This is a genomic window from Pontibacillus salipaludis (assembly GCF_014642405.1).
Lineage (GTDB): Bacteria > Bacillota > Bacilli > Bacillales > BH030062 > Pontibacillus > Pontibacillus salipaludis.
This window is the reverse complement of record NZ_BMIN01000005.1, coordinates 1-84,628: the sequence shown is the minus strand read 5'-3', so window position 1 is coordinate 84,628 and position 84,628 is coordinate 1. Positions and strand designations below refer to the sequence as shown.

Sequence of the window (84,628 nt, the reverse complement as noted above, 5' to 3'; positions counted from 1 at the left end):
CCTGATTACGCAGGCGAACGGCTTAATTGCGAGCGAGGACGGCCTAATCACGCGGGCGCACGGCTTAATTGCGAGCGAGGACGGCCTAATCACGCGGACGAACGGCTTAATTACGAGCGAGCACGGCCTGATTACGCAGGCGAACGGCTTAATTGCGAGCGAGAACGGCCTAATCACGCGGGAGCACGGCTTAATTGCGAGCGAGAACGGCCTAATCACGCAGACGAAGGGATCAAATCAGCAACAAAACGGCCCAAGTCTAGACTAGCTCCAACGATCCACCCGCTTACCACTAAAAAAAGAGGTGATCCCCACTATGGAATCACCTGTAAAGCTCTTATCTATTCAATTTAGCAACCGCTTGTTCTGCTCGCTTATAAATAGTCTCATAATCCAAGTCCACAACCGGCTCATCGTGAACGATTCGCTTACGAATACCATTCACCAATTCTTCCTCTTTCTCACTTCTATTCTCAGGTGCCCATTTCTTTTGAAAAACGGTATAAAGCTCAATATCACGAAGCTTCAGGAAATATGGAATTCTCTTGATCCACTCCAGGTCCAGATGGTTTTCCTGAAGGTATCCTACTAAGAAATGATACAGCACCTTCTCCCCGTATTCTGAGCGCACTGAAAGGGAATCGCCGCGATGTTTCCACCACACTGGATAGTAAACAGGAATCGCTACATCACTTACATAAAAGTGATACGTACTATCATCAAAATCAAAGATATGGATATCCTCTTCATCATAAAAGAAGTTGCCCGGATGTATATCAGAATGAATCAGGCCGAAGCTCTCTTCCGTTTCAGGCAAGCTTTTTAGCTCGCGGACAACTTTCTCTCCTTCAACGATAATCGCCTCATCTCTTTCTTCATCTAAATACTTTGAGAAGTTCAGAAGGTCTTCCTCTTCCCATCTGTCTCTCTTATCTTCTCCTGATTGATAGCTCCTCGTCACCTGGTGCATATGCCCCACGGCTTCCCCCCAACTCTCAAATAGGTCAGGCCCAAATCGCTCATCGTCCATTTTTACTAATGAACCTGGAGCCTTATCGAAAAGACAGATATAGAAAGAAGAACCTTCCACCGGGATCTCCTCCACAAGCACTCCATTAACAGATGTATGGGCAACGGATACATTGGCTCCGTTTTGATGTAAAAAATTCACCCACTCCAACTCTGCCTGAATGTCCCCCCATTTACGATGAGAGCTGTGCGTTAAGCGTAAGATATAAGGCTGTCCCTCTTTATGTACTTCAAAGACATAATTCTCGAAATCTCCCCGCTTCTCGGCTTTAGCACTCGTTGTCCCAAAACGATTCGCAGCCTCTTCTAGCAGAGAGTCACTAAATAATGCATCAACCCATTGTTCCATCACGATCACCTTTTCCACAAGTTTCTTCACTCTTACTATTCGATTCTTCCAAGGGAATTCCTTTTATTCAATGACTAATAGACGACTAGTTTCATAAAAAAGCAAAAGACGTAGGATCCAGGTTAAATATCGGATTAAAGTCTCTATTATTGAAACTAAAAGGAAGTAAGAACGTAACAAATAATGGATAAGTACCAAAGTTTAGAAAAGGAGGAGAACGTTTATGGAAAATAAAAAATGCCTGAAATGCGGGGGTACTAAATTTTCAGAGGGAACAGATTATATGCCCATCAGGAAAAGCAAATCGTCGTTCAAAAGCTCAAATAAAATATATACATTTTGCATAAAGTGCGGAGAAGTTGAATCCATACGTATTGAGAATCCATCCATCTTCAAGCAATAAATCATGCGACATTCTATAATCCTGAAACAACCCGGGGTGATGAGGATACGAACAATGGCCAAGCACCTCTCATCCCCCACCTATTTCATCCGCTTCTTTCCCTGTCCTTACAGCCGCTTCACTAACCTTCAGCGTCATCCTCATGCGACTTAACCACTTCTCACTTTCCGTCATATTACCAAGAACCCCATTCGTATCTTCATGGTATTCAAGCCCTTCCACGAGGCGATGATCGATAGGTAGATGGGCGAATCGATGAACAATCATAGGCCACTCCGCATCGGTCATGTCAGCACGGGAGTGTTCATTTATGTAGTGAGCACTTCTTTTAGAAAACATACAAGAACCTGCTGTGACATCGATCTCTTCGCCTATTTCTAGGGAAAAGATTTTGTTCGCAATTCGTTCTGTTGCCTTCCACTCTTCTGGGTGGGTCTCAAATGCTCGTTCTGTTCTTCCTAAAATGACGTAATCTTTCTCATCCATTCCCTCCAACAAAGAAATAAGCTCGTCTGGGTGATTCTCGAGCCACGTTAGTAACCGGTCGAGATCACAATAATGAAAGAGGTCACTCTCACCCGTTAACCCAAAACGAACCACCTCTCGCCGCGCATGAGCTGCCCCTTTTTTAGGAATCACTTTTACCCCGAATGTACTAGCCTTAAGGTCTTCAATGAATGCTGGCTTTGTTTCCTCACTTACGGTTATAAACATCTGCGAATATAGATGCTCTAATCTCGATTTCCACTTCTTCCATAGCTGATGATGGTCCCCCTCTGGATCATGGGTTACCGTTACGAGTGCTACATTTGTCATACGACAGCCTCCTCTTTCGTCATTACTAAACAAAGGACAATGACGGTTTTTTCTTCTCTCTCCGGTAAAACCGTTTAAAAATAAACGCTTGTTCTGTAAACGGAATCCAGCTTCCGTTCAATTTTAATCCTGCAAGAACCTATATTAAACGTGAAAAAACCAATCTTCACTTCTTTTATCCAAGCTTTTTTGTTTCGCATAGACTTCTACCGATCGTCCCATTCTTCAAACGACTCGGCGATTTTGATGAGTTCCTCAATCGACAGCAGTGATTTGTCGCCTTCCGTTTTTATCACCATATCTACCATAACGCCATCCTGTTCCCAAATGAAAAATTGTTTGGTTTCGAACACCCGATAATAGCCTTTTAGACTGTTCCCAAATTTATGAATCTCATCATAGTTAATCAGGTCCCTATCTAAACCTTTGCTGATGTAGAAGTCTATTATTCTACGGGGGGCACCGTCCGATACGTAGCGAAGGTTTGGTGTTAAATAGTCTATATTACCCTCATTAACATGCACAATTTCGCTATTTTCGTTCACTTTAACTTCTCCTTTGTAAAGTTCATCATATTCAACTTTATGGATAGTAAAGGGTGCGTATGTTGGCAACAGAATCGTTCGGTCATCAAATTTTTTTAGTTCGTCCAGTTCTTTTATTTCTGTTTGTGCCAGAAATTCTTCAATGCTGATGATACGTACTAATAATAAAAAGACGATCGCTACAACAATAGAAAACCCGATCTTCTTTTTCATCTTTCCCCTCCAGCAGGTTCCTTTTCCCTTCGCGTCTCGAAACACCTCAGGGGGATCGTCCTAGGTTTGCTTGAAGGAATCTCTGCAACACTCGTTACTATTTCATTTCCGTTAGTGTACGTTGCTGCAGCACCCCATCCAGTCGGGTATCTTTTTTCAAGCAGTTCTTTTGCTACTTGATTAAATTTTTGTTCAATATTCATTTTCATTTCCCCCCGTTACTCCTTTTCTTTCTACACATAATTGTAACTAAACCGGCTCCCTTTCATGAACTTGGGACAGTGGACTATACCCCCATTGTAGGTCTCCAATCTTCATACTTATCCATATAAAGATTCACTTCTTCTAACTTTTCCATATATTCATCAAAACTCATATACTCAAATTCCTCTAGCTTTATTTGAGAAGTCAAATCAGAATGCTTCTTATAATAGTCTTTTAGATCCCTCAACGTTTGATCTGATAAATCATGATCTTGTAGCTCATCTACAGCTTGATAAACAGTATCGGATTCCCAGAAATAAAAATCAACAAAACCAAAAGGAATATCAACATGCCTTCCAATAAACGTAGCATTTCCCATTTCCCCAGATAGATTATCTATCTCATATTCAATCTTCATCAAATTTTCCTTGAACTTTTCCCTTTCGTCCACCTTATCTAAAGCCCATTCTAAACGCTCTGTTAATTCAATTTGCTTATTCACAATATGTAGGACCATATCTTTTTTCATCGTTTCTGCCTGTTGGGTCTCCGAATACCAAACGTACCCCATCACACTACATATGACGAGTATAGCGAAAAACCCGGTCTTCCATATGTTTTTCCTCATCCTAACCCTCTTTCTAATCAATATCTCTCTGAAGATTATTTCAAAAATATGTTAAAGAAACAACCAGCCTTTTTTGCTTTCTACAGGGCCAGGGGGACAGGTTCATCGTCCCTTCGCTTCCCGAAACATCATCCTCTTTTCGAAAAAATGAGCCACGGAAGAAACCCGTGGCTCATTTTTTATACTCATTACTTACGTTTTATTGTGTATGAAGCTCTAAAAGGTCAGAGAACACCCTTCACGTCCCCGTCCCCTCAAACGTAGGAGTCTGGTTCATCCTACTATCCAATAGATCATAGGTAATCAATGCTGGTCGTCCGGTCCTTGGATCCTCTACCACTTCTGCATCAATTTGAAAAACGTCTCTCAGTACATCCGGTGTCATCACTTCAGAGGCACTGCCTTCTTTAACGACTTCTCCACTGTTCAAAGCTAGTAGATTATCCGCAAAGCGCGCTGCGTGATTTAAGTCATGAAGCACCATCACGATCGTTCGATTCTCTTCCCGATTCAAACGATCTAAGAGCTTCAATACTTCAAGCTGGTGAGCAAGGTCTAAGTAGGTCGTAGGCTCATCTAAGAGAAGCAGCTCTGTCTCTTGCGCCAATGCCATCGCAATCCATACTTTTTGACGTTGACCTCCAGATAAGGCATCAATCGAACGATTAGCAAATGCAGCGACACCTGTTACATCAAGGGCCCACCCGACGATATCCTTGTCTTCATGGGTTAACTTGCCAAATCCTCGTTGATGCGGGGAGCGTCCGTAGGAGACAAGTTCATAGACGGTTAACCCACTCGGCGCTTCTGGCGTTTGAGGTAAGATCGCCATTTTCTTAGCAATCTCTTTCGTAGACTGTTGATGAATGGCTTTCCCATCTAAATAGACAGCGCCACTTTTCGGACGCAGGAGACGGGCCATCGTCTGAAGGATTGTAGATTTTCCGCATCCATTTGGTCCTATAATCATGGTGATTTGCCCGTTTGGGATGTGAACGTTTAAATCGTCAACGATCGTCACATCCCCGTAACCGATCCGCAGCCCTTCTGTTGTTAAACTAGACATCCGTTCGTTCCTCCTTTAATTCGTTCTCATGAGTAAATAGATAAAGTACGGGGCGCCGAGTGCTGACACGACAATCCCAACCGGAATCTCAGAAGGTGCTAAAAGATTCCGTCCGATCATATCAGCTACAAGTAACAGCAACGCTCCCATTAAAGCAGATGTAGGAATAAGCATTTGATGCCTTGGGCCTACTAACCTTCTAGCTAAGTGAGGGGCCACTAACCCTAAGAAGGCAATTCCACCCGCTACAGCCACACTCGAACCGGCTAAACAGACGGCAATAAATAAAAGAATCCTTCTCTCAGATTCAACGCGAGTTCCAAGCCCTGTCGCTAACCGGTCTCCGAGGTTAAGAACATTTAAGAAACGAGCTTTATACATCGCTAAAGGAACCAAGATCACGATCCATGGCAATGTCGCGAGGACATATTTCCAGTTCGTTCCCCAAATGCTCCCTGATAGCCAAATTGTCGCTTGCATAAAGTCACGAGGGTTCATCTTTAATTGAAAGATAATTAACGCAGCTCCAAAGGCCGCATTCACACCAATTCCGACCAAAATTAATCGAATAGGCGAGACGCCATTTTTCCAAGCCAATAGGTAAATGAGCACAGCAGCGAGTGTTGCGCCAATTAAGGCCATGAAGGGCATGATGAATATAGACATCGTCCCAAGCGATGAATTCAGACCTTCAGAAAAATACATATATAAAACAACGGCAAGTCCGGCCCCTGCGTTTATCCCTAAGATCCCTGGGTCTGCCAGTCCGTTTTGGGACACCCCTTGTAAAATGGCCCCTGATACCGCTAAACCAGCCCCTACTAAGATGGCAATGACAAGCCTTGGCAAACGGAAGTCAAATAACACTAACTCCTGGCGATCCGTCCCGGCACCAAAGATCGTCTTCATCACATCAACAGGGCCTATTTGAATGACTCCTGTGTGTAAACTGACGAGGAGGCTTACAATGATTAGAGCCCCTAAAAGAGCCATAATCCACAGCGCTTTCTTTTGCTTCTTTTGTAACGTATGGTTCATTACAACCCTCTCCCTTCTTTACGCGCTAAATACAGGAAGAAGGGGACGCCTACTAAAGCCGTTATCGCTCCAAGCGGCGTCTCGTATGGAGGGTTAATCATGCGCGCTCCGATATCTGCCATGACTAACAAAAGCCCTCCTAACACAGCTGAGCACGGAAGAATCCATTTGTAATCTAACCCCACTAAGAAGCGCGTGATGTGAGGCACAACAAGCCCTACAAATCCAACACTCCCTGCAACGGAAACAGCCGCTCCTGTCATAAGGAGTACGACAACTGTTCCAAGTACTTTCACCATTCCCGTCCGTTGCCCTAACCCTTTGGCAACACTTTCACCAAGACTCAAGATTGTTACAGACCGAGCAATGAAAAACGCTAGGGCTAATCCAATGATCGCAACAGGGAAAACAAACTTCACTTGCAGCCACTGCGTTCCAGCGACTCCCCCTGCATACCAAAAGCTCATGTCCTGAGCCACTTCATAATGAATGGCAATACCTGATGATAGCGCGCTCAGTAAAGCCCCAACCGCTGTGCCAGCTAGCGCTAGTTTTACAGGAGATAACCCTCCTTTTGAGAACGCCCCAACAAGGAAAACAATCCCCGCCCCAATGCCGGCGCCAACAAAGGAAAACGACATAAGCCCTAAGTAGGTCATTCCTGGGAAGAAAGCGAACGCAATCGCAATCATAAAGGTGGATCCATCTGTCACGCCCATAATAGAAGGGGACGCTAAAGGATTCCTCGTCATCCCCTGCATAATCGAGCCCGATACGGCCAGGAAACCACCAACTAGGGCAGCTACGATCGCTCTTGGCATACGCAGTTCTTGTATAATTTGATGAGACGTGAGCTCTTCATTATAATGAAACACCCCGTCCCACACGGTCTTTAAATCAATATCAGCAGCTCCGAGTGACACTGAAGCTGCCATTCCAAGAAGCATGGCCATCGTACCTGCTATAATAATCAATGAAGCGACTAGCGGTCGACCATTGGCTTCCTGTTTTTCCTGCTCTTGTTTATTTATCTTTTGTGCTCCAACTGACATTTTACATTCAACCCCAAACTAGCTTTATAACCTCGTATGAGCGTATTATGATTTCTACCATTCGTCAACGATACCCGCGATGTAAGACTAGATTTGTATTCGTCATCCCTTTAATTTATAATTGAAAACGATTATCATAATCAAAGTTATAGATCGATAGATTCGTTTAGGAGGAATTCCATGAGTACAGACCACAGGCAACAACTTTACGCCTTCCTGGCAGAGAAAGCCTTTATACATATTGAGTCAAACTTTGATGACAAAATTGACTATCGCATCAGCGACATTATCAACAATGAAGAACAAGCCCAAGAATTCATTCACATTCAAAAGGACCACAGAGAAACACTCAACCCCACAATCGTTGGAACCCTATTCGGAAAACGCTACTCTGTTCTTGGCATGGGAATCTTCACGTTGCTCGTAGATTATGGACTCCTGATTGACACAAGTCCTGAGCTTGTTGGTATTAAATTAGAAGCCGGTAAGCCGAATCGCTATTATATCGAAGAAACAGCTGTTAAAGATGTTCATGACCTTTCCACCGAAGAGGTTGAACGTCTTATACGCGTCTTTATTAAGGATCATCTTGAGCCGTTCTTTGATCAAGTGGCTTTAGCCTCTAAAAGCAAGTCGAGCCATCTCCATTCGCTTGTCTCCCATAACCTCTATCAACGGAGCCTTGTGCTAAACCGTAAAGAAGGGGCCGATCAAGAGAAGGTTCAACATTACTTAGACTTGTTTACATCTGACTATTTGTTTACAGAGGATGAAACGAATCCTCTTCAATTTACATTTGAACTCCATACCCCTGAAGAGGGAGATCCGTTTTACATTCGCAAACACTGCTGCCTCTCCTACCTAGTCTATAAAGGGGATAACTCGAAGTGCTGTGGCACGTGTCCACACTTGTTCTCCTCCTGATTGAAAGAAAGGCTAAACCATTTGAAACGGTTTAGCCTTTTTTTGATTACTTATTGATATACTCCATCGCTTCATCAACCATTTGGCCGCGACCAATCGCTCCCCATGCTTTGTAAATCCAGAAGTCTGTCTTTAGAACATTTCCGTTCTCGACAGCGTCGAGATCTTTCCATAGGCTACTTTCTTGAATGGAAGAGTAATTCTCAGGTCCACCAGAAGAATCCACTTGTAAGAAAATATGATCAGCATTCATCTCAGGAATAACTTCCATAGACAAATCTCCACGCTCTTTCGGGTCTGTTAAGTCAGAAGGCTCAAATCCAAGATCCGTATATAAGAAATCGACCATTGGGTGTGTCGTCTCAGGATAAATTTGAATCACTTTCTCACGAATACGCAAGAAGGCTAGTTTCTTGTTCTCAAGCTTAGACACTTCTTCTTGTGCCTTAGCTACTTTCTCCTCAAGCTCTGCAATCTTTTCTTCTGCTAGAGCTTCCTTATCAAAGATCTTTGCAATCTTCATAAGGTCCTGCTTCCAGAATTCAGGATCATTGCGGTCCTCTTCAGACTCAGCACCTAGCACGATCGTTGGAGCAATCTTCTCCAGGTCTTCATAAACTTGTGAAGCAGTATAATCATCAACAAGAATTAAATCAGGATTAATTTCTAGAATCTTCTCAAGGTTTACTTCTGCTGCAGAACCAACTATTTCAGCCCCTTCAAGCTGATCAGATAAATAAGGGATGTAGTCCCCACCATATTGAGGCTGTGCTGTAACACCAGCTGGCTTTTCATCAATCGTCAGCATGTGGTCAAAGTAACTAGGACGAAGTGCAACCACCTTATCAACATTCTCAGGAATTTCCGTTTCTCCCTTTAAGTGCGTAATGGTTTTCGTTTCAGACTGCTTTTTCTCTTCCTCTTTAGAAGCTCCCTCTTCCTTTTGCCCTTCCGTCTCTGAACAAGCGGCTAGAAGGAATACGCAAGCAACCATGGCAAACATTATGTATGATTTTAATTTCATGTCGTGAACTCTCCTTATGTAGTAATAAATTATTATAATGATAATGATAACCATTTTCAATTATAGAATCAAGACTTTTTTGGACAGGGGGACAGGTTCATCGTCCCTTCGTTTCTCGAAATATTATCCTTTCACTAAAAATGAGCCACGGCAGCAGACCGGAGCTCATTCTTTATGTTGATCTCTTACTTTTTATTGTGTGTAAAGCCCTTAAAGGTAAGAGATTACCTTGATCTGTGACCTTTTCATAGTTAGAACACGTTAAAAAGTCACAGAAACCACCTATCTCTTCCCTTTTGACTCGTTATAGTACCAAAAAGGTAAAAGAATGCCAGTATCTGTGACGTTTCCAAGTCATTAAGCTACAAGAATGTCACAGATCAACATGCCTTGTACGCTCAAATCTTCCTCCGCACTCCGTTCTTCAACCATTCACAGCCTCTTTCACATAAGCACGCCCTTCTTCCGTAATCGTACAACCACGTACGCCCTTATTCACCTCAACCCACCCTTTATCTTTCAAGGAATGAATAATCGACTTCACTTTCCCTTCCCCGATCAGAATGCCTTTTTGTCTTAACTCCTCCACGATCTTCCTTCTCCCAATGCCAAACTTTCGATAAATCATTAACAGTACTTCCTCTTCTTCCGAAAGACCTGAAGAAAGCAAAGCTCCCCCCATCCCCTGCGAGGAAGCCCCTTCTCTCTTTAAATATCTAGGTAGCTCACCATAGCTAAGTTTACCGCTTACAGAGCGCATGTTCACAATGTATTCCACCGCATTCATTAACTCCCGCACGTTGCCCGGCCACGGATGATACTCTAAGAAAGAAATCGCCCCTTCATCTAAGTACTGACTCAAGTCATACACTTCTTCTTCCGCATAATGATTCAAATAATAGTGAAGAAGTGGGGGAATGTCTTCCCGTCGCTCTCTAATAGGTATGGTTTCAATCGGCAAGATATTGAGGCGGTAGTATAGATCCTCCCGAAAGGCTCCATCTCTCACCTGTTGTTCAAGATCTTTATTTGTTGCGGCGATAATCCTGACGTCAATCGGGATCTGCTCGGTGCCCCCTACTTTACGCACCGCCCCTTCCTGAAGCACGCGTAATAATTTCACCTGTAACGCAAGAGGAGCATCACCGATCTCATCCATAAAAATCGTCCCCGTATGAGCTTCTTCAAACAGCCCTTTCTTGCCTCCTTTATGGGCTCCTGTGAACGCACCACTTTCATACCCAAACAATTCGCTTTCTAAAATCGAAGAAGACAAAGCAGCAAGATTCACAGCTACAAAAGGCCGCTTCGATCGCGCTGATTCATTATGTATGGATTGAGCCAGAATCTCTTTCCCTGTTCCGCTCTCTCCTTGAATAAGAATCGTTGATTGCCCACGAGCCATTTTTCTCGCCAGCCCAATCATTTCCTTCATAGAAGCATTCCTTGTATGGAGGTGCTCGAAATTATATTGCGCTGTATAGGTACTGGACTTCATTTTCTTACGCAGCTCTCGGTCCACTTGTTGAAAGGTGTCATAGTTTTCAACCTCTAGTAAATAGGTGATCACTTCTTCATGGTCCTCAATCTTCTCAACGGATGTGATCAACGTCTTGTCGCGCACATGTACAATATGATCCCTTTTTGAATAGGCTTCTGAAAGATTAAAGTCTCCCCCGAATAAGTCTTGTATACCAAACTCCTTCATCTCCCGTTCAGGAAAGATGTGAGTCATTTTCTCATTAAAATAGGTAATCCGCCCTGCCTCATCACAGAATAAAAGGGCTTTAGGAAATTTATCGAGAATCGTCATGTTAAGGAAGTTTGAGTAGTCTAAACGCTGGTTCAACGATGATAGCTGTTTCGTCACGTTCATGATATCTTTCACATATTCAGCAGAAGCGAGCGAACCAGACGTCTCAAGCATGCCTAACTCCACTAGGACCTCGGTAATCGACGTGATATCCACTTGTCTCGTGCCAATATCAATGACTTCTTGAACACGCTTTGGGATAAGATGAGGCTCACCTGGCGTAATCGCTACAGGGCAAGAAGCGTAGTCGCTCATTCCCGGATAATAAGGATGGTAGGTGAACGAATCAAATCCGTGCCTTTTCAGTTGATCAATCGCTTCAGCACAACTGTCTTCTGTATCGTTCACAAGAAGAACGTGCTCATTCTCTTTTATGGATAATAGGGGCTCGATAAACTCATACCGAAGCGCTCTTCTTGCGATAATTACTTTCTTAGCTGTTTGAACTCTCTCATATACAAGGCGGTAGATGGTATCTCCGGTTAGCACGACGATGTCCTCATCAAACGTTTCATCAATCCCTCTCTCAACTGAGAAACCACGAACGTTTACTTCTTCTCCTAAGTATCTGCGTAACTGTTCTACGACACTATGTAAGGTATTCTCCCCTAATGAAATCACGCTGACTGTTCTCATAAGATGCCTGTCCCTCCACGCTTTTTCTTCTAGTATGAAAGAGCCCCTAGCCTTTGTCTAGTTTCCTAGATAAGCTTAGGGGCTCTCCATTATTCAAACGTCCCTTTTCGAACCGTATCTCCTTGGTGGACAAAAGAGTCTCCATTAATGAGCACATCTGATATCGACAAATCTTCCTCATTTAACACCAACAAATCCGCATAGCTTCCTTCTTCAATTAGACCACGCTGATCGAGTCCAAGCCCTTGAGCTGGATTAATTGTAAAAGGTTTAATCGCATCTTCTACAGAGATTCGTTCATCTCTAATAAGAAAACGAAGCGCTTCTAGTGTAGGCTCAAAGCCAGCAACTTTCATCCCTGTTAACTGTCCGCCCTCGTCAAACACTGGCAAACTTCCATTTGCATCTGAACTTACCGTAATTTGATCAATACCCACTCCTTGATCCAGTAAATAAAGGAGGCTCTCAGCCGGGGTTAGGCTCTTGTTGTTACCTTTCATTCCAACATTCGAAGTGATATCCACAAGCCCCCCTCGATTGGAAAATTCAACAGAAGCCTCTAGCAAATCAAACGTCCGGTTCACATGCGTCGGGCTAAATAGACCAATAGGAAGATCCGTTTCTTCAAGAATTTGATAGAGCTGTTCGTAATGCCCCTTGCCGCTTCCCATATGCAGATGGATAAAGCCTTTCTTCTTCGCAAGCATGGAAGACACGCGTACGTAAGAGGCGAGCCGTTTTAACTCTTCCGTCGTTACATATGAGGAACGATGGTCTTCGATCGCAAGTTTTAACCCAAGAATCTCTTCTATAAATAAAAGATCTTCCCGAACCTCGCCTGTGATCGTATTCGAAGGATAGCCATACCCTCCTGTAAGCATATACGCATTCAACCCCTCTTCCCGCAGGGCCTTCGCTTTTGCTAAGAGGCTTTTAGGAGTTCTCCCGACGTCATTTGTACCAAGCAATCCAACAACGGTTGTAATCCCACTTTCCACAACGTGACTGAGCTGTACCTCTGGCGTGCTCGTAGCAAAACCGCCTTCGCCTCCGCCACCCGTTATATGAACGTGGCGATCGACAAGGCCAGGCATAACAATCGCGTTCGAACGATCCAACACCTCAACGTCCACGCCTGTTACATCGATGGAATCTTTGATTTCTATTATTTTGCCACCAGCAAGAAGAATATCCTTCTTGCCGATGGATTGTGGTGTATATACGTGTGCATGTTTTAGTAATCGAAGCAATTTCTAGTCCCTCCAGCATCTATTAAGCTTTGTATTGTGGTTGATCTTGATTTTCTGCAGTCTGTTGTGTAGACGGTGTAATCTTTTCAATAGAGAACCCTGTAAATCCAAAGAGTATGGCAAAAATAAATCCAACGTAACACATCACCGCCCAAGGTAAGTACTCAATAACCGGAACGCCCAGTGTCGTAGACATATAAACTCCCGCTAATGACCAAGGAACAATTGGCACAACCACGGTTCCTGAGTCTTCTAATGTACGAGATAAGTTCTTCGCATGAAGGCCACGTTCCTGGTACACTTTTTGGAACAGTTCACCTGGAACAAGTATCGATAAGTAAGAGCTTCCGGTTGTAATCGCCATCGTTAAACAAGATAGAACAGTAGATAAAACAAGGCTACCTGTTGATTTCGCTACTTCATTCACTTTCTCAAGAACGACTTCAAGAGATCCAGTTTTACTCAAGATTCCCGCAAATGAGAACGCACAAAAGGCAATAAGCGTTGTGCCCATCATCGATTCCATTCCGCCACGGTTTAACAGCCCGGAAACATCTTCTGATATAGAAGAAAGAGAAGAAGCTCCGCCCATCATCGTCACATCAAATCCACTTACACTCGCTACAAAAGCACTCTCGAGCGTCACGCTTTGCATTGTAACCCCAATGATAATGGCCGTTATAACAGAAGCTAACATAACAGGAATGGTAGGAAATTTCATAATCGATCCGGCCAGAACAATAATCACCGGGAGAATTAAAAGAATGTTCCAGTCATATAACGCATTTAACGTCTCTGTCATCATAGCTAATTTCTCATCTGCTCCTGCACTCGCATCAGCCGCTCCGCTTCCAGCAAAGAAATAAATGATGATTCCAACAAGAGCGGCCGGTATGGTGGTGTAAAGCATGTGCTTAATGTGTTCATATAAGTTACTCCCAGCAGCTGCTGGAGCTAAATTCGTTGTATCTGATAATGGAGACAGCTTATCTCCGAAATAAGAACCCGCCACTACAGCACCTGCTGTCATTGGAAGGGAAACTCCTTGTACGAGCGCAATTCCCATAATCGCAACACCCATCGTACCTGCTGATCCCCAAGAAGTTCCCGTAAACACAGAAACAACAGCGGTTACGGCAAATGCCGTTACAACTAAGAAATCTGGATTAATTAATTTCATTCCGTAATAAATCATGACAGGGATCGTCCCTGAAATCATCCACGTCCCAATCAAAATCCCAACTGTAATTAAAATCAATATCGCCGGCAGTGCTTTTGCCGTTGTTTCGACAATCCCCTGCTGCATTTCTTCCCATTTCACGCCAACTTTTAAGCCAACTAGAGCCGCAATAATTGCTGCAATAATAAGAAGCGGCTCTGCCTCCATATGGAATACACCATACCCGATACCTAAAAGAAGCAGCATCGATACAATTGGCGTAATCGCTAATAAAAAACTCGGTCTTTGTTTCATCCTTTTTCCCCCTCAAAAGTTTTTAAGCTTGTTTATGACTTTATATGCAAATTTCATGCCAACTTTTAAAATGACTGAATTTTTCGACGTATATCGAGTTTAGCACATTTTGTCGGTTAGGGATTACTGGGATAAAACGGGATGTTAACGGGATTTATTCTGTTTATATCCCACAAAAAAAGGACAAATCCATTTTCGGTTTGTCCTTTTCTAATTCATTCACAACCAAAGTGTTCGCAAATAAATCATTCATGCTTTGTTAATTCATAAACACCAGGGCCACAGGGACAGGTTCATCGTCCCATCGCTTACAGAGGCTTCACTCTAAGTTGCAGCCCATCAAATGACTTTTAACCATTGAAACTTTTGTCGAGTTTACTTCGTATATAGAACAAGACAAGCTTACCCCACCGTAAAATAGAAGGAGGAACAAAGAAGTTGAAATTCTGGATCTATGTTTTCCTAACCATCGCAATCGAAATAAGCGTTGCCTATGTGATCCATCAAGCCATGGTAGATAGAGGTCTGATGTACACCGTCCGTAAAGTAGTGAGAACAGACTACCTTCAATTTCCTATTGTTTTGCTGTTTGTTTCCTTGGTATGTTCCGCCTTTTCCTTAGGCACCTTAAGAGAAAGAGAAACAGGCGAAGTACAGAGCCTACCCGCTTACTTTCTTTCGTATATTAAACATCCGATTACACTTGGTTCCGTTTCGTTATTTGTGTTTAGCTTCCTCCTATTCTAGCCCAACAAGAACCATCACTCCTACCTTTCTTCTCTAGAAGAATATTCGCACAACTCGTCTTCATTTCTTTTCACAACCAATTTTGATATAGTTGTAGAAGTATGAATTTGAACGGACATCATAAGGAGGAACGAAATCGTGCTCATAGCGATTATTATACTGATCTTCGTCTCCGCTTTCTTCTCAGGGAGTGAGACTGCTTTAACTGCAACGAATCGGATGAGGTTGCAGACTAGGGCGAATAATCATGATAAAAAGGCCGAGAAATTATTGTACCTTGTCTCGAGGCCTAGTGAATTTATCACCACCATCCTAATCGGGAATAACATAGCGAATATTCTATTGCCGACTCTTGTGACCATCTTGGCTGTCGAATACGGCATTAATGTCGGAATTGCTTCAGCCGTGTTAACCGTCACGATCATTATCTTCGCAGAGGTGATACCGAAATCGGTCGCAGCTACTTATCCTGATCGTATTGCGACAACGGTCGCGCCGATTATTCGCTTTTTCATCATTGTATTTAAACCGGTTACCATCTTATTGAACAAACTGACCGATTACTTAAACAATGTGCTCTCAAATGGGCAACAAGAAGAAGCATCCATTTCTAAAGAAGAACTACGAACGATGATTGATATTGCAGGGTCTGAAGGAACATTTAACGAAGAGGAGTCGAACCGAATTAAAGGCGTGTTCGACTTTCAGAACTTGAACGTGAAAGATGCGCTTCAAACTCCACGCGTGGATGTAGAAGCGATTCCTCACACCGCTACATTTGAAGAAGTAAGAGAAATTGTGATGCAGCACCCTTATACGCGTTACCCTGTTTACCGCGACGACATGGACGACATCATTGCTGTCTTCCATTCAAAGTATTTACTTAACTGGGACGCTGACCGCGAACAGTCGCTGAAATCATTTTGTTCCAATGATCCGTTAATTGTGTATGAGTTCCAAAAAGTCGAGTGGGTATTGCGGAAGATGAGCCTCGAGAAGCAGCATATGGCGATTGTGCTTGATGAATATGGCGGCACTGAAGGAATCATTACGCACGAGGATATTATCGAAGCGATGATCGGACTCGAAATCGAGGATGAATTAGATCCGGATGATGACGCGATTGTTGAGAAACTATCTGATACAGAACTCATTTGTGACGGGAAAGCCACATTGTATAAAGTGAACTCCATCTTTGACACGAATATTCCTGAAGATGAAGACGTACTCGCTGCATACATTTTAAATGAGTTAGATGATCACCCTGAAGAAGGAACCGTTCTTGAGCGCAACAACTTAACATTTAAGATTCTTGAAATGGACGGTCGCTCGATTTCACGAGTTCAGATTATTAAGTAAAAAAATAGCTTTAAGCTTTCCTTAAAGCCTAAAAAAAGAAAAATTTAAAACAAGAGCTTGCCTATAACATGAATTACTGTATAGTAGTTAAAGGAACTGCTGAATGGGCAGACTAATGAGCATTCATGAAATTCTGAAATTAGAGGTGTGTATATATGAATTTTAACAATATAAAAAGCAAACTTGATAACTTAGGTGCGATCCAGTCGATCACGATTTCTTATTTAGAAACAAGAGAAGACGATGACTCCGCATTTGATGTTTATGTAAACGTCAAACACAACACAAACGCTAAAAACGATTTTGAATCCATTATCGTAAAAGAGGAAGCTTCATTAGAAGAAGCAGAAAGCATCGCTCAACGCCTGACAAACTCTCTAGGTCGTTATTACAAGAACGTTCAATATCTAGGACATGAACTGCAATAGAAAAAAGCGACTCTAAAGAGAGTCGCTTTTTTATTTATTATTCAATCGTACCTATTCCCTGTAAAATCATGACACCAATACCACATGATATAACTCCCACCACAAAGGTTAGTAAAGTAAATCCCCATCCCTTTGACTCGGTCTTTTTAAGATATAAGCTATAGACCAGCGCGAGAATAATCCCTATTATAAGTGCTCCAGAAGTTGTATTAGGAAGAAACATCTCCATACTCAAAAATATCACCTCAGCTCAATCATCTTACTTTATTTGAGCCGGGTCAAGGGGACAGGTCCCTTGGCCCGCTCTGGCGGCTACACCTGGGACAAGGGGACGGGTACCTTGGCCCGCTCAAGCAGTTGATCTCTTACCTTTCATCTGCGCCAAGCCTTTAAAAGGTCAGAGATCAGCATGATGTGTGACCATTTCCAAGTATTACTCTTTAAAAAGGTAAGAGAAGCCCCGTATCTATTACCTTTTGACGGACCATTGCAACAAAAAGGTAATAGAGACACCGTATCTGTGACATTTCCAAGATAGAAATAACCTAAAAGGTCACAGATCCACAGTCTCCCCTTTCACATACAACGGTAACGTAATTATAAATGCACTCCCTTGACCTGATTCGCTCTCCACATCTACCTCCCCATCATGTGCTTTAACGATCGACTTCACAATGGAAAGTCCAAGCCCAGACCCTCCATACTTTGTCGAACGGGACTTTTCAGCACGGTAAAAGGAAGAAAAAATATAAGGAAGATCCTCTTTGTCAATCCCTTGACCATTGTCCTCGACTCGGATAACTATATTACGTTCTGACTGATCAGGACGCACGTCGATCCAAATTCGATTACTTCCATACCTACACGCATTATCAATCAGGTTACTCATAACCTGCTCTATACGGAAAGGATCAAGGACAATGCTCCTAGGCTGAGCTTCGATTGTATAGCTTAGCTCCACCTCTTCTTTTTGAAGGTCAAATTGATATTTTGCGAGTTGTTTCTCAAAGTAATGCGCAACGTTTACAACTTCTTTCTCCATTGCGAGCTGATCAGCTTCTGACTTTGAGAACTCGAATAAATCTTCTATTAGATGATCGAGATGTGTGGTTTTATCATGAATGACTTGGAGGTACCGCTGTTTCATTTCCTCATTCCGAACGACACCATCCCGAAGCCCTTCGACATAGCCTTTAATGGACGACAAAGGTGTTCGTAAGTCATGGGAAATGCTTGCAATCAATTGCTTCCTGGCATCTTCATATTGCTTCTGCTTCGTAAAGGAATCCTTCACATGCTGCCTCATGACGTTAAACCCTTGGATAAACCGCCCGATCTCATCCCTTTTCTTATACTGAATCGGATAATCCAGATTCCCGCTCCGCATTTCTTCTGTAGCCTGATAGATCTGTTTCAAAGGAGTCAGCACAGTCCGAGAAATATAGGTCGTCCAGATGACCACCATCAGAAGCAACGTAAGCACTCCAACCCCAACACTTAAAAGAAGAATATGAACAATTTCCGTCATTCTTTTAAAAGGTTCACTACGAGAGGCATTGGCGCGAATGGTGACATCCCATTTTCTATTCTCTTCCGCTGCAACTTGAATAGTAAACGTATTGAGATTAGGTAAGAAGGTATTCAGTTCCTCTACCTCTCTATAAGCTCTAGAATCAAACAAGACTTTATCTCTTTCTCCCTCGACCGTGATATTCATTTGATAACGATCGAGCAATGACTCTATTTCTTTGTAGAAGGCGTCTTGATTCGGAAGCTTTCCCTCATTCAGTCGAATCTCTCTTCGTACATCTGTGAATAACTGGTCCAGCTCATCCTCATCTTTCGCTATTTGGTTGGCCCCAAGGTAAAAAGTCAAGATCGCTACAAGAATGGGAACAAGGATCGTTGACAAAAAAGCAAAGACAAGCCGCTTTTTTAAACTAGATTTCATACTGAATCGTTGAATTTATATCCAACGCCCCACACCGTTTCTATATATTGCGGCTTCGTTGATTCGCTTTCAATCTTGTCTCTTAGTTTACTCATATAGACCGTCACTGTATTGAGATCCCCAAAGTCTGTATACCCCCAGACCTTCTCATAGAGTTGTTCCTTGGAGAATACCTGTCCCTTATTCGATAACAACACATAAAGCAACTTAAATTCCTTGGCCGTTAAGGTCACTTTCTCGCCTTTTACATACAACTCATGCCGCTTCACATCTAGCTTCAAGTCTTTATACTCCATGATGTCTTGATTCTCTTCATCATTTTGATTCGAAAAATGTTTATACCGACGCAGATGAGCTTTGATACGCGCCACTAATTCACCAGGGCTAAAGGGCTTCGTAATATAATCATCCGCCCCGATCCCAAGCCCAATGATTTTATCAGTGTCACTTTTCTTGGCACTCATCATTAAAATCGGGATGGTTGATTCCTTTCGAATCCTCCGGCAAACTTCAATTCCGTCCATATTAGGTAGCATAATATCCAACACTGCCAGAATAGGTTTCTCTTTATGGAATTGAGCAAGGCCCTCCTCCCCATCATGGGAGAGGATCGTTGTGTACCCTTCGACATACAAGTAATCCCTCACCAATTCACCAAGTTCCTTCTCATCTTCCACTACTAATATTTTATCTCCGTTCATAACACCCCGCCTTTATACATACTACATTACGCAGCAACATCGCGCTTCTTGAACACCACCCACGTTAATGTAGTAAAGATTACAAAATAAATGAGTAATACCGTGATTGAAAACGTCATTGTCATCCCTTCAACTAATGGAGTCCCATTTGTATACTGCTGGAGATTAGTATTGGCAAACAACACATACTTCACCCATTCATAACTGCTTAACAATTGGGTAAGCTGCGGCCCTGTAAAAAGTAAGAAAATCGCAATACCAATCGCGAGAGAACTGCTTCTGAAAACCGTCGAAATCATAAACGCCAGCGTCACCATCATAAGCAAATCAACGCTATTGAATCCGAACAATTGAATAATGTGAGCAATCATATTAGTCTCTTCTACGCTACCATTGTTATACACGAGGTAAGGTTGACCCACACCTTCAACCCCATAGAGGATACTACCTACCAAAAAGGAAAATAGGAATAATAAGACCAGACTAAACAACGCAAACAAAACCGTTGTGATATATTTTGACAGGATCATCTTCGTACGGCTAACGGGCCTAATTAGCAACAACTTAATCGTACCCCAGGAAAATTCACTTGCAACCATACTACTCGCGACCACTATCGTAAAGAGCGCAATAATGCCCGTGAAGTTCGTCGCGTCCATCATGAAACCAAGCACAGACTGGGACTCAACAGGACGAATGTCTTGGTCAATGCGGTATTCGTTGATCGCGACTTGTTTCTGAACGTACGTTTCACCCGCTCCTTTTAAAGGACTTTCTTCTAGCTGCTTTTGTAACTGGGCATTCTCTATTTTCAGGTTCTCTTTCCAATTCGTGTTTTCATTTGATTCCATTATAAAAGCAGTGAAGGCCCCTAACCCCAAAACAGCGAAGAGAATTAATCCAATCATCACCCATGTCCCTAATCGTTTATACAGCTTCATATGTTCATTTTGAATTAAATTCATCATGTTGACCATTTACTTTTCACCCCCTGTCATTTCTAAGAATTTCTCTTCTAGCGTCGATTGAATATTTTCAATGCCATATACCCTGATGTGATGAGTAACGAATAACTCTGTCAGATCGGCAATTCCCTCATAGGAAACGGTCGTATCAATGAAACCATCCCCCACGCTTTCTACTACGGAACCATACGTAGACCGTAGCAATTCGACCGCCTGATCTAGTGGAGACACGTGGTAACGTATCTTCTGTTTCGAAGAAGTGCCGACAAAGTCTCTAACGGATTCTACACTAATTAATCTACCGTTTTGAATAATTCCGATACGGTCACACATCAACTGCATCTCAGACAGAAGGTGACTCGATACAAACACAGCCATGTTCTCTTCATGAGCGATCTGACGGATATAATTTCGAATCTCACGAATCCCAGCAGGATCGAGGCCATTAGTAGGCTCATCGAGAATTAATAAAGAAGGTGAATGAAGCAAAGCTTGGGCTAATCCTAGCCGTTGCCTCATGCCAAGTGAATAGTTCCCTACTTTATGTTTAATCCTTTCTTCTAAACCTACTAGCTTCACCACCTCATGAATCCGGTCCTTCGAGATCTTCTTCGGAACCATCCTCGCGTAATGGACCAAATTGTCATACCCAGAAAGGAATTTGTACATCTCCGGATTCTCAATAATCCCTCCAACATGAGCGATTGCTTTTTCGAAATTCTCTTCTATACTATGATTGTGAATCAGGATTTCCCCTTCTGTGATATCCATCAGCCCGACCATCATGCGAATCGTCGTCGTCTTCCCCGCCCCATTAGGACCAAGAAATCCAAACACCTCACCAGGAAACACCTGCAGATTGAGATCGTCAATTATGGTGGTCTTGCCGATCCTTTTGGTTACATGATTCAACTCAACGACTGGCTTCTTACTCATAGCCATACCTCCCTTTCAAGCTAAACCCATTATGACAAGAAGGTCTTATCAATCACTTATAAAAGTATTAAAAAAGTATTAAAAGTGGGCCGGGGGGACAGGTACCTCGTCCCGCCGCTCAAGAAGAAGATCTCTTACCTTTCTCTTGTGCGGTCCCTTTAAAAGGTCAAAGATCAGCTTTATCTGTGACCTTTCAACAATCTCCCTAATTAAAAAGGTAAGAGAAGCACCAGATCTCTTACCTTTTGACGGATCATCACCCCTAAAAGGTAAGAGAGGCACGGTATCACTGACATTTCCAAGATAGAAATAGCCTAAAAGGTCACAGATCCTCTTATAAAGAAAAAAGGACTGAAAGGGAGCGCTCCCTTTCAGTCCTTTTTCTTATCCGACCTTCATTTGTTCAGCTAAATGATGGATGCTCGCCACAAGCATGTCGAGTTTCCCTTCCATTCGATGCAACAGATAAAACGTCACAAGAACCGGAAAGCCAACCTCAGGTACCCACGTCATCCATTCCTCCATCGCTCCTCACCCCTTGCCTTACCCAAAAAGGGAGAGGATCGCCCTCTCCCTTTCTTAGATTATAGTTCGATATCTGCTACGTTTCGCTCGACGATTCTAGCCTCTTTCTTACTAACAAGGTCGCCACCGCTTGATGTGAAGCAGTTCTGCGTCACAATCTCATCCATGGCTGCGTTTAACGCCACCACATCAACCGGTTCAATCGGATCATCAAGGGAGATCGTAACCGTACGACCATCCTGATTTTCAAATTTCATTTCAAGTTTCTTCGCCATCTTAACCTCTCCTCTCATTTCTGATTACTCATTAAGCACCAAGAATTAGGCTTGAGTCATTGCGTTCGATGCCAGATAATTTACGCTGCTGAAGCGGATGAAGAACATTCGCTACAGCGAATAACTGATCAGCCGTTGCTTCAGTCTTCACGTTGTTGAAGTTCTTGTTCTTGAATTTCATATTGCCTTTCTCATCAAGACCATCTTCTAACACAATTTGTAGCTGAGATCGGAATGTGTTTGTGATTGCCATGTCGATCACCTCCTTTCACTTCTATAATCGTTCGGAAGCCAGCGGGAGGTGCCTATGTTTTAGAAAAAATGGACCGCGGGGACGGGTTCCTTGTCCCACCGCCAATTGAGGTGCCAGCCTCTGGCGTTGAATCTGTGACCTTTTATAAGAAGAGGAGGCAGAAAAGGTCAGAGATCAGCTCCATCTGTGACCTTTCTACCTCCTAAAACACAAAAAAGTCACAGATAACCAGTATCTGTGACCCTTTTATAGATATGAGACTCCAAAAGGTAAGAGAAACGAACGATCAGTGACCTTTTAACTGCAAATAGTCATTAAAAGGTCACTGATCATTTAATTTCTTCTAATGGGAGCAGGTAGCCCCTTGTTTCTTATTATCCCCCTCTGTCTTCAAGCACATGATGAAGGTTAAATCGTTCCCTAGCCAGCCTCACAAAATCTTCATACTCTAACTCTTCCTTCGTCTTCTCCCCATCCTCCCATGTCGTCATAGATGAAGAAGTTAACGTCTGGCTACCGCCTACAAGAAGCTGGACGGCGAGAGGGCTTTTATTAAACTTAGATTTCTCATGCGTCTCGATCAAGTGCCGGATCTCATTCATCTCATCTTCCACGTGAACCAGAGGCACTTCGCTAAACGCATAGCCAATGCGCCTCTTCTCGTCTTTATCCTTTACTTTCACTTCTAGGACATGGTCTCCATAATCCGTATCGAGCCGGGTTACTTTAAACTCCCCGTTACTCGATGTAACCAGCTCCCCTGTCATGGGAACTAGAGTTAACGGCAGATTGCCTCCAAACCCGACATCCATCAAGTAATCACCTGAATCGTCATGGACAATGACCGCGGCATGTGTTCTGCCAGTGCCAGACCACTTATCTTCGGCCGCGTTATACACCTCACCACGCACGAGAGAAACGCTAAATCCATTATCTTTGAGAAAGTAATACAAGAGAGGATTCAGTTCATAGCAAAGCCCTCCCTCCTGTTCATCAAGAATCTTGTGACGGAGATTCTCCTTAGAGATCTCCAAGCTAGTCTTGTTCAGGATTCGAAAATTCTCAAACGGAATGGCCCACGCTGTTTTCTCAAGCACTTCAGGGAGGTTCGTGACTGTTAGTTCTGTTTCGAACGGCAATCCAATTCGTTCTCTATAAGCCTCGTTGAATGACATCAATCTGCTCCACACCCTTTATATTTCATATATTACTGTTCATTATGGCACAGACGTATATGGAGAAGAAAAGTTCTGCTCCCTCCCCTATGTAACAAGAAGTCAATGAATCCGTGTTGGTGATGTATTCACTAAATCTTTTGGTTATTTATGTTAAAATTACTTTGTGAAACGCTTCTAACTAACGGAGCTGTTTTGCGAAAAAAGATAAAAGGATACTTATGGGGGAGGTTAAGGATGTTTTGGTGGATGATAGGTTTGTTAAACCTTGGTTTGGCGATTGTGGAACTAATAGTAGCCTTTAAAAGGAAAGATAAGCATTTATCGTGGGTTCACGTTATGTATAGTTTAATGTTCATTTCATATGGTGTTTCTGCATTTCATCAAAGTCTTTTATATGGAATTCCTGGTTTAATTATTGGTTTATACGCTATTTTTCTTAACTCTAGAGGTAGAAGAAGGAGAAATAGGAACGTAATTCAATAATAATAAAGGGGCAGGGGGACAGGTAACTTGTCCCGCCACCATTATTTGAGAGAGGTACAGTCGATGTAATCTGTGACCCTTTTATATAAAGAGGACCAATCAGTAACGTTCCTCCGTACTCCCTCTTTTCTTTAATTCATAAGGAAGCACTTTATAAGAAAAATCGACATTACCAGATTCGATCTTATCCAATAATAGATTTGCGCCTTCTTTCCCCAAATCCTGATAGGAATAATGAATCGCTGTTAGGGAAGGGCGTGATGCTTTGGCTAAAGCCGTGTCGTCTAATCCAATGATGGAGACGTCTCTTGGAATGGAATAACCACTATCTTGTAAAGCATTAATTGCTCCAATCGCCATCCCATCATTGGCAATAATCATCGCAGTAAACGGCACCCCTTCTTTTACCAAACGCTTCGTTGCTTCATAGCCGGCTTCAATGCTGTAGTCCTCATGAATGATTCGCTCTTTGTCCAAGCTATAACCAGCGCTTGTTAATGCATTCTTGAATCCTTGCTCTCGCCTTAAGCTGTTCGCTGAGGTCTCAGGCCCACCTATGAAAACAAAATCTTCATGCCCTTTATCCAATAAATAACGGGTCGCTTCTTGAGCAAAGCGATACTCATCAAAGGCGACGTAGGAAATCTTTTCATCTTCAGTTGGTTGCAAAAGAACAACAACTGGAAAAGGGAGAGCCTCAATGACGTCTCTATGTTCCTGAGTAAAATGCCGGGTCATAAAGAGGACACCTTCAACTCGTTTCGATTGAAAGATCTCAAAGTGCTTCTGCTCCTTCTCGATCTGTCCATCCGTATTGCCGATTAGAAGGTTATACCCTTTTTCCTCAATAACATGAGTAATCCCTTTAATACTGTTAGGAAGCCCCTCACCGAGAATGCTGTGAGTAATGACACCAATCAAGTGCGTCTTCTTCTCAGCAAGTTCTCGCGCCAAAATGTTTGGACGGTATCCGGTCTCTTTAATGACTTGTTCAATCTTCTTCCGCGTACTCTCTTTCACAGGCCCATTATTGTTAAATACCCGCGAAACGGTTGCAATAGACACACCTGCTTTACGGGCGACCTCTGTAATATTTATATCTTCTCTCATAAACTTCCTCCTCGGCAAAACACCGAAGTGCCTGCCCCTATTCACGGACAGACACTCCCTATGAAAACGTTCTCCTTCCGTTATTATAAGGGATTTCTGGTTATTTTCCTATATCCCATTTGGTCGCTCTTAAGCTTACTGCTCCATCTGAGAAAAATTCGATTCCAGTGCTCCCTTCTGATGGGAAAATCCTGCCTGAGAAGACTTCTTCCCCTCCTTGCACGAAGAGTTCAAATGAAGAATGATCCACATATAACCTCAACGTTATCAAGCGATCAAAAGAAAGAGAAGCCGATCGGATTGTTCCAAATTCTTCAGCAAAAGCCTCACCGCTTTTGCTACGATCCACCGTCACCCGTTTCCATTTCGGATCGACTCGAATCTCTGTATACTCTTCTTCCCCGCAGCGAAAGCGGACCCCAAAATCCCGCCAATCTAAGGTAGTGAAAGATGCTTGCAGCTCATACGTTGTTCCTTCAAACCCTTCATATACCTTTACGGCACGATTCAGCTCATCTTGTTTGTCTGAACGGTTTGTTCTCAACTTCTCCATCTCTCGAACTGGACGCTGTAGGATCCGATCACCAAGAATCGTCAGCTCCCTCGGGATCGTTAAGCAGTGTGCCCATTCATGACGATCTGTTGGATAAGCAATCTCAGGAAGCCCCATCCAACCCACGAGGATACGGCGACCATCATGATCTTCTGTAGTTTGTGGAGCATAGAAGTCAAAGCCTTGATCAAATTCGTAAAACGTTCCGTGCTCCATCTTGAGTGACTCTATCTCTAACGGCTTTCCTACCACGTATCCAGATTGAAAAATATTCTGATAGTGATCACCTTTCTCTTCGAGTCCTTGCGGAGAGAAAAGCAAAACCCCTTTCCCATCACGTTCATAATAATCTGGACATTCCCACATAAATCCAAACCCGCTAAAGTCTGTTTTCAATTCTCCGCGAAATGCCCACGTTTGTGTATCTTTGGATTCATAGACGGTAAGGGCCCCCGTTTCATCCGTCCGCTGAGCTCCTACCAACATAAAATAAGTCCCATCCTTACTAAAGACTTTCGGATCCCTGTAATGTTCTGTATAACCCTCCGGCACTCCTGTTACTAGCGGAGCCTCGACCTTTGTAACTTCACCAAGTTGATCCATTTTCGCCAGACATTGATAAGGTGTGCGCACCCAATCCTCATCTCTTACATTGCCTGTGTAATAAAGGTGCAATTCCTCGCCAATGACAATCCCTGTACCTGAGAAAGCTCCGTGAGAATCAAAATAACGATCAGGAGAAATGGCTATACCTTTCTCCTGCCAATGAACAAGGTCAGTCGACGTTACATGGTACCAGTGCTTTAATCCGTGTACAGGGCCAAGCGGAAACCATTGATAGAAGAGGTGATAGACCCCATTGTAATAAGAGAAACCATTCGGATCATTTAACAGTCCCACGCGGGGTTGGATATGATAGCTTTGGCGCCATGGACAGCTCCTTACAACTTCATGAAGTCTCATCCACTCTTCTTCAGATACATTTTTAAGAGGCTTGTATCTCGCTTCTCTTGTCCAATCCATTTCATTCCTACACCCTTCTACTCCGCTTATGCCGCGGAAGAATCTTCTTTCTTTCGTTTCCCTAACACGTACGTAAGTCCAAATGTGATGACAAACGAGATGACCATTCCAATGATGTAATGCACAACAGATGTCGGGCGAATGGAGATCACACCAGGTAATCCAGCTGCCCCTAGCGCAACAGCTAACACATCGTTAAACGTAATATAAGCAGTTGCAATAGCAGCACCGATTACCGCTGCGATAAAGGGATAGCGCAACTTCAAATTCACACCAAACATCGCCGGTTCTGTGATACCTAATAATGCAGAGATCCCAGCCGCAGAGGCGACACCTTTCATCTTCTGGCTCTTTGTTATGAATAATACAGCCAGAGCTGCTGATCCTTGAGCCACATTAGCCATAGCAGCGGTTGGGAAGATAAATGATCCACCCGTCTTCGCAAATTGGCTAAAAGCTGAGTCTCAATAGCAATAAAGCTATGGTGCATACCTGTTATAACAAACGGAGCGTAAAGCGCTCCAAGAATACCACCGCCAATAAAGCCAACGGTTTCATACATCCATACAATTCCATCTGTTAATAAATTTCCTCCAGAGCGAGTTAAAGGTCCTACAAAGGTAAAGGTTAAAACACCTGTAATAAAGATCGTAAGTAACGGCGTTAATAAGTTATCAAGTGACGTCGGAATTCTTTTACGCAAAAATTTCTCAATGTTAGCTAGAATATAAGTTGCGGCTAAGACCGGTAAGACCGTTCCTTGATAACCGACTTTTGCAATTTCAAATCCAAAGATGTTCCACTTCGGAATCTCTCCATCAGCCAAAGCTCCTCCATAACCCCAGCCATTTAAAAGGTCAGGGTGCACCATCAACATTCCAAGTGCTGCCCCGAGAAAGGCATTTCCGCCAAATCGCTTGGCTGCCGAGAACCCGATTAGAATAGGTAAGTATGTAAAGGGCGCATTTGCGAATGTATTAATCATTGCAGCTAAATCACTCATGCCTGGATACGCTTCAATTACCGACTGATCTTCAATAAACAACCCGCTTGCTGTCAGCAAGTTATTTAACCCCATTAAGAGACCACCAGCAACAATCGCAGGAATAATGGGAACAAAGATGTCAGAAAGCATCTTCACAAATCGCTGCACCGGATTTAATTTTTGATTCGCAGCTGATTTCACTTCATCCTTCGACATTTCTTCAGATCCTGTTAGTTTCGTGAACTCTGCATAAACGTTATTTACAACACCTGAACCAAGTATGACCTGATACTGCCCTCCTGTTGAGAACGTGCCTTTCACCTCATCCATTTCATCTAATCTCTTTTGATCCACTTTTGATTCATCGTGTAAAACAAGTCTTAATCGAGTTGCACAATGAGCAGCAGCTGAGATGTTTTCTTTTCCCCCAAGAGCCTCTAATATGCCCGCTGCGATTATATCGTACTTCATTTCCCATTCCCCCTCTTTTATGTAAAGCTTTACATTCCGTGTTTATGAAAAGCTTTACAATATTACCAAATCAATAATGTAAAGCTTTTCATTAATTAATGTAAACGATTTCTCCTTAAGTGTCAATAACTATTATTGAACCATGGGGACAGGTACCTTGTCCCACCTCCATCTTTGACGCTTTCACATCGCACACCAATAAAAAGGTCAGAGATAAACTCTATCTCTGACCTTTTCACAAACAAACCCTATTTAACATGTTACAGATCCGCTCGATCTTTGACATGTTCAATCCTTCAGAGTCAACGACCTCTACCACGTGTTACTACAACCACTCTTTTAAAATCCCTACATTCAATTCCAAAAATGAAGCATTATCTTCCCCCCCTCTCCGCTGACACCACCCAATACTATTAAAAGCATCCGTAAATTGATAAAAAGGCAACACCTTTTCTAAATCAATCAGCGGTCTCACGGACTTATAACCATCTTGATAAGCCTGGAATAATCGATCATCGTAAGCCAAAAAATCTCGATGAAGCTTCGTGAAGTCGATCTCGGTGGAACCAAATCGCACGCTTTCAAAATCAATAACTCCTGACACAGTTTCTTCATCCACTATAATATTGCCCGGCCGAAAATCCATATGTACAAAGCTTGGCCCATCTGGTGGCGGGAGCTCGTGCTTCATCTGTTCAAATTTCTTCAACGCTTTCCCATATAACGATTCATCAAGAACGTCGCGAACATCCTCTGCAAAACTATAAAACTGCTTTTCGAGAAAAGTGGACCAGTTCGGAAATTCATTTTTTATTCCCTTCAATGACTCTTCAGGCGGACGAATAGAATGCATCTCTGCATGAAGGACCCCGACCTGATACGCTACGTTCGGTGTAGCTGCCGTCGTTAGGGGCTTCCCTTTTAATTCAGCCAATACAAAGGCTCCAGGACACTCCTCATCCCCCTCCCAATGATCCAATAGTGCAGGTATGGCAACGCTCCCTTTTAATATCTCGTAAGCTTCTAACTCTCTCTCGTATTTCAATTTCGAATAAGGAATTTTCAAATAGACACATTCCCCCGTAGACAACTCACATTGATAAACGGTTGAGCTAAAAGATTCTTCTACCTCATTCGCCGATTCTACTTGTAACCCTAGCTGTTGGATGACACGATTTTGCATTCCCCGATCCCCCTTCTTAACATGAAACTTTACGCTCTATTATTTTTAAACTTTCTTTCGCCAACACATTCATACCTCTGAACCGGCATAACTTTTAGCATAAATTACCACCATTTTAACATAATGGCCTTGTCCCGCTCTATAAAGCTAAGAAAGTACGGGTACCACTTCTCGCTTACTAAATTGAAACTTTCTCCAAAAACAATACGTACATTAGAAAGAGTAAGTAGGAGGGAACTATAATGAAACAAAAACTAGAAGCGATTGAAGAACGGATGAAAAGAAAGTTTGGACTTGAGGATTACACCCTTGAGCGCACCCATCTTCACAGAGAAGTCGAAGCGTTTGAACAAACGCACTATGTATATAACATGGAATGGTTCCCGGAAGGCTCAGGACCTGTTGAAGACGACTTGAACCCAGAAGGGACAGCATCAATCGATGTGGACGTACATACGGGAGAAGTAAGAAGTCTTATTTTTGTAAGTGGTGTAAGTAAAGCGAAGACTCCAACGTTGCCTAATGAACAAGACGTCATCCATTGGGTGGAACAAGAGACAGGACTCACACAAGGCGAGCATTTCTTTTTAAAAAGTAAACAGGATCGAACCTACATGTTCTACTCGGCCGTAAACGGAATCCCAACCACCCCATCCGGTATCATTTCGGTTGAAGTGAATGATGAAGATGAGCTCGTGTTCTTCACCATTCACGGGTACTTTCCAGAAGTGCATGACGTACAGGATGAATCTTTTTCTTTATCTCTAGAAGACATCGCCGATCTAATCAAGAACCAATTGATGCTTGTAAACTTTCCTATAATGGAAACCAAACGTTTTGAATCGGTCTATGCATTAGAAGAGATCTACATAAAGAATGATGGCAAAGAGACTCGCCCTTTTCACCTGACAGATTCGGTACATCTTGTTCCCATTGGTGAAATTATGACCTATGAGCCCCGGTTAGATGAAACATTCCAAGAAGAGAAGATCGATTTAACTGATGAAGTAACTGTTGAACAAGCAGAAATGCATGAATCCCATCCAGATCTAACCCCTATTACAGAAGAAATGGTGAAGGAGACGCGAAGTTCCCTCCAGCGATTCTTGCAAGTTGTATACCCAACTGATTCTGGTGAATGGTTATGGCAGTCCGTGGAACGTGAGAACGGATATGTATTAGCAAAACTTGAGAACGCAAAGAGAACAAGTGATTTCTACAAAAGGAAAGTAAATGTGTTTCTTAATCAGAATAGCACCAGTGTGCTTACTTACATAGAGAACGATTTCTTTAGTGAAATGACCGCTGATTTTGAACAAGCGGAAGAAGTGACTTTGACAAAACACGAAGCATTGATTCTTTTAGAGGACAAAATTACGCTCACTCCCGTATACGTATGGGACCCCGCGAATAAACGCTATACATTGCATGGGAAGCTAGACTGTTCGTATGTTGTCGATGCTCACAGCGGAGAAGTAAAGGTGCTTTCTGAAATTGAGTAAGGCTATTGTCCTTAGCTCTCTCTGACCTTCCACCACTTCAAAAAATGTAAAACGTCGGATGAGCACACAATCCGAGACGTTTCCCATAAAAAAATCGAGAAAAAGGGCAGGGATGTATCTATCGCATCTCTGCACTTTGGTTACTTTTATAGATTGAAATGTAAGAGAGACGCTCCATCTGTAAGCATCCCCACTCAGCTATCGTCTTGTAACCCTTTCCACCGTTTATGTATGGGATGAATGTACAGAACCATAATAAGAAAAGTCAATATAAGCTATTACTAGGAGGAACATCATGAAGAACAAGACTATTGATATCTTGTTGATCTTTCTCGTCCTGTTGGTCTTTACAGGGTATTTTTGGATCAAAAACGCTGTATGGAAAGACGTTCATATGATAGAGAACCTTAACCGAATTGAGGAATATGCACAGCATAATCAATGGAAAGATGCTGAAATGTTGGCACAAGAACTACATAAGGAATGGGAGAAGAAGAAATTAGTCATCCTTATCAACTTTGGAGAGGCAGAGTTTTCGCTCCTTGAAGAATCTCTGAGTTTTATTCTTGCTGGCACTGAAGCTCAAGATCAGGTGGAGGTCTTCGGCAGAGCTAAAATGGCAGAAGACTTATGGAGAAACTTTAGTCGTGTTATCCCAGAACCGTAGGAGGGAATTTGATGGGTGGCGTTATCGCTTATGCCTTACGATGTATAATCATGTTACTTGTCACGTGGACAGCCGTTAGGATCATTGGAAAGAAATCGATTTCGAACATGACTTCTTATGACCTCGCTGCCATTATGCTGATCACAACCGTAGCTGCGGAACCACTCGTGTACAAGATTCCTTCTAAAGCGACAGCCGGAGTGTTCGTTTTAATGATTGCTACCATTTTACTTGGCTATCTTTCATTGAAGAAGTTCTTCTATAATATTGATTCAAAGCCTATCATTGTTGTCGCTGATGGAATTATTCAGGAACAGGAATTACGCTATTCAAAAATGAATATCCCTTTACTTTTATCAGAGCTTAGACTAAAGGGGTATCAAAATATTGGAGATGTGAGGTATGCCATCATTGAGCCAAGCGGGAAACTATCTGTTGTGCCCACTTCTCAAGCCAGACCTTTACAACCATCTGACATGGGGATTCCACCCTCTCCTGTTTCTTTAAGCTTCCCACTCATTATTGATGGAGAAGTGAATCACGAGAATTTAAAATTCCTTCAAAAGGATCAAAATTGGTTACTCACACACCTTCGCACCCATGCTGTTCAAAGCATTAGTGAGGTTTCCTTCGCACAAATGGATAGTAGCGGAAAGATCCATATTATTAAGCGCCATCAAAAAACTCAAACACCAAATATTTATTAAACTAGACTGGATAGGAAGGCCGGCACCTCTTTTCTATCCTTTTTCTTTCGCTCCTCTAGTAACATCTCAATATCAAAATTGAACCCTCATCTCTTTCTTTTCAATACATATACGCCTGGACTTAGAATAATCTAGATGTATTAACGAAAGCTAAGTCTAGATTCACACAACTACAATTAAAAAAGAGTGTTCCCATTGTCCTTCAGCGAACTCACCCTAAGACTCCTACTTGCTTTCTTCGTTCTGATTCTTCTTACCAGAATTATGGGACGGAAAGAAATCGGTCAAATGACGTTCTTTAATTTCGTTTCCGCAATTTCGTTAGGGACCATTGGTGCAAGCCTTGCGATAGACCAAACGTTCAAAGTCTCTCATGGATTGTATGCATTGCTCGCTTGGGCTTTATTTACAATTATCCTGGGCTATCTAGATATCAAATCAAAAAAAGTCCGCACTATTCTCAACGGTGATCCAATTATCCTTATTAAGGACGGGAAAGTCATGGATCAAGAAATGAAAAAGGCACGGATTGACCTGGATGTTCTTAAAGCCATGTTACGTAAGAAAAATGCATTTTCCATCTCAGAAGTTGATTACGCGATTCTAGAGACAGATGGCAAGATCTCTGTATTAAAGCAAGAAGTCAATCAGCCGTTAACCAAATCAGGATTATCGTCAAACTCCATCACATCCCCCATATTCCCAACCACAACAGAAGTGATATCCGACGGTAAGATCGTGCAAAAAAACCTAGATAAACTACATGTTACAGAAAGCTGGTTGCACCAGCAGCTTCAACAAGCAGGTGTGAACTCTGTATCAGATGTCTTCTATGCTGAAGTACAGAAAGATGGAACGTTTTATATTGATCAAGTAAAGGATTCGTAACGACGGAGAATTAGGATCGGGAGTCACAAGTGGGAGGTATAACACTTTAGGATGAGCGCATAATAGCCTTATTCCTTTAAAAGTTAGGTGGAACCGTTCATGGAACATTTCCCTGTTATTCATACCAATTTTTGGGACGCCGTTATAGCTGTCCCATTAGTCATCATTCTCACACAACTACTGAAAAAGACACTTCCAATTCCTAAAGCAGCCGTGCCAACAGTGGCCAATATCGTTGGTTTAGTAATCTCCATTTTCTTCGCCCATCCTAACAATATAGTTGCCGGCTTTTTCATGGGGTTCTTCTATGGCAATGCAGCTGTTGGTGGGTATGCATCACTTAAAACATCTCTGATCGCTTTTCGCAAGAAACGTCAGAATGCATCATAAGGGACAGGTACCTTGTCCCACCTCCTCTTCCTAAATCCCATTCACTTGCCTTAACAATAACGCATCCCTTCCCTAAAGTGTTAAAATAAACCTATCAAACTAGGAAAAAGGGTGAGCTTACGTGAAAAAGATTGGTATCTTCCTTATAGGCGTGATCATTCTGATTGTTACAGTTATCAGCATTCCTACTTTGAGGGCTCAAATGAAACTAAATGCTTTCGAAGATGAGAAGCAAGTGTCAAACGAAACAAAAGTCGTTACGTTTCATGAATTTTGGGATCTGTACTACACACAAACAGAATTAGCACAGGAACTAGAAGCGACCACCAAATACTCTCTTATTGCCGAAAAAGTACGGGATGGCAATGATAAAACCTCAACGATCAGTCAGTATCTACATGAACATCAGGATTTAAAGGTAAAAGTTGAGATTCCTATTACCACTTACAAAGACGACAACAAGACGATTACGTTCATTTCCGGAGAAGGTGAGATCCTTGAGGTCTACAAAGATGGTCAATGGAAAGAATTTGATGAAGAAATTTAATACTGTTTCCCGCTGCTGTATTGCTTTATATCTAACGGGACAAGGGGACAGGTACCATGTCCCACCGCTATTCACGGTGGAAGCAAGGTACCTGTCCTAACATCCTGCTTCACGCGATATGCAAAAATAAGCTCCCCATTCGGATCGCGCTCATGTATGTATTCAAACCCCAAGCTTTCATACAAATACCGCGCTCTTTTGTTCTCTTCTATAATACTTAAGTAAAGCACATTCACCCCGTATTCCCTCGTGACAACATCGATCAGCTTCGTCACCGCCAATCTCCCCAGCCCTTTTCCCTGCTCGTTTTTGTCGATGATCACCCGATCAATCCACGTTTCACCATTTCGCCCCACACACCCATACATCGCAAATCCGACTACCTTGTTATCAGAATAGATAGCAACCGGATGCCACTCAGGATAAGTAGCCGCTTCCTCCAGGCATTCATCGACCGTTTCGATAAAATGTTCCTGTCCCCGCTTCACCCTTACGCTTCGAACAGCCCTTTCATTCGTTTCATCAATCTCCTGAAAACAGACCTGATTCATGTCCCTCACCTCCCCCATCATTTCACAAACACATCTCTTAAAAGGCCCCCATATTCCGGACGCAACACGCCATATCGTCGTCCTTCCTCCTCACTCATGATCACCGCGAACACCGATTCCTCGGTAAACCAGATGTCATATTCCACTAATCGCTCTGGCATCCCCTCTTCTTGTTGATAGAAAAAACGGCCCTCACATCTTTCTTTCTCACCATACTAGTATTTTTATCCTCCCATTGAACTTCATTCATAACGTCACGGATCGTTTCGATCGAGTCGTCATCTGTAATCGTCTCTTCACCTGTGTGGTCCTCGCCCGGAGTTACTATTTGAAAATCTACTCTCGTAAGCTCCCCGAAATCCTCCGAACAAGCTGTTGTCACGAGCAATACAAAAAGAACAAGCAGAATTCGCCTTTTCATATTCCATGCCTCTCCCCTCCGTTTTTTTGTAAGTCAGTAACTGGATATATGTGTTAAAATATAACATAGATTATTCAGCAACATACATAAATACCTGGAATGAAATAGGTGAACACACAAAGGAGGATTCTCACTATGTACGGGTACCTTAACCTCGCAAGCCTCTTCTTAGGAATCCTTGCTTGGAGCCTTCCCGTGGTCAACCTGATGCGGGATCAGTCAAAAGCGACGAACAAGTGGATGGCGTTATCCGTTATGAGCTTTAGTGCTTGCGGAATTTCACTAGTCTGTCAGATTCTTTACACCTATCATAAGGTATCGATTGGAGATTGGGCGGCTCTCATGGACACCATGTACGCCGTGGCCATTGTCTCATCCCTACTTCTCATCGTTACGATTCTATTAAATGCCCTTACGCTAATCGTGTATCGTAAAGCGAGAACATTCTAGTATTAGGTTGGAGGAAAGGAAATGAAGATTTTTACGAAAACGTGGCTCAAGTACGAATTAATCGGGATTCTAGTCATTGGGATCGCAGTATTGGGAGGGAACTATATGGACTCCTATTATGAAGACAAAGAAGAAGTGGAAACGTTTATTAATGAGTATTATAATCAGGCCGTCCTCACCTCTAGCTCTGCCTCTTATGTATTATCGAATACCGATAACCCTGAGCAGCTCAAGAAGGGCCTGGACGAATTAACCAAGAGGATCAATAAGCTGGATTCCTTGTTGTACACAGGTCGTCAATACGTTGATTCCAACATTACAACAAAAGACTTCGCTAGATTAACAGAGTTACAAAAAATTGAGGACAGCACCCCAACGGATGCTCAATTAAGCAACATCGAGAATTTGAAGAAATCCATGGAGTACATAGCCGATGAATTACGTTCGGATGACCCCACTCGTGACAACAAAACGGTTACTGTAGAGACGTTTAATGACATTATGTCGGATAGTACGGATTTCTTATTTTAGGTTCAATCTTGCTATTCTTATAAAAAATGAACTTCTAATTTATAGAAGTTCACTTTTTTATTCAGTAGACACCCTTCGCTACGACTGATTATACTTTTCGTCTACTTTGCGCTCTGCTCTATGTACGATGTAAAAACAAAACTCAGCTACAAGGATCCCAAGGATGGAGACCAAGATATTACTACCTATGTAAAAGCCTATGGCAGCTAACAACCCTTCCATTGATAAAAGGAAAACCACTGTTACCAAAACGGAAATCATCAAAATATGGATGACTTTAAGCTTTCTGAAGTAGAGTCTTAATAGGATGCTTAGCGAAAAGACAACAACTTGAGGTAATAGTAAATACACAAGAGTAAATATGCCAACTCCCATTCCTTCCCCTCCTTTTGTTCTTTGTAATGGCCTGGTTATTAGTTTAGCACATTGGACAGGGGGACAGGTTCCTTGTCCCATAATAAAAACGCGAATCCCTCCAATAGTAGGGTTTCGCGTTTATTTCGTTCTTCTATTCACTGCATATTTTACTATAAAAAAGAAAATGGTAAATCCTACAAAGTAGTTGAGTGGATTCTTCAAGATACTCATATCAAGAGAGAGTTGTAAGAACACCCACAAAATAAAAATCACAACTAATGCGAAAATCATCGTCTTATTATATAAAGTAGACACACGTATCGCCTCAACCATTCTTACAGATTCAAACAAAAGCTTCCGTCACACCCTCATTACCGTGTCCCCGTCATCCCTTCCTCGGCCAAACAAAATACGTTATAGCGATCAAGAAGTCCACCCCTAACGCAACGGTCCATATTCGTAGCACGTTCCATAACACTTCCGTTCTCGAGGTGTCGTCTATGAAGAAGATCATCCCTAATAAAAGACCAGCACCAATCACATAAGAAAGGACGTGCCTCCCCCACCCTTTCAAATAATGGACGGAATGCTCATGCCCCGTCCGCTTTGTTGGTTTTGATCCTTCTTTTGTTATGTAGTAACGAAATCTATTGTCGGCCCATTCTATCATACTTTTCCCAAAACCAATGGAAACACCTACATAAACAGCAGCAACAGCATGTGCCGTTGTGGCGGTCGCTCCTCGATATAAATCGAACCCAGTCATGAGTAATAACAGCAAATCAATGACAGGGGTTAACGCTAAGAGGAATAATCCCAGCTTATCTTTCTTCAGCACATACCTTGTGAATAACCCTAGTACAATCACGATCCAAAACCCAATTTCACAAGCCACGATCAGCCACGCAATAAAGTTCAAAAGGCCACCCACAAATAGAACGAGAACGTTTTATAAGATCTGCACTCTCCCATCGATAACCTACGTTCAGATCATCCACTGTATGACAACAAACCATTTAATGCAGAGCTATGCTTCTTCAACTAAAGCACACGTTTGTTTTATTTAGAATACATTACTAAGTCAGTAACCATAAAAGCGATGTACAGTAAAGTAAGGGCTATAACAAATAATAAAAAGACTTTATATTTCTCCAAATCAATCACCTCTTTGCGCAGCAAATTAAAGAAGCGACTGCTGTTGTTCAGCAATCGTGCCCTTTAGATTCATAGGAACCCCTTTGCTTTTTCAATTCAGCCCACTCTGATATTTCTTCACGAGTTAAATCACCTGAGAGCACCTTTTCTAACTTTCCAATGACCTCTTCCATATTCGCTTTACTCATGTACACATCACCTTACTTCGTTCTAAAATATGCCCCCATTAAATTAGTAATTAAAAAGGTCCTCCACCTCTACCGTTTCCTTTTTGAAATTCAGTTAGTTTTTCTCCCCGTTCTCTTTCTTGCTCCATCTCCCTCTGTGTTTTGCCTTCCCATTGCTGGGGTGGGTTTTCTTTCTTGTTTTTGATGTCTTTATACTTTGCAACAACAACTATTAGCACTGCTGAAATTAAGAAAATAATAGTAATAATAGTTTCCATGGATAATATCTCCCTTTCCACTAAATTCTTATTAAACCATCATGCTCCGTTAGTAAACAGCGATCCGTCCATTATTGAACAATTGCACCCGTTAATGTAACAAACAAAAGTAAATCGTTCGCAAGAAATTCGTGAGTAGGATGACTGTATGACTATTCGGTATTTGTGTTATTGTTTTTCTTTTTTATTTTCCTATCTATAACCACAGCAGTGTTAATGAAAATAATCACTGAAGCGGTAGCTAGTGATCCGAGTATGGCATACGTGGAATAGAGGTTGACCTGTACGAGCGACTGTATGAGCAACTCCGCGATCGTTAATCCAATAAAGAACAACCCTGCAAAAATGCTTGGGTACCATTGAGAATTTTTCATAATTTCATACTCCTTTATTCGTTATATGAATGAAGAAAGATCTCCCCGCCTTCTTTATCGGGCTTTTATTCCATTTGGCTCCTATAAAACAGGGACCTTTAGAAACTCCTATGCCTTCTGCAACTCTTCTGCTTATTTTTAATTGAAGATAGCCTGATCACAAAGTAGTGTAAAAGAACAAACAATTGGATGGCTTGAGGTTGTTGCATTACTTGCCTTTTCGTCTCTGCTCTTCTTGTTCCTCTCTCAACCGTTTATCGTACGCTTTCTTTAGCTTTTTTTCTTCTCTTTCTTCCTTATTTGGGAAAATGAAGGAAAGGATACTTGCGCCCAGATTTAACAGGATTTCAATAAGAATACCTATTGCATTCACCTCCCATGGACATAGGGACAGGTTCCTTGTCCTGCCGTTCCACCACTACAAAATCTCGTTAAAGCGATAAAGGTATCTATACCTAATTAACGTGCTTCTTAATATATTTCAACCCTTCACGTCTACTTAATTTTGATAACGCATCGTTCCTATCCATAAAATCCTGTACCCATTCAGCATCTGTTTTCGAATATTCTCTTAAAATCCAGCCAATCGCCTTATTGATAAAAAACTCATCAGAGCCCGTATTTTCTCTAATGATATCCTCTAGTAATTGAAGGTCTGTCTTTTCCTTGTATTTCAGCTGGAATAAGATCATCACCCGACGCAACCATATATTTGTCGACCCTCTCCACTCTTTCCCAACGGTTTGCAAAAGGTGTGGATACTCCGCAAACAATCGGGAAGCATGCTTGCCGGCTATGTGGTCCACCGTGTCCCACCAGGATTTATGGACAGTCATGTACTCAATGAGCGCCGCGTCCTGTTCTCTGATGCCGTATTTCTTTATGTATTCATCCACTAGTCTCAAGGCTACCATTTGGTATTCCCGTTCTTCTTTTGACCAAAGTGCCTTTACCACAGCATGGATCTCATCTGGTGAAGGGATTCCTTCTTGTTTGATATGCTCCTTCACAATCCTTTTCAATGGCTCAGCCTGAATTCCGTAGAATGAAAATTGGTTACGCATATATTGGGCCATCTTTTGGGCTTTTTCTTCGTTCTGATTGTCTTCCATTCGTTCTTGTAGTGTTTCGATTGAATACATTTCATTCGCCCCTTTTATGTATTAACTTCATTATCTCGCAGTTTCATTATAACACCGATATGAGCACCTGTTATCCAGCTGCAAATAATCTACCCTGTCATCACTAGAAGATCACATTTGAAGTTTTATGAAAATAAGGTAAAATGAACTAATATTTAGAAAAAGATTGGAGCTTCCAACATGTCGATCGTCTCGTATTCCAAATTCAATAGTTTCAAAGACAACCTACAATTACGATCTACCCCATTCAGCACCTGGATCCCTCACCCTATACAGAAAGGTGGGTTCTAGTTGAACGAAAAATATCTTGGTTTAACTCTTATTTCTTTTATACTCATCTTTTCACTAGGCACTATGGTAGTAGAAACACTAGAAGGCACAAAAATTACGACATCAGAATACGTTGGATTAACGGACGACCTTGGCTTGATCCTCTTCTTCGCTTTCTATTGGTTCATCGCATACTTTCTATTCTGCTTAGTAGGGTTCCTTGTTAATCGATACCTTCATTCGTTTATTATAAAAATCGTTTTGTTCCTAGCCTTATCCTTAAGCATGGCACATTGGTTTTTCAATCATTTATATGGGTATGGGGATTTCATACATGAATATGACCTTAATATTGGGACGTTTTATACTATTTTCTTTTTGTGTGGTTTAGTTTATTCCGTTTTAGAACATTTGATTTACCGTATGGAAAACTAAAACAGGCTACAACTTTGGTTAGTTGCAGCCTTTAATTCTTATATCTCCTTCTAGCCTCTTTCGTGAAGAGTTGGGGTGTTTTGCCGAATTAATTTCCCTTAGACAACCCTGATCTATTAATCAAAAAAAATAAAACCATCCCTACGCTTCTATAGAGCTTCTCCAAACTTTCCCTAATGAATCACACCTTTACAAGCAACGCCCTAAACTCACTATTCTTTTCGTCATAAAGAGTCAAAAACGGAACCCACTCTAGCTGATATTTCTCTACCAATGACAGTACTCCTTCACGAGCTACCATTGTTCCCTGAGAAGCTTCCACCTTCCAAGCAAGATTTCCTGTTAGCGTTCTCCCTTCATGAATGCGAAAATCAGAATCTACCGTATCCGTATTCACTGGTTTCTCCCAATATAATTTATCGTTGGTGATTAATAGCGCATAGGCACGCACACCACGTCTAGCTGTCGTTATATTCTCTAACTTACTGAGATCACGTAGGTAATCGTACCTCCCTTGGTCCTGCGCTCCCTGGTGTTTTAAATCAATATGTATATCATTATGAAGGGTGTTAAGCTTCACTGTTTTATATCGGACTTCAATTGCTAAGATGTCTAGACCTTTTTCCGCCCACAGATCCACCTTTTCATTTTCTACCTGCTTATTCATTTCTACAGAGTATCCGATCGATTCTAAGTGCGCAGCCAATTTACTCGCAAGATCCTGCTGAGAGGTGGGTACCTGTTCCAAATGGGTGAACGAGTTGAACCACTCTTTCTCATCTTTGGATACCTTCTGAATCATATATTGAAAATCTCCACTACGCTTAGGGAATTGACTATAGGAATGCCAGTTCATCGTATAATTCCCTTTTAGTGAAAGGGCATCTTCTCTTCCCTTCATCGTCCCTTTGCCAGTTTGTTCACCCCAGCTCAATGTTCCATGTATCTCTTTTCCTTCATGAATTCTAAACTTACGATCAATAGCTTCTACATTCTCATTAATAGAATAATAGGATGAGTCATTGGTAAGAAAGATAAGAAATCCTTCATCTACCACACCTTCCGCAACCATTTTCTCCAACCGCACTAGATCTTTTAACACGTCATACCTTCCTATATCTTGTGCTCCTTGCGTAATGAGAGAGAATTCTTCCTCTTCTAGCATGTGGTCAAACTGTTTTGTTTTGTACTTTAGTTCAATCGCGTACTTATACCCATCGATAACAGCCAATATATCTAAGTACACTTTCGTACCCACTCCGTGTACCTTCATTTCTAAACGAATTTTAGCATCAGGATAGCTCTCTTTAATTTCCCAGGCTAATGCATGCTGGAAATCTGCTTCGTTATGAAATAGAGGTCGTTTCTGGGACAGTTCTTTAATGATACGCTCTATGTTCATGAAATCCCCCCTAAGCATAAATATTCCTAGTCACCATTATACATCATATTTTTAACTAGTCTTGAGGTAGCACCACAGGACCTGGTTCATACAAGGGACCTGTCTAGTCTTCCGAAAATTTTTTTGCTTCATACCATATACCTTTGTAAGAAATAATTTACAATTTGCAAGAAATATTTTACAATATTAAACAGAGGTGGGTAAATGTTACAAAATAAGTTAGTAGTTTACCGAGCAGAGAAAGGATGGACACAAGAACAACTTGCAAAGAGGGTTGGGGTTAGTCGTCAAACCATTGCAACTCTCGAAAAACAAAAATATAACCCTTCACTTATTCTTGCTTTCAAAATAGCAAATGCTTTTGAGAAGCCATTAACTGAAGTTTTTGATTATAAGGAGGACGTGTAGAATGCTAATGTTAAAGTTTCTATTCATTGCTTTAATATTTCTTAGTCAGATGTATTTATTGAAGTTCCAATCGAGTGATGAAGCAAAAGATGAAAGAGGTAAGGAAATTAAGTACAAAACAAATAATATGCTATTTAATACGTTGTATGTAGGTATTGTTTTATTAGTTGTACTCCATTTGCTTGAAATTGTTTCAACCAAATATATACCTGATATATTATTGTATTTTACACTCTTATTAAGTGTTTTGGGGAGTGTGTTTCTTTATATCAACAAGACCAAGCAAAATTATTAAACGCGGACCATTGGGACAGGTTCCTTGTCCCGCTTTCTTATATCAAGTAAAGAGGCTTAGACACAAGTTTAAAATAGCTGGTTATCAGTTCAAGTCATTAAAAAACGCAGGGAATCATGATTTTCCAATCAGATTTCCTGCGTACTATTCATTTTAAGAGAGGTGTGTCCCAGCCTCATATTTATTTAAGCCTTTTCGACACTATCCTCTTCTTCTATTTGATTTAAACGAGCCTGCACATCTCCCTCACTAAGCCCATGCTCCTCCACATAACGATTACGTGGATGAGTACGGCACTCATGACTACAGCTGCGCATATATTTGTGCTCATTCTCCTCCGTCATAATCATACGACGGTCACAATCAGGATTCCCACAGTTCGCAAAGTGTTCAGCTGGTTCGCCTGTGAAGTAATCCTCACCGACAATTGTGTGCTCAACCTGGTTAACCGGTACAGTCAGACGATCGTCAAACACAAACATTTGACCATCCCATAGCTGACCTTTCACCTCAGGGTCTTTTCCATAAGTAGCAATACCGCCTTTCAGCTGTGCTACCTCAAACCCTTCTTTCATCATCCAGCCAGAGAACTTCTCACAGCGAATTCCGCCTGTGCAGTACATCATAACTTTCTTGCCTTCAAACATTTCTTGGTTATCTCGAACCCAATCCGGCAGGTCCTTGAACGTCTCGACATCAGGACGAACCGCTCCACGGAAGTGTCCGAGGTCATATTCATAATCATTGCGCGCGTCAAGAACGATTGTGTCCTCACGCTGCATTTGTTCCATCCAGTCTTTCGGCTCTAAGTGCTCGCCTGTAATGTCATTTGGATTATGGTTATCTTCTAAACGAAGCGTCACAAGCTCCGGACGATGGCGCACATGCATCTTCTGAAACGCATGATCATCTGCTGCGTCTACCTTAAATGGCATCTCCGCAAAACGCTCATCCGCATGCATCGCATCCATATACGCTTGAGTCGCCTCAACCGTTCCAGAAACGGTACCATTAATCCCTTCTTCCGCTACGAGAATACGACCTTTTAAGCCTAGCTCGTTACAGAATTTTAAATGATCCTTTGAAAATTGCTCTGGATCTTCGATTGTGACGTACTGGTAATACAGTAGTACACGGTAATCTTGATTTTCCATTCTTAATTCCACCTTTTCGCTATATTTCCCAGATATAGTAATAAGGCGCCTGTGATGCAGACTGTTCCTGCCTCATCTAACACATTTATTACAACATAATATTGTAATGGGGGGTAGGGGAGGAAATCAAGTTTATTTCGCATATGACCAATATCTTCTATAAAATATTCACAATTTGTCGGAACACCTTATTTGGATAGTAGACGCAATCTTTTTTAGAAATTATTACTTGGTTAGAGGCTGAACGGATATAGACAGAGTCCTCATCAATCTCAAAGGTTAACTTTCCATCTTGACTCTGAAATGTTGAGATTCGCTCGGCCTCCCCAACATCCTCATGGTCTAACGATACTATGATTTGCTTTGTAAATCGTCGCATCAAGTTCCATAAATGTCTTTCATCATTTGATTTCATAAAGAGTTGGGGCAACTCGTCAGCATGCTTCAGACTCTCAAGGTCCGTCATAGCAGACGTGCGAATGCCGTATCCAACAGGCTTAATGAGTTGCCTTGTGGACTGCCACGTTTGTAGGGTGAACGTAATAGACGAGTCCTCCACATCAACACTTCCAACTTTAGCGTAGTGACTTACTCCGCCTTGATCACCAAACACATTACGGGGCTTATACAGACCTACATAACTAGATTTATGCCAATCTCGATTTAACCAATCAGCAGCAACCTTCAACCTTCCCTGCTGTATAACTCGGACAAACTCTTCCTGAGAGGTAACTTTAATGATACACACCCGTTCGACCAGGTCAGATTCCCATTCCTCAAGTGTACCTTTAGGTAAGATTCCTTCTTGCTGGATTTGTTGCGGGGAGGCTTCTATCAACCGATCAAGGAAACGCTCGACCAGAAGAGTCGAATTGGGTAAGAAAGGAAATCCACCTATATTGACCTTCTGAATACTCTTATAAAACTGGTGCTTCTCATATTCATGTTCGTCGCCCCAAGGAAATAAAACATAGGCACCAAACGTATACCTCTCATACGCCCCCTCTTTTCCCTCTACTAGAGAATCACGGTAACGGTGCATGGTATTGATATCCTCTTCTAAAGGACCAGAAGTATGATAAGCGCGATGATAATAACTATCTTCTACCGCAAAGTCGACCCGATATTTAGCATCAAACACATATTCATACGTTCGATCTTTACCCGACTTTTCAATACTCAACATGGAATCGGGCTTTTGCTTTACTGTTGGCACTTTCCCGGAGTGCTTCTGGAAATAGAGTGTAATCCTCTCCTTAGTATGAGGATGACGGAACACTCGCTTTGCTGAAGCTGACTGATTTAACGTGACAAAAAGACCTTCGCGATTTACTTTAATAATATCTTGGCTAATCATTTCATATTTAGAACCGAGAATCTGCCCTAATTTGAGAAATGTCCAGTATTCATACAACGTAGCCACATCTTTAACAGACATTCTTGCTAACTCACCATGTAAAATAAGTCCACGAGATAATATGAGGTAGGTTTGATAAGCTTCACGATACCCAGGAGCCATTTGAAGCACTAGACTCATAACGGAACGATCTAGTGAACTAATTTCCCTCCAAAAAGAAGACCGGATTTTCTTTTTTAAATAGGCTTCCATCGCTTCTATTTCATCCAATTTATCGTCATGATTTGATGTCTGGTAGACCGATGCCTGTTTCCTTAGCGTCTCTTTTAATGATTCAACCTTATGAATGATGCGAGTCATCATCCATTTCACAAATTGATTCTCAAGTGTATCAAAGGATAATCGCTTCTGGACGTTTAGACCCTTTGTTGGCATGACCTTCTTCTCACCAATCGGTATACCATATTGAGTCTCAGTAAAAAGCTCTGGACGTTTACGAAGAAATTTCCGCCCTTTAGAGTCTTGTTTCTTTAATTGATCCCCTCTAACTAAGGCATGCTCCTTTATCAATTGATGATGAGGCTGTTTTTCTATTTGAGCAATTGCTTTCGTAAACTGCTTATAATACTGCATTAGCAGACGATAAAACTCGCTCCAAGATGACTCTACAGTTAAGGACGTTGTAGCACCTAGATACGTTTTCTTCACAAAATGATACGCCAGATTGTAAACTTCCTCGTTCACTTCTTCGAGTAATTTTTGATAGTCTTCTTTATAGGATAATTTCGAAGGAAAGATTTCAAGGGTTACCTCTAATACCTTCTTTTCTTTCGTTCCTATAGAAAAAGTAGTATATCCAACTTCATTTGTGAACGTTAAATTGCCCATTAGCAATTCAAAAGGTGGCTTTCCTACACGACTAATAGCCTTCCTTAAAGATTGGTGCTCATGATGGAAATGAAGCTCGTACCCGTTTTTCGGAGTAACTACGAGCTGATAGGTCCCATTTTCAAAAAACAGGGGCGAAACATTTGTAGATTCAACCAATTCTTCAGTTTGGACATCAAACAATCGCACAGACTCTATAGCTTCCCCCTCGTAAGAAAAATGCATATTCTCATCAGATTGTACCTTTTGATAATGCTTTAAACTTTCATAACGATGATGATACGGCTTCCCTTTAATATAGAGGGAAAATGCTTCCGTCTCAATTTCAACTAGCTCCACTTCCTCATTAACTGCTCCAGAAAGATGTGAATCCATCTAGATCACCTCTTACAAGCATGTCATGGACTTTTTCCGCACTACGTGGAAAACGTGCTGTTTTAATCATTTCATGAACTCGTTCAGTTGTGAGATCCTCATTATATTGCTGATTTGTAAAGTATGTAAACAGATTCTTCAATACTTGAAACGATTGTCCATGACTTGCTGTAAGTCTTGGCAAGATCTTTTGATAGAATTGATAATCTAACGCTTCCTCAAGCGAAAATAGCGAACGACTATAAATGACATAAAAGCAAATCTCATCCCTGACACGGTACCCCACGTGTGCTTGAATCGGCTCAAGCAATTGGTTTAGTTTAACTAGTTCAGTTGTAACGTTTTGGATTAGGTCTTTATGCGTAGAATAAGCGTCTTTTAGTCGCAAATACTTTGAAGTAAGTCGATGATTCGGTAACGCGAGAGGTTGGTGGCTTACCTCCTCTTCTTCTAAAAAGAAGAACCAATCAAGATGAACATCATTGCACTCAATTGTATTAGCTCGATCGAGAACTTTCTTACTAAATGGGTGAGTCGTTTCATCCATATTGACCGTACCTACGATGTACAAGTTTGAAGGAATTGTCACCTTTCTGCCAATTTGGGTTTCATCCATAATGGAAGCAGACACTACCTCCCCGTCATGCCATTTCCGACTCTCAATGACACTTAGGAAATCACTAAAGTAATACTCCACTCTGGCTAAGTTCATTTCATCTAATACGACAAAATATGGTTGACTTGGATCTTGACTTGCCTCTTCTATTACGGTTAATAGTGGGCCTTTTTGAAATTCTCCCTTAATATCTGTGTAGCCAAGTAAATCAGATCCATCACTCCAATCAGGACGAACGGGTACTAATCTAAATCGACCGTTTTCATCTGTTGCCCCCACACTCTCTGCAAACAACTCCATAATTTTGGTCTTTCCGGTACCTGAAATCCCAGATAAGATTACAAAGGGCTTTGTTCTGAGTGAGAGAAATAAGTTCTTGATATCATCTAATTTGTAAAAGAAGCCCTTCCCCTGAATATAAGAATGAATATGCTCTACGATTTTCTCATTTGACCACTCATCCAATTCTTCTGATTGGTTTTCTTTAATATTCGGTTGATTGATAGAAACAAAACGTTTATAAATTTCAACCATCGCACGGAGATCTTCCTCTAATGCCTCTTCATCTGGAAGATGATCACGATCGTATTTAATATAAAGGGCAGTGGATTCCTGGTATCCTTTTCCTTTAGAACTTTGTCCTAAGTCAATATCGCTAGCCCTTTGAATAGGGGTAGATGTATTATAGTCCTCAACGACTGTAATATCTCGGATCCCGTGCTTAATTCTTTCCATTTCTTTTTTCGACGTTTCTGTAATACCTTGAGCAAAAGTAAGGTACACCCTTTTCATATCTTCACTAAACAGGTATCCCAAGTAATAGCCTCTCTGTGTGCTTGTAGTTACATTAGTATGTAGAATAGCGATCCACGGGACTTGAGCCCAGTTTCCTTGCCCTACTGACCCTTTTACTGTGAATGATTCATCTATGAAGGGTAGAGATTTAAGAATTCTTGGGGCTTGAGCTCTTACATATTGACCTAATTGATTTTCTTTGAATGGAGACTGTTTTTCTAGTAAATACTCATTTGTAATTTTAGCAAGCAAGGCTCCTATATGACCCTCGTTTATATCGTTGATGTTAACGTCCATCAGATCCACTCCTTTTAAACTACTCTTATAGTCACTTGTATATATTGCCAGAATACCACAAATGTATTTCCCCAAAAAATTTAAGCCACTAGTTAGACTAGTGGCTTAAAAATCAATCATTCAATATCTTATAGATCTGCCCTTTGACATCTGGTTTCTCCAACTCTTTGTTGTTGGAATAAGCATACTTAAAGATGTTCTCTTTAATAAAGTCAGCCGATTCACTTGTTAACCAGTTTTGTAGTTCTTCTACTTCATCTGTCAAACAGCGCATTAAATCGTCTTCTTTAGACAATTCAATGAGGAGAGTTTCTTCTCCAATCTCATTTGTGCGAACGTAAATTCCCTTCTTATAGGAGACAATCGCTCCCTTACCAGCATAGGGTCTTAAGTTACTAACAAACTCATATTCTCCCTTTTTAAGCTTCTCATTCAAATTATTAGACAGTTGATAGTCTTTACTGGAGAAGAATTGGGTTTGAGTCATACGTTTGGCATTAGAAGTAAATAACTGTATAAAGAAATTCTGGTAAAAGGATTTCATAAATGAATCCTCGTTACTTACAGTTTTTTCTTCTAATAGATGACTTGTTTTCGTAATTTGTTCTCTAGCTTTATTAATAACACTTTCATTATTATTACCGATTTTCACTTCTATAGGATACAGGTGCACTTTCAAGTCACCATCTAGCTCCTCAATTCCAATTAAGAGAACATCGTCACTGTGTTTGCCCGAAGCCCCGAGGTTCTTAGCCGTGAAGATCCCACCCGTTTTATTTAAGCTCACTGCTCCAGCCACTCGAAGGACTTCTTCGAGTGATATTGGAACCCAAAGTATATTTTTATGGTCAAAGTAAGCTAGGGCTGTTTTAATTGCTGCGATAATACTTAACTTTTCTTCGGTGTAATACCCTCTATTTCCTATGATCTTGAGTAGCCATTCTCCATTAATCGTATTAAACGCTGAGATAGTTCTCTCAACTGCTTCAGGCTTATCGTCTGTTGGGATGTGAAGAGACTCAAAGAATTCCTTAATTACATCAAAATACTGATTAGAGCTGCTCGTAACTGTAATCGCATCGTATCTGCTAGATGAAGAATATTGGTCATTATAATGAATAACTAATAACCCTTCTATCGTTCGTTCAAAGAAATCTAGTTCTACACCAGGATCTACGAATGTAACCCAATTGGAGGATTGTAGTATGCTATAGATCACATTTAAGTCATCTAAAGTAGTACGGGCAACAAGTCCTCTGCCCTTGTTATACGTATCACTTGCCTGGTTGACCATATTCGAAGCTAGTTCATTTGTATAGTAAGCGCAATTCAACAATAAGTCGTTGTCTACAATGCTGTAATCTTTCACACCAAAGCCGCTTCTATAGTCTTCTTCAAACTTTTTGGAAGGTACTGTCGTGTAAAGCCCGTTCATCGATACACCAGACTCTAACTGTTCCATAGGCTGAGACGCAAACTGCTTCTGAGCTTCCATCTTATAGAAAGAAATATGGGCATACTCAAACGTTTTACTAGAACCAGTGACAACGTAGAATTGCATATTATTGTGTAGTTCTTCTAGGAGATCTTCAGACGATTGATCCTGAGATTTCAATTTAACGTCAAAGACACGCTCAAATTCCTCTACTTTACTTACTTCCGTAAAGGTCTCACAAAAGCTTTTTCCACTTTCTTCACGGTATACGTTTACAATAATTGGAGGCATCTTTCTTATTTTTTGTTTATTTTTCTTATCAAGATACCATTTAATTAAACCTCGAATTGCTTGATAATCATTTAAGATGTTAATTAAATTCACCTTAATCGGTGCGACAGATTGATTTAAAAACAAATAAGAAAAGTGCTCTTCGAATTGTTTTAGCTTATCTTTTACTACTTTGTCTAAATATAAGTCAGCGTCGATTACGTTTGCTGAATTTACTTTTTCATAAACAATCCATCCAGGTATATTCTGTTGAGATGAAGGATTAAACACTGCCGAGTCATGATCCCCATATATATAAGGCAACAAACCATCTGGTTTTAATCGATCAAGGATCCCTATATCAATGTCTTCGTCATCCAATTCATGAAGGCGCCTTAATTCGAATGCCACATTTAAAGGGTGAAAAGGGGTTAGCTTAATCTGGTTGCCATTCTCATTAAAAATCGTCCCCAATTTAAATAGGCTTTTACGTTTATTTCCTTCGATAGATTCTTGATCAAACCCCTTAATTGCTTCGATAAATTCTGTTACATACTCTTGAGCTCGCTCTTTAATCGTATCAGTCCAATACACAAGGGAAGGGGGTTGCTTTGTAAAGCTGTTAACAAAGCGATTATAGGCATTCTTTAACTCAGGAGATAATTTTATTTGGTCACTTGGAATAAACTGCCCTCCACTTTCTGTCCCCGCATAGGCTATGTCTTCTAGCCATGCTTCTTCAATGTTAAGGTAGTCCTTGTATTCATTGTAGACATAATAGTCTGGTGTTTGATTGCTACTCACTTTATTTCCTTTTAGTGCAAATGTAGCTTGAGTTTCCCTTTTTAACTTAGCTAATTTATCAGCACTAATCGGCAGTGTTTCTGGCTTTTCGCCAGCCAGTTCAATTTCCATATTCCAATTCTGATATTTCACATTAAAGGTTAACCGTTCTTCTCGATCTAACATGTCGTCGGGTACTTCAAAAACAGCACCTTCATGATCGACCAATTCTATTGTGGACTGGTTGTCTGATAGTGAGTGAACTTGCACAGGATTATAACCAATTTTCACCTCATTGCTATCAAAAGGAACTTTTAATAATTTTTCTTTAAAATTTACCTCAAATGAAGAATGGTAGTCTTGAAAGATCTGTTCATTAAAAGGTAGAACACAAATCATAAACTCCGCCCCTAATGATGCCTTTCCTTCATGCTTATAAACTAACCTTTCAAATACAGGGTGATTCTCATTAGTAGGAATAGTGACATCTAGGGCACGTTTTCTCACTTTAACAGTTGATTCTTTACCATGCTGCTTTAGAAATTCCTGATGCAGACCCTCTTTTTCACTATTTTTAACATCTATGTTTAATGAGAAATTCACTTCTTGAGGTTCATCTGTATAAATTAATAGCTGAAATTTACGTTTACCGGCACCTTTTTCAGATAGCGGCCGAACAATATAATTACAGCGCACATTTGTGGGTACTTTTACTTTATCAAAAGTCACCTTGGTTCCCTTAGTCGTTTCCATACGCTTCTTATTTGAATGATAAACTGTGGAGAAGTCTAGTTCTCTCCAGTCATCCTTCTTGAATTTAGGGATATCTTTCTCGATAAACAGTCGCTCATATTCTACATCATCTTGATTTAATTCATTTAATTTCTCTAACTTTGAATAAAGCTCTTTGTTTTTCTTTAAGCGATCTTCTAGATTAGACCCTTTGGAGTTACCTAGTTCTTCATCCTTAAACATACCAAGGTTCTTGTAATCGGTTGTAGAAAGTCGCCCAGCGTTCACAATTTCAATAACTTCTTTATAATCATAAAAAGTAGTGAACTGTAACATTCGATCTTCATCAATCTGATTTAAGTAGTTATTCAAAACAATACAATCAGTTGAGTCTGGTACCTCTTCCTGAATTTTATGCTTAATATTTTGAGACAACTCTTTCGGATGAAGAGGCATTCCTTCACTTTGAAGAGAAATACTCCCTCCGCTGATTGAATCTAAATCATCAGTTATTATGCTTAATAGAGCTTTTCCTTTCCAATCATTAACTTGGTCCCCCACCCTATTTCTTAGAGTAACGAGGAAATCATTCGTTATTTGTGAGCTAGTATTTGCAATTACTAGGTCGGCTCCTTCAGAATACTCAATTTGCTTTGTTGTATAGACCTCTCCATTTTCTAAGGGGTAGTGAAAGGCCTCAGTTGCAATAGATTGCTCTAAAGCATCTTTAAATGCTTTAACATCTTCATAGTTATTGAGTATTAAATAGTAACGGTCGCCAGATGTAGGTAAATTTTTAGAGAAATACTCATATATGATTGTAGTTACAAAATTAAAGAATTGGTTTGACATATTGGGCATCACCACTATCACTCTTCTTTTCTATATAATTCTGTTGGTCTAGCAGCTTAACTGCTTCTTTTTTTGAATATTGGTCAAAGGCAACGCCTCTAACTTCAAGTTGATTAAAAAATTCTTTTAGAGGTATTTTCTTATCTTTAACAGCAACAGCACTAAGCATTAAGAAGTCTTCCTGTTTTAACGACAATATAAAACCATGTTTACCTCGAGCTTTGAGGAAGCGTTCTTTTCCAATGCTATCAATATTGCTTCCGTATTTTTTTCGCACTCCCATACTCATACCTTTTTGAAGCTGATTGAATAGGACTTTGAACATTTCTGTGAATTCCATGTTTTCATTAAAGCTTTCAGGTAAGTCTTCTTGAATTAATTCAGAGTACTTTTTTACCCAATTATAAAGTTTTTCTTTTTCCATTAGCCGCTCTTCAGTAGATAAATGCGACAGTTCATTTATGACTCTAGTATAATTTTTAAGTTCATGACCTGCGTTATAGAAAGCCTCATTATGACTAATATGAGACATGCAATGTACGTGCACAAATAAATTATTAGCATTATTTTTAATAAACTTATAATCTTCTACGGCATCTCTATAACCACCTACTCCGGTCTCCCAATCGAAAGTAAAGTGGAAAGGCTCCATATAATATAGATCTTGCTCTTCTCCAAATTTTTGTGCCTTTTTAAGAAACTGTAATAAATATTGGAAAATATAAAAGTGAATCATGTTAAAGAAATGATTAATAAAGTAATCTTTATGCTTACTCAAATACATAAAATCCTCTACAAATAGTTCAGACAATAACGGTAATGTATTGGAGTATTTTGTTCCGTCTATCTGTTTACTTTTCTTTCTAGTCTCTAAATCTTTTAAGGATGAAATAATTAGTTCAGTCAATAAATTATCAGTATCTTTCGATGAAAAGATGGAGGAAATTTCAGGATTAGGATAGAATAAAAAATCATAGATAAACCTTGCATATTTAATCTTTTCATTCTTGTCTTTATTTACTTCTATATAGTTAAATAAATAAAGGTGAAGAGGCTTTAATTCTTGACTTCCTTTAAATAGATACTCCTCAAGAAATTTAGAAAGTTTTTCTTGATGCTGATCACCTGGAAATTTGACATTTTCAATGACATTATTGATTAATGGATAATCAGAATAAGTATAGTCCCCATCATAGGTGATTTCTGGATCATCTAAATTGTTCGTCAATCTAACTAATTCACCAATAACTTCATTGATCCCCTCGCTAAATACTTTAGTCGTGTGTGAAGTAAACGGAAATGAAAATTTCACCTCTCCTATATCGTGTGAACTGATTCCCTTTTCAGTTTTCTTTTTGCTTAGGCTATTATCTATAGCTTCGAAGTTAAAATATCCGCTCATTTTAATTTTCCACCTTCTCAAACGCAAATGCTCTCATGAAATTCTTTTCTAGACTGAATAACTCTTCATCTTCATGAAAATGAATAAGAAGATCAGAGTTATTAGACATCGATATTAGCTGATCCATAAATGTTGTAAAGGCTAATCCATCTTCATAATCTTTTTTATTAGGCCTATAACCACTAGACACTTTATAAAGCAATTCATATAAAGGATAGTCAATCTCTAAACTAATCCTTTTTGTATTAGATTGGTCTACGAAAGTTAGCTCCATTGTTGTGGTAAATGACTCAAAAACCTCTTTCAAATTAACTTTCGGATTAGGGAAAGGATTGAAATCCACTTTCTGAGCAACTCGATAAGATTCCGCCATATTATTAATATAAACGTACCCTTTCTTGGGTGAACCTTTCCAAGCGAAAATCGCTTTTCTGACACTCTCATAAATGTCTATAATCGTATTCTCTTCACCTCTGTTATATCCATACAAGAAACGAATGTACTGTTTCATAGAGTTCTCTTCTAGTTCCTCTTGAAGGTAACTATCTGTAAAGTAAGCAGCACGTATAAAGATCTTAGTAAGGGATTGGAATGATTCGTCCTCTAAATTATTCTCCTTACTCTGCAAGAGACTAATAAAAGGCTCAAATATTTTTTTGTAAGCCTCATCCTTAATGTAATCGCCCATTACCTTGTTAAAATCTTTTGTACTATACAGACTATTAATAATCTCGTCTAATGTTTTTGATCTATTATGAATAGGATCATATTTTTGGATACTATCTATTAAGTCACTTCTACCCTGTCGGTCAAACAATAGCGCTGGCAAAGAGTGTTCAATTCTTTCAAACTCTGTCATGTTTTCAATACGTAGATCACTCAAATTAACCTCAGATGGAATTAGTAAGTCGGCTACAAAGTTTAAGAACGTACGAGTTGAGATTACGATTTTTTCTTCTAGAATTAAATGACATATCAATCTATTTAATATATTTTTAGTATTACCATCTGATAGCAGTTCGTAATTTAAATGAACAGCCGTATAAAAATTTCGTTGTAAATCCTTCTGATAAGCTTGGTAAAAAGGATTATTAGAATTACTTTCTGTTACTTTATGAAAGATATCGTCGAAGTATTTAGAGAACACCTTATTAGCCTTTAACTGGAATGGCTGGTAATCAGAGAAATTAATGATTGAAAACTCATCTCGGTCAAACACTTCTGTAATTTCCTCGCTAAATAGACCACTATTTTCCACGAATTTTTCTAACTTGTTAAAGGTCAAGTTCGTGTGATCATAAGAAACAAAGTTATTCAATACACCTAAATTAATAGCAAGAATGACTTTCTCTTTTCCATCTGTTAAACGCTGGTCACTAAATCTCTCTAACTTTTCACGTAATGTATCCATACTATTCTTATCTGGAGAATTACTCTCAGTAGCATCATTAATTATAGTAAAGTCGCGGATTTTCTCTGGAATATTTTCTGAAATATAAGATAATAAATGCGATTTCCCGTCTCCCACACTACCTGATAGGAGGATTAATTTTTTGTCTTGTTCTAAAGCCTTTTCTAACTCAGCTTCTAAATTCTTTTGTATTTTACGTTCTACGTGAAGGTAATTCTTAAACTCAGAAAAGTTCCCCACATTTTCTAGAGCTTCTTGAGATGAAGCTTTTAATCTATTTAATTCTCGAACCAAATAGCTTTGATCTTCGCCTAAATCTTCGGCTATTTGATATCCATCGTTCTTCTCCTCTACCTCAGTCCCTTGATCGACACTTGGAGCTGTGTATTGGCTAATATGTTGGCGAATAAGCTCTTGGATGTAGTCTTCATTTACATTTGGAGTAGCTTTGGGTTCCACATAATTCGGTGTTTCAAAATTAGGAGAACCGTATACTTCTGTATACCAGCCTGCAAGCTTGAACACCTTCTTGTGAACTTTTAATGCAACGATTTGTGAGTGCTCTTTCTCATCGTGTACTGCTCTATTTCCATTAAGACGCAGAAAATCAATTTCCTCTTGTAGCTTCTTATCGAATATACCTTCCCTATATAATTCATGTAACATATCATATAGTTTTGGGAAGAAACGTTCATCCTTCACATCTTTCTCTTCTCGATATATTTCTTTTAGAAGATTCTCTGCAAATTTTCTTCCTTGAATAATAGAAGATGTAGCATCTACATAAACAAGCTCATCTACTTTTTGAGCGAGATTGTAAAGTGATTCACTATATTCTTCTAGGAAAGAACAAAAATGTTTCTCCGACATTACTTTCTACCTCCGAACACTTCAACTAAATTTAATACAATTTTAACATAAAATAACAAATACAATTACCGACAATTTCTGCTAAATTCCAGTTTTAATCATTGAGAGTTTAATAGTTTAGGTTTATAATAAAACTATAAAATTACGTACGTAATCAGGAGGATTTACATGGACTTTGGTTTCAGTTATAATTTCCCTGCCATTAAAGGTGTCCAAGCAGGACAGGAATATTACATTGCAATGTGTCCATTGCGTGTAATCCCTAAAATCTTCTTGTTTGATGAAGAAGAAGTTCCGCCAGACTACAGAGCTCAAAGAATTATTAATAAAAATAGAATTCCTGAAATGACAAACTACATAGTTGATAATAAAGAAGACTATGTTTTCTCGTCCCTAACTGCATCAATTGATGGAGACGTAGAGTTCAACTCAGTCTCAGAACAACCCGCTTTTAGCGATATGGGAATGCTAACGATTTCGTTAGATGCCAGATTTCTGATTAACGACGGACAACATCGAAGAGCTGCTATTGAAGAAGCCTTAAAGCTCAACCCCGAATTGGGTAGCGAAACGATTTCCGTCGTATTTTTTGTGGATTCAGGTTTAAAACGATCTCAACAAATTTTCTCTGATCTTAACAGACATGCTGTAAATACTACCTCTTCTATAGGTATATTGTATGACCATCGCGATAAGTTAGCAATTGCTACGAGAACGATTATTGAAACTAACCCTTTCTTAAAAAGATATACAGATCGAGAAAAGGTGTCTCTTTCAAAGAATTCTCCCAAAATCCTTTCGCTCAACCATGTGTTCAATACTAACCTAAAATTGCTAGGAATCTCAAAAGGTGACCCTATTTCCGATGAAGATGAGCGCTTCCTTATTGAATTTTGGGAAACCCTTACTTCTTCTATTTTAGAATGGGAACAAGTTATGGAACGACACCTTACCCCAAAGGAGTTGCGAATTAATTACGTCGTAGGTCATGGCGTTTTTCTTGAAGCAATTGGCCTTGTTGGTAAAGAACTCAGAGCTAATTATCATAATAAGTGGAAGGATTATATCTCTGCATTGAAAACAATTGACTGGTCTAGGACTAACTCTGATTATTGGGAAGGCAGAGCCATAAACAATGGTCGCGTACAAAAAACGGGCCACACCATTAAACTAACAGCAATACAAATTAAGAATTTATTAGATCTTCCACTTTCAGAAAATGAAAGAGTTATAGAAGAGCAGTTTAAGAAAGGAACATCAAAATGACCGGGATTATTTCACAAGCATTTAATGAAAAAACAACTCTTATTGACCAAGCTAAAGAAGAAGTAAAAAGAACTTATTTAGCGGACGACCGACCTTGGGTAATCGGATATAGCGGAGGTAAAGATTCCACTGTAGTTGTGCAATTAGTATTTGAAGCGTTGAGCGAAATGCCAGCCGACCAATTAACTAAAAAAATCTATGTAATATCGTCTGACACTCTAGTCGAAACACCGCTGATTATACAATCGATTAATACAACACTACGCCGAATTGAAGAAAAGGCCGTAGAACTTAATTTACCAATTGAAACGCACAAGGTAAAGCCTATGGTAGAACAATCTTTCTGGGTGAATATTATTGGTAAAGGTTATCCTTCTCCAAACCAACAATTCAGATGGTGTACGGATCGTCTCAAAATCGATCCAGCAAACCAATTTATTAAAGATAAAGTTGATTCTTTCGGCGAGGTCATAATGGTATTAGGTGTTCGCGAAACGGAAAGCGCAACTCGAGCTAATGTTATTAAATCGCACTCTGTTGAGGGTAAAGTACTGATGAGACACTCCACTCTATCTAATGCTTATGTCTATGCTCCTATTCGCAAATTTGACTTAGATGAAGTATGGAACTATCTTCTAAACTTTGAATCTCCTTGGGGAGACGACAATTACGAACTTCACCGTCTATATAAAGAGTCAGGTAGTGGTGAGTGCCCATTAGTTGTAGATAAGACTGTAAAAGAGTCTGCAGGTTCTTGTGGTAACTCCAGGTTTGGTTGTTGGGTATGTACAGTTGTTAATGAAGATAAGGCTTTAAGTGGATTTATTAACAGCGGACATGACTGGATGAAGCCCCTTCTTGATTTCAGAAACTGGTTAGCATCGATAAGAGATGATCGTACAAGAAGAATGAAGTATCGCATGGATGGTCAGGTATACTTTAGACCAATGCAAATTAAAGAAATTGATGGAACAGAATATGTCATTATCCCTAAAAAGGGAAGTAGAAAGAAAGACTTAATTCCATTAGATAAATTTGACCAAATAGAAAAGCATGAACTAAAAGGTTACCTCGACAAACACAACATTGACCTTTCTTCTTCTGATGATCCAATGGTTTTAATCAGAGATGAAAAAGGCAATTTATGCAGACTTGGTTTAGGACCGTTTACTCTGGAAGCACGTAAAGAAATACTGGAGTACCTCCTACAGGTTCAACGGGATTTAACCCATCCATTCGACGAAGAATATGATCTTATAAAAGATGAAGAATTAAAAGAGATTCGTAAGATTTGGTTTAACCATGGCGACTTTGAAGACAGCCTTCCTTCTCTATATAACAACATTTTTGGACAAGATCTTAATTGGGAAAAAGACGAACGGTTAATCTTTGACCAAGATGAACTACACCAATTAGAAATGATGTGCCAGGAAGAGGGAATTGATTTTAAACTTGTTAAGAAGCTTCTTTTAATTGAAAAAGACTATACAGGCTTTAAAGTTCGTCGAGGATTAATGGATCAAATATCATCAGCATTACAACAAGACTATTTACACCTATAATGGTTGATTGAAAGGAAACGTAGTTTATGATTTTAAAGAAGATCTCTCTTAATAACGTAGGTCCCTATGAAGGAATCAATATTTTCAACTTCAACACAGATAAAGAAAACAATACAATTCTTATAGGTGGTAAAAACGGGTCTGGTAAAACCACCTTCTTAAATAGTGTTCGCTTAGCATTGTATGGCCCATTAGCCTATGGGTTTAAGACCACGTCCAACGAATATCTAAAAAAAATAAGCTCCTTACTCAACTCCAATGCTTTAAAACGGCAACGGAGTGAAATTAAAGAGTATGAAGACGAATTTAATATTAGAATCGATTTCTCTATGATTGAAAACTTTACTCGAATTCATGCATCAATTATCCGTAAGTGGATTGTTGAAGAATCTTCAATTAAAGAAAAAGTTTCTGTCATTAAAGACGGGGTTGAAGTAAGCGAAGTGGAGAAAGACCAGTTCTTTACGCACTTAAGAACTAGCTTTCCCCCTTCCCTACTTGAACTATGTTTCTTTGATGGTGAAGAAATATCTCATTTAACTGATGAAGATAATCTCTCCCATTACCTTAAAGTCTTGTCATCCAAAATCTTTAACCTGGATCTATTCCAGAACTTAGAACAAGATTTAGGGAACTATTTAAATCAGAGTTCTAAATCAAAAGAGCAAACAGAATTGGAAAATGAGAAGGAAGAATACGAGTCTAAGCTTAACGAAAAAATCCAACAACTTCAGCAGCTATCAAAATTAGTAGAAGATACAGAAGCTGATTTAGAAGCTAATAAGCAGCGATACCAAGATGTTAAAAAAGACTTCTCCTTACACGGCGGAATTGCTTACGAAGAGAGAACAAGAATACAGAATGAAATCAATGAGATTGAAGGTCAAAGAAAACATCTTAATGAAAAATTAAAAGAATTTATTGCTTTAGAATTACCATTCTTCATTGCGTATCCTCGTTTATATGAATTAGTAGAGCAGTTAAAAAATGAAGAGGATTTTCACGTATCTAATATATTAAAAGATAAAATAGAAAACCTTCCTGTAAACCAAATAATCGAAAAACTTGGTTTACCAGGAAATCAAAAACAAGAAGAACAATTAAAAGACTCTCTTGTTACACACTTAGCAAAGACAGATGACGTAAAAATTATTCATAATGCTTCAAAAACCGAAGCTCAACAAGTTTACGGACTTAATTCTCAAACGAGTTTGAACAATCTTCAAGAAGTATTTAATCTTATTGAGGAAAATAAAAACTTATTACTAAAAACACAGGACCTAAAAAAGAAACTTAAAGACAATGAAGAATCACCAGAATTCGCAGATATGATTCAAAGTATGGAAGAATATAACCGAATTATTACTGATTTGGAAGACAAGCTAGAAAATTATAAAGATCAACGTCATAGCGCTAGTGATGAAGTAGAAGATTTAAACAACAAATACGAGAAAGTGAAGCAACAGCTTCATAAAATTCATAAGACTAAATCCTCTTTTGAAGAATCTCAAAAAATTATTCAAATCAGTCAAAAGTTTCAACAACAACAACTTAGAAATAAGATTAAAGATATTGAGTATTTCTCTTCTAAAATGTTCAAAGATTTGATTCGTAAGGAAGAATTTATTAACCATATTACAATAGACCCTAAAAACTTTAGTTTAAGTATACTTGACCACAACAATGAATTTATTAATAAAGATATACTTTCTGCAGGCGAAAAAGAATTATTAGCTTTATCTATTATTTGGGGAACCATTATGTCTTCTAAAAAAGAACTGCCGTTAATTCTTGATACCTTACTCGGGAGACTCGATAACGAGCACAAACACTCGATTGTCACCAAATTACTACCGAAATTCGGTGTACAGAACATCGTCTTGTCCACTGATTCAGAGATTGATCCTAAACTGTATACCTCTTTACAGAAAACTACTGCAAACGAGTATACATTAAATTACGATGCACTGAACCGTAAGACAAATATCGAAAAACATTTCTTTAATTTGCGCACAGAAAAGGTGGAACAATAATATGAATTTCCGTTTAAAAACAACGGCTGAAACAGCAGAAATCTTGAAGAATCTTCATAATTCCACCGGTCTAACTCCTAATTTACTCTCTCGTATTGCAATATCATTATCTGTTTTGAATAATGATAATCCGGGAGAAGTTGTTTCCGATCGCAATGGTTTAGAATTCAACCGAAATACACTCACTGGCGACAATGATTATTTCTATAAGGCTATAATTCGACAACATGCTAATCGAGAGGTAACAGAAGAAGAATACTTCCCTAATTTATTTAACGCTCACCTAACTAGAGGTGTGAAACTATTAAATGAAGAATATAAGCACTCAGGGAATTATGATAAATTATTAAGAAATCTTCTGAAGTTGTCGGAAGAAAACCTCAAGGAGGCTTAAAAGATTGCTTTATTTAGATAACAGTGCAACTACCCCTATTTTACCTGAGGTAAAAGACAAAATGCTTACTTACCTATCTAATGAGTATGGAAACCCTTCAGGGAAATATTATCAATTAGCCGTAAATGCTGATCAGGCTATAAAGGAATCTAGAACACACTTATCTAAATTATTGAACTCGAAAGAGCAAGAGATTATTTTCACCAGTGGTGCAACCGAGAGCAACAACATGGTTCTCAAAGGCGTTGCTGATTATTACACCCATAAAGGGAAGCACATTATTACCTCTAAAGCCGAACACAGCGCGATTATGGATGTATGTGAGCATTTAGAAACAAAAGGATATGAAGTCACTTATTTAGATGTGGACCAATATGGGAGAGTTAACCCTGATGATCTTAAAGAAGTGATGAGAGAAGATACAATTCTGGTTTCAATCATGTGGGGAAATAATGAACTTGGATCTTTAAACGATATTGAAGCAATCTCATCAATTTGCAAAGAGCACAATGTCTTTTTCCATACTGATGCGACCCAAGCTTTGGGTAAAGTGGAAATAAATTGGGATGAACTAGACGGGATTAGCTTTCTTTCTTGTTCTGCGCACAAGATGCATGGCCCTAAAGGTGTAGGGGCTCTAGCAATCAGAAGCGATCAATACGGGAAGCTGATCCCCTTCACTCCCTTATTTCATGGCGGAGGACAAGAAGATGGGATAAGAAGCGGTACCTATTCTGTCCATAATATCGTTGGTTTCGGCGAGGCTGCACGAATCGCTAAAAAGAATTTAGATAAAAACAGAAAACAATTAAACAAGTTAGAACTTCGCCTAAGAGAAATATTAAATGAAAAATTTCACGATAATATCGCTTACAACTCGGACACAAAAGACAAGCTCCCTGGTGTAGTTAACGTTCAATTTATTGGACTAAATAATGAAGTATTGCTAAAAAAGTTGGCTCCCATAATTGCCGCTTCCACTGGTTCTGCTTGTAGTAGTGCCAAACCATCACATGTACTCCAAGCTACCGGTTTAGATCTTAAAGCTGTTAGAGAATCGATTCGCTTCTCTTTTTCTCCTTACTCTGAATTAAGTGAAGTAGAAATTTTTAATGAACTATAAAAAAGAGCAAGGTGTAAACACCTTGCTCTTTAATGCTTATTAGATTAAATCTTGAGTCAAACGTCTTCTTTCCAACTCGGAATGATCTGTGATATCGTGAAGTTCCTCTATATAATCAATAACATTTCTTAAACCATTCTTCTCGTCTTCCATGATAATATTATAAACTTTCTCGGCCCCACTTGCTGCATATTCCTCAGCAATGGTTATCTTTTCTTCAAATTTTTCCTCAGTAGAATCATATAATAAAGAAAGGTCTTCTGTTTCCAAATACGCAATCATATTGATAACGGGTTCATCCGTTCGTTCACTAAACACTTGCCAATTAATTAACTCCAAAGATTCCTTGAAAGGGATTCGCTCTCCCTCCAAATACCCCACTGTAAGAGAGAGCATAAATAAGTCTTTATATGTTTCAAATATCCCAAACTCATTTTTATCGGTTAATTCTGTATAAATGTGTTCTTGTTGCTTTGGACGTCTAACTCTTCTATTATACATCTAGTTCACAACCTTTTTATTTCCGTATATTCATGTGTCTCTTCTACATCCTGCCTTGGGTCATGATAATTTAGTATATATTGATGCCCAACGTGGTTCTTGAGAGACTCTTCTACTTCCCCTTTCCATTGGGAGGTAGATACAATCACTATGATCTGCTCAGATAATTTGTGAATTCCTTGGGCAACCCTGTGTCTATGATCAGAATCTAAAGCTCCAAATGGTGAATCCATTACCAGTGGATAGATCCCACCTTCATTAATTAGATTAGAAGACTTTTTCTGATAGTGCTTTCTTGCTATATCTACAATGGCACCTATAAAAGATAAACTTGTTATTTGCCTTTCTCCTTGAGAAAGCGCAACCTTTTCACCGTAGTGATTCTGTACCACTAACTTGAAGTCATCTGTTAGTGAAATTTTAAATCCTTTGCGCAAGAAGTTACCATATACTTCTTGAATTTTTTCTTGTAAGTCTGTTTTAACTTCTTCTTCTTTTAGGTTATATATTTTTTGCATTACTGCAGTGAGCTTTTCGCAAGTATCTAAACGTCGTTTGGCTAAATTAGCTTTATCTTGTTTTTGCTGCTGCTTACTAATTTGCCCCGATATTTCTTTTATCTTTAAATCTAACTCTTTTGTTCTGTGTTCAATAACCCCTATACTCTTTTGATAATTGGTGATATCCTCTAAGAACTTTCTTCTATTACTCTCCAAATCAGGAACATTTTCATATTCACGGTTACTTAATTCAGAGCTAATTTCCTCAAGTTTGTTTTGTAAGTCAATTATATGCTCTTTTAATCGGTATTCTGACTTTTGCTTATCTTCAATTTCGCTTATAAATCGATCACGATTATCTAAAACCAATTCCATTTGAGTATTTAAATTACTTTGCGTTGCTTCTTGACTATATTTGGAGACTGATGCTAATAACTTTTGAAGATTTTCTTTATGATGATTACAAACTTCTTCCCCGCATATACATGTCCCTTTCTCTAGTACTGATTGGACTAAATCAGATGTAAGCCCAGGAAAGATTTCTTGTTGAGGAGTCTCAGAGGCAAATTTAGATTTAATCTTTCCAGCAAGTATATGTGTAGAAGCTAAATAACCTTGCTTACTAACTAATTTACGCAAAGAGGTCTGAACAGTCTCTAATTCAGCTTTTGACGTTTTTAATGATTCTTCTAACTGCTTCCGCTCTTGTTGCTTTTCACTTATTCCTTTTACAAGTGCAAGTTGATCATCTATATCCTTTATTTGTTTATTGCGATACTCTATATTATTCTTTAATTGACTCTCTTCTCCTATTAGCTCTTCTCTTTCCGCTTTATATCTTTCTTCCTGTTCTAATAGTTGCTTAGTTTCCTCATCCGCGAAATTTGCCCACTCTTTATGAAAATCTTTCTTTGCATCTTCAGTGTGCTTAATACCTCGATCTATGATCTCAAGGTCCATTACTACCTTTACAGCTTCTTTAATTTCATCGTTGTCATCATGACGTGATAAATGATCAATCCTTTCCCCATCAAATAGGAAATAGTTCCTGAGATTCTGGGGTAATATGCGATTAATTTCATTTGTGGGGTTGCTTAGCTTTCTCCATTGTCCGTCGCTAAAATATTGAAGTAAGATTTGCTCTTCAGGGTTCCTTAAATCAGAACCATATTTAGTTCCAACTATACTCCTCTTTAATATGTATTCTACTTCACGCGATTCAAATTCTAACTCTACATACATTTCAACTTTTCTAGCATCAGGCGCCGATTCTACAGCATAACTGTTCACTAGCTTATCTGGATCTGGTAGATCTGTTATTCCATATAAACTCCAGTTAAATGCATTTAATAGTGCTGTTTTACCAGCTCCGTTCTCTCCATGAATCACTGTTATATTATTATCTTCGTTAACAGAGAACTTCATTTCCTGCTTCCCAAAATACTGTCTGAAGTTATTCAGTGTTAATTTACGGATTAGCATTATTTCACCCCCTCTTTAATAAAGTTGTAAATATCCTTTTTAATAGAAGTTCCTTGAAGCGATTTGCGATGTAATAATTCCTTTTCCGCCTTTACAATCTTCATAAATATTTGTTGTTCATGTTCATCCAGTTCGTCTAATATTCGATATAAGTCATTTTCGTTCATATATATTACCCCTTTATTATATATCCATTAAGTTAAACTCTCTTTTCAATTCCCAAACTACATTTTCAGCTTCCGGGCCATTTATAGCTAGACCTGAGAATTCTTTAAAACGTAAGAACTCTTTTTTTAACTGGGACCTTACCATATTATAATAATCATCTTCACCAGAAGTTACATCTTGAATGTCTGGAGGAATCACAATAAAGTCATGGATTGTAGCAAACTTTTTATCAGGATGTTTCCGTAATACCCTTCCCCTTCTTTGCACAAATTCCTTAGGGTTGCCAGAGCTTGCAATTAAATATGCATACTTCGTAGCAGGTACATCAATCCCTTCATCTAAACATTTGATAGCAACAAGAGCCTCCGTTTTTCCACTTTCAAAGGAGCTCAATAATTCACTCCGTTCCTGATTTGATTCTCTTGAGGTAAATCTATTCGCAATTACATTGAAATCATTACTTAATAATTCTCTAACTGCGTCCACTTGTCTTTGCTTTTTGTAATACCCATCGCCACAATAAAACAAAGAGTGTTTGTGGATACCTGATTCTTTGAGTAGATTTATTAAAACTGAAATTTTATTTTCAGCAGAATAAATAATTCTAGCTCTCTTTAAAGCTAACTTCTCCATCGACTCTTTAGCTTCAGAATCTTCCTTTGACCTATAATAGAGTTTCTTGATTTTATTCGTCAACTCGATATATTGTTCGCTTTCTTCTTCGTTAAGATGAACTAAGTGCGGATAGTAGTAATACCTGGTTAAGAATCCCCGATCAATGGCTTCCTTTAATGAGAAAGAATAAACAACTTTATTGCCAAAATACTTAATCAGTTGGTTTGTGCCACCCTCATCCATCCAGCGAGTTGGAGTGGCTGTTAAGCCTAATCGATACCGAAAGATTCCTGGTAAGCTTTTATTTAAATTCTCAGCCCCAAAATAGTGAGCCTCATCAACAATGATTAGAGTATCTTCCCCCATTTTATTCACTTTACTTTGAAAGGTATCCATTGAGAAGGTTGCATTAGTAGTAACTGTAACAACTAAATCGGTATAGCCCTTTTTAAAGGCACGAATTGATTCATCCAATTGAGGTGACCATACCTTCGATTGCTCATAGGCCTTAATAGGCTTTAAGCCAAAGTTTCTGCATTCTTTCATCCATTGGGATGAGAGTTGATTAAAAGGAGTGACTATTACAATATTTAATCTATTTTTCTCTTTAAAAAGCTCTTGTGCAAGAGCCAAAGCAGTAATTGTTTTCCCTGTACCGGTAGCCATTTCTAAGAGCCCTTGTTTTTCGTTTGCTAGCCAATTATCAATAGCTTGATGCTGATAGTCTCTTAATTCTATAAAATCTGGGATTTTAAAGTTCATGTAATCACCTCTAATTTCTACTACTATTTTATCAAACCAAAAGTAACAATTGTAAAATACTTCTTACTATTAAGTCTTGTTTTATCCTTTGCAAAATTAGTAAAATGGATTTAGGAAAGAGTTGTAAAGGAGACCAGTTATGCACTATTCCGAGAAGATTTTGATACATGAGTTAGTTAAAAAATATGAAATTAGTTCTGAAATGGTTTATAAATTGCTTCAAGAATCAAAGAGAAGTTCTTATGAGAATGAAAAAGATTCTAAAAAAGTAGCCGAGATCGAAAATTTGATCTCTTTTTATGTAAAAAAAGATCAGAAGGATGAGTCAGTTTGAGATTTAAAAAAATTGTATTTGAAAACTATAAAACATATTATGGGCACCAAGAAATTGATTTATCCATTACTGAAAAGGATAAAGAAGAAAACCGCAACATCATTTTACTAGGAGGATTAAACGGCGCTGGTAAAACGACGATTTTAAAAGCTATTCGTTATGTACTTTTTGGACACCGAGGTATTACCAAAACTGAGTATGAAAGATTGTTAGCTAACATGATTAATAATACATACTTTGAAGAAGGTGGACGCGATTGTGCTGTTTCCCTAACCCTTCAAATGGACTCGGGGGAGGAATGGCGTTTAAAAGTCCGCTGGACATTTGATAAGTTCAAGACCAATATGAGCGAAAACCGAGATATCTTTATTAAGAAACCAGGAATTCGCAAGGAAAAAGAACTTAACATTACAGATATTGAATCTTTTAACCGTTTTATAGACCGTATTATCCCGTATAAAGCAGCTCCCTTTTTCATTTTCGATGGAGAAGAAATTAAAGATCTCATCACAAAACAAAATAGTTCGGATATGAAACAAGCTATCCATAAAATTACTGGCTTAGATAGTTATAAGCTACTTGTTAAGAATCTTGAAACACTTGAATCAGATCTTTATAGAAAGCTTTCGAGTGCAACAAACCAAGATACTGTGAATAAACACCAGAAAGAACTAGAAGAGACTGAAGCCGAGATAGAGAAGTATGATAAATACATCAACAAAACCAAGAAAGAGGTTCATTCTGTAGATGAAGAAATAGCCACATATACTACTCAACGTAATGAGAAAATAGCTAATAATTCCAAATCTAGAGAAACATTGGTGAAAAAACAGTCACAAATTAGTACAAAACTTGATTTAAAGAAAGAGGAATTAGATAGACAATATAAAGAAAATATTCTTTATATTATTCTTAGCAAGGATATTAAAGCTTTAAGAAAAGAAATTAAATCAGAAAAAGAAGTGAAGAACAAAAAGATTATGAGGGAAAATTCACTGGAACCCTATAATCGTTTTATTAACACTTTGCTCGGAAAAGACATTGACCCTCCCCTTACTGATCAACAACTTGATCAGATCAAAGAAATTGGGGAAAAAGTCTGGCTTAATGAAGAGGAAGGCTCTTCATCTGATTTAGAAGCTATTCATGACTTATCCTCTAGAGAAGAGAATATTATTCATACTCTTCCCCAAAAAGATGTTACCTACCTACATCAAATTCAGAAAGAACTTTCTGAGTTGAGAAGTCAATACGAAGAATTAGAGGTAGAAATCCAAGCTGCTCCTGAGTCAGTTGATATTGAAGAAGAAACACAAAAGATCGCACAGCTCCAAGAGAAGAAGGGTGTCTTAAATTCAAGAATAAGAGCAGCATTTAGGAAACTAACTCCTCTTAAAGATAAGAAAACAAATTTACGTAATAAGTTAACTAGACTTTCATCTACTGATGTTTCTGCTGATGAATTGAATCAAAAAGTAGACTATGTTAGCCGTACTAAAGCATTTTCTGAGGAATTCCTAACAAGAGCGACAGAATTAAAAGCTGAACTCATTCGAGATGAGTTTGAAAAGATGCTCAAGAAGTTATTCCGAAAAACAGATGAGTTTGGAGAAGTTGTCTTCGATATAAACAATTATTCTATCAGACTTTATAATGAGCGTGGTCAAGAGATTAGTATTTTAGATCGCTCTGCTGGTGAGATGCAAATGATTTCTTCTGCTTTAATATGGGCTTTAATAAAAGCTTCTGATTTAGATTTACCAATGGTGATTGATACACCTCTCGGAAGACTAGACAGTATTCACAGAAATCGTTTAATAGAAAATTACTATAAAGAATTGTCTGATCAGGTTATTATCCTTTCAACGGATACTGAAATTACAAAAGATTATGTTGAAATGATGAAAGATCATAGCTCCAAACAGTATTTACTAGATTATTATGAAGAACATAAATACACGTTAATCCGTGATGGTTACTTTGATATCGTGGAGGTTAACTAATGTCGAATAAAAAATTAAGCTTATCAAAAGACGGTAAAGAATTGTTAGATGAATTAGTTTATTCTCTAGATTTAGATCGACCCTTGGTAATAAATATCGCCTTAGCTAAAGGCCTAACTTTTGAAGAAGAACTATCTTTTGACGCTACTTCCAAACCAAAATGGACGATCCCAGAAAATATTATTAGAGATAAAGAATTTTTGCTATTTAAACATTTAATTATTAGCAAAAGGGGTACTGAGATTACAGAAGAGACAATCCATAATGACATGCTATATTATATCGAGTTAGGAATCCGTGTATTATCTAAGGCTATACAAGAAAAGAATAGCTTAGAGGATAGTAGATTCGTTATTATATAAAACAGGAAAGGCTATTTAAATGTCTCATTGGACATTTTAAATAGCCTTATTTTATTAATTCAACACATGCCTTCACGTCATTCCTCTAAAAATGTCGCGACTTCTATCATTTCTGCACCTAAAACATTGTTGTTTAAAAATAAAGAAATCAAGAACCAAACATAATAGATATCTTTGAATTTTAATCTTCTACATTAAATAAAAACAGCTTATCGTAAAATGACCCTCGCTTCTCAGACTTTTCTTTACGCGCCTTCTCCACTTCCTCTATTGAATAACCATGTTGTTCAGCTAACACATTCACTAATTCCAATAGATCAGCAAGCTCTTCAACAGCACTTTCTTCATCTTCCGCATTTAAGTATTCTTCTGTTTCTTCTTGTAATTTCTTTCTAAGTTCAGAGTGATACTCTTCGTCTGATAGAATATCAATTTCAAATGATTTACCCGTTTCCTCTAGCGCCTGTGGAATAAGATCCCTTATTAGTTTGTTATAGGTTGGCATCCAATCACCTCTTTTTATTATTTATACATCTTTAACTTTAGGAAAATTGCCATCCTTCGTTGTAAGCACGAAATACTTTCTCCTTTAATCGAGGCATTACCATTTAATTCTTATTTCAAACCATACCCCTCACACATAGCCCGAACTTCCTCCCGAACCTCTTCCTTCAACTCTTCAGGCGAAACGACCTTAGCCTTCCGCCCCCATTGCATAATCCAGGCTACAAGCCCCGTACTCATCTTCGCCTTCGTTGAAAGGATAAAATGCTCCTCATCAACTTGCTGGATAGAGGCTTCTAGGCCGAATCGGTCGAGGACGACGTTTAGGAGGGAGGCGTGGAACTGAACTTTGATCCAGGTGTCCTCGCCTGCGAACATGTGGAAGCTTTGGTCGACGTAGTCTTGGACGTTGAAGTCTTCTTTTCTGAAGCGCTCTTCTGAAAGGCGGATATTGCGTATACGATCGAGTCTGTAGTGACGCATTTCTCCTGTGCCGCGGAAACGGCCTATTAAATAGTAGAAATCGTTTTGCCAGATGAGGGCATAGGGTTCAACTTCGTACGTGCTGCCTTCTCGGTTGTATTCGAACTCTTTCTTCATATTGTACTTCCCGTATTGATAGTGGAGGACCGTCTGTTCAGCGATGGCTCTATGTACATGATCGATGTTTAGCTTAACGAGCTGGTAGCCATCGTCTGCTGACTGATTGAACAACACCGGATCGGGTAATTGCTTGGCGATGTGTTTACTTGTTAGCTGCTTAATACGCGGGATTAAGTCTTTCTTTTCTTTCTCTGTAATGAACTTCGCTGACAGGACAGCATCGATCAATAAACGCAAATGATACGTTTCAAACACACGATCCTGATAGCTGTACATCATCCTCCCGAATTCGCCCTGGTTCTGGATGACTTCAACACCCGCTTCTGCAAGGACTTCCATGTCCCGCTTTAGCGTTCGGTTATCAAACTGAACATCTGATCCAAATACGAACTTCAATTTTTCCTTAATTTCTTTTATGCTTAATTCGTGATATTCATCGGTTTCTTGGGATAGGATCTCTTGAAGCTGTAATAACCTTGTATTGTTGTTTAGTTCCAAATGTGAGACCTCCTCTTTCCTTTTCCAATTTCTATTGTAATGCTCTATTTCTTCCAGAACTACCCTTTGAAGGAGATTCCTTGTTTTGGAATTCCTCTCACCGTTTGGGCTAGGCATTTCTTTTTTCCGTGTGAGATTCTACTATTCAATTGTTTTATTTATCCAGATTAGGGTACTAACCTATAACGAATGTACACATACACTTGGAAGGATTCTTTCCGTTTAATAGTTTTCTTCATCTCAGAGCACTACCTACATACATGTCGACCTTTCATTTAGCTCTTGAACGATCAGGGAGGGGTATAATGGTAAATGGTTTGATGCTGGTATTGTCACTGATTGGGCTTTCCATTGTTCTGAATGGAATGGCGATGGTCAAGACTGAGGTGAGGAAGAGCCCGGTAAAGACGTTTATGATGATCAGTTTAGGAATATTAACCCTCGTCTTTCTTTACCTGGTCCCTTACAGCTTCTGGCGCCTAACAGGTTCCCCCGCGAATTGGAGTGGTGGGTTATCCGTCACTGCAGCTGGGATCGGTGTTGTTCTATATGTTTGCTGGCTTTACATGACCCGAATCAATAAAACATAACGCGTTCGCTTGATTAAATAAGCCCGCTCCCGCCAATTCGGAGGAGCGGGCTTTTCGTTAGTTCAAGTTAATGTTCACACTCTTCGTTCCCCAGAAACCGGCGTCAGCTTTCAGCGTCAGGTCACTCATTTCTACGTCTGATCCCACTTCAAATACAATCATTCCTTCTTTCTTTAGCCCTGGGTTGATCTCTTCAAAGAACAACATCTCATCTGTTGGAATGACCATCATGAGGTCTCCGTCGTTCTTAGGGCTATACTCTGTTCCGTCTTTACTGACAAGTGTAAAGAATTCTGAGTCTGTCATAATGGCTTCGCTCTTTCCGTTGTTAATCGTTACGTCTAATACGATAAACTGATTGTCTGTTGTGACAGGTTCTGTGTATTCGTCGCTACCTTCAATCGTTGTTTTCGATTGTGCGTTCGTTACCGTAAAGCCAATGTCATCGATCGTTGCCGTTTCTCCAATACCGATCGTTTCTGTTTGTTCTTCTTTCGTCTCTTCTTTCGGCTCATCACTCGATGTACTCTCTGTTGACGTGGTTGTGGAGTCATCCCCACCTGTCGCAACCGCGATAATAATCCCAATCACCACAATTGCCCCAATAATCGTTAAGCATCCTGAAAATAGTTTCTTCATCATTCATTCCTCCTGTTTCTTTGTTACCCTCATCATATAAAAAAGGGTGAGCAAAAATATGCTCACCCAACACGTGTTCTCTTTATTTCACTTTTTGACGATCTTTCTTATACGGGGCTTTACTCTATAAACGCTTGAGGATATTCGACCGTTCCTCTCACGTTTTGAAGAGCCCCTTCCTCCAGTTCTAAAGCCATAAACGCATCCTCTGGCACTTCAAACGGAGCGATAATGCCCCATGTAGAGGCTTTCAGAAATCCGAACTTTCCATAATAAAGAGGGTCACCGAGGACGATAACGGATGTGAAGCCTTTTTCTTTTGCTGCTTGAAGGGATTGGTGAATAAGCTGTTTTCCCACGCCTTGTTTCTGCGCTTTTGGCACAACAGATACAGGGGCCAAGGCTAGCGACAGTGCTTTGTGGTCTTCATCGTTAACCGTGATAGGCGTTAACAGGACATGGCCGATGATTTCTTCATTCCTAACGGCCACAAGGGACAGTTCAGGGATATAGCCTTCTGCTTTCCGAAGCCGCTCTACTAGTACTTGCTCCGTTCCATCACTGTGCTCTGCACCCTTGAAAGCTTCTTCGATTACCTTTTCCGTCTTTTTGTAATCGTTTGGTTGTTCTTGTCTAATGGTGAACTTCATCTACTATGCACCTACCTAATCTGATTCGTTTTCCATTCACTTGAGTGTACACACACCTATACGTCGCGATCCTCACCCTTATCTCCCCCTTTGTCCCTTTCTTTCTTTTCAAATACAATTATTGCATTAACTAGAATGACCAACAATGTAACAACTATGGCTCCTATTATAAAGGAAAGGTTAGGGCCCATCATGATTGAGGTACTAACCACAGCTCCAATGCAAGAATATACAGCAATTTGGCTGACCTTCCACTGTGAGGTTGAATGGTCTTTCATATTTCCATACTCCTTTCTTACGTGTATAGAATAGGGTAGATGAAACAATTCTGAGGAGAAACTGTTATGATAATTACATAATACGTTACGGTAATCCTACAAGAATAACAACCATAATATGTAAAAAGAAGGTTATTAAAAGGGTAAGGTTAAATCTTGGTATTTGTGAAAAGGTGCGTTCGTTTCCAACATGCTTACCTGTACTAAGAAACCTTTTTTATGGCTTATTACCTACAAGGGTGTATAGTCGATGAAGAGTTCGGGTATAGATTACTAGCTAAAGGAGTGGTTGTTTGGAGAATCGTGAATCCGTTACTGTGACCGGTACTATTACATTGGATGAATTCAAGAAGTACCAAGCCTATCATGTAAGGAGGATCAATTTATCCTTTTTCTTCGTGCTTCTGGTGTTGTTTACATATATGTTCGTAAGCGTGATTGATGCGATATGGTTTATAAGCATCTGGTTTGCTGCATTATTCGCTCTTGTCCCCTCTGGCTTCTTTCTTCTTTCTGTGAAGACATTTAACCGACACCGTGCGAAGAAAGAGTTCGAGAGTGATTCTATCGCGCACAATGAGATGACCTACACGTTCAGCGAGGAGGGTGTTCATCAGAAAGTGAGACGCTCTAATAATTATTATGAATGGAGTGACTTCTCTTCATTAAAGGAGACCCCTGAGCTGTTCCTCCTGTATGTATCGAAGCGTAAAGCGATTGTTTTGCCGAAGCGTTTTTTTGAAAACCAAGAGCAGCAGGAGCAGTTTAAACAAATCGTGCGAGAGCATAGATTAAGATAAATATGGTTTCCAACTTAAGCGGCACGAGAACAGACCAGTGCCGCTTCTCTTTTCCATTAAAAACTCATCTCCCAGATCTTATAAAGCATCTCGAGTATAAATCCGACAGGGACAAGGACGGCAAAGGGAACCATCACCTTTCGATACTTGTACATAAATGAGAATTTGTAGTGACTCCGATCATTAAACTTCTCTCTTGATTCCTTATGGGAGGCTGTGCGGATCAAGTATACGAATCCTGGGATAAAAAACGAGATAAGTACGGCCACGAACAAGTAAGGCCTGAGTTCCTCAAGTGTCAATCCGTTCCGTCTCAAGTTCTCACTGATTAAAAGAATTGCGGCGATTGGAACCATTAAGACGACCCGGATCATATGTCTGTGCTTCGTTATCTTTTCTTCCTTCGTACTGTTCTTATAATCGTTGAACACATAGCTTCCGTATAAGAGCAGCGCTATAAAAGCTATGAATGAACCGATGATAAAAAGCATAAACTCTCCCCTTTCCCTCTCCCTCTACGATGCGCTCCCGTTTTACGTTTCACCCGGATTACGCTTCATCTAACCAATCGTAGTACACGGAATCCGTGCACTGAATCGTTTCCTTCCGCTTCTCTTGACGTAAGGACTCAAGAACACAGCTATATAAATACCCACAGAACTCCTTCTTAATCTTGCCCTGTTTGTAAAGGAAAATCGCTTGCTTGAATGTACGCGTGACGCCCTCCAGATACGCTTCAATGCCGTGATGCATCTGTTCTCTTCTGTAAGCTCTATGGATGCACTCCCACGCCCGGTCCACTTCCACAGGGGTGAAGAATGGCTTTGCCACTTCAACAAAGGATGCAGGAATGTATGAAGGCAAAAAGGTGTAATCCATATCAAACCGGGAGCCGGGTCTTCCTTCGATTTTCTTAGTCTTTACAGGTTGTTTCTCTCCCTGCTTATTCTCTGCTTCCTCCTGATATTCAGGCGTACATTCGTTGGGAGACGTGGCTTCTGCTTCAATCGATACAGTATCAATTGCCGTGTCAGGTAGGGTGTCATCATGCGGTGTAAGAAATGCTTCTTGAGGTTGAAAGAGTAATAGATTCACACCACGCTTTCCGTTTGGGCGGATGGTCGCCACTCTTTTAATTAGATTCATGTTCTCAAAACGATTGATCGTCCGAATGACCGTGCTGCGGCTGCGTCCGGTCGTTGAGACAATCGTGTTCACTTTGGCAAAAGATACGCCAGGATATTTAACCGAATGACGCCATATGTATGTTAGGATCTCGAGATTCCCTTCAGACAGCTCCCACTTATACCGGCGAAGAAAACCTCTTACGTGCTGGTCTAATTCCGCAACGGATGAGAATGTTTGGTACTTTTTAAGATGATTGATGTTCATCGACTCCACCTACTTTTTCCTTTTACAACTATAATCATTTTCAGGGTTCAGTTTGGTGTCTATTTCTTTGAAACTTTTTTGATTAGTTTTGTATGAATCTAGCAAGAAGAAAATAGGAATATATGGTAAAATTAACCTCGTTGTGGGTGAAATCGTAACACGATTACTAGAAAAGCCTGCATGAATGAAGGGGGCAGGAATATGAGCAAGATCCGCAAAGGTGGTCTTTTTTCTAAGGTACTTCTTATCGCATTCGTCCTTTTGCTTACATCTTGTGACGATGGAACAAAGAATACGGATGGTACTTCCACTGAACATCAGGAGAACCAAACCTTAGAACAGACTGAGAAAGAAGACAAAGAGCAAGAAACACAAGCAGAGAGCGCGAACACAGAAACACCTGTGAAAGAGACATCCGATGAGACAGAGAAGACAGAACAGGAAACAACGGTCACAGAAAGTACCTCGGATACAACGGTCACAGAAAGTACCTCGGATACAACAAACAAACAGTCGATGCTAAAAGACATGTATGTGGAAAAAATCGAGGAGGCCAGAGCCGAAGTGGCGAATCTAGAACCAACAGATTCCTCGACCTATGCTCTGAAAAAAACGGAAAATGACAGATGGAAGATTTGGGATGATCTATTGAATGATACATACCGTGTCCTTCAGGAACAATTGCCTTCTGAAGAAATGGAGCGTTTGCGGGACAAGCAACGAGAGTGGCTCACCTACAGAGACCAAAGTGCTCTCGAGGCGTCGGAAAAGTTTAAAGGCGGCACACAGGAGCAGTTGGAATATGTAAGTGTGTTGGCGAACTTGACTGAGGAAAGGTGCATTGAACTTGTGGAAGGGTATATGAGTTGATCCTTTACACTCTTGCTGGGAAGCGCGGGACGGTTCTGATGCTTCCTCCTATTAACATACGGAGGAGCTGTTACCTTTTCCATACTATTTCATGCAAAAACGTCAGAGATCAAGCGTTTCTCTGACGTTTTTTGTGTTTTTACTCTATTAAAGGTCAGAGTTTTCTACCATCTCTTACATTACGTCCATGCAACCTTATGACGTCGTCAGAGATGGCTCCTCTCTCTCTTCCCCTTTTTGCTATTATGTTATGAATAAAGGTCACAGATAGGTGCCGCGGGACAAGGGACCTGTCCCCCTATCCCTTTGTTCTTGGAAAATCACCGTTAATAAAAGAAGCAATCACACTTGTTCAACAATCCCATCTTTAGTTCAACCACTCGATTTTGATTTAAAATAAATGATTTCAGGGTCTCCTTCATCTAAGTTTTCAACCAACCCACTCTGAATGAACCCATTTATTTCAAATACTCTTTGCATTTTAAAATTAGATCGATTAGTAGATGAAAATACTTTAGTTGTTGGAGATGAACGAACCAAATAGTCCATCAATAAACTTGCGTATCCTTTTCTTCTGCTGGATGGTGAAACAATAATCAGAGAAATAAAAGTACATTCAAAAAAATTAATATCATATATCAAAAAGCCGACGATCTCATCGTTTGGTTTAGCAACTATACATTTCCCAGATTCTATTGACCTCTCAATATAATTTCTTCTACTTGTGTTTCCTATAACTTCACTGTCTATTTGTACTATTTTCTCTAAATCACCGATACTAGCCTCAACGACTGTCTTCAACTTACTACCCCCTCTAGTTAAAGAGCTAACTAGATCTATTACATAAAGATTGCGGCTACTAATCAGCCAATCTATATAGATCAAGTTTTCGATTTACTTATAACAGATTGACCTATAAACCTAGTAAGAATTCCAAATACAAATCCTATTATCACCATTAGAATTCCATTATTAAAAATCAGGTTGCCTACAAATATCCCTAAAAAAAACATTACCCCTATCAATAGCCCTAAGATGATGTTTTGATTTTTATTCATAGAACCCCCTCCCCCTCTTTAGGATTTAGATAAAAAGCTGACTTAGCACAAACATTAGGAGTAAGATGCCGGTTCCTAGAGCACGAAAACCATATAATTGCCGTTCTGATAAATCTCTTCCTTGAATGCGCCTCCAACTTGGATAAAAGAAACCAACCGCAGGAGCCAACACTAAACCCACTGACATAAGTAACACAGCTAACAAATTCATCATCTTAGCTCCCTTCTAGGGAATTAAATATCCTTATTTATCCATATGAAAACATGAAACCGCTCTTTGCCCCTATGTAAAGTTAAACGTAAATATCTGTGGGTGAGGCGTGGGTTCGGTTCTAGTGCTTCCATGTAAATAGTCAGAGGATCAGTTACCTTTTCAATCTTGTTTCATGTAAAAACGTCAGAGAATATGCGTTTCTCTGACGTTTTTTGGTTTGTTCTCTAGAAAAGGGCATTGAGAAGGGCTATCTCTTACATTATGACTCTGTAGCCAAATGAAATGGTCATAGACCGATTGCCTCTCTTACCTTTTGGCTATTATGTGATGAGAAAATGTCACAGATAGAGGGCGGCGGGACAAGGGACCTGTCCCCCCTATCCCTTGCTGTAGATGATTTAGAATCGGAAATCCCCATTTTCCATTACCACGTATTCGGTCCCATCTTCTTGAATACCCACTACTTTCATATCTTCGCTCCCAAAGGTCACATTGACTGCCAATAGTGACGTATTCAGCCCCGCTGCCTTCAACTTTTCCTCAGGTTGGTCAGTGCTATTTTGAAGATTGGAGGGGGATGCATTTCCGATTCCGATGTGACAAGACGTATTTTCATCAAACAAGGTATTGAAGAATAGGGTATCTGCCTGAGCAAGTGGAGATTGATTAGAGACCAAAGCGATTTCACCTAGATAATGGGAACCTTCGTCTGTTTCGATCAAATTTTGTAACACTTCCTGGCCCTTCTCGGCATAATAGTCGGTAATCCGTCCATCTTGAAAAATAAGATAAAATTCATCGATAATACTTCCTTCATAGATAAGAGGTTTAGTCCCTACCAGTTTTCCATTCACCTTATTTTTATGAGGAGCCGTAAATATCTCTTCCGTAGGAATGTTCGGAAAGAAAGGGATCCCATCTTGATCTTTGACAGCTCCGCCGATATAGTGATGATTATGAGGTAGACCCACTAATAAATCTGTTCCCAGGCTATTTGTAAAATGTAAAGCTTTGTATTGGCTCTCGTTTAAGATTTCTTTTCGAGATTCGAAGGCTCTATGATGATTCTTCCAATCTTTTATAGGATCTTCTCCATCTGCCCGAGATCCTTTTAAAATCAAGTTCCATAATGAGTGTAAAGCTTCTTCCTTGCTTAGGCTCGGGAATACGTTCGTTGCCCATACAACGTTTGGAACAGCTAGAAGACACCAGCGTATCTCATGGGATCTAATTTTCGCATGATAATCTCTTAATTTGCTCCGAGAAGCTTTTTGGAACCGATTTATCCGGTCTGGAGAAACCTCCTTAAAGACATCTAGATTCTCAGAAATAATATGGATGTACGCAGCACCTTCATCCTCCCACTCTCTAAAACGGGCAGCCTGCCAATCAGGGTAGTGATCGATGAACCGATCTGCTGCATGTATGTAAAATTCTTTGGTAGACTGTTCATCTTTCCAATCTATATATACATTTGAAGCTCCTGCCTCGTAAGCTACTGCTTGGATTAAACGTGCAAATGGAGCATTTTGTAGATCACTATAAATAATCAACAATTGATTTTCCTGCAGATTTACACCAGCTCGTACAGCAAGTTCTGCATACTTTCTTAACTGTGGTTCGCTTATATGTTCATATATTCCTTTTGTCATTGGCTATCTCCCCTGTGAGGTTCTTATAATCACACCGTAAAATCCTTGCATACGTAAACGGAGCTGCTCTTTTACTTCAATAAGAAAGGTGCGTTCTCCTTGTTAAGAAGCGCACCCTTTTGTGAATAAGTTATTTGGTTCTAATTATGTAAACGCCTATTAAACTGTAACTATTATCCATATAAATGCCAGGAGAGAGTATGCCCTAGCTTTAACAATCATCGCACTCTCTTTCAGTTTTCGTTTAAAATCTCTTTTAAACGACGAACAATATCCGTTTCGTGTGAGTCATCTAAATCTTCCATATTCACTTCAAGATTGGAAAGGATCTGTTCAAATTCATTCAGTTTGGCACTTTGTTGAATCAACACAATTCCCATAATTACATTTGAAAGTAAAATTAGAATTAATATAATATTATACGGCTTTTTCATAATTGCTTAACTCCTTCGATACCTGCCACTTACTTAATATGATAAGGCTAACATCCTTATTTACAATTAGAGATTCTTTACTTTATAAAAATTTGAGCTTGTAGGTTCTGGTACTGATAAAAAGTAAAAGTGTTTACCATTCCTTTCGACTGTTTTAGCTTCAATATTTTTCTTCTCCATTATCCTCGTAAGTGACTATAACGTTTTCTTTTCAATCAGGATAAATATTGAATTAGTTCCTTTATTGCTTCATAAATGGCTATACCAACAATAACCCCAAAGATCATCTTAAAGAAGGTGTTAGATTCTTTTTTCATTGAGCTTCCTCCTAATTACAAACTCTTTATAAAATAAACCATAAGTATACATTTTCTTCTTTATTCCACCAAACTGCCCGTTAGTGTTGAACCCAATTCGTTTTGCCCTATTTTCTCCTAAGGGAGGTTTTTCTTTTCCATTGAATTGGCAATTTCGATTAAATCTTGGACGCTATACTTCTTAGAATAATCATCTTTGGTTTTGATAGCAGTTATGCGATAAAGGTAATTAGTCTCTTCATCCAGCCAACGGAGTTGTTGAGATGCTTTATTCGAAATGAACGTTGCCTTTGATCCGTTTTTCAATGTAACATTTTTAATCGTTACGTCATCTGGATAAGAATCAGGTCCGTTTAATCTATTACCCTCTTCTGTTATTTCTACGGAGAAATGACCATTATCTGGCGCGTTCCAATCCATTGTAAATTGAGTCATATTTGCTATTTTGTCCACACTTCCGCCTTTTTCTATTTCACTTTCATCAAATGGAACTTTACTCGGTAGTTTCAAATTTTGTTTGAATGATTTTGGCAAAGTAGAAAGAGCTTCCTCTAAGCCGATAACGCGCGGCTTTTGTACAGACTTAGATTTTGTATTTTCATTATCACTTTTTGATTCAGTTTCTTCGTTAACCTCAGATTTTTCTTGTTGATCGTTTTGTGTTGAAGCACCTTCTTCGGAGCCAGAACAAGCGACCAACGTGGAAACGGAGAGCCAGAGTATCAAAAATCCAATAGGCTTAAAAGCATTCATAATACTTCCTCCTAACCTTTATTATTTTCAAAGTGATAAATCTTTCACGCTACAAGATTTATTAAAAACATAAACGTAAACCTTTTCTTTTTATGGAGTTCCGATACCATGTTGAAATTCTTAAATAACATTGCAAACAGTAATAACGCTTGGATTGTAAAGTGCCCAAGCATTATTCACTTAAGCACCCTTTACTAGAAATGAGAATTTAATTAAAAGGATGTAGTATTTTTTCCTAATTCAGCGCAACTCGTCCTTGCTTAAACGAAGGGAGGATGTTTTAGGGGTATGTATTAATTGTCTTCTCGCTTCTGTTCTTCTTGTTCCTCTTTTAAACGTTTCTCGTAAGCTTTCTTCAACTTTTTTTCTTCTCTTTCTTCTTTGTTTGGGGAGAAGAAGGGAAAGATACCTAAGAAAATATTTGCAATGATTTCAAAAAAGATAAAAATAGAATTCACCTCCTGTTATTCTTAATGACGCAACGACAAAAATGCAGAGTGGGTACATGTTCCTTCTATGCTTTCTTAATTGTAAAGGGTAGAGGGAATGTTCTACTGATTTTACCATATTAATACAAAAACCCTCAAAATCACATAATTAGTAATGCAGATTAATATGCAGTTTACACTACAATTTAGATTACAATTTCACATAAAAAAAGTAGTTCAATTAAGGGGTACAAATTACAGTATTGTATTCCAAAACTGAACTACTTACTTCTTCGAAGGAGTTATTTTGTTATTTTTTCTAATGCAACTTCAGTGCAGTCTATATTTTCAGAAGGTTCACTTTCTCCGACATAAAAGTTCGTCAAGTTCTCATATACCACTCGTTCCCCTTCTTCATCAATCTTCGCTCCTGAAGGAGAAGTTTTCATATGAATTTTTTCTGGAGGTATCTTAACCTTTTCTTCTCCATCAACATAATAATAGTCAACTTGTCTATAACCAGAAGTGATTTCTCTTTCCCAACCGAAATTATAAGGTGACGATGTTTCGAATAAACCATCTTCTGAAAACGTATGAGTTACGGTGTTATCTTTAATCTCCAGAGGTTCAGCTCCCTCAACTTCGTATAAAACAGCAAAACACCCTTCTTTTCCATCTGGAATTAAATATTCAACATCAGGGCCCGTTTTCGAACTTTGGTATTTTGACCAACCTAATACACCCAATAATAGTACAAGAAATATAACTGGAAGACTCATGATAATCTTTTTCACATCAACCACCTCTTATGTATATTTTACCAACCCTGTATTCTTTCGGAAAACAACCCCCCCCTATCCTTTAATAATAACGGGTTCGGTTGAGAGGGAGAAAATGCAATTCCACATGCTAAATAACCAATAAATAGGTTTTAGTAGCCAAAACAATAATACAAATAGCAAAACAGAAGGATCAGATTATAATCTGATCCTTTTTTGGTCTAACAAAATAGTCTTATTCAACTAACGCACCTGTTTGTTTAATAAGGCAGCCTTTTTTATTCTTTTTTAATTTTATCTGGATAAGCTTGTGCTGGATAAGATGCATCTACGCCCGATACCATCGCTTGAACTTTATCTCCTATATTGAAATTTGAACTTTTAGTCTCTAAGTAAATTAAGTCTTCTTCTTGTTCCATTAACTCGTCACTACTCTTATCCTGCAATTGTTCATATTCATCTGTTGTTATATTTTCGACAACTAATATTCTATTTTTTTCAACTTCTACAACATATCCCTCTATCTTAATACTGTCCTCACTATTCGAACAACCTATTAAAAAGATAGAAATCGTTAAGTAAAATCCAAAAATTTTTAACTGATTTAAGCTATTCATCCTGACGCTCCTTTTATAGCTTATTCAATTAAACTGCCGCGTTAATGAAAGAAGCAACTGCTCTCGTTCAGCAATTGCACCCGTTTGTTGAAAATGTTTTACTTTAAATTGTCATTAAAGCATTCTTCACAAATAAACTTGCCTTCATTTCTTAAATACGCCTTTATTTCAGTGAAACCTTTTCGCTTAGGGTAGCGCATTTTCACATAAACAACGTCATCATCTTTTATTTCTTTTTGACAATAAGCGCATTTAGGTTTATCCCACAACATTATAAAACCTCCCAATACCGTCTAATCAACTTCTATACGAAGAGATCCTATGGAAAGTTTCTTCAATTTTAATGCCCTATGTGATCTTTAACATTAGCACCCGTTAATTGAATAAGAATAACTAAAGTTTATTCCATTACTGCATCTTCAAGAAAAGTGATGCAACCATTTGATGCATCTAATTCTATTCCTATACCGATTGGAAAGACATGCGAAGGGAAGGTGTGCCCAATATCAACGTTCGTTATAATCGGTATGTTTGTATCTCCTAAAATTTCTAATAACAAATCTTCAATTGTAAATGGTGAATTTAAGTCATCAAAATGTTCATGCTTTCCCACAATTAGTCCTTTGATTTCATCAAAAACTCCCGCTACCTTTAACATGCTTAAAGAACGCTCTTGTGTAGCCATATCCTTAAATGAGTCTTCAATAAACAATATGGAGTCTTTTACGGATGGAAAATAGTCAGAGGCAATAAATCCAGACATGGTATTTAAGTTTCCCCCTATAATTCTCCCTGTGGCAGAACCAGGCTTTAAACATTTCCAACCATCGTTTTGGACCATTTGTTTCTCTCTGTCCTGTGTACTCCAATCAATCATTTCTTCTGTCCAATATTCTGGTATTTCTATCGTATAAGGTGCCCTTCTATTAAGCTGGACAACATTCTCAAAGTATTCTTTTCCTTTTGGTAACAACTCTGGGAATTCGCCAAAGGAAGGTACGATAGCTGGTCCATAAAAGGTGGTTAGCCCAGTTTTAGCATAAATCCCTAACAGTAATGCTGTTACATCGCTATATCCCATAAAGATCTTGGGGTCTTTCTTTAAATGCTCATAATCTATGTAAGGTAATAATGAATTCGAATTAGCTCCACCAATCGTACTTATAATGGCTTTCACCTTTTTGTTATAGATTAACTCGTTAATTTCTTCCGAGCGTTCCTTTATTGTAGAAGATCTGTATGCTTGGCTTTTATTTGAGCATTTACCTTCAATGATATGAAACCCCATTTTTCTTAGCTGGTTTAATCCTCTATTATATCTCGCTTTAAACTTAACTGGTGCAGCAGCTGAAGGAGTTATAATACCTATACTGTCTCCCTGCTTTAATGTTTTAGCTTTTATCATATACATCCTCTTTCCACCTTGTGGTCTAATTGCTGTATTAAAACTTATAGAACAAGACTACTTCGTTACTTAACAAGATTGGGCTGATCACCTTATTAGATTAAAGCACCCTTTACTTGAACAACAAACATAGCAAAACATTAATCTCCCTGTTGTTCATTTTCCTTAATGAATTGCTTGATCCAATCGACATCAATAGGATCATTCAAAATACGATAGTACTTGCCTCCATTGAAAACATGAACACGCTTTTCAAATATGGTAGCGTCTATCGGTATCTGCTCACCTTTTGAATAGATCGAAACCATAAACCCTTCTTCTTTCGACACATCACTATCCCACTCATGATCCTTCATCCTTTTGACACGGGAGTTGCTTAGAAAGTCTTTTAACGCTTCTATATGAACCTTTTGATCCGTCCTCCATTCATGATTCCCTGTTAGTCTAATGGAAAGCGATTCGACATCAGAAACATCGTAACGGATCACATCGTCTAACCCTTTTTCTCTATTATCATTAAAATACTTAACGGAAAAAAAGATTATGATTACAACACTTATGATTAAAAACCATCTTTTTCTCATTCCCCCCGCCCCCCAGAAGTACTAATCATATAGCATGATAAAAGATGCTGCGCAAACTATTATTAAAGAAATCGAAAGTGTAAGCTGATTTTTATCATTTGAACGTTTCTTTAACGTAATAAAGAACGAAATAAGACCATAAATGATTCCGCAAATAAAAATACCTTGTAAAATCTCCACTATTCCTTCCTCCTTTTAAGGAACTTCTTCAACAATCGCACCCGTTAGTTCGATAATTTCCTTATCCGTATTTTATTGACTAAAACAAATACTAAAAATCCCATCATATAAAGTCCAGTCAATATTGAGATATAAATAATTGGGTTAGTCTTTAAGGCAATTAAAAACACATCAATCGCATAAATATCACTACAATACTGAACATCTTGAGGTGTAAAGATAAACTTTGGTTTGCATTCTGATTGAGGTAAATAAGCGATTTTACTTGATATAATCATCGAATAAATATAGGACACGGTAAAAATAGGTATGCAAATCCACCACAGTCCCCACCATTTGCTCACACAAATCCCTCCCTATACTGCCGCTTGTTAAACAATCCTGCCCCGTTCGTAATATAAGGTTAACCAGTTTTTACTGGTTGATCATTTTTTATATGGATCTATTATAACAGTAGCCGGGGTAGAACGTCTCTGCCCGTGGGGCTTGACCCCGTAAACTAAACCGTTCACCC

At 39.4% G+C, this 84,628-nt stretch carries 91 protein-coding genes and 1 pseudogene; 28 read left to right on the top strand and 64 right to left on the bottom strand.

What is annotated here, in order from left to right; translation table 11 throughout:
• Positions 1–268, top strand: a 268-nt coding sequence (locus tag IEW76_RS20810; protein ID WP_229721156.1) for a hypothetical protein, incomplete at its 5' end; no start/stop codon positions are given.
• A 69-nt stretch (positions 269–337) separates the two neighbouring features.
• On the opposite strand, the gene IEW76_RS07620 is transcribed toward IEW76_RS20810, so the two are convergent.
• The 8 genes from IEW76_RS07620 to IEW76_RS07585 form a co-directional block, all read right to left on the bottom strand.
• Positions 338–1,396, bottom strand: coding sequence for a phosphotransferase enzyme family protein (locus tag IEW76_RS07620; RefSeq protein WP_229721155.1), 1,059 nt, complete (start codon positions 1,394–1,396; stop codon positions 338–340).
• Between the two features lie 454 nt (positions 1,397–1,850).
• Positions 1,851–2,597, bottom strand: coding sequence for a hypothetical protein (locus tag IEW76_RS07615; RefSeq protein ID WP_188652485.1), 747 nt, complete (start codon positions 2,595–2,597; stop codon positions 1,851–1,853).
• 206 nt (positions 2,598–2,803) lie between these two features.
• A complete protein-coding gene (locus tag IEW76_RS07610; RefSeq protein WP_188652483.1) occupies positions 2,804–3,355 on the bottom strand; it encodes a hypothetical protein in 552 nt (183 codons plus the stop codon).
• Positions 3,352–3,558 (bottom strand): cytidine/deoxycytidylate deaminase family protein, encoded by a 207-nt coding sequence (locus IEW76_RS07605; protein ID WP_188652481.1) that lies wholly within the window; start codon positions 3,556–3,558, stop codon positions 3,352–3,354. The genes IEW76_RS07610 and IEW76_RS07605 overlap by 4 nt, the downstream gene beginning before the upstream one ends.
• Positions 3,559–3,641: 83 nt before the next feature.
• Positions 3,642–4,187, bottom strand: a complete 546-nt coding sequence (locus IEW76_RS07600; RefSeq protein WP_188652479.1) for a hypothetical protein — start codon at positions 4,185–4,187, stop codon at positions 3,642–3,644.
• A gap of 238 nt (positions 4,188–4,425) precedes the next feature.
• Positions 4,426–5,253 carry an ABC transporter ATP-binding protein gene (locus IEW76_RS07595; protein WP_188652477.1) on the bottom strand — a complete coding sequence of 276 codons (828 nt, stop codon included), beginning with the start codon at positions 5,251–5,253 and terminating at the stop codon, positions 4,426–4,428.
• Between the two features lie 15 nt (positions 5,254–5,268).
• A complete protein-coding gene (locus IEW76_RS07590) occupies positions 5,269–6,291 on the bottom strand; it encodes a FecCD family ABC transporter permease (protein WP_188652475.1) in 1,023 nt (340 codons plus the stop codon).
• Positions 6,291–7,343 (bottom strand): FecCD family ABC transporter permease, encoded by a 1,053-nt coding sequence (locus IEW76_RS07585; protein ID WP_188652473.1) that lies wholly within the window; start codon positions 7,341–7,343, stop codon positions 6,291–6,293. Before IEW76_RS07585 ends, IEW76_RS07590 begins: the two co-directional genes overlap by 1 nt.
• Before the next feature lie 180 nt (positions 7,344–7,523).
• On the opposite strand from IEW76_RS07585, the gene IEW76_RS07580 reads away from it, so the two are divergent.
• Positions 7,524–8,267, top strand: a complete 744-nt coding sequence (locus IEW76_RS07580; protein WP_188652471.1) for a hypothetical protein — start codon at positions 7,524–7,526, stop codon at positions 8,265–8,267.
• 46 nt (positions 8,268–8,313) lie between these two features.
• Here the strand turns inward: IEW76_RS07580 and IEW76_RS07575 are convergent, their stop codons facing one another.
• The 4 genes from IEW76_RS07575 to nhaC form a co-directional block, all read right to left on the bottom strand.
• A complete protein-coding gene (locus tag IEW76_RS07575) occupies positions 8,314–9,291 on the bottom strand; it encodes an ABC transporter substrate-binding protein (protein ID WP_188652470.1) in 978 nt (325 codons plus the stop codon).
• A gap of 424 nt (positions 9,292–9,715) precedes the next feature.
• Positions 9,716–11,740 carry a sigma-54 interaction domain-containing protein gene (locus IEW76_RS07570; protein WP_188652468.1) on the bottom strand — a complete coding sequence of 675 codons (2,025 nt, stop codon included), beginning with the start codon at positions 11,738–11,740 and terminating at the stop codon, positions 9,716–9,718.
• A gap of 89 nt (positions 11,741–11,829) precedes the next feature.
• Positions 11,830–12,990: a beta-aspartyl-peptidase gene (gene iadA, locus IEW76_RS07565; RefSeq protein WP_188652466.1), complete on the bottom strand. Its 1,161-nt coding sequence runs from the start codon at positions 12,988–12,990 to the stop codon at positions 11,830–11,832.
• Positions 12,991–13,012: 22 nt separating this feature from the next.
• A complete protein-coding gene (gene nhaC / locus IEW76_RS07560; RefSeq protein WP_188652464.1) occupies positions 13,013–14,464 on the bottom strand; it encodes a Na+/H+ antiporter NhaC in 1,452 nt (483 codons plus the stop codon).
• A gap of 438 nt (positions 14,465–14,902) precedes the next feature.
• On the opposite strand from nhaC, the gene IEW76_RS07555 reads away from it, so the two are divergent.
• From IEW76_RS07555 to IEW76_RS07545, 3 genes are all read left to right on the top strand, one after another.
• Positions 14,903–15,211 carry a hypothetical protein gene (locus IEW76_RS07555; RefSeq protein ID WP_188652463.1) on the top strand — a complete coding sequence of 103 codons (309 nt, stop codon included), beginning with the start codon at positions 14,903–14,905 and terminating at the stop codon, positions 15,209–15,211.
• 138 nt (positions 15,212–15,349) lie between these two features.
• On the top strand, positions 15,350–16,570 hold the full coding sequence (locus tag IEW76_RS07550) for a hemolysin family protein (protein ID WP_188652460.1): 1,221 nt from the start codon (positions 15,350–15,352) through the stop codon (positions 16,568–16,570).
• A 155-nt stretch (positions 16,571–16,725) separates the two neighbouring features.
• Positions 16,726–16,998 carry a hypothetical protein gene (locus IEW76_RS07545; RefSeq protein ID WP_188652458.1) on the top strand — a complete coding sequence of 91 codons (273 nt, stop codon included), beginning with the start codon at positions 16,726–16,728 and terminating at the stop codon, positions 16,996–16,998.
• 553 nt (positions 16,999–17,551) lie between these two features.
• Here IEW76_RS07545 and IEW76_RS07540 read toward each other — a convergent pair.
• From IEW76_RS07540 to IEW76_RS07505, 8 genes are all read right to left on the bottom strand, one after another.
• Complete coding sequence (locus IEW76_RS07540) at positions 17,552–18,949, bottom strand: sensor histidine kinase (protein WP_188652456.1); 1,398 nt, start codon at positions 18,947–18,949, stop codon at positions 17,552–17,554.
• On the bottom strand, positions 18,946–19,650 hold the full coding sequence (locus tag IEW76_RS07535; protein WP_188652454.1) for a response regulator transcription factor: 705 nt from the start codon (positions 19,648–19,650) through the stop codon (positions 18,946–18,948). Before IEW76_RS07535 ends, IEW76_RS07540 begins: the two co-directional genes overlap by 4 nt.
• 26 nt (positions 19,651–19,676) lie before the next feature.
• Positions 19,677–20,627 carry an ABC transporter permease gene (locus IEW76_RS07530; RefSeq protein ID WP_188652452.1) on the bottom strand — a complete coding sequence of 317 codons (951 nt, stop codon included), beginning with the start codon at positions 20,625–20,627 and terminating at the stop codon, positions 19,677–19,679.
• Positions 20,628–21,551, bottom strand: coding sequence for an ABC transporter ATP-binding protein (locus tag IEW76_RS07525; protein WP_373285959.1), 924 nt, complete (start codon positions 21,549–21,551; stop codon positions 20,628–20,630).
• A 384-nt stretch (positions 21,552–21,935) separates the two neighbouring features.
• On the bottom strand, positions 21,936–22,076 hold the full coding sequence (locus IEW76_RS07520; RefSeq protein WP_084599526.1) for a YvrJ family protein: 141 nt from the start codon (positions 22,074–22,076) through the stop codon (positions 21,936–21,938).
• 59 nt (positions 22,077–22,135) lie between these two features.
• Positions 22,136–22,351: a DUF2922 domain-containing protein gene (locus IEW76_RS07515; protein ID WP_036783602.1), complete on the bottom strand. Its 216-nt coding sequence runs from the start codon at positions 22,349–22,351 to the stop codon at positions 22,136–22,138.
• A gap of 31 nt (positions 22,352–22,382) precedes the next feature.
• Positions 22,383–22,604 carry a DUF1659 domain-containing protein gene (locus tag IEW76_RS07510; protein ID WP_188652447.1) on the bottom strand — a complete coding sequence of 74 codons (222 nt, stop codon included), beginning with the start codon at positions 22,602–22,604 and terminating at the stop codon, positions 22,383–22,385.
• 374 nt (positions 22,605–22,978) lie between these two features.
• Complete coding sequence (locus tag IEW76_RS07505) at positions 22,979–23,779, bottom strand: arylamine N-acetyltransferase family protein (RefSeq protein ID WP_188652446.1); 801 nt, start codon at positions 23,777–23,779, stop codon at positions 22,979–22,981.
• 237 nt (positions 23,780–24,016) lie between these two features.
• Here IEW76_RS07505 and IEW76_RS07500 point away from each other — a divergent pair, with 237 nt between their 5' ends.
• Positions 24,017–24,265, top strand: a complete 249-nt coding sequence (locus IEW76_RS07500) for a hypothetical protein (protein WP_188652444.1) — start codon at positions 24,017–24,019, stop codon at positions 24,263–24,265.
• A gap of 99 nt (positions 24,266–24,364) precedes the next feature.
• Here IEW76_RS07500 and IEW76_RS07495 read toward each other — a convergent pair whose 3' ends face one another.
• The 4 genes and pseudogenes from IEW76_RS07495 to IEW76_RS07480 all read right to left on the bottom strand — a co-directional run bounded on the left by IEW76_RS07495 (position 24,365) and on the right by IEW76_RS07480 (position 29,590).
• Positions 24,365–25,375: a LacI family DNA-binding transcriptional regulator gene (locus IEW76_RS07495; RefSeq protein WP_188652442.1), complete on the bottom strand. Its 1,011-nt coding sequence runs from the start codon at positions 25,373–25,375 to the stop codon at positions 24,365–24,367.
• Between the two features lie 100 nt (positions 25,376–25,475).
• Positions 25,476–26,951: a glycoside hydrolase family 32 protein gene (locus IEW76_RS07490; protein ID WP_188652440.1), complete on the bottom strand. Its 1,476-nt coding sequence runs from the start codon at positions 26,949–26,951 to the stop codon at positions 25,476–25,478.
• A gap of 26 nt (positions 26,952–26,977) precedes the next feature.
• A pseudogene (locus IEW76_RS07485) lies at positions 26,978–28,407 on the bottom strand (sucrose-specific PTS transporter subunit IIBC).
• A gap of 325 nt (positions 28,408–28,732) precedes the next feature.
• Entirely contained in the window at positions 28,733–29,590 is an 858-nt protein-coding gene (locus tag IEW76_RS07480) for an aminoglycoside phosphotransferase family protein (protein WP_188652438.1), read from the bottom strand.
• A gap of 242 nt (positions 29,591–29,832) precedes the next feature.
• On the opposite strand from IEW76_RS07480, the gene IEW76_RS07475 reads away from it, so the two are divergent.
• The 6 genes from IEW76_RS07475 (at position 29,833) to IEW76_RS07450 (ending at position 34,291) form a co-directional block, all read left to right on the top strand.
• Positions 29,833–31,092 (top strand): hypothetical protein, encoded by a 1,260-nt coding sequence (locus IEW76_RS07475; protein WP_188652435.1) that lies wholly within the window; start codon positions 29,833–29,835, stop codon positions 31,090–31,092.
• 295 nt (positions 31,093–31,387) lie between these two features.
• On the top strand, positions 31,388–31,759 hold the full coding sequence (locus IEW76_RS07470; RefSeq protein ID WP_188652433.1) for a DUF4363 family protein: 372 nt from the start codon (positions 31,388–31,390) through the stop codon (positions 31,757–31,759).
• An 11-nt stretch (positions 31,760–31,770) separates the two neighbouring features.
• Entirely contained in the window at positions 31,771–32,466 is a 696-nt protein-coding gene (locus IEW76_RS07465) for a YetF domain-containing protein (RefSeq protein ID WP_188652431.1), read from the top strand.
• Positions 32,467–32,652: 186 nt separating this feature from the next.
• Positions 32,653–33,354: a YetF domain-containing protein gene (locus IEW76_RS07460; protein WP_308422056.1), complete on the top strand. Its 702-nt coding sequence runs from the start codon at positions 32,653–32,655 to the stop codon at positions 33,352–33,354.
• Between the two features lie 99 nt (positions 33,355–33,453).
• Positions 33,454–33,744, top strand: coding sequence for a hypothetical protein (locus IEW76_RS07455; RefSeq protein WP_188652427.1), 291 nt, complete (start codon positions 33,454–33,456; stop codon positions 33,742–33,744).
• 121 nt (positions 33,745–33,865) lie between these two features.
• Positions 33,866–34,291 carry a hypothetical protein gene (locus IEW76_RS07450; RefSeq protein WP_188652425.1) on the top strand — a complete coding sequence of 142 codons (426 nt, stop codon included), beginning with the start codon at positions 33,866–33,868 and terminating at the stop codon, positions 34,289–34,291.
• Positions 34,292–34,362: 71 nt separating this feature from the next.
• Here IEW76_RS07450 and IEW76_RS07445 read toward each other — a convergent pair whose 3' ends face one another.
• On the bottom strand, positions 34,363–34,842 hold the full coding sequence (locus IEW76_RS07445; RefSeq protein WP_188652423.1) for a GNAT family N-acetyltransferase: 480 nt from the start codon (positions 34,840–34,842) through the stop codon (positions 34,363–34,365).
• 145 nt (positions 34,843–34,987) lie between these two features.
• Positions 34,988–35,263 carry a hypothetical protein gene (locus IEW76_RS07440; protein ID WP_188652421.1) on the bottom strand — a complete coding sequence of 92 codons (276 nt, stop codon included), beginning with the start codon at positions 35,261–35,263 and terminating at the stop codon, positions 34,988–34,990.
• 135 nt (positions 35,264–35,398) lie between these two features.
• Here IEW76_RS07440 and IEW76_RS07435 point away from each other — a divergent pair, with 135 nt between their 5' ends.
• Together IEW76_RS07435 and IEW76_RS07430 are read left to right on the top strand one after the other, a co-directional pair.
• On the top strand, positions 35,399–35,713 hold the full coding sequence (locus tag IEW76_RS07435; RefSeq protein WP_188652420.1) for a hypothetical protein: 315 nt from the start codon (positions 35,399–35,401) through the stop codon (positions 35,711–35,713).
• A 21-nt stretch (positions 35,714–35,734) separates the two neighbouring features.
• Positions 35,735–36,244 (top strand): hypothetical protein, encoded by a 510-nt coding sequence (locus IEW76_RS07430; RefSeq protein WP_188652417.1) that lies wholly within the window; start codon positions 35,735–35,737, stop codon positions 36,242–36,244.
• A gap of 78 nt (positions 36,245–36,322) precedes the next feature.
• Here IEW76_RS07430 and IEW76_RS07425 read toward each other — a convergent pair whose 3' ends face one another.
• From IEW76_RS07425 to IEW76_RS07395, 7 genes are all read right to left on the bottom strand, one after another.
• Positions 36,323–36,619, bottom strand: coding sequence for a hypothetical protein (locus IEW76_RS07425; protein ID WP_188652415.1), 297 nt, complete (start codon positions 36,617–36,619; stop codon positions 36,323–36,325).
• A 120-nt stretch (positions 36,620–36,739) separates the two neighbouring features.
• The gene (locus IEW76_RS07420; protein ID WP_373285958.1) at positions 36,740–36,916 is read right to left on the bottom strand and encodes a hypothetical protein; all 177 of its coding nucleotides are present in this window, start codon (positions 36,914–36,916) and stop codon (positions 36,740–36,742) included.
• Positions 36,917–36,986: 70 nt separating this feature from the next.
• Entirely contained in the window at positions 36,987–37,520 is a 534-nt protein-coding gene (locus tag IEW76_RS07415; RefSeq protein ID WP_188652413.1) for a hypothetical protein, read from the bottom strand.
• A gap of 283 nt (positions 37,521–37,803) precedes the next feature.
• Positions 37,804–37,944: a hypothetical protein gene (locus IEW76_RS07410; protein ID WP_188652411.1), complete on the bottom strand. Its 141-nt coding sequence runs from the start codon at positions 37,942–37,944 to the stop codon at positions 37,804–37,806.
• Between the two features lie 50 nt (positions 37,945–37,994).
• Positions 37,995–38,201 carry a hypothetical protein gene (locus IEW76_RS07405; RefSeq protein ID WP_188652409.1) on the bottom strand — a complete coding sequence of 69 codons (207 nt, stop codon included), beginning with the start codon at positions 38,199–38,201 and terminating at the stop codon, positions 37,995–37,997.
• Positions 38,202–38,353: 152 nt separating this feature from the next.
• Complete coding sequence (locus IEW76_RS07400; RefSeq protein ID WP_188652407.1) at positions 38,354–38,575, bottom strand: hypothetical protein; 222 nt, start codon at positions 38,573–38,575, stop codon at positions 38,354–38,356.
• Between the two features lie 455 nt (positions 38,576–39,030).
• Positions 39,031–39,717: a DNA alkylation repair protein gene (locus IEW76_RS07395; protein ID WP_188652405.1), complete on the bottom strand. Its 687-nt coding sequence runs from the start codon at positions 39,715–39,717 to the stop codon at positions 39,031–39,033.
• A 291-nt stretch (positions 39,718–40,008) separates the two neighbouring features.
• On the opposite strand from IEW76_RS07395, the gene IEW76_RS07390 reads away from it, so the two are divergent.
• Entirely contained in the window at positions 40,009–40,422 is a 414-nt protein-coding gene (locus IEW76_RS07390) for a hypothetical protein (protein WP_188652403.1), read from the top strand.
• Between the two features lie 181 nt (positions 40,423–40,603).
• On the opposite strand, the gene IEW76_RS07385 is transcribed toward IEW76_RS07390, so the two are convergent.
• Positions 40,604–41,824, bottom strand: coding sequence for a hypothetical protein (locus tag IEW76_RS07385; protein ID WP_188652401.1), 1,221 nt, complete (start codon positions 41,822–41,824; stop codon positions 40,604–40,606).
• A gap of 204 nt (positions 41,825–42,028) precedes the next feature.
• Here IEW76_RS07385 and IEW76_RS07380 point away from each other — a divergent pair, with 204 nt between their 5' ends.
• Complete coding sequence (locus IEW76_RS07380) at positions 42,029–42,232, top strand: helix-turn-helix transcriptional regulator (protein WP_188652399.1); 204 nt, start codon at positions 42,029–42,031, stop codon at positions 42,230–42,232.
• Position 42,233: 1 nt separating this feature from the next.
• Positions 42,234–42,527 (top strand): hypothetical protein, encoded by a 294-nt coding sequence (locus IEW76_RS20800; protein ID WP_229721153.1) that lies wholly within the window; start codon positions 42,234–42,236, stop codon positions 42,525–42,527.
• Between the two features lie 185 nt (positions 42,528–42,712).
• On the opposite strand, the gene trhO is transcribed toward IEW76_RS20800, so the two are convergent.
• The 6 genes from trhO to dptF all read right to left on the bottom strand — a co-directional run bounded on the left by trhO (position 42,713) and on the right by dptF (position 55,764).
• On the bottom strand, positions 42,713–43,681 hold the full coding sequence (gene trhO / locus IEW76_RS07375; protein WP_188652397.1) for an oxygen-dependent tRNA uridine(34) hydroxylase TrhO: 969 nt from the start codon (positions 43,679–43,681) through the stop codon (positions 42,713–42,715).
• A 157-nt stretch (positions 43,682–43,838) separates the two neighbouring features.
• A complete protein-coding gene (locus IEW76_RS07370) occupies positions 43,839–46,301 on the bottom strand; it encodes a restriction endonuclease-like protein (RefSeq protein ID WP_188652395.1) in 2,463 nt (820 codons plus the stop codon).
• A complete protein-coding gene (locus tag IEW76_RS07365) occupies positions 46,273–48,009 on the bottom strand; it encodes an McrB family protein (RefSeq protein ID WP_188652393.1) in 1,737 nt (578 codons plus the stop codon). The genes IEW76_RS07370 and IEW76_RS07365 overlap by 29 nt, the downstream gene beginning before the upstream one ends.
• Before the next feature lie 112 nt (positions 48,010–48,121).
• Positions 48,122–52,081, bottom strand: coding sequence for a DNA phosphorothioation-dependent restriction protein DptH (gene dptH / locus IEW76_RS07360; protein ID WP_188652391.1), 3,960 nt, complete (start codon positions 52,079–52,081; stop codon positions 48,122–48,124).
• Positions 52,062–53,483, bottom strand: coding sequence for a DNA phosphorothioation-dependent restriction protein DptG (gene dptG / locus IEW76_RS07355; RefSeq protein WP_188652389.1), 1,422 nt, complete (start codon positions 53,481–53,483; stop codon positions 52,062–52,064). Before dptG ends, dptH begins: the two co-directional genes overlap by 20 nt.
• Position 53,484: 1 nt before the next feature.
• The gene (gene dptF, locus IEW76_RS07350) at positions 53,485–55,764 is read right to left on the bottom strand and encodes a DNA phosphorothioation-dependent restriction protein DptF (protein ID WP_188652387.1); all 2,280 of its coding nucleotides are present in this window, start codon (positions 55,762–55,764) and stop codon (positions 53,485–53,487) included.
• A gap of 168 nt (positions 55,765–55,932) precedes the next feature.
• Here dptF and dndB point away from each other — a divergent pair, with 168 nt between their 5' ends.
• Genes dndB through IEW76_RS07325 form a run of 5 tightly spaced genes read left to right on the top strand, consistent with a single transcriptional unit; the run spans position 55,933 to position 62,142 of the window.
• Positions 55,933–57,030 (top strand): DNA sulfur modification protein DndB, encoded by a 1,098-nt coding sequence (dndB, locus tag IEW76_RS07345; protein WP_188652385.1) that lies wholly within the window; start codon positions 55,933–55,935, stop codon positions 57,028–57,030.
• Complete coding sequence (gene dndC / locus IEW76_RS07340; protein ID WP_188652383.1) at positions 57,027–58,592, top strand: DNA phosphorothioation system sulfurtransferase DndC; 1,566 nt, start codon at positions 57,027–57,029, stop codon at positions 58,590–58,592. The genes dndB and dndC overlap by 4 nt, the downstream gene beginning before the upstream one ends.
• A 26-nt stretch (positions 58,593–58,618) precedes the next feature.
• Positions 58,619–60,625, top strand: coding sequence for a DNA sulfur modification protein DndD (gene dndD / locus IEW76_RS07335; protein WP_188652380.1), 2,007 nt, complete (start codon positions 58,619–58,621; stop codon positions 60,623–60,625).
• Position 60,626: 1 nt separating this feature from the next.
• Positions 60,627–61,019 carry a DNA sulfur modification protein DndE gene (gene dndE, locus IEW76_RS07330; protein WP_188652378.1) on the top strand — a complete coding sequence of 131 codons (393 nt, stop codon included), beginning with the start codon at positions 60,627–60,629 and terminating at the stop codon, positions 61,017–61,019.
• A 4-nt stretch (positions 61,020–61,023) separates the two neighbouring features.
• Positions 61,024–62,142: a cysteine desulfurase family protein gene (locus tag IEW76_RS07325; RefSeq protein WP_188652376.1), complete on the top strand. Its 1,119-nt coding sequence runs from the start codon at positions 61,024–61,026 to the stop codon at positions 62,140–62,142.
• Between the two features lie 39 nt (positions 62,143–62,181).
• Here IEW76_RS07325 and IEW76_RS07320 read toward each other — a convergent pair whose 3' ends face one another.
• Genes IEW76_RS07320 through IEW76_RS07305 form a run of 4 tightly spaced genes read right to left on the bottom strand, consistent with a single transcriptional unit; the run spans position 62,182 to position 66,170 of the window.
• Positions 62,182–62,643 (bottom strand): DNA phosphorothioation-associated protein 4, encoded by a 462-nt coding sequence (locus tag IEW76_RS07320; protein ID WP_188652374.1) that lies wholly within the window; start codon positions 62,641–62,643, stop codon positions 62,182–62,184.
• 5 nt (positions 62,644–62,648) lie between these two features.
• Positions 62,649–64,625, bottom strand: coding sequence for an AAA family ATPase (locus IEW76_RS07315; protein ID WP_188652372.1), 1,977 nt, complete (start codon positions 64,623–64,625; stop codon positions 62,649–62,651).
• Positions 64,625–64,792, bottom strand: a complete 168-nt coding sequence (locus IEW76_RS07310) for a hypothetical protein (protein WP_188652370.1) — start codon at positions 64,790–64,792, stop codon at positions 64,625–64,627. Before IEW76_RS07310 ends, IEW76_RS07315 begins: the two co-directional genes overlap by 1 nt.
• 16 nt (positions 64,793–64,808) lie before the next feature.
• Positions 64,809–66,170, bottom strand: a complete 1,362-nt coding sequence (locus IEW76_RS07305) for a DEAD/DEAH box helicase family protein (RefSeq protein ID WP_188652367.1) — start codon at positions 66,168–66,170, stop codon at positions 64,809–64,811.
• A gap of 139 nt (positions 66,171–66,309) precedes the next feature.
• Between IEW76_RS07305 and IEW76_RS07300 the strand changes: the two genes are divergently transcribed.
• The 3 genes from IEW76_RS07300 to IEW76_RS07290 are packed head-to-tail and all read left to right on the top strand — an operon-like array spanning position 66,310 to position 68,869.
• Positions 66,310–66,504 (top strand): hypothetical protein, encoded by a 195-nt coding sequence (locus IEW76_RS07300; RefSeq protein WP_188652365.1) that lies wholly within the window; start codon positions 66,310–66,312, stop codon positions 66,502–66,504.
• Positions 66,501–68,507, top strand: coding sequence for a DNA sulfur modification protein DndD (gene dndD / locus IEW76_RS07295; RefSeq protein WP_188652363.1), 2,007 nt, complete (start codon positions 66,501–66,503; stop codon positions 68,505–68,507). The genes IEW76_RS07300 and dndD (IEW76_RS07295) overlap by 4 nt, the downstream gene beginning before the upstream one ends.
• A complete protein-coding gene (locus IEW76_RS07290) occupies positions 68,507–68,869 on the top strand; it encodes a hypothetical protein (protein WP_188652361.1) in 363 nt (120 codons plus the stop codon). The genes dndD (IEW76_RS07295) and IEW76_RS07290 overlap by 1 nt, the downstream gene beginning before the upstream one ends.
• A 181-nt stretch (positions 68,870–69,050) precedes the next feature.
• Here IEW76_RS07290 and IEW76_RS07285 read toward each other — a convergent pair whose 3' ends face one another.
• Positions 69,051–69,374, bottom strand: coding sequence for a nucleoside triphosphate pyrophosphohydrolase (locus tag IEW76_RS07285; protein WP_188652359.1), 324 nt, complete (start codon positions 69,372–69,374; stop codon positions 69,051–69,053).
• A gap of 110 nt (positions 69,375–69,484) precedes the next feature.
• The gene (locus IEW76_RS07280) at positions 69,485–70,474 is read right to left on the bottom strand and encodes a helix-turn-helix transcriptional regulator (RefSeq protein ID WP_188652357.1); all 990 of its coding nucleotides are present in this window, start codon (positions 70,472–70,474) and stop codon (positions 69,485–69,487) included.
• Positions 70,475–70,779: 305 nt separating this feature from the next.
• Here IEW76_RS07280 and IEW76_RS07275 point away from each other — a divergent pair, with 305 nt between their 5' ends.
• Positions 70,780–71,064, top strand: coding sequence for a hypothetical protein (locus IEW76_RS07275; RefSeq protein ID WP_188652355.1), 285 nt, complete (start codon positions 70,780–70,782; stop codon positions 71,062–71,064).
• 57 nt (positions 71,065–71,121) lie between these two features.
• Here IEW76_RS07275 and IEW76_RS07270 read toward each other — a convergent pair whose 3' ends face one another.
• The 3 genes from IEW76_RS07270 to IEW76_RS07260 form a co-directional block, all read right to left on the bottom strand.
• On the bottom strand, positions 71,122–71,706 hold the full coding sequence (locus tag IEW76_RS07270) for a DUF4352 domain-containing protein (RefSeq protein WP_188652353.1): 585 nt from the start codon (positions 71,704–71,706) through the stop codon (positions 71,122–71,124).
• Between the two features lie 116 nt (positions 71,707–71,822).
• Positions 71,823–72,353: a GNAT family N-acetyltransferase gene (locus IEW76_RS07265; protein WP_188652351.1), complete on the bottom strand. Its 531-nt coding sequence runs from the start codon at positions 72,351–72,353 to the stop codon at positions 71,823–71,825.
• 56 nt (positions 72,354–72,409) lie between these two features.
• Entirely contained in the window at positions 72,410–72,631 is a 222-nt protein-coding gene (locus IEW76_RS07260) for a hypothetical protein (RefSeq protein ID WP_188652349.1), read from the bottom strand.
• Positions 72,632–72,924: 293 nt separating this feature from the next.
• Between IEW76_RS07260 and IEW76_RS07255 the strand changes: the two genes are divergently transcribed.
• Positions 72,925–73,431: a YcxB family protein gene (locus IEW76_RS07255; protein WP_188652347.1), complete on the top strand. Its 507-nt coding sequence runs from the start codon at positions 72,925–72,927 to the stop codon at positions 73,429–73,431.
• Positions 73,432–73,487: 56 nt separating this feature from the next.
• On the opposite strand, the gene IEW76_RS07250 is transcribed toward IEW76_RS07255, so the two are convergent.
• Positions 73,488–73,922 (bottom strand): OSTA/TMEM184 family protein, encoded by a 435-nt coding sequence (locus tag IEW76_RS07250; protein ID WP_188652345.1) that lies wholly within the window; start codon positions 73,920–73,922, stop codon positions 73,488–73,490.
• Between the two features lie 58 nt (positions 73,923–73,980).
• Positions 73,981–74,823 (bottom strand): winged helix DNA-binding protein, encoded by an 843-nt coding sequence (locus tag IEW76_RS07245; protein WP_188652343.1) that lies wholly within the window; start codon positions 74,821–74,823, stop codon positions 73,981–73,983.
• Positions 74,824–75,024: 201 nt separating this feature from the next.
• On the opposite strand from IEW76_RS07245, the gene IEW76_RS20795 reads away from it, so the two are divergent.
• Positions 75,025–75,693, top strand: coding sequence for a lysozyme inhibitor LprI family protein (locus IEW76_RS20795; protein WP_229721152.1), 669 nt, complete (start codon positions 75,025–75,027; stop codon positions 75,691–75,693).
• 372 nt (positions 75,694–76,065) lie between these two features.
• Here the strand turns inward: IEW76_RS20795 and IEW76_RS07235 are convergent, their stop codons facing one another.
• The 13 genes from IEW76_RS07235 to IEW76_RS07175 all read right to left on the bottom strand — a co-directional run bounded on the left by IEW76_RS07235 (position 76,066) and on the right by IEW76_RS07175 (position 84,458).
• A complete protein-coding gene (locus tag IEW76_RS07235) occupies positions 76,066–76,494 on the bottom strand; it encodes a GNAT family N-acetyltransferase (RefSeq protein ID WP_188652341.1) in 429 nt (142 codons plus the stop codon).
• 80 nt (positions 76,495–76,574) lie between these two features.
• Positions 76,575–76,751, bottom strand: a complete 177-nt coding sequence (locus IEW76_RS07230) for a hypothetical protein (RefSeq protein WP_188652339.1) — start codon at positions 76,749–76,751, stop codon at positions 76,575–76,577.
• 25 nt (positions 76,752–76,776) lie between these two features.
• Complete coding sequence (locus IEW76_RS07225) at positions 76,777–76,965, bottom strand: hypothetical protein (protein WP_229721151.1); 189 nt, start codon at positions 76,963–76,965, stop codon at positions 76,777–76,779.
• 398 nt (positions 76,966–77,363) lie between these two features.
• A complete protein-coding gene (locus tag IEW76_RS07220) occupies positions 77,364–78,617 on the bottom strand; it encodes an aminopeptidase (protein WP_188652337.1) in 1,254 nt (417 codons plus the stop codon).
• Positions 78,618–78,850: 233 nt separating this feature from the next.
• Positions 78,851–79,051: a hypothetical protein gene (locus IEW76_RS07215; protein WP_188652335.1), complete on the bottom strand. Its 201-nt coding sequence runs from the start codon at positions 79,049–79,051 to the stop codon at positions 78,851–78,853.
• A 434-nt stretch (positions 79,052–79,485) separates the two neighbouring features.
• The gene (locus tag IEW76_RS07210) at positions 79,486–80,121 is read right to left on the bottom strand and encodes a hypothetical protein (RefSeq protein WP_188652333.1); all 636 of its coding nucleotides are present in this window, start codon (positions 80,119–80,121) and stop codon (positions 79,486–79,488) included.
• Between the two features lie 293 nt (positions 80,122–80,414).
• Positions 80,415–80,579, bottom strand: coding sequence for a hypothetical protein (locus tag IEW76_RS07205; protein ID WP_188652331.1), 165 nt, complete (start codon positions 80,577–80,579; stop codon positions 80,415–80,417).
• A gap of 272 nt (positions 80,580–80,851) precedes the next feature.
• On the bottom strand, positions 80,852–81,343 hold the full coding sequence (locus tag IEW76_RS07200; protein WP_188652328.1) for a DUF6843 domain-containing protein: 492 nt from the start codon (positions 81,341–81,343) through the stop codon (positions 80,852–80,854).
• A 263-nt stretch (positions 81,344–81,606) separates the two neighbouring features.
• On the bottom strand, positions 81,607–81,945 hold the full coding sequence (locus IEW76_RS07195) for a DUF3221 domain-containing protein (RefSeq protein WP_188652326.1): 339 nt from the start codon (positions 81,943–81,945) through the stop codon (positions 81,607–81,609).
• Positions 81,946–82,043: 98 nt separating this feature from the next.
• Positions 82,044–82,217: a Fe3+ hydroxamate ABC transporter substrate-binding protein gene (locus tag IEW76_RS07190; RefSeq protein WP_188652324.1), complete on the bottom strand. Its 174-nt coding sequence runs from the start codon at positions 82,215–82,217 to the stop codon at positions 82,044–82,046.
• A 128-nt stretch (positions 82,218–82,345) separates the two neighbouring features.
• Positions 82,346–83,350 (bottom strand): S66 family peptidase, encoded by a 1,005-nt coding sequence (locus IEW76_RS07185; RefSeq protein ID WP_188652699.1) that lies wholly within the window; start codon positions 83,348–83,350, stop codon positions 82,346–82,348.
• Positions 83,351–83,490: 140 nt separating this feature from the next.
• Complete coding sequence (locus IEW76_RS07180; protein WP_188652322.1) at positions 83,491–83,934, bottom strand: hypothetical protein; 444 nt, start codon at positions 83,932–83,934, stop codon at positions 83,491–83,493.
• Between the two features lie 224 nt (positions 83,935–84,158).
• Entirely contained in the window at positions 84,159–84,458 is a 300-nt protein-coding gene (locus IEW76_RS07175; protein ID WP_188652320.1) for a DUF4306 domain-containing protein, read from the bottom strand.
• Positions 84,459–84,628 lie beyond the last annotated feature (170 nt).

What these genes read in the sequence shown, in the direction of transcription:
- IEW76_RS07615 (WP_188652485.1), bottom strand. Translation starts at nt 2,597, where the DNA reads ATGACAAATGTAGCACTCGTAACGGTAACCCATGATCCAGAGGGGGAC.
- IEW76_RS07610 (WP_188652483.1), bottom strand. Translation starts at nt 3,355, where the DNA reads ATGAAAAAGAAGATCGGGTTTTCTATTGTTGTAGCGATCGTCTTTTTA.
- IEW76_RS07605 (WP_188652481.1), bottom strand. Translation starts at nt 3,558, where the DNA reads ATGAATATTGAACAAAAATTTAATCAAGTAGCAAAAGAACTGCTTGAA.
- IEW76_RS07600 (WP_188652479.1), bottom strand. Translation starts at nt 4,187, where the DNA reads ATGAGGAAAAACATATGGAAGACCGGGTTTTTCGCTATACTCGTCATA.
- IEW76_RS07595 (WP_188652477.1), bottom strand. Translation starts at nt 5,253, where the DNA reads ATGTCTAGTTTAACAACAGAAGGGCTGCGGATCGGTTACGGGGATGTG.
- IEW76_RS07590 (WP_188652475.1), bottom strand. Translation starts at nt 6,291, where the DNA reads ATGAACCATACGTTACAAAAGAAGCAAAAGAAAGCGCTGTGGATTATG.
- IEW76_RS07585 (WP_188652473.1), bottom strand. Translation starts at nt 7,343, where the DNA reads ATGTCAGTTGGAGCACAAAAGATAAATAAACAAGAGCAGGAAAAACAG.
- IEW76_RS07580 (WP_188652471.1), top strand. Translation starts at nt 7,524, where the DNA reads ATGAGTACAGACCACAGGCAACAACTTTACGCCTTCCTGGCAGAGAAA.
- IEW76_RS07575 (WP_188652470.1), bottom strand. Translation starts at nt 9,291, where the DNA reads ATGAAATTAAAATCATACATAATGTTTGCCATGGTTGCTTGCGTATTC.
- IEW76_RS07570 (WP_188652468.1), bottom strand. Translation starts at nt 11,740, where the DNA reads ATGAGAACAGTCAGCGTGATTTCATTAGGGGAGAATACCTTACATAGT.
- nhaC (WP_188652464.1), bottom strand. Translation starts at nt 14,464, where the DNA reads ATGAAACAAAGACCGAGTTTTTTATTAGCGATTACGCCAATTGTATCG.
- IEW76_RS07545 (WP_188652458.1), top strand. Translation starts at nt 16,726, where the DNA reads ATGAATTTTAACAATATAAAAAGCAAACTTGATAACTTAGGTGCGATC.
- IEW76_RS07540 (WP_188652456.1), bottom strand. Translation starts at nt 18,949, where the DNA reads ATGAAATCTAGTTTAAAAAAGCGGCTTGTCTTTGCTTTTTTGTCAACG.
- IEW76_RS07535 (WP_188652454.1), bottom strand. Translation starts at nt 19,650, where the DNA reads ATGAACGGAGATAAAATATTAGTAGTGGAAGATGAGAAGGAACTTGGT.
- IEW76_RS07530 (WP_188652452.1), bottom strand. Translation starts at nt 20,627, where the DNA reads ATGGTCAACATGATGAATTTAATTCAAAATGAACATATGAAGCTGTAT.
- IEW76_RS07525 (WP_373285959.1), bottom strand. Translation starts at nt 21,551, where the DNA reads ATGAGTAAGAAGCCAGTCGTTGAGTTGAATCATGTAACCAAAAGGATC.
- IEW76_RS07520 (WP_084599526.1), bottom strand. Translation starts at nt 22,076, where the DNA reads ATGGAGGAATGGATGACGTGGGTACCTGAGGTTGGCTTTCCGGTTCTT.
- IEW76_RS07515 (WP_036783602.1), bottom strand. Translation starts at nt 22,351, where the DNA reads ATGGCGAAGAAACTTGAAATGAAATTTGAAAATCAGGATGGTCGTACG.
- IEW76_RS07510 (WP_188652447.1), bottom strand. Translation starts at nt 22,604, where the DNA reads ATGGCAATCACAAACACATTCCGATCTCAGCTACAAATTGTGTTAGAA.
- IEW76_RS07505 (WP_188652446.1), bottom strand. Translation starts at nt 23,779, where the DNA reads ATGTCATTCAACGAGGCTTATAGAGAACGAATTGGATTGCCGTTCGAA.
- IEW76_RS07500 (WP_188652444.1), top strand. Translation starts at nt 24,017, where the DNA reads ATGTTTTGGTGGATGATAGGTTTGTTAAACCTTGGTTTGGCGATTGTG.
- IEW76_RS07495 (WP_188652442.1), bottom strand. Translation starts at nt 25,375, where the DNA reads ATGAGAGAAGATATAAATATTACAGAGGTCGCCCGTAAAGCAGGTGTG.
- IEW76_RS07490 (WP_188652440.1), bottom strand. Translation starts at nt 26,951, where the DNA reads ATGGATTGGACAAGAGAAGCGAGATACAAGCCTCTTAAAAATGTATCT.
- IEW76_RS07480 (WP_188652438.1), bottom strand. Translation starts at nt 29,590, where the DNA reads ATGCAAAATCGTGTCATCCAACAGCTAGGGTTACAAGTAGAATCGGCG.
- IEW76_RS07475 (WP_188652435.1), top strand. Translation starts at nt 29,833, where the DNA reads ATGAAACAAAAACTAGAAGCGATTGAAGAACGGATGAAAAGAAAGTTT.
- IEW76_RS07470 (WP_188652433.1), top strand. Translation starts at nt 31,388, where the DNA reads ATGAAGAACAAGACTATTGATATCTTGTTGATCTTTCTCGTCCTGTTG.
- IEW76_RS07465 (WP_188652431.1), top strand. Translation starts at nt 31,771, where the DNA reads ATGGGTGGCGTTATCGCTTATGCCTTACGATGTATAATCATGTTACTT.
- IEW76_RS07455 (WP_188652427.1), top strand. Translation starts at nt 33,454, where the DNA reads ATGGAACATTTCCCTGTTATTCATACCAATTTTTGGGACGCCGTTATA.
- IEW76_RS07445 (WP_188652423.1), bottom strand. Translation starts at nt 34,842, where the DNA reads ATGAATCAGGTCTGTTTTCAGGAGATTGATGAAACGAATGAAAGGGCT.
- IEW76_RS07440 (WP_188652421.1), bottom strand. Translation starts at nt 35,263, where the DNA reads ATGAAAAGGCGAATTCTGCTTGTTCTTTTTGTATTGCTCGTGACAACA.
- IEW76_RS07435 (WP_188652420.1), top strand. Translation starts at nt 35,399, where the DNA reads ATGTACGGGTACCTTAACCTCGCAAGCCTCTTCTTAGGAATCCTTGCT.
- IEW76_RS07430 (WP_188652417.1), top strand. Translation starts at nt 35,735, where the DNA reads ATGAAGATTTTTACGAAAACGTGGCTCAAGTACGAATTAATCGGGATT.
- IEW76_RS07425 (WP_188652415.1), bottom strand. Translation starts at nt 36,619, where the DNA reads ATGGGAGTTGGCATATTTACTCTTGTGTATTTACTATTACCTCAAGTT.
- IEW76_RS07410 (WP_188652411.1), bottom strand. Translation starts at nt 37,944, where the DNA reads ATGAGTAAAGCGAATATGGAAGAGGTCATTGGAAAGTTAGAAAAGGTG.
- IEW76_RS07405 (WP_188652409.1), bottom strand. Translation starts at nt 38,201, where the DNA reads ATGGAAACTATTATTACTATTATTTTCTTAATTTCAGCAGTGCTAATA.
- IEW76_RS07400 (WP_188652407.1), bottom strand. Translation starts at nt 38,575, where the DNA reads ATGAAAAATTCTCAATGGTACCCAAGCATTTTTGCAGGGTTGTTCTTT.
- IEW76_RS07395 (WP_188652405.1), bottom strand. Translation starts at nt 39,717, where the DNA reads ATGTATTCAATCGAAACACTACAAGAACGAATGGAAGACAATCAGAAC.
- IEW76_RS07385 (WP_188652401.1), bottom strand. Translation starts at nt 41,824, where the DNA reads ATGAACATAGAGCGTATCATTAAAGAACTGTCCCAGAAACGACCTCTA.
- IEW76_RS07380 (WP_188652399.1), top strand. Translation starts at nt 42,029, where the DNA reads ATGTTACAAAATAAGTTAGTAGTTTACCGAGCAGAGAAAGGATGGACA.
- IEW76_RS20800 (WP_229721153.1), top strand. Translation starts at nt 42,234, where the DNA reads ATGCTAATGTTAAAGTTTCTATTCATTGCTTTAATATTTCTTAGTCAG.
- trhO (WP_188652397.1), bottom strand. Translation starts at nt 43,681, where the DNA reads ATGGAAAATCAAGATTACCGTGTACTACTGTATTACCAGTACGTCACA.
- IEW76_RS07370 (WP_188652395.1), bottom strand. Translation starts at nt 46,301, where the DNA reads ATGGATTCACATCTTTCTGGAGCAGTTAATGAGGAAGTGGAGCTAGTT.
- IEW76_RS07365 (WP_188652393.1), bottom strand. Translation starts at nt 48,009, where the DNA reads ATGGACGTTAACATCAACGATATAAACGAGGGTCATATAGGAGCCTTG.
- dptH (WP_188652391.1), bottom strand. Translation starts at nt 52,081, where the DNA reads ATGTCAAACCAATTCTTTAATTTTGTAACTACAATCATATATGAGTAT.
- dptG (WP_188652389.1), bottom strand. Translation starts at nt 53,483, where the DNA reads ATGAGCGGATATTTTAACTTCGAAGCTATAGATAATAGCCTAAGCAAA.
- dptF (WP_188652387.1), bottom strand. Translation starts at nt 55,764, where the DNA reads ATGTCGGAGAAACATTTTTGTTCTTTCCTAGAAGAATATAGTGAATCA.
- dndB (WP_188652385.1), top strand. Translation starts at nt 55,933, where the DNA reads ATGGACTTTGGTTTCAGTTATAATTTCCCTGCCATTAAAGGTGTCCAA.
- dndC (WP_188652383.1), top strand. Translation starts at nt 57,027, where the DNA reads ATGACCGGGATTATTTCACAAGCATTTAATGAAAAAACAACTCTTATT.
- dndD (WP_188652380.1), top strand. Translation starts at nt 58,619, where the DNA reads ATGATTTTAAAGAAGATCTCTCTTAATAACGTAGGTCCCTATGAAGGA.
- dndE (WP_188652378.1), top strand. Translation starts at nt 60,627, where the DNA reads ATGAATTTCCGTTTAAAAACAACGGCTGAAACAGCAGAAATCTTGAAG.
- IEW76_RS07320 (WP_188652374.1), bottom strand. Translation starts at nt 62,643, where the DNA reads ATGTATAATAGAAGAGTTAGACGTCCAAAGCAACAAGAACACATTTAT.
- IEW76_RS07315 (WP_188652372.1), bottom strand. Translation starts at nt 64,625, where the DNA reads ATGCTAATCCGTAAATTAACACTGAATAACTTCAGACAGTATTTTGGG.
- IEW76_RS07310 (WP_188652370.1), bottom strand. Translation starts at nt 64,792, where the DNA reads ATGAACGAAAATGACTTATATCGAATATTAGACGAACTGGATGAACAT.
- IEW76_RS07305 (WP_188652367.1), bottom strand. Translation starts at nt 66,170, where the DNA reads ATGAACTTTAAAATCCCAGATTTTATAGAATTAAGAGACTATCAGCAT.
- IEW76_RS07300 (WP_188652365.1), top strand. Translation starts at nt 66,310, where the DNA reads ATGCACTATTCCGAGAAGATTTTGATACATGAGTTAGTTAAAAAATAT.
- IEW76_RS07290 (WP_188652361.1), top strand. Translation starts at nt 68,507, where the DNA reads ATGTCGAATAAAAAATTAAGCTTATCAAAAGACGGTAAAGAATTGTTA.
- IEW76_RS07285 (WP_188652359.1), bottom strand. Translation starts at nt 69,374, where the DNA reads ATGCCAACCTATAACAAACTAATAAGGGATCTTATTCCACAGGCGCTA.
- IEW76_RS07275 (WP_188652355.1), top strand. Translation starts at nt 70,780, where the DNA reads ATGGTAAATGGTTTGATGCTGGTATTGTCACTGATTGGGCTTTCCATT.
- IEW76_RS07270 (WP_188652353.1), bottom strand. Translation starts at nt 71,706, where the DNA reads ATGATGAAGAAACTATTTTCAGGATGCTTAACGATTATTGGGGCAATT.
- IEW76_RS07265 (WP_188652351.1), bottom strand. Translation starts at nt 72,353, where the DNA reads ATGAAGTTCACCATTAGACAAGAACAACCAAACGATTACAAAAAGACG.
- IEW76_RS07260 (WP_188652349.1), bottom strand. Translation starts at nt 72,631, where the DNA reads ATGAAAGACCATTCAACCTCACAGTGGAAGGTCAGCCAAATTGCTGTA.
- IEW76_RS07250 (WP_188652345.1), bottom strand. Translation starts at nt 73,922, where the DNA reads ATGCTTTTTATCATCGGTTCATTCATAGCTTTTATAGCGCTGCTCTTA.
- IEW76_RS07245 (WP_188652343.1), bottom strand. Translation starts at nt 74,823, where the DNA reads ATGAACATCAATCATCTTAAAAAGTACCAAACATTCTCATCCGTTGCG.
- IEW76_RS20795 (WP_229721152.1), top strand. Translation starts at nt 75,025, where the DNA reads ATGAGCAAGATCCGCAAAGGTGGTCTTTTTTCTAAGGTACTTCTTATC.
- IEW76_RS07230 (WP_188652339.1), bottom strand. Translation starts at nt 76,751, where the DNA reads ATGAATAAAAATCAAAACATCATCTTAGGGCTATTGATAGGGGTAATG.
- IEW76_RS07225 (WP_229721151.1), bottom strand. Translation starts at nt 76,965, where the DNA reads ATGATGAATTTGTTAGCTGTGTTACTTATGTCAGTGGGTTTAGTGTTG.
- IEW76_RS07220 (WP_188652337.1), bottom strand. Translation starts at nt 78,617, where the DNA reads ATGACAAAAGGAATATATGAACATATAAGCGAACCACAGTTAAGAAAG.
- IEW76_RS07215 (WP_188652335.1), bottom strand. Translation starts at nt 79,051, where the DNA reads ATGAAAAAGCCGTATAATATTATATTAATTCTAATTTTACTTTCAAAT.
- IEW76_RS07210 (WP_188652333.1), bottom strand. Translation starts at nt 80,121, where the DNA reads ATGAATGCTTTTAAGCCTATTGGATTTTTGATACTCTGGCTCTCCGTT.
- IEW76_RS07195 (WP_188652326.1), bottom strand. Translation starts at nt 81,945, where the DNA reads ATGAATAGCTTAAATCAGTTAAAAATTTTTGGATTTTACTTAACGATT.
- IEW76_RS07190 (WP_188652324.1), bottom strand. Translation starts at nt 82,217, where the DNA reads ATGTTGTGGGATAAACCTAAATGCGCTTATTGTCAAAAAGAAATAAAA.
- IEW76_RS07185 (WP_188652699.1), bottom strand. Translation starts at nt 83,350, where the DNA reads ATGATAAAAGCTAAAACATTAAAGCAGGGAGACAGTATAGGTATTATA.
- IEW76_RS07180 (WP_188652322.1), bottom strand. Translation starts at nt 83,934, where the DNA reads ATGAGAAAAAGATGGTTTTTAATCATAAGTGTTGTAATCATAATCTTT.